This window comes from Methylorubrum aminovorans (assembly GCF_022179725.1).
GTDB lineage: Bacteria > Pseudomonadota > Alphaproteobacteria > Rhizobiales > Beijerinckiaceae > Methylobacterium > Methylobacterium aminovorans.
In genome coordinates, this window is record NZ_BPRC01000003.1 from 1 (window position 1) to 113,750 (window position 113,750).

At 69.8% G+C, this 113,750-nt stretch carries 91 protein-coding genes, 1 tRNA gene and 2 pseudogenes (1 of these 94 running past the window's edge); 43 read left to right on the top strand and 51 right to left on the bottom strand.

All coding sequences use genetic code 11. The features are described 5' to 3' along the window. A pseudogene (locus MFF24_RS06485) lies at positions 1–94 on the top strand (IS5/IS1182 family transposase); the annotation flags it as partial. A 13-nt stretch (positions 95–107) separates the two neighbouring features. Here the strand turns inward: MFF24_RS06485 and MFF24_RS06490 are convergent. The 4 genes from MFF24_RS06490 to MFF24_RS06505 form a co-directional block, all read right to left on the bottom strand. After that, a complete protein-coding gene (locus MFF24_RS06490) occupies positions 108–338 on the bottom strand; it encodes a hypothetical protein (protein ID WP_238223339.1) in 231 nt (76 codons plus the stop codon). 233 nt (positions 339–571) lie between these two features. Beyond that, on the bottom strand, positions 572–1,660 hold the full coding sequence (locus MFF24_RS06495; RefSeq protein ID WP_238223341.1) for an acyltransferase family protein: 1,089 nt from the start codon (positions 1,658–1,660) through the stop codon (positions 572–574). Between the two features lie 95 nt (positions 1,661–1,755). Continuing rightward, positions 1,756–2,547 (bottom strand): glycosyltransferase family protein, encoded by a 792-nt coding sequence (locus MFF24_RS06500; protein ID WP_238223343.1) that lies wholly within the window; start codon positions 2,545–2,547, stop codon positions 1,756–1,758. 579 nt (positions 2,548–3,126) lie between these two features. Then, the gene (locus MFF24_RS06505) at positions 3,127–3,804 is read right to left on the bottom strand and encodes a LuxR C-terminal-related transcriptional regulator (RefSeq protein ID WP_238223345.1); all 678 of its coding nucleotides are present in this window, start codon (positions 3,802–3,804) and stop codon (positions 3,127–3,129) included. A 1,065-nt stretch (positions 3,805–4,869) separates the two neighbouring features. On the opposite strand from MFF24_RS06505, the gene MFF24_RS06510 reads away from it, so the two are divergent. Then, positions 4,870–5,085, top strand: coding sequence for a DUF6894 family protein (locus MFF24_RS06510; RefSeq protein ID WP_152276946.1), 216 nt, complete (start codon positions 4,870–4,872; stop codon positions 5,083–5,085). A 235-nt stretch (positions 5,086–5,320) separates the two neighbouring features. Here MFF24_RS06510 and MFF24_RS06515 read toward each other — a convergent pair whose 3' ends face one another. Together MFF24_RS06515 and MFF24_RS06520 are read right to left on the bottom strand one after the other, a co-directional pair. After that, positions 5,321–6,400 carry a glycosyltransferase family 2 protein gene (locus MFF24_RS06515; protein WP_238223346.1) on the bottom strand — a complete coding sequence of 360 codons (1,080 nt, stop codon included), beginning with the start codon at positions 6,398–6,400 and terminating at the stop codon, positions 5,321–5,323. After that, positions 6,397–7,761 carry an oligosaccharide flippase family protein gene (locus MFF24_RS06520; protein ID WP_193316414.1) on the bottom strand — a complete coding sequence of 455 codons (1,365 nt, stop codon included), beginning with the start codon at positions 7,759–7,761 and terminating at the stop codon, positions 6,397–6,399. The genes MFF24_RS06515 and MFF24_RS06520 overlap by 4 nt, the downstream gene beginning before the upstream one ends. A 318-nt stretch (positions 7,762–8,079) precedes the next feature. Here MFF24_RS06520 and MFF24_RS06525 point away from each other — a divergent pair, with 318 nt between their 5' ends. From MFF24_RS06525 to MFF24_RS06535, 3 genes are all read left to right on the top strand, one after another. Further along, positions 8,080–9,435 (top strand): O-antigen ligase family protein, encoded by a 1,356-nt coding sequence (locus tag MFF24_RS06525; RefSeq protein ID WP_238223348.1) that lies wholly within the window; start codon positions 8,080–8,082, stop codon positions 9,433–9,435. 178 nt (positions 9,436–9,613) lie between these two features. Then, positions 9,614–11,005, top strand: coding sequence for a glycosyltransferase (locus tag MFF24_RS06530; RefSeq protein WP_238223349.1), 1,392 nt, complete (start codon positions 9,614–9,616; stop codon positions 11,003–11,005). Positions 11,006–11,007: 2 nt separating this feature from the next. Next, entirely contained in the window at positions 11,008–13,851 is a 2,844-nt protein-coding gene (locus MFF24_RS06535) for a glycoside hydrolase family 9 protein (RefSeq protein ID WP_238223351.1), read from the top strand. 39 nt (positions 13,852–13,890) lie between these two features. Here the strand turns inward: MFF24_RS06535 and MFF24_RS06540 are convergent, their stop codons facing one another. The 5 genes from MFF24_RS06540 to MFF24_RS06560 form a co-directional block, all read right to left on the bottom strand. Continuing rightward, positions 13,891–14,706, bottom strand: a complete 816-nt coding sequence (locus tag MFF24_RS06540) for a hypothetical protein (protein ID WP_238223353.1) — start codon at positions 14,704–14,706, stop codon at positions 13,891–13,893. A 42-nt stretch (positions 14,707–14,748) separates the two neighbouring features. Continuing rightward, complete coding sequence (locus tag MFF24_RS06545; protein WP_238223355.1) at positions 14,749–15,051, bottom strand: hypothetical protein; 303 nt, start codon at positions 15,049–15,051, stop codon at positions 14,749–14,751. A gap of 151 nt (positions 15,052–15,202) precedes the next feature. Continuing rightward, entirely contained in the window at positions 15,203–16,939 is a 1,737-nt protein-coding gene (locus MFF24_RS06550; protein WP_238223357.1) for a Wzz/FepE/Etk N-terminal domain-containing protein, read from the bottom strand. A gap of 91 nt (positions 16,940–17,030) precedes the next feature. Further along, entirely contained in the window at positions 17,031–18,377 is a 1,347-nt protein-coding gene (locus tag MFF24_RS06555) for a polysaccharide biosynthesis/export family protein (protein WP_238223359.1), read from the bottom strand. A gap of 191 nt (positions 18,378–18,568) precedes the next feature. After that, complete coding sequence (locus MFF24_RS06560) at positions 18,569–23,206, bottom strand: MupA/Atu3671 family FMN-dependent luciferase-like monooxygenase (RefSeq protein ID WP_238223360.1); 4,638 nt, start codon at positions 23,204–23,206, stop codon at positions 18,569–18,571. 310 nt (positions 23,207–23,516) lie between these two features. On the opposite strand from MFF24_RS06560, the gene MFF24_RS06565 reads away from it, so the two are divergent. Next, positions 23,517–29,948, top strand: a complete 6,432-nt coding sequence (locus MFF24_RS06565) for a type I polyketide synthase (RefSeq protein ID WP_238223362.1) — start codon at positions 23,517–23,519, stop codon at positions 29,946–29,948. Positions 29,949–29,994: 46 nt separating this feature from the next. On the opposite strand, the gene MFF24_RS06570 is transcribed toward MFF24_RS06565, so the two are convergent. Further along, the gene (locus MFF24_RS06570) at positions 29,995–31,065 is read right to left on the bottom strand and encodes a hypothetical protein (RefSeq protein WP_238223363.1); all 1,071 of its coding nucleotides are present in this window, start codon (positions 31,063–31,065) and stop codon (positions 29,995–29,997) included. Then, entirely contained in the window at positions 31,052–32,248 is a 1,197-nt protein-coding gene (locus tag MFF24_RS06575) for a glycosyltransferase family 2 protein (protein ID WP_238223364.1), read from the bottom strand. Before MFF24_RS06575 ends, MFF24_RS06570 begins: the two co-directional genes overlap by 14 nt. 533 nt (positions 32,249–32,781) lie before the next feature. Between MFF24_RS06575 and MFF24_RS06580 the strand changes: the two genes are divergently transcribed. From MFF24_RS06580 to MFF24_RS06600, 5 genes are all read left to right on the top strand, one after another. After that, the gene (locus tag MFF24_RS06580) at positions 32,782–33,591 is read left to right on the top strand and encodes a WecB/TagA/CpsF family glycosyltransferase (protein ID WP_238223366.1); all 810 of its coding nucleotides are present in this window, start codon (positions 32,782–32,784) and stop codon (positions 33,589–33,591) included. A 3-nt stretch (positions 33,592–33,594) separates the two neighbouring features. Beyond that, positions 33,595–34,923: a glycosyltransferase family 4 protein gene (locus MFF24_RS06585; protein WP_238223367.1), complete on the top strand. Its 1,329-nt coding sequence runs from the start codon at positions 33,595–33,597 to the stop codon at positions 34,921–34,923. 172 nt (positions 34,924–35,095) lie between these two features. Next, a complete protein-coding gene (locus MFF24_RS06590) occupies positions 35,096–36,433 on the top strand; it encodes an exopolysaccharide biosynthesis polyprenyl glycosylphosphotransferase (protein ID WP_238223373.1) in 1,338 nt (445 codons plus the stop codon). Positions 36,434–36,641: 208 nt separating this feature from the next. Beyond that, positions 36,642–37,853 carry a sensor histidine kinase gene (locus MFF24_RS06595; protein ID WP_238223375.1) on the top strand — a complete coding sequence of 404 codons (1,212 nt, stop codon included), beginning with the start codon at positions 36,642–36,644 and terminating at the stop codon, positions 37,851–37,853. Then, entirely contained in the window at positions 37,850–38,530 is a 681-nt protein-coding gene (locus tag MFF24_RS06600; protein ID WP_238223377.1) for a response regulator transcription factor, read from the top strand. The genes MFF24_RS06595 and MFF24_RS06600 overlap by 4 nt, the downstream gene beginning before the upstream one ends. Positions 38,531–38,597: 67 nt before the next feature. Here the strand turns inward: MFF24_RS06600 and MFF24_RS06605 are convergent, their stop codons facing one another. After that, a complete protein-coding gene (locus MFF24_RS06605; protein ID WP_108938604.1) occupies positions 38,598–39,170 on the bottom strand; it encodes a hypothetical protein in 573 nt (190 codons plus the stop codon). Positions 39,171–39,318: 148 nt separating this feature from the next. On the opposite strand from MFF24_RS06605, the gene MFF24_RS06610 reads away from it, so the two are divergent. The 5 genes from MFF24_RS06610 to MFF24_RS06630 all read left to right on the top strand — a co-directional run bounded on the left by MFF24_RS06610 (position 39,319) and on the right by MFF24_RS06630 (position 46,961). Beyond that, positions 39,319–39,810 (top strand): hypothetical protein, encoded by a 492-nt coding sequence (locus MFF24_RS06610; protein ID WP_238223378.1) that lies wholly within the window; start codon positions 39,319–39,321, stop codon positions 39,808–39,810. A 351-nt stretch (positions 39,811–40,161) separates the two neighbouring features. Further along, positions 40,162–41,082, top strand: coding sequence for a hypothetical protein (locus MFF24_RS06615; protein ID WP_238223384.1), 921 nt, complete (start codon positions 40,162–40,164; stop codon positions 41,080–41,082). Positions 41,083–41,290: 208 nt separating this feature from the next. Further along, entirely contained in the window at positions 41,291–43,255 is a 1,965-nt protein-coding gene (locus MFF24_RS06620) for a hypothetical protein (RefSeq protein WP_238223386.1), read from the top strand. 27 nt (positions 43,256–43,282) lie between these two features. Then, entirely contained in the window at positions 43,283–45,406 is a 2,124-nt protein-coding gene (locus tag MFF24_RS06625; protein ID WP_238223387.1) for a type I secretion system permease/ATPase, read from the top strand. A 172-nt stretch (positions 45,407–45,578) separates the two neighbouring features. Further along, positions 45,579–46,961 carry an HlyD family type I secretion periplasmic adaptor subunit gene (locus MFF24_RS06630; RefSeq protein ID WP_238223389.1) on the top strand — a complete coding sequence of 461 codons (1,383 nt, stop codon included), beginning with the start codon at positions 45,579–45,581 and terminating at the stop codon, positions 46,959–46,961. A 175-nt stretch (positions 46,962–47,136) separates the two neighbouring features. Here the strand turns inward: MFF24_RS06630 and MFF24_RS06635 are convergent, their stop codons facing one another. From MFF24_RS06635 to MFF24_RS06645, 3 genes and pseudogenes are all read right to left on the bottom strand, one after another. Continuing rightward, a complete protein-coding gene (locus tag MFF24_RS06635; RefSeq protein WP_238223391.1) occupies positions 47,137–47,847 on the bottom strand; it encodes a L,D-transpeptidase in 711 nt (236 codons plus the stop codon). Between the two features lie 560 nt (positions 47,848–48,407). Beyond that, a pseudogene (locus tag MFF24_RS06640) lies at positions 48,408–48,919 on the bottom strand (YihY/virulence factor BrkB family protein); the annotation flags it as partial. Between the two features lie 192 nt (positions 48,920–49,111). Next, positions 49,112–49,729 carry a hypothetical protein gene (locus MFF24_RS06645; protein ID WP_238223393.1) on the bottom strand — a complete coding sequence of 206 codons (618 nt, stop codon included), beginning with the start codon at positions 49,727–49,729 and terminating at the stop codon, positions 49,112–49,114. Positions 49,730–50,106: 377 nt separating this feature from the next. On the opposite strand from MFF24_RS06645, the gene MFF24_RS06650 reads away from it, so the two are divergent. From MFF24_RS06650 to MFF24_RS06685, 8 genes are all read left to right on the top strand, one after another. Next, positions 50,107–50,304, top strand: a complete 198-nt coding sequence (locus tag MFF24_RS06650; protein ID WP_238223395.1) for a hypothetical protein — start codon at positions 50,107–50,109, stop codon at positions 50,302–50,304. 9 nt (positions 50,305–50,313) lie between these two features. After that, a complete protein-coding gene (locus MFF24_RS06655) occupies positions 50,314–50,499 on the top strand; it encodes a hypothetical protein (protein ID WP_238223397.1) in 186 nt (61 codons plus the stop codon). Then, positions 50,496–50,678, top strand: coding sequence for a helix-turn-helix domain-containing protein (locus MFF24_RS06660; RefSeq protein ID WP_238223399.1), 183 nt, complete (start codon positions 50,496–50,498; stop codon positions 50,676–50,678). Before MFF24_RS06655 ends, MFF24_RS06660 begins: the two co-directional genes overlap by 4 nt. A 26-nt stretch (positions 50,679–50,704) precedes the next feature. Continuing rightward, the gene (locus tag MFF24_RS06665; RefSeq protein WP_238223400.1) at positions 50,705–50,872 is read left to right on the top strand and encodes a hypothetical protein; all 168 of its coding nucleotides are present in this window, start codon (positions 50,705–50,707) and stop codon (positions 50,870–50,872) included. Between the two features lie 360 nt (positions 50,873–51,232). Next, positions 51,233–51,730 carry a hypothetical protein gene (locus MFF24_RS06670; protein ID WP_238223402.1) on the top strand — a complete coding sequence of 166 codons (498 nt, stop codon included), beginning with the start codon at positions 51,233–51,235 and terminating at the stop codon, positions 51,728–51,730. Then, the gene (locus MFF24_RS06675; protein ID WP_238223404.1) at positions 51,730–51,984 is read left to right on the top strand and encodes a hypothetical protein; all 255 of its coding nucleotides are present in this window, start codon (positions 51,730–51,732) and stop codon (positions 51,982–51,984) included. The genes MFF24_RS06670 and MFF24_RS06675 overlap by 1 nt, the downstream gene beginning before the upstream one ends. Next, positions 51,981–53,084 (top strand): hypothetical protein, encoded by a 1,104-nt coding sequence (locus tag MFF24_RS28810; RefSeq protein ID WP_283214480.1) that lies wholly within the window; start codon positions 51,981–51,983, stop codon positions 53,082–53,084. Before MFF24_RS06675 ends, MFF24_RS28810 begins: the two co-directional genes overlap by 4 nt. After that, positions 53,000–53,578: a hypothetical protein gene (locus tag MFF24_RS06685; protein WP_238223759.1), complete on the top strand. Its 579-nt coding sequence runs from the start codon at positions 53,000–53,002 to the stop codon at positions 53,576–53,578. Before MFF24_RS28810 ends, MFF24_RS06685 begins: the two co-directional genes overlap by 85 nt. Here MFF24_RS06685 and MFF24_RS06690 read toward each other — a convergent pair. Together MFF24_RS06690 and MFF24_RS06695 are read right to left on the bottom strand one after the other, a co-directional pair. Further along, complete coding sequence (locus tag MFF24_RS06690; RefSeq protein WP_238223406.1) at positions 53,526–54,434, bottom strand: site-specific integrase; 909 nt, start codon at positions 54,432–54,434, stop codon at positions 53,526–53,528. The genes MFF24_RS06685 and MFF24_RS06690 overlap by 53 nt on opposite strands. A 165-nt stretch (positions 54,435–54,599) precedes the next feature. Next, positions 54,600–55,025 (bottom strand): integrase arm-type DNA-binding domain-containing protein, encoded by a 426-nt coding sequence (locus MFF24_RS06695; RefSeq protein ID WP_238223408.1) that lies wholly within the window; start codon positions 55,023–55,025, stop codon positions 54,600–54,602. 147 nt (positions 55,026–55,172) lie between these two features. Between MFF24_RS06695 and MFF24_RS06700 the strand changes: the two genes are divergently transcribed. After that, positions 55,173–55,239 (top strand) — tRNA-Ser (locus MFF24_RS06700). Positions 55,240–55,312: 73 nt separating this feature from the next. Here the strand turns inward: MFF24_RS06700 and MFF24_RS06705 are convergent. The 6 genes from MFF24_RS06705 to MFF24_RS06730 form a co-directional block, all read right to left on the bottom strand. Further along, the gene (locus MFF24_RS06705) at positions 55,313–56,443 is read right to left on the bottom strand and encodes an FAD-dependent monooxygenase (protein ID WP_238223409.1); all 1,131 of its coding nucleotides are present in this window, start codon (positions 56,441–56,443) and stop codon (positions 55,313–55,315) included. A 138-nt stretch (positions 56,444–56,581) separates the two neighbouring features. Continuing rightward, entirely contained in the window at positions 56,582–59,005 is a 2,424-nt protein-coding gene (locus tag MFF24_RS06710) for a phosphoketolase family protein (protein ID WP_238223411.1), read from the bottom strand. Positions 59,006–59,129: 124 nt separating this feature from the next. Next, positions 59,130–60,335 carry an ABC transporter permease gene (locus MFF24_RS06715; RefSeq protein WP_238223412.1) on the bottom strand — a complete coding sequence of 402 codons (1,206 nt, stop codon included), beginning with the start codon at positions 60,333–60,335 and terminating at the stop codon, positions 59,130–59,132. Between the two features lies 1 nt (position 60,336). Beyond that, the gene (gene rbbA / locus MFF24_RS06720) at positions 60,337–63,120 is read right to left on the bottom strand and encodes a ribosome-associated ATPase/putative transporter RbbA (protein WP_238223420.1); all 2,784 of its coding nucleotides are present in this window, start codon (positions 63,118–63,120) and stop codon (positions 60,337–60,339) included. A gap of 7 nt (positions 63,121–63,127) precedes the next feature. Continuing rightward, positions 63,128–64,159 carry an HlyD family secretion protein gene (locus MFF24_RS06725; protein WP_108938589.1) on the bottom strand — a complete coding sequence of 344 codons (1,032 nt, stop codon included), beginning with the start codon at positions 64,157–64,159 and terminating at the stop codon, positions 63,128–63,130. Continuing rightward, a complete protein-coding gene (locus MFF24_RS06730; RefSeq protein ID WP_238223422.1) occupies positions 64,156–65,358 on the bottom strand; it encodes an acetate/propionate family kinase in 1,203 nt (400 codons plus the stop codon). The genes MFF24_RS06725 and MFF24_RS06730 overlap by 4 nt, the downstream gene beginning before the upstream one ends. 585 nt (positions 65,359–65,943) lie before the next feature. Between MFF24_RS06730 and MFF24_RS06735 the strand changes: the two genes are divergently transcribed. Both MFF24_RS06735 and MFF24_RS06740 read left to right on the top strand, forming a co-directional pair. Further along, entirely contained in the window at positions 65,944–68,331 is a 2,388-nt protein-coding gene (locus MFF24_RS06735; RefSeq protein ID WP_238223428.1) for a glycoside hydrolase family 65 protein, read from the top strand. After that, a complete protein-coding gene (locus MFF24_RS06740) occupies positions 68,315–69,058 on the top strand; it encodes an HAD family hydrolase (protein WP_238223430.1) in 744 nt (247 codons plus the stop codon). The genes MFF24_RS06735 and MFF24_RS06740 overlap by 17 nt, the downstream gene beginning before the upstream one ends. Positions 69,059–69,079: 21 nt before the next feature. Here the strand turns inward: MFF24_RS06740 and mltG are convergent, their stop codons facing one another. From mltG to fabD, 5 genes are all read right to left on the bottom strand, one after another. After that, positions 69,080–70,471, bottom strand: coding sequence for an endolytic transglycosylase MltG (gene mltG / locus MFF24_RS06745; protein WP_108938585.1), 1,392 nt, complete (start codon positions 70,469–70,471; stop codon positions 69,080–69,082). A gap of 268 nt (positions 70,472–70,739) precedes the next feature. Further along, on the bottom strand, positions 70,740–72,002 hold the full coding sequence (gene fabF, locus MFF24_RS06750) for a beta-ketoacyl-ACP synthase II (protein ID WP_133090781.1): 1,263 nt from the start codon (positions 72,000–72,002) through the stop codon (positions 70,740–70,742). A gap of 123 nt (positions 72,003–72,125) precedes the next feature. Further along, positions 72,126–72,362 (bottom strand): acyl carrier protein, encoded by a 237-nt coding sequence (locus MFF24_RS06755; RefSeq protein ID WP_003599981.1) that lies wholly within the window; start codon positions 72,360–72,362, stop codon positions 72,126–72,128. Positions 72,363–72,623: 261 nt separating this feature from the next. Further along, positions 72,624–73,364: a 3-oxoacyl-[acyl-carrier-protein] reductase gene (gene fabG, locus MFF24_RS06760; protein WP_108938583.1), complete on the bottom strand. Its 741-nt coding sequence runs from the start codon at positions 73,362–73,364 to the stop codon at positions 72,624–72,626. A gap of 32 nt (positions 73,365–73,396) precedes the next feature. Then, the gene (gene fabD / locus MFF24_RS06765; protein ID WP_238223432.1) at positions 73,397–74,329 is read right to left on the bottom strand and encodes an ACP S-malonyltransferase; all 933 of its coding nucleotides are present in this window, start codon (positions 74,327–74,329) and stop codon (positions 73,397–73,399) included. 288 nt (positions 74,330–74,617) lie between these two features. Between fabD and MFF24_RS06770 the strand changes: the two genes are divergently transcribed. Next, positions 74,618–74,947, top strand: a complete 330-nt coding sequence (locus tag MFF24_RS06770; RefSeq protein ID WP_108938581.1) for a hypothetical protein — start codon at positions 74,618–74,620, stop codon at positions 74,945–74,947. A gap of 269 nt (positions 74,948–75,216) precedes the next feature. Here MFF24_RS06770 and MFF24_RS06775 read toward each other — a convergent pair whose 3' ends face one another. Then, on the bottom strand, positions 75,217–76,410 hold the full coding sequence (locus MFF24_RS06775) for an aminotransferase class I/II-fold pyridoxal phosphate-dependent enzyme (RefSeq protein WP_238223434.1): 1,194 nt from the start codon (positions 76,408–76,410) through the stop codon (positions 75,217–75,219). A 363-nt stretch (positions 76,411–76,773) separates the two neighbouring features. Beyond that, positions 76,774–77,847, bottom strand: a complete 1,074-nt coding sequence (locus MFF24_RS06780) for a hypothetical protein (protein ID WP_238223437.1) — start codon at positions 77,845–77,847, stop codon at positions 76,774–76,776. A 305-nt stretch (positions 77,848–78,152) separates the two neighbouring features. Between MFF24_RS06780 and MFF24_RS06785 the strand changes: the two genes are divergently transcribed. Next, positions 78,153–78,317, top strand: a complete 165-nt coding sequence (locus MFF24_RS06785) for a hypothetical protein (protein WP_238223439.1) — start codon at positions 78,153–78,155, stop codon at positions 78,315–78,317. Between the two features lie 60 nt (positions 78,318–78,377). Here the strand turns inward: MFF24_RS06785 and MFF24_RS06790 are convergent, their stop codons facing one another. Then, the gene (locus MFF24_RS06790) at positions 78,378–79,742 is read right to left on the bottom strand and encodes an RsmB/NOP family class I SAM-dependent RNA methyltransferase (RefSeq protein ID WP_238223442.1); all 1,365 of its coding nucleotides are present in this window, start codon (positions 79,740–79,742) and stop codon (positions 78,378–78,380) included. 116 nt (positions 79,743–79,858) lie between these two features. On the opposite strand from MFF24_RS06790, the gene MFF24_RS06795 reads away from it, so the two are divergent. After that, a complete protein-coding gene (locus tag MFF24_RS06795) occupies positions 79,859–80,083 on the top strand; it encodes a DUF1674 domain-containing protein (protein ID WP_238223443.1) in 225 nt (74 codons plus the stop codon). Between the two features lie 24 nt (positions 80,084–80,107). Here the strand turns inward: MFF24_RS06795 and MFF24_RS06800 are convergent, their stop codons facing one another. Beyond that, positions 80,108–80,878, bottom strand: coding sequence for an NAD kinase (locus MFF24_RS06800; protein WP_108938578.1), 771 nt, complete (start codon positions 80,876–80,878; stop codon positions 80,108–80,110). Between the two features lie 105 nt (positions 80,879–80,983). On the opposite strand from MFF24_RS06800, the gene cutA reads away from it, so the two are divergent. Continuing rightward, on the top strand, positions 80,984–81,379 hold the full coding sequence (gene cutA / locus MFF24_RS06805) for a divalent-cation tolerance protein CutA (RefSeq protein ID WP_238223445.1): 396 nt from the start codon (positions 80,984–80,986) through the stop codon (positions 81,377–81,379). 78 nt (positions 81,380–81,457) lie between these two features. Here cutA and MFF24_RS06810 read toward each other — a convergent pair whose 3' ends face one another. Continuing rightward, positions 81,458–81,619: a hypothetical protein gene (locus tag MFF24_RS06810; protein ID WP_238223447.1), complete on the bottom strand. Its 162-nt coding sequence runs from the start codon at positions 81,617–81,619 to the stop codon at positions 81,458–81,460. A 402-nt stretch (positions 81,620–82,021) separates the two neighbouring features. On the opposite strand from MFF24_RS06810, the gene MFF24_RS06815 reads away from it, so the two are divergent. Beyond that, positions 82,022–82,447, top strand: a complete 426-nt coding sequence (locus tag MFF24_RS06815; RefSeq protein ID WP_238223451.1) for a PilZ domain-containing protein — start codon at positions 82,022–82,024, stop codon at positions 82,445–82,447. 290 nt (positions 82,448–82,737) lie between these two features. Next, positions 82,738–84,216 (top strand): glucose-6-phosphate dehydrogenase, encoded by a 1,479-nt coding sequence (zwf, locus tag MFF24_RS06820; RefSeq protein WP_238223453.1) that lies wholly within the window; start codon positions 82,738–82,740, stop codon positions 84,214–84,216. Positions 84,217–84,252: 36 nt separating this feature from the next. On the opposite strand, the gene rocF is transcribed toward zwf, so the two are convergent. From rocF to MFF24_RS06840, 4 genes are all read right to left on the bottom strand, one after another. Further along, positions 84,253–85,182: an arginase gene (gene rocF / locus MFF24_RS06825; protein ID WP_238223454.1), complete on the bottom strand. Its 930-nt coding sequence runs from the start codon at positions 85,180–85,182 to the stop codon at positions 84,253–84,255. 119 nt (positions 85,183–85,301) lie between these two features. Beyond that, a complete protein-coding gene (locus MFF24_RS06830; protein WP_238223455.1) occupies positions 85,302–87,662 on the bottom strand; it encodes a PAS domain-containing sensor histidine kinase in 2,361 nt (786 codons plus the stop codon). A gap of 198 nt (positions 87,663–87,860) precedes the next feature. Continuing rightward, entirely contained in the window at positions 87,861–90,497 is a 2,637-nt protein-coding gene (gene pepN / locus MFF24_RS06835) for an aminopeptidase N (protein ID WP_238223456.1), read from the bottom strand. Between the two features lie 79 nt (positions 90,498–90,576). Then, the gene (locus tag MFF24_RS06840; protein ID WP_238223457.1) at positions 90,577–91,482 is read right to left on the bottom strand and encodes a hypothetical protein; all 906 of its coding nucleotides are present in this window, start codon (positions 91,480–91,482) and stop codon (positions 90,577–90,579) included. A 415-nt stretch (positions 91,483–91,897) separates the two neighbouring features. Between MFF24_RS06840 and MFF24_RS06845 the strand changes: the two genes are divergently transcribed. After that, positions 91,898–92,338: a VOC family protein gene (locus MFF24_RS06845; protein ID WP_108938570.1), complete on the top strand. Its 441-nt coding sequence runs from the start codon at positions 91,898–91,900 to the stop codon at positions 92,336–92,338. Positions 92,339–92,387: 49 nt separating this feature from the next. On the opposite strand, the gene MFF24_RS06850 is transcribed toward MFF24_RS06845, so the two are convergent. Together MFF24_RS06850 and MFF24_RS06855 are read right to left on the bottom strand one after the other, a co-directional pair. Next, positions 92,388–92,552, bottom strand: coding sequence for an HAD family hydrolase (locus MFF24_RS06850; protein WP_238223458.1), 165 nt, complete (start codon positions 92,550–92,552; stop codon positions 92,388–92,390). 100 nt (positions 92,553–92,652) lie between these two features. After that, positions 92,653–93,162 carry a hypothetical protein gene (locus tag MFF24_RS06855; RefSeq protein WP_133090793.1) on the bottom strand — a complete coding sequence of 170 codons (510 nt, stop codon included), beginning with the start codon at positions 93,160–93,162 and terminating at the stop codon, positions 92,653–92,655. A 986-nt stretch (positions 93,163–94,148) separates the two neighbouring features. Here MFF24_RS06855 and MFF24_RS06860 point away from each other — a divergent pair. Then, positions 94,149–95,228: a sensor histidine kinase gene (locus MFF24_RS06860; protein WP_238223459.1), complete on the top strand. Its 1,080-nt coding sequence runs from the start codon at positions 94,149–94,151 to the stop codon at positions 95,226–95,228. 86 nt (positions 95,229–95,314) lie between these two features. Beyond that, positions 95,315–95,728, top strand: coding sequence for a SufE family protein (locus MFF24_RS06865; RefSeq protein ID WP_108938566.1), 414 nt, complete (start codon positions 95,315–95,317; stop codon positions 95,726–95,728). A 106-nt stretch (positions 95,729–95,834) separates the two neighbouring features. Here MFF24_RS06865 and MFF24_RS06870 read toward each other — a convergent pair whose 3' ends face one another. From MFF24_RS06870 to MFF24_RS06880, 3 genes are all read right to left on the bottom strand, one after another. Beyond that, positions 95,835–96,644, bottom strand: a complete 810-nt coding sequence (locus MFF24_RS06870; protein ID WP_238223460.1) for a DUF6456 domain-containing protein — start codon at positions 96,642–96,644, stop codon at positions 95,835–95,837. Positions 96,645–96,778: 134 nt separating this feature from the next. Beyond that, complete coding sequence (locus MFF24_RS06875) at positions 96,779–96,973, bottom strand: hypothetical protein (protein WP_108942744.1); 195 nt, start codon at positions 96,971–96,973, stop codon at positions 96,779–96,781. A 160-nt stretch (positions 96,974–97,133) separates the two neighbouring features. Further along, positions 97,134–97,571 carry a Ros/MucR family transcriptional regulator gene (locus MFF24_RS06880; RefSeq protein WP_108942743.1) on the bottom strand — a complete coding sequence of 146 codons (438 nt, stop codon included), beginning with the start codon at positions 97,569–97,571 and terminating at the stop codon, positions 97,134–97,136. Between the two features lie 388 nt (positions 97,572–97,959). Between MFF24_RS06880 and MFF24_RS06885 the strand changes: the two genes are divergently transcribed. The 3 genes from MFF24_RS06885 (at position 97,960) to MFF24_RS06895 (ending at position 104,145) form a co-directional block, all read left to right on the top strand. Then, positions 97,960–100,107 carry a S9 family peptidase gene (locus MFF24_RS06885; RefSeq protein WP_238223462.1) on the top strand — a complete coding sequence of 716 codons (2,148 nt, stop codon included), beginning with the start codon at positions 97,960–97,962 and terminating at the stop codon, positions 100,105–100,107. A gap of 150 nt (positions 100,108–100,257) precedes the next feature. Continuing rightward, entirely contained in the window at positions 100,258–100,674 is a 417-nt protein-coding gene (locus MFF24_RS06890) for a hypothetical protein (RefSeq protein WP_238223471.1), read from the top strand. 120 nt (positions 100,675–100,794) lie between these two features. Next, complete coding sequence (locus MFF24_RS06895; RefSeq protein WP_238223473.1) at positions 100,795–104,145, top strand: dihydrolipoyllysine-residue succinyltransferase component of 2-oxoglutarate dehydrogenase complex; 3,351 nt, start codon at positions 100,795–100,797, stop codon at positions 104,143–104,145. A gap of 3 nt (positions 104,146–104,148) precedes the next feature. Here the strand turns inward: MFF24_RS06895 and MFF24_RS06900 are convergent, their stop codons facing one another. The 5 genes from MFF24_RS06900 to fabA all read right to left on the bottom strand — a co-directional run bounded on the left by MFF24_RS06900 (position 104,149) and on the right by fabA (position 108,654). After that, positions 104,149–104,550 carry a DoxX family protein gene (locus tag MFF24_RS06900; protein WP_231345357.1) on the bottom strand — a complete coding sequence of 134 codons (402 nt, stop codon included), beginning with the start codon at positions 104,548–104,550 and terminating at the stop codon, positions 104,149–104,151. Positions 104,551–104,607: 57 nt separating this feature from the next. Further along, positions 104,608–105,369, bottom strand: coding sequence for a flagellar type III secretion system pore protein FliP (fliP, locus tag MFF24_RS06905; RefSeq protein WP_166058316.1), 762 nt, complete (start codon positions 105,367–105,369; stop codon positions 104,608–104,610). 67 nt (positions 105,370–105,436) lie between these two features. Beyond that, positions 105,437–106,273 carry an enoyl-ACP reductase FabI gene (fabI, locus tag MFF24_RS06910; RefSeq protein WP_238223475.1) on the bottom strand — a complete coding sequence of 279 codons (837 nt, stop codon included), beginning with the start codon at positions 106,271–106,273 and terminating at the stop codon, positions 105,437–105,439. A 452-nt stretch (positions 106,274–106,725) separates the two neighbouring features. After that, on the bottom strand, positions 106,726–107,952 hold the full coding sequence (gene fabB, locus MFF24_RS06915) for a beta-ketoacyl-ACP synthase I (protein ID WP_108938558.1): 1,227 nt from the start codon (positions 107,950–107,952) through the stop codon (positions 106,726–106,728). A 162-nt stretch (positions 107,953–108,114) separates the two neighbouring features. Further along, positions 108,115–108,654 carry a 3-hydroxyacyl-[acyl-carrier-protein] dehydratase FabA gene (gene fabA, locus MFF24_RS06920; protein WP_108938557.1) on the bottom strand — a complete coding sequence of 180 codons (540 nt, stop codon included), beginning with the start codon at positions 108,652–108,654 and terminating at the stop codon, positions 108,115–108,117. Between the two features lie 304 nt (positions 108,655–108,958). Between fabA and irr the strand changes: the two genes are divergently transcribed. Further along, the gene (irr, locus tag MFF24_RS06925; protein ID WP_108938556.1) at positions 108,959–109,459 is read left to right on the top strand and encodes a Fur family transcriptional regulator Irr; all 501 of its coding nucleotides are present in this window, start codon (positions 108,959–108,961) and stop codon (positions 109,457–109,459) included. Positions 109,460–109,531: 72 nt separating this feature from the next. Here the strand turns inward: irr and MFF24_RS06930 are convergent, their stop codons facing one another. Then, on the bottom strand, positions 109,532–110,131 hold the full coding sequence (locus MFF24_RS06930; protein WP_108938555.1) for an SH3 domain-containing protein: 600 nt from the start codon (positions 110,129–110,131) through the stop codon (positions 109,532–109,534). Between the two features lie 311 nt (positions 110,132–110,442). Here MFF24_RS06930 and MFF24_RS06935 point away from each other — a divergent pair, with 311 nt between their 5' ends. Continuing rightward, positions 110,443–111,447 (top strand): 2-hydroxyacid dehydrogenase, encoded by a 1,005-nt coding sequence (locus MFF24_RS06935; RefSeq protein ID WP_108938554.1) that lies wholly within the window; start codon positions 110,443–110,445, stop codon positions 111,445–111,447. Between the two features lie 72 nt (positions 111,448–111,519). Here MFF24_RS06935 and MFF24_RS06940 read toward each other — a convergent pair whose 3' ends face one another. Next, the gene (locus MFF24_RS06940; protein ID WP_238223482.1) at positions 111,520–112,533 is read right to left on the bottom strand and encodes a bifunctional riboflavin kinase/FAD synthetase; all 1,014 of its coding nucleotides are present in this window, start codon (positions 112,531–112,533) and stop codon (positions 111,520–111,522) included. Positions 112,534–112,834: 301 nt separating this feature from the next. Here MFF24_RS06940 and MFF24_RS06945 point away from each other — a divergent pair, with 301 nt between their 5' ends. Together MFF24_RS06945 and MFF24_RS06950 are read left to right on the top strand one after the other, a co-directional pair. After that, positions 112,835–113,218, top strand: coding sequence for a response regulator (locus tag MFF24_RS06945; RefSeq protein WP_003604011.1), 384 nt, complete (start codon positions 112,835–112,837; stop codon positions 113,216–113,218). Positions 113,219–113,418: 200 nt separating this feature from the next. Beyond that, positions 113,419–113,750, top strand: the 5' portion of a protein-coding gene (locus tag MFF24_RS06950) for a protein phosphatase CheZ (RefSeq protein ID WP_108938552.1). Its footprint extends 205 nt past the window's final position; only the first 332 of its 537 coding nucleotides appear in the window; its start codon is at positions 113,419–113,421; its stop codon lies off the right edge, out of view.

Here is a 113,750-nt window from a genome sequence, read left to right on the forward strand (position 1 = left end):
GCAGTTCCGCCGCGTCGCCACTCGCTACGAGAAGACCGCCCGCAACTACGCCGCCGTCGTCACGCTCGCCGCCATCGTCCTATGGCTCCGGTAACTGTCCACGCGACCTAGAACGAGGGCCTGTTACCGAGACACCGGCAGCGGTCGCCTTTCACCATTTCGCAGCGGCCGCTGCAGCATTCCCAGGCGCTGCGTCCGACCCAGCCGTAGGCCTGGCACGCGCTATCGATGTCGCGCGTCGTCATGAGCTTGGGCGACCGGCCGATCGCGGGCGTCGTGGAAAGGTTGCTTCCTATGATGACGGCGGGAAAGACGGCGTAGAGCGCGATCTTTCGCATGATGCATCCTCCGTAATGACGTGGATCGCCATCGGTCGATCTCTCGACGCGACGGACGACCTCTATCACGGGACGTGAGTACGGGATTTCCATCGGGACGGAATGGCGTCGCGTTCCGACGACCCCGACGCTCGGGACTGTCCGGCGTCCCGGCACCCGCCGGACGGAAGGGAACGGCGGCCCGCTGGCGCGGGCCCGATCCACCCTGCCTTGGGCGGCAGGAGGTGACGGAATCACCCCGTCGCCCCCGCCGGGCGGCGGCGCAAGGCGGTGAGGCCGGCGAGCAGCGGCGCCTCGACGAAGCGGTAGGCGTATTCGGCGACGAGGCAGGAGGCGAGCACGGCGAGGGCGGTCCAGAGGCCGCCGTACCCGCTGCCCGCCCCCACCGCTGCGAGGGCGAGAAAGACGATATCGAGCAGCAGGTTGTGCAGCAGGTAGAGGGAGTAGGAGCCGTTGCCCAGCGGCGACAGGCGGAGCACCGCCCGTGGGGTACGCCCCTGTCGCTCCTGAAGCGTCATGCCGAGCACCAGCAATGCGCTCGGGACGCCCCAGAGCAGCACCGTCGGGATCGCGGGGAAGCCGAGGACGGCCGATGCCAGGAAGCCGACGAGCGCCGCCGCGATCGCGGCGGGGGCGAGCAGGCGCGGCAGGGTGGCGGCGCGGGTCACGAGGACGGCGATCCACATCCCCGCCACGAATTCGAGCAGGAGCGTGCTGGTGATGACCTGGAGGGCGGCCCCGCGGCTCTCCAGGAGGCACCCGGCGACGACCGCGGCGAGCAGCAGCCCGGTCAGGACCTTGAGCGAGAGCCGGCGGCCCAGCGGCAGGCAGGCGCCGAAGCAGAGATAGAAGAGCAGCTCGTAGGAGAGGGTCCAGCCCGGACCGATGATCAGCGCCGAGGAGCCCGGCCAGAGCAGGAGCGCGCCGAGCGCCTCCCAGGGAGGGAGGGCGTGAGGCTTCAGGAACGCGGCATGGAAGGCGACGTAGAGGCCGCAATAGAGCCAGTAGACGGGAAAGATGCGCGCGAAGCGGCGGTAGAGGAAGCGGCCCGCAGCGGCGGCGTCCCGGCTGGAATGCCGAGTTGCGTGGACCATGATGAAGCCGCTGATGACGAAGAAGATGTGAACACCGCTCGCGCCGATTACCGAGAGATCGAGCCAGGCATCGTGCTCGGGTCCGAGGAAGCCCTGCGCCCGTGCGGCGATGCCGGCATGGTAGACGACGACCATCAGCGCGGCGGCGAAGCGCAGGAACTGGAGCGCCTGCACCTCCCCGTCCAGCGACGTACCTGCGCAGAGAGGACGGGAGGCGGCGACGCTCACGATAGTCTCCTTTCCCCGGCTCGATCCGGCCGGATGCTCCAACCTGTTTCGCCGCATCGCCCCTAAGGCCGGCGGCCACTTTTCGGAACGAGGCTCTAAGCTTCTGATTTTGCATCGTCTCTCTCCGAAAGCCGGCGCCCACCTTTCGGGACGATGCTCTCGCCGAGAAGACCGAGGCGCAGGGCGCGCCCGGTGCGGCGCAGCCCGTTCTTAAGGCCGCGCGCGGCGGAGACCGGCGCCGCCAGGGCGTCCATCCGGTCGAACCACTTGAGCGTTCCGATATCGGTGCGCGAGGCGCGCTGCTCGGCGAGCGGCGGCATCGCCGCGTAGGTCGCGAAGCCGCATTGGCGCCGGGCGATGTTGAGCGCCCCGTCGATCGGCATCCGCCCGCCCTGCGGGTGTCCGTGCGGGCGCATCAGGAACGCCTCCGCGGCTGCGACGAGCCGGGGTAGCGCCCGCCCGCTCACCGCGTAGCAATGCAGCCCGATGAACTCGACGAGGGGGGCGATCCGCACGAGTCCGGTCTCTGTCCAGTCGCGGCGCAGCTCGGGCAGCTGCATGTGGCCGGCGTAGAACACGTCCCACGCCTCTGGCAGCTCCGTGACCAGCCCGGCGCGGGCGGCGAAATCGGCGGCGAAGGCGACGTCGTCCTCGATGACGAGGAGCGAGCGCACCCCGAGGGCGGCGCGCCAGACCGCGAGATGGCTGAGATAGGCGCCGTGCTCGCCGACCGAATCGAAGCCGCCCGCCTCCGCCGGCCGGATCGCCGGAAAGAACGTTGCCGCGCGCAAATGCCCGATGCGGGCCAGCTCGCGCTCGGTCTCCCGGCGACGATCCGCACGGGAGGGCAGATTGACGACGACGACGCGCTCGAACCGCTCCAGCACCGCTGCCCCTCCCGCGTGTCCCTGCCGTGCCCGTCCCGAGGTGATCCCGGCGACGGCTGCCCCATGGAGGGCACGTTACCTGCGGCTTCTGTGCGGATGATCCGCCCGGTGGGAGGGGGCCGGTTCGGGAAAAAGGCGTAGCCGGCGGCCTCTGCGCGGCGATGCGCTTCTATCGCCCGAATCGATCGGGGCCGGAAGGCACTCGGGCAGCGAATCACGGGATCGACCGCTGTCGCGCACGCAACCTCTGCGAGAAGTGATTCGTGCCCGGATCCGTATCCGCGGGCAGGCTCGGTCCGCTTCGCCCGGTCCGCGGCGCGCCGGCGTGCCGGCCTCCCCTCCGCGTACCGCGCCGGCCGACGGCACCGGGCCTCGCGGGGGCGATAGCGGCACCCGTCCGCGACGGGGCGCGGTCTCCGGGAGGCAGCTCATTGACCTTGAGCTTGGTCAGGAACAGGCGGGAGGGCCGGACCCGTGCGGTCGGCGATCCCCTCGCGTCGGCGCCTCGGATGGCGTCACGGGCGACCCCGTTCGGCACACCCGACGCGATCTCGTCGCTTCTCGTGCAGATTTCGGACGTCACTCGTCCTGGAAGTACTTGTTCGTCAGATAGGCGACTTCGGTGCGGTTCTTCGCCTTAAGCTTCTTCATAATGTTGCGAACGTGAACCTTGACGGTGCTCTCGCACATATTGAGCTCGTAGGCGATGATCTTGTTGGGCGTGCCCTTCCGCAGGGCCCGGGCGACGCTGATCTGACGGGGCGAGAACACCTCGTCGTCCTTCTTCGTGCCCTGCGGCTTGGCGGAGCCGTTTGCGAGCGCCGTGAGCATGCAGGCGGCGGGCATGTAGACACCCCCCGCGCAGACGAGCCGGAACGCCTGCACGGCGACATCGAGGGAGCTGGTGGTCGGGATGTAGCCCTGCACGCCGAGCTGGAATATCCTGACGATAACCTCGGCGCTCTCCGTGTCCGACATCACCATCACCGAGGCGGTGTCGTTCCAGCCGCGCAGCTCTTCCAGATCGCGGGTGATGAAGGCGAGCTCCGCATCCGCCGTCTGCCCGCCGGGCAGGCAGAGGACGACGAGGGACGCCGCCGGATGCAGGCCGTCCTCCCGCCACCGCTGAAGGCTGGGATAGAGCGCGAAGGTCGCGGTCTTGTCCGTCCCCTTCAGGGAGGTGAGCAGGCACTGGCCGACCAGAGGACGATGGTCGATCAGGACGATCGTATGGCCGCCCGCCTCGGCCCGCACCATCTTGGACTCCACCAAGCCGGCGGCGGACGGGATCAACCCACCTTGGTCGACTTGTGCCTCAAAGGCGATATGCCGACCAGCCGGAGTCCCAACCCGAACGACATCCACGCTGTTCATTTTCCACCCCCCTTCAACAACTGGACGTTAACAAATCATGTTCAATCCGCGTCAGTCGAGGCGCCTTGTCGGTTCATCGTCAGATTGTATCCGGACGATGTAGCTTTGCATTAAAAAAACGTTAACGGATTTTTGCAGATCCTGTCAATCGAAACGGCTACTCCTTTCGGGTATCGGTAGAATCACATCGGTCTTTGCTGCGATCGCATCAAAAATCTAGTTCGTGAAAACTGTAAAGGAAAACTCGATGTCGAATGAATGCTTTTACCTCTGCTTTTCGGGAGAATGTTTTTCCACGGTCGGAATATACTTGGGTCTCCGGCTCGCCTCAGGGCTATGATTGCCGAGCCGATGTATTGATTTGATCAGCTTTCAGCCTGACTTAGCTGTTTGGTGGATGGGGTCGAATTTTAACAAAAATTGTCTAATATCATTTGGGTGTCCCGCGAAAAGCAAAGCGGTCTATTTTGATCGGTAATGTACTTGATTGTGTTGAATTTGAGTGGAAAAATATAATAAATCGACGATAAACCGAATTTCCAATTCGACAGTTAAATTGCTTAAGTAATCAGCGGGCGGAAGTTGAATTTCGGTCGTTAAAGTTCTCGTTGTCGAACTTGCCGCTCGATCCGGACCGCGAACCGACACCCGACCCGCGGATGAAAGCTCCCCCTAGGCCGTTGGATGATGGTCGCGCGGCCGAGGATCATCCGGCGTCATGGCCGGGGTAGAGATGGGGGGATCCCCACCCGTCCGAGGTGGTCTCGCCTACCTCCAAAGCGACTCGATCGATCCGAGGCTTGCCCCGGCGCCCGCGACGACAGACTGACGAACGTCAGGATTTTTCCGGTCGTGGAATTCATTGTCCGGAGTTGGTAAAAAGTTTCCCGGGGTTTCGATTTATCTTTTCCTTTATCCACGGTCGGGATGATTCGATTGGAGGCTGGATTGAACTCTCGCTTTCACTTTGACCTTGAGAACGGACGCGAGGCGATCCGCGACGAGGAGGGCGTTTGGGCGATCAATCTCGCCGCGGCGCTCGAGCAGGTGACCGCAGGCGTCGACGAGCTGCGCGCCGCAGGGGAATTCGAGGACATCGCCGATGGGTGGTTCCTCGTCGTCCGCGACGACGCGGGCGTGGTCAGGAAGTGCCTGCCGCTCTGAGCCCGTCGCAGGCCGCTCCGTCACCGGACGCCGTCCCGCGGGCGATACCGGTGCGGAGGGCCTAACGCGGGGGGGAGGGCGGCGGTCACCCGGGCCGGCAACGGCGGCGGGGAACGAGGATGGGGCCGCGCCGGCGTCGACGGCGCATCGGGGCGCATCGTGGTGGGGACCCGTCTCGGTGGGGACACGCCTCGGGGCCGGGGGAGGACCGTCCGCGCCCGGTTCGGGTTCGACCTCAGCCCTTGTACTCGATGATGACGGTGTCGCGCCGCCGGAGCCGGTCGAGGTGGAAGCGGGCGTAGCCCACCATCTGCGGCAGCTTGGCGAGCGCGCAGTGGACGCCGTAGGTCCAGGCCTCGCGGCCCGCGAAGCCGCGCCGCCTCAGCCCGCGCGCGACCCGCCAGGACAGGTGACCGTAGAGAGCCAGCCCCAGAACCGGCAGCAGCGGCGAGATCGGCATCGCCCCGACGAGGAGCGCCGGCACCGCCCCGCCCCAGACGAGGGTGCTCCGCACCTGGCGCTGGAAGTGCGGGACCGCGGACGCCTTGTGCCGGTCGTGCACCCGGGCGAAGGCGTAGCCGGAGCGCTCGGTGCGCTTCCACCATTGGCGCATCGACGTCATGGCGGCATCGTGCAGCGTCATGTCGATGTCGATCCGCTGGATCGTCCAGCCCTGCTGACGCATCCGCACGCACAGATCCTCGTCCTCCCCCGCGATCAGGGAGGAGTCGTAGGCGTCGACGGCGTCGAGGGCGGCGACGCGCACCAGGGCGTCGCCGCCGCAGGCGGTCGCCTGACCGACCGGCGTGTTCCACTCGATGTCGCACAGCAGGTTGTAGACCGATCCGTCCGGGTGCCGCTCGCGCCGCCGGCCCGCCACCGCGCCGCAGCGCGGGTCCGCCGCGAGCACGCGCAGGGCGGCGGGAATCCAGCCTTCGAGCACCTCGCAATCGCCGTCGACGAACTGGATGGCGACGGTCTCCGGGTGCCTCGCGCGCAGACGCGCGATCCCGGCGTTGCGCGCGCGCGCGGCGGTGAACGGCAGCGCCCGGTCGAGCTCCACCACCTCCGCCCCGACCGAGCGGGCATGGGCGCCGCTGCCGTCGGTCGAGCCCGAATCAACATAGACGACCGGCCAGGGCGTCCCCGCGAGGGAGGCGAGGCAGCGCTTGAGCCGCTCGCCCTCGTTGCGGCCGATGACCACGACGCCGAGGGGGGGCTCCGCCCCGGGGGCGATCGCTCGGCCGGCCGCCCCTGCGGACGGGCCAAGGGCGGGCGGGGCGAGCCGTGTCGCCGCGGTGATCGGGCGGGTCAAAGCAAAGCTCCGCGCAACTGCGGCAGGCCGTCGAAGGCGGTGCCGAGGGAGAAGGCTCCACGCGCCATCGTGGCGAGGAGAAGCGTCGCCAGGAGGACGGCGGTGGCGAGCAGATCGTGCGAGCCGAAACCGGTCCGCCGGCGCAGCTGGGCGCCGAGGAGGACCGTGTAGCGCACGACGTCGGCGGTCACGAGGATCGACAGGGCGCCGAGCATTCCGCCCGCGTCGAAGGCGAGCGGCAGACCGATCAGCAGGTAGGCGAGCTTGACCACGCTTGCGATGGTGCCCGCCTGCGGCAATCCGCGGCCGATCAGGACGTACTCGTTCGTGGTGCACAGGATCGTCGCCCAGCTGCCGAGCAGCAGCGGTGGCAGCATCGCGCCGGCCAGGGCATAGCGCGGATCGTAGATGACGCGGAGAAGGAGGTCTCCGCAGGCCGCCACACCGCCGATCCCGACCGCGGCCGTGAGGAGGAAGCCGAGGCGCATCGGTCCGATCTCGCGGCGCAGCCGGTCGTGCGGCACGTCGCCCGCCGCGGAGACGAGCGGAAAGACCATGGAATGGCCCAGGCGGCCGGCCAGGGCGGCCGGCAGGTCGGCCATGGTCCGGGCGATGCTGTAGATCCCCAGCAGGGCGAGCGGCGCGAGGCTGCCGATGTAGAGCCGGTCGATGTTGAGGCTGAAGAAGCCGACCATCGACCACAGGAAGATCCATTTGCCGAACCGGACGATCTCGCCGAGAGACCGACGCTCGAGGCGGAAGCGGTTGCGCGCCTCGGGCATCATGAAGCTGGCGGCGACCCGCAGCAGGGAGCTCAGGAGATTGCACAGCAGGATCGTCCAGACTGTCGGGCTCCACGAGACCAGCAGCAGCAGCACGACGGTACCGATGAAGTCCAGGATCAGGTCGAACAGCGTCAGCATCGGCAGCTTCAGGCGCCGCTGCAGCAGGTAGAGAGAGGTCGAGGTCGTGCCGGCCACCGCGAGCGTGAGCGCCCCGATCTGGATCGCGGCTTCGGGCGCGCCGTAGATCTCCGCCAGCGGCCCGGAGAAGAGGCAGCAGATCGCGAACAGGATCAGTCCCCGCAAGACCTGCAGCGTCCAGGCCGTATTGTAGAAGGCCGGTTCGTCCCCGCGCGAGTTGTTGACGATGTTCTGGCCGATGCCGATGTCGGACAGAAGCTCCGCGCCCGCCCGGATGACCATGATCACCGCGACCATGCCGAAGATCTCGGGCGCGATCAGGCGCGACAGGATGACGTTGGAGCCGAAGCGCAACGCGACGCTCGCCGCGTAGGTGCCGATCGTCCAGGCACTGCCGCTGAGGATCGCGCCGCGGGACAGCGTCAGGACGCCGCTCACGGGCGGTGCCCCGGCGCTGCGGAGCGGGGAAGGGCCGAGCGAGGGACCGCAGGGCACGAAGGCATGACGGAGGTCTCACGGCACGGACGCACGATCCACGTTCCCCTTGTCGGTTCGGGTCTCGAAGGTCACGGTCAGGCTAGAGGCGACCCATGCGCCGAGACATGCCGTCCTTCGCCGGAGCGGATCGGAGCGGATCGGCCGAACGGGGTAGGGCGCTACCTCCCGCGGATCGGCGAGAACCCCTGAATGGTGCTGGCCGGCGCCGTCCCGGCCCTCGCCTAGGCTCGCGTTACGGATCACCGGAACCACCCGACCTTGACCTCTGCGCTGCTTTTCGCCGTCGGCCTCGGCCTCCTCGTTCCGTTCACCCTGTGGGTACGCGGCGGCGACGTGCTGGATAAGCGGCTGTGGATCCTGTTCGGGCTGCTGCCCTTCCTGCAGCCCGCGCTGCCGCAGCTCGATTTCGCCATTCTGAGTTGGGGCGCAGACTGGCCGGGCGTGGTGAACGGGCTCGAGGTCACCGCCTTCGACCTGCTCGTCCTGGCGATCTATGTCGGCCTCACCAAGCCGCGGTTGCGCTCACCCTACTCGGCCGTCCTGGCACTCTATCTTGGCGCCGTCCTGCTCTCGCTGTTCCAGGCGGCGGAGCCGACGGCGGCCTTCTTCTATTTCTGGCAGGTCTGCCGGGTCGCGCTGCTGCTCGTCGTTGTCGCGCGGGCGAGCCGCGATCCAGACGTCGTGCGGCACATCCTGACGGGCATGGCGCTGGGCGTCGTCCTGGAATGCCTGACGACGCTGTTCCAGCGCTTCGGCCTCGGCATCGTGCAGACCAGCGGCACCTTCGCCCACCAGAACACGCTGGGCCTCGTCCTCCATCTCGCGGTGTTCCCGCAACTCGCGCTGCTGCTCGCCGGCCGCCGCGGCTGGACCACGCTGGTGGTGCCGCTCGCCGGCATCGCCGCCGTCGTGCTCACGACCTCCCGCGCCACCCTGCTCTATGCGGTCATCGGGCTCGCCCTGATCTACGTCCTGTCGAGCCTGCGCCGCTTCACCGTGCGCAAGGGCCTCGGCGGCGTGGGCGGCGCCCTCATCCTCCTGGCCTTCGTGCCGCTGGCGATGGCCTCGTTCGAGAAGCGCTTCGCGACCAATCCCCTCTACGAGCACGAATACGACGAGCGTGCCGCCTTCGAGCGCGCCGCGACGGCGATCCTGCTCGACAACCCGCTCGGAATCGGCGCCAACCACTACGTCTATGTCGCCAAGAATTTCGGATACTCGGACGGGGCCGGGGTGGCCGCCGCCGAGGGCAACCGCAACAATCTCGTCCACAACGCCTACCTGCTCGCCGCCTCCGAAACCGGCTGGCCCGGTCTCGCCGGGCTCGTCCTGCTCCTCGGCTATCCCCTGATCCAGGCGTTCCGCGTCGGCTGGCCGAGACGGACCGGACAGGACGGGGATCTGCTCATCGGGCTCGGCGTCGGCCTTCTCATGGTCTGCCTCCACTCGACGCTCGAATACATCCTGCTCCTGCGCGACAGCCTCTACCTCTTCGCCGTGGTTGCCGGGATGATCCTGGGCTTGGCGCACAGGGTCGAGCGCGAGGCGCCGATGCCGGAACGGAAGCCGACGCCTCTCCCGGCGGGACGTGCCCTCCTCGCTCCGGCCGAATGAGCCGGAGCCCGGTGACGCGAATCCCGGCGACATGACGGTCGGGGGCGCGGCCCCGCCTACCGCTTCGGGATGAGCGGGCCGCCCCCTCGACCGCAAAGGACAGGTTGTTCCGGCGTACCTGCACCGCCAGCATCCATCGACCGGCCCTCTCGCCGGTCCTCTCGCCGCGGATGGGACGATGCCGCTCGATACGACCCGCACGACCCTCGCCCGCGCGCCGCACCCGGGCGCGGCACTGGCCTTCGAGGGGCCCCCCGCGGGCGAGCCCGATCCGGCCGTCGCCGCGCCGCGTCCCGGCCTCTGCGGGCAGCGGGATGGCGGGCAGAGCGGCCCTGTCCCCGACAGCGTGCTTCTCGTCACCCATGTGCCGTTGCGGCGGATCTCCGGCCGGCTCTGCCTCGACGACCAGACCTGCGCCGGTCTGGAGCGCTGGGGCGAGTCCTTCTCCCAGGTCACCTTCACCGGGATCGATGCCGGCGAGGGACCTCCCGATCCCGCCGACGCCCAGGCCACCGCCGTCTGGCGCCCCGTGGCGGATCTCGCCTGCGCCTACCGTCTTTCGGTGATCGCCCTGCCCGAGGCCTACCGCCTCCTGCCCTTCGTCCTGCGTTACCGCGGCACGCGCCGACGGCTCGCCGAGGCGGTCCAGACGCGGCGCTATCTCTGCTTCACCCTTGGCTCCCTCACCGGTGACTGGGGTGGAATCGCAGCCCTGGAATCGATCCGCCAGGGCCGGCCCTACGCCGTCTGGTTCGACCGGGTGGAGCACGAGGTGATCCGCCGATCCTCCTCCGGGGCCCCATTGCGCCGACGCCTCAAGAACGCGCTCACCCTGCCGCTGACGGTCGGCTACCACCATCGCTTGATCGCCCGCAGCGCCCTCGGCCTGTTCCAGGGGCGGGACACGTTCGGCGGCTACGCGCCGCATGCCCGCCGCCCGTTCTGCGTCTACGACACGCACACGACTCAAGCCGACCGCATCCCGGAGGACGCGCTCGCGGGGAAGGAGCGGGCGCTCCTCGGCGGCGCACCGCTCAACCTCGTCTATGTCGGGCGCGCCAGCGCGATGAAGGGACCCTTCGACTGGCTGGAGACCCTGCGCCTCGCCCGGCAGGCGGGCCTGCGCTTCACCGCCACGTGGTGGGGCGACGGTCCGCTGCTCGGCGCCATGCGGTCGCGGGCGGCGGAACTCGGCCTCGCCGACTGCGTGGCCCTGCCGGGGTTCGAGGGCGACCGGGACCGGCTCCTCTCGGCGATGCGGGCGGCCCACCTGTTCCTGTTCTGCCATCTCACGCCGGAATCGCCCCGCTGCCTCATCGAGGCCCTGGTCTGCGGTGCGCCGCTGCTCGGCTATGCCAGCCCCTATTCCGAGGATCTGGTGGCGCGCGACGGGGGCGGGCACCTCTCGCCCATGGACGATCCCGCCGCACTGGCCGCGCGCCTCACCGCCCTCGACGGCGACCGCGCCGGCCTTACCGGCATGGTCCGGGCCGCCGCCCGCACCGGTGCCCGCTTCGACGAGGAGACCGTCTACCGCGAGCGGGCCGATCTGCTCCGGCGGTATCTGTGATCATGGCCGCTCTCCCCGCCAGCGGCGCCATCCGCCTCGGCCGTAGGCTCGGCCCGCTTCTGCTCGCGGGCCTGCTGCTCGGCGCGGCGCCGGCCGCGGAGCCGCCCCGCTCGGTGCCGGCCCCGGGCGGCGTCAGCGTGCACGAGGTCACGATCGCCGCCCCCGACATCCTGGCGGTCGAACTGCGCGATCCCGCCTTCGCGCCCGGCCGGATCCTCGCCCTCGATACCCCCCGCCCGGAAGCACCCGGCACCTGGGTCCGGCACGGGAATGCGTGGGGCCTGGTGATCGGGCCGGACCGCGCGCATCTGCGCCTCGCCGATGCGGGGCCGGGGACCTCTCTCGATCGGCGCGCCGTCGGTGCGGCGAAGGATTACGGCCGGATCGGCGGGCGGCAGGTACTCGCCGTCTACCGCAAGTCGATGCCCTACGATTCGGGGATCGTCCGCGACGAGGGCGGCGGGACCCGGGCCGGGGTGAGCTTCCGCCATCAGGTCTACCTGAAGCTCGACGGGCCGGTGACGCGGGGCAGCCACGCCATCACCTGGCCCGGCGATCTCCTGCCGCCCACGCCCTTCACCTACGACGACCGCACGACCCGGGCAATCGCCCTGCGGGGCACGCAGCTCGGCCACGCCCCGGCCGACACCGCAAAGACCGCCTACCTCGCCCTGTGGCTACCGGGCGGTCCCGCCGCCGGCGCCGTCGATTTCCGCCGCTACGGCCTGAACCGCTTCGTTGTGCTGGACGAGGACGGCCGGGCCGTCCATTCCGGCGAGATCCGCCTGCGCACCGCGCCGGACACCCCCGAACCCGGCAACGGCCTCGCCAAGCCGCTGCCCGACAGCCTCGATGTCGGCGGGCTGCGCCGTCCGCTCGACGGCTTCCGGGCCAGGGACGGCGTGGTTTCCGCCCGCGGCCACGGCCTGCGGGAGGGCGAGCGCGTCGCCCTGGATCGCCTCGGCGGCGAGCGGGTGCCGTTCTTCGTCACCGTCAAGGCGCCGACCCGCGACGGCTTCGTCGCGGCCCTTCCGGATCGGCCCCTGCCCGAAGCCGATCGGAGCGGCGGCAGCCTCCTTCCGGCCCATCCAACAAACCGGGCCGCGACCTTCGTGTTCGAGCTCGACTACACCGCCTGGCGCCCGCGCCGGCCGGGTCCCTACCGGCTCTACGTGCCGGGGCTCGGCGTCTCCGATCCCTTCCCAGTCGCCGACACGGTCTGGCTCGACGCGGCGCGGGTGGCGATCGGAGGACTGTACAACCATCGCAGCGGCATCGCCCTCGACGGTCGGTTCGGCTTCCACCGCCCCGCCGCCTTCCGCCCGGGTCCCGACCGGCCGGTGCGCCTGAGCCGGCTGCCGCTGGCATGGTCCGTCGAGGGCGTCGAGGGCTTCGTGTCCCCCGAGAAGGCGCTCGAGCCGGCGTGGCTCACCGGCCGCGACGCCCCGGCGACCTATTGGGGCGGATACATGGATGCGGGCGACTGGGACCGGCGGATTCAGCATGTCGACGTGGCCAGCCTCCTCCTCGAACTGTTCGAGGGGCTGCCGCCGCATCTGCGCAACGCCGATTTCGGCCTGCCGCGATCGAGCGAGGTGCTCGACGATCCGGTCTACGCCGCCACCGACGCCCTGCCCAACCTCCTGCACGAGCCGATCTGGCTGCTCGATTTCTTCCGCCGCCTCCAGGCGCCCCACGGGGGCGTCAGCGGCGGCATCGAGAGCGGGGGAGGTCCGCTGCTGGGAGAGCCGAGCTTCCTCGAACATCAGGCGGTCTTCGCCTACGCTCCCGACCCGATAGCGAGCTACCGCTACGCGGGGGCCGCCGCCGGGCTCGCGCGGGTCCTGCGCGGCCTCGGCCAGGAGGCGCCGGCCGCCCTGTTCCGGGAGAGCGCGCTGCGGGCCTGGCGCTGGGCCGAGGCCGGCGGCGCCGATCCGGAGGCCGCCTATGCCGAGGCACTGGCCGCGGGCCGCGAGACCGGGCTCTTCTCGGCCATCCCCTGGGAGACGCGGCGGGCGACGCTGCAGCGGATCACCGGCCCGGTCCGAATCGCGGCCGCCGCCGCCCTGTTCCGGCTCGGCGAAGGGCGCGCCTTCGGACAGGTCTTCGAGCAGGCCTGGGGCGGCGGATTCGGCATCGCCGAGCGCCGGGCCGACGCGGCCTGGGACTACGCCGCGGCGCCCGAGGCCGATGCGCGGATCCGCGGGCAGATCGAGGCCGCCCTCGTCCGCGAGGCGACCGGCTTCGCCGCCGCCCAGCGCGCGCTCAGCTATCCCAGCATGAAACACCCCTACGCGCCGGCCGGATGGGGCCAGGGCGGCGCACCCGACGAGGCGATGACGCGCCTGTTCGTCCGCGCCCACCGGCTGAGCCGCCACCCGGAGCTGCTGCGGGTGATGGAGCAGACCGCACAGGGCCTGCTCGGCGCCAACCAGCTCGGCCTGAGTCTCACCACCGGCCTCGGCATCCGCCGGGTCCGGCACCCCCTGCACGAGGATCACCGCGCCATGGGCGTGCCGGTGCCGCCCGGCATCACGATCTACGGCTTCGGACCCCAGGCGACCTTCTCCCCGGACTGGCTGTTCGGCCCCACCTGGGCGATCTTTCCCGAGGACGAGCCCGGCGTGCCGGCGGAGCGGCGCATCGAGCCCACCCGCTTCGCCATGCCCTACTTCGAGGGTCTGATCGAGCACCCGCTGATGGTGATGCAGCAGGAATACACTGTGCATCAGAGCATCGGCACCACGGCTGCCCTCTGGCTCCACCTCGCGGCGCAGAGCGGGCGCCCGACCCCGCCCCGCGATCCCGGTCCGATGCCGACGGCGATCACGTCCGGAGGACGATGAGAGCGCCGCGGGGCCGGAGCCCTGCCGGATACGCGATTCCTATCGCCGGACCGTACGCCGCTCAGTGGCCCGGCCGCCCGCCCTCGGCGCGAGCCGGATCGGGGCCGCGCTCATCGGCGAACTTGCGTCGAAATCGGACAGTGACCCGAACTGCGACAGCTTGTGGTGATAGGCGAAGGACCACCGGCGGTCGGAGGTCTGCGCCGCCCGCCCGCGCAACGCGTCGATGAAGCGGTTGAACGCATCCCGTTGCTGGTCGATGAACCCGATCGTCACGCTGCGCACGTAGTCCGGCGGCAGGTTCGGCGCCTTCATGGCGGCGACGCCGTCCTGAACGGCCCGGGGGGCATCGACGATCAGGCACGTGTCCGGATGGAAGAACGCGTCGCGCCCGCCCGCGCTTGGCGTCGAGACGACCGGCAATCCGGCCAGAAGGTACTCGGCGCTGGCGTACATGGCCCCTTCGACCTTGGAGAGGCACAATCCGACATGGGCTCCGGCGAGGGCGCGGTTGACCTGAAGGTGGTCCATCAGGCGCACGTCGCCGTCCGCGATGTCGTTGAGGACGGTGTGCCCCCGCGGCAGCTCGCCCAGGAACTTCGCGATGCTGGCCCGCTTGTGCTCGGCCGGGAAGTGACTGAACAGCTTCGTGATGTAGGCGCAGCTCGGGATCGTGCGTGCCAAGTAATGGCGTTTGAACGGTGCAAGCTGCGCGTTGTAGATCGCGTCGTAACTGCGTTCGATGTCGGGCCGCGGATGATACATGCTCTCATCGATGAACATGTTCTGGGGTATGTACCTGGCCTCGACGCCGAGGCGACAGAGAAGCTTCCGCTCCGACTCCGTGTTGGCCATGACGACGACCCGAAGGCTCGGATGGGCGCGCATCAGCCGCCGTTACTGGATCGCGAACGACAGCGCGAAGGTGGGCCGTTCGAGACTCATCGTGACGGGTTGAAGGAAGATCAGACGTTCGTCGGGGAAGCGCGCCGCGAAGTGATAGATCAATCCGAAGGGCCAGGGCCGGGGCTGGAAGCACAAGATGCCCGGGGATGTCTCGAGTATAGACCCTGCGACCTGCAATGACGGCGGCAAAGGTCGGGGCGCACCCTGGAACAGGCCGCGCAATCCGCTCAACTGGCTGATAAAGGGCGTGCTCGAAAGGAACGGAAATCGGAGAGAATGCATCTCGGTCGTCATCTCGCCCCGGTGCGTCGGTGTAGGTTCAGACTTCACCGAACGCGATCCGAGACGGTCAGGCCCGGCCGGTGGCCGGCACCGTCAGGCCTGATGGGGCCGATATCGGCTTATCGCCGCGATGGCATGCAGGCTTTTCACTTCTGAGCCCGCCTCAGGCTTGTCCCCGGCCGCTTGCGCGCCATAGGAAGGCGGCGGCCGGCGAGCCGGTGCGGCGGAAGGCGGCGACGTCGACCCGATTGAGCACGGCGCCCAGGAGCTTCTCCCGGATCAGCCCCGCCTGGGCGAGGCCGAGGCGCAGGTGCTCGGACTCGACCTGCCGCCAGCCCGCGACGAGGACGACGCCGCTCACGTACTGCGCCGCCGCCCGCGCCTCGGCGACGCGGGCGAGGGGAGGGAGGTCGCAGATCACGGTGTCGTAGTCGCGGCCCGCCGCGGCGAGGAGGCCGCGCATGGCCTCGGTCCAGACCGGCGCCGCCCGCGGCGCATCGGTGCGGCCGAAAGGCAGGAAGTGCATCCCGTCGGCGGGATCGACCTGGACCGCCCCGGCGCTCAGCCCGCCGGCCGCGAGGCACTCGACCAGTCCGTCCTGGGGCCGGCGCAGCAGGCGCCGGGTCAGGCCGGGATCGGCGCCGTTGCCGTCGATCAGCAGCACGCGCTCGCCCCGGGACGCGAGGAGGTGGGCGAGGTTGAGGGCGACGGTGGAGGTCCCTTCGCCGGCAAACGCCGCGGTGACGCCGATGCAGCGGGGCGCGCGGGGGGCGAGACCGAGATCGATCGCGACCTTGGCGTGACTCAGGGTCTGGGCGAAGGTCGAGGCGGCATGGGTCGCCGCGTAGTCCGCGATCGAGAGCGGCCGCAGGGGCGTTCCCCTCCGACGGAGGCGCTCGCGCCAGCGCGCCAGCAGCCCGGCGCCCCGCAGGCGCGGGACGATGCCGAGGCACTGGGTACCGCTCGCCCGCACCAGCTGCTCGGGACACTGCAGCGTCCGGTCGAACATCTGCCGCAGCAGCGCGTAGGTCACGCCGAGGCTGCAACCCGCGAGCGCCGCGAGCGCGATGATGAGAACGCCGCGCGGGTTGCTCTTATCTGTGGGAGGCGCCGCCTGGGCGATGACGCGCGTCTTCGGCCCGACGTCGCGCAGGCGCTCGCGCAGCCAGATGCTCGCCGACTGGGCCGCCTCGATCCGGGCCGCGACTTGATCGTCGATATAGGCGCGGGCGACCTCGTTGGCGATCCGGGCCGCCCGTTCCGGGTCGAGGGCGGCGGCGCGGATCATCACGATGTTGCTCATGCCGATGCGGTCGACGTTGTAGTTCGCCTGAAGCTCGCGCATCGCCGTGCGGCGGGCCCCGTCCGGATCGCTGGCCTCCCCGGCCGCGACGGGCCGCAGCGCCTCGGCGGCGTCGCGCAGGATCGCGTCGAGCGGCGTCTCGGTCCCGCCTTCCGGCGTCGCCGTCGCGAGCGCGCCGATCCGGGCCGCGGCCTCCTCGCGCAGGCGCTGCAGCAGGCCCGGCGACGGGGCCTCCGAGCCCTCGCTCGAGCGGAGGCGGTCGGCCACGGCGAGCGCGATCTTCTCCGAGCGCATGATCTGCATCTGCGTCTCGAGGAAGGAGGGATCGGGCAGGGACTCGGCGAAGAGCGCGTCGTCGCGGCTGAAGGTCAGCTTCAGGTTCGTCAGCAGGAGATGGGTATGCGCCGTGTAGGTCACCGGCCGCATGACAACATAGAGCGCCGCCAGGGCGGCCGCGAGCAGCATCAGCTTGACGATGAAGCTCAGGCGGCGGCGGATGGCCGACAGCATCCAGCGCCAGTCGATGATCTCCTCCTCGTAGCCCAGGAGGAGCGCGTTGCCGACGAGGTTGGCCGGAGTGCCCTTGACGTGCAGCATGGGTGTCGACTCTCAAGTACGGTCCCGGCTCCGCGCGGGAATTTCCGCGGGGCAAGCCGGGTGACAGGCGCCGGGCCGATCGGGAGCCCGATCAGGGGACGGCATCGGTGGCGAGGTTGACCTTCACCCGCGCCTGCTCGGCGAGGCGCGCGGCGGTGCCGAGCCCCTGGGAGGCAGCGCCCTGGGCCAGGCCCTGCGCCGTCTCGCGGCGCACCAGCTGCACCTTGAGGATGTCGCCGGGCAGCACGGGCGTGGTCTCCTGCGCCTCGAACTCGCGGGTCTCGCCGCCCTCCACCCGGACGATGGCGAAGGCGAACTGCGTGGGCGCGTCGCGCTCGCTGATGGCGCTCTCGCCCGCCTGGTTCGCGCTCTCGCGCATCAGCCGCTCGGCCCCGGCGATCCGTCCGTCGGTGTCGTGGAGGAGCGCCTGAGCCTCGAGGAGGTCGCGCACCGCCGCCACCGCGCGCTCGTCGCGCACCGTCGCGGCGGTCCGCTCGGCGGTGTTGATGTTCTGGCGCGCCCGCAGGGCCTGAGCGTCGAGTTCCTTCTGCTCGCGCTCGATCTGCGCCAGCGTGCGCTCCAGCGGCAGGATGCGCGAGGTCGGCGTCAGGCCCCGCCCCATCAGGTCGCGCACCTCGGCGAGTTCGCGCAGGACCGACTGGCGCAGCTTCTCGGCGGCCTCGCGCTGTCCCTTGAGGTTGACGATCTCCTCCTGATGGAGCGTCGCCGATTGCTGCAGGGCGCGCAGCTCGTTGAGCTGATGGGCGCGCAGGGCGCCGTACATCCGCTGCTCGCTGCCCGCCACGCCGGGCACCCCCTCGGGCGCCGCGGCGGCGCCGGCCGGGAGCGTGCCCTGCTTCTCCAGCCCGGCGATCTCGGCCTTCAGCCGGGCCTCGCGGGCGAGAAGCTCCCGCCGCTTCTGCCTCAGGATCGGCAGCTCGGCATCCGCCTTGAGACGCTCGAAGACGATGGGCCAGCTGTTCGCCGTCTCCGGCCGCCGGTAGGCGCCGCCGGCGATGCTGACCGCGTTGAGCACCAGCATACCCGGCCGGTAGGTGTACTCCCCCGAGCGCTCGACGCCGCCGATCACGTAGAAGGGCCGGTACTGGGCGATGCCGACGGCGGTGTCCGGCGGCTCCGTCAGGCCGGCGCGGGCCTTGAGGCGGGTCGAGATCTCCTGGGCGAGGTCCGCGGGCTGGAGGCCGGTGACCGAGACCTGGCCGATCAGCGGCAGCGACAGCGTCCCGTCGGCGCCGACCGTGAATTCGCCGGTCAGCGCCGGCCACTCGTAGACGTGGATGCGCAGCCGGTCCTGCGCGCCGAGCCGGTACTGCACCGCCTCGGCGGCGGCCCGCGGGCTCGCCCCGAGCAGGCACAGGCCGAGGAGCAGGGCCGCGCCCAGGCGCTTCGGTGGGGAGAGGGCGAGAAGAGCAGTCATGGCCATCCCGTCGATGCCGTTCGCTGAAGGATCGCGCCGCAAAATCAGGCCGAACGATCCTAGGTGCGCCCGCGAAGGCGAGGCGACTTAACCATTCGTGGGCCGGGGCGCGCGGGCCGGATGACGTCCGGCTGAACGCCTCGGCCGAATGCGCCGAAGGCTACGCCTTTCGGCCGAGGCCTCCGGGCGCCTCAGCCCGCGTCGCGAGTCTCGCGCAGCGCCCCGCCCCGGCCGCGCAGCGCGTTGCGGCGCTGGGCGGCGCGGCTGGAGACGCTGGCCAGGGCCGCGTCGGCGGCGCCCGCATCGGCGAGGTGGCGCGCGAGCGCCCGCGCCGAGGGGAAGCGGAACAGGTCGGTGATCCCGAGCCGGGGCGCCACGCCCGCCTTGAGCTCGCGGTGCGCCTGCATCGCCAGCAGCGAGTGGCCGCCGAGCGCGAAGAAGCTGGCCTCGCCCGCCACCCGCTCCAGCCCCAGCACGCGGCCGAACACTGCCGCGATTGCCGCCTCCAGCCCGTCGGCCGGCTCGGCCGCCTCGACCGTTTCCGCGGCCAGCGCGGCCGCCGCCTCGACGGGGGGGGGCGGCAGCGCCTTGCGGTCGATTTTGGCGTTGGGCGTTAGCGGCAGGCGCTCCAGCGTCACGACATGGGCCGGAACCATGATCTCCGGCAGGGTCCGCGCCAGGGCGGCCCGCAGCGTCTCGGCCGGCGGGGCGGAGCCGTCGGGCACGATGTAGGCGACGAGGCGCTGGTCGCCCGGCCGGTCCTCCCGCATGATCGCCACGGCCTCCCCGACCCCGGATTCCGCGCGCAGGGCGGTCTCGATCTCGCCGAGTTCGATGCGGTGGCCACGCAGCTTCACCTGACCGTCGATGCGCCCGAGGAAGCGCAGTGTCCCGTCCGGCTCGAACTGCACGAGGTCGCCGGTGCGGTAGAGCCGGCCGCCCTCAGCGAAGGGATCGGCGAGGAAGCGCTCGGCGGTGAGTTCGGGCCGGTTGAGATAGCCCCGCGCCACGCCGTCGCCGCCGATGTAGAGTTCGCCGGGCAGTAGCGGCGGCAGCGGGCGCATCCGCCCATCGAGCACGTAGAGCCGCGTGTTGGCGATGGGCCGGCCGAGCGGCACGGTGCCGGCGCCCGGCAGGGCCTCCTGCGTCGAAGACCAGATCGTCGTCTCGGTCGGGCCGTACATGTTGGTGATCGTGGCGACGCCCGCCGCCCGCAGCTCCGCGACGAGATCGCCGGACACGGCCTCGCCGCCGACATGGAGGTGGCGCAGCCCGTCCAGGCCGGCGCGGTCCTCGGGCGAGCCCAGCAACATGCGCGCCATGGAGGGCGTGCATTGCAGGTGGCTCACCCAGTGCCGCCGGATCAGCGCGCCGAGCCCGTCCGGTTCTTCCGTCGCCTCGGCCGCCCCGCGGTTGCAGTCCGCCACGACGGCGGCGAGCGGGTGCAGGCTCTCCAGCACCGTTGCGGTGGGCAGGCCGAAATCGATGAGGCAGGCGATCTCGTCGACGCCGACTGCCTTCACCTGCGCGGCGCGGGCGAGCGCATCGGCCCGCGTGCCGAACAGGCCGCTATTCTCGAAGTAGCGCTCGAAGGCGAAGTCGAGGATCGCGTCCATCTCCTCGGGGGCGAGGGTGCGCAGGTCGAGCGCCATGGGCTGGGTGACGCCGGCCGGGCGCTTGAAGGCCGGGAAGGCCCAGGCATACTGCTTCACCAGGGCGGCCGCGCTGCGCAGATAGTCCCGCATCGGCTCCCGCGCCAGGGCGCGCACCGCCTCCCGGTCCTCGCCGAGCAAAGTGTGGAGCATCAGCGTCACGGTATGCGCCGCCGGATCGTGCCCGGCCTCGGCGAGCGCCGTGCGGTAGATCGCGATCTTCTCGCCCAACTCCTCGACCGTCTGCCCGAGCAGGTGGGTCAGGAGGTTGGCCCCCAGGCGTCCGGCTTCGCGAAAACTGTCCGGGTTGCCGGCGGTGGTGATCCAGACCGGGAGCTCCCGGGAGACGGGCCGGGGCTGCGTCACCACGTCGATCGTGCCGCCGGGGCCGTCGAAGGGGACGGCCTCGCCGCGCCAGAGCCGCCGCACGGTGTCGAGGTCGCGCAGGAGGGCGTCCTTGTTACGCGGCGGGGCGTTCTCGGGGCGCAGCAGGAAGTCCTCCGGCATCCAGCCGGAGGCGAAGGCGATGCCGGCGCGCCCCCCGCTGAGATGGTCCACCACCGCCCATTCCTCGGCGACGCGGGCCGGGTGGTGCAGGGGCAGGACGCAGCTCCCGGCCCGGATCGCCACCCTCGAGGTCACGGCCGCGACTGCGGCTCCCGTGACCGCCGGGTTGGGGTAGGGCGCACCGAAATCGTGGAAGTGGCGCTCGGGCGTCCAGACCGCCGTGAAGCCGTGGGCGTCGGCGAAGCGGGCGCTCTCCAGGAGCAGGCGGTACATCTCGCCCCCGCGCTCGGCCTGCCCCCAGTGGAACAGGCTGAATTCCATCGGCACCGCCGCCGGTCCGGCCGCGGCACCCGTCGGGGCGGCGGCGACGATCACCTTGAAGCCGCGGGCGAGCGTCCAGAACAGCTCGAGCACCGAGATGTCGAAGGACAGGCTCGTCACCGCGAGCCAAGTGGGCTGCGCGTGCGGCTCCCCGGGCGCGTCGCGGGCGACCCGCTCGTCCATGCCGGCGAAGAAGTTTGCGACGTTGCGGTGCTCGACCACGACGCCCTTCGGCCGCCCGGTCGAGCCCGAGGTGTAGATGACGTAGGCTGCGTGTGCCGGCGTGGCGCCGGATTCCGGCCGGGTCGCCGGGCCCGAGCCGGCGCAGGCCTCCTCGATGGCGAGGATGGTCTCGGGCGCCCCTGGAACCGCGCCGGCCAGCGCCCGCTGCGTCAGGACGACGGAGAGGCCGCTATCCTCGATCATCAGGGCGAGGCGCTCGCGCGGATAGGCGGGATCGAGCGGGACGTAGGCGCCGCCGGCCTTCTGAATCGCCAGCGCCCCGACCACGAGGTCGAGCCCGCGGGCGGCATAGAGGCCGACCGGCTGGTCCGGGCCGACGCCGCGGGCGCGCAAGGCATGGGCGACCCGGTTCGCCCGCTCGTCGAGGGCGCGGTAGCTCAGGCTCTCCGTGCCGGCGACGAGGGCGGTCGCGTCGGGGCTGCGATCGACCTGACGCTCGATCAGCGCGTGGAGGCAGGCCGCCTCGTAGGGGGTCTCGGTGCGGTTCCAATCGAACAGCATCCGCTCGCGCAGCGCCTGCGAGATAAGGGGCAGATCCTGAATCCGGCGGTCGGGCTCGGCGGCGAAGGCGGCGGCGAAGGTCGCGAGGCGCTCGGCCAGGGCCTGCGCCTCCGCGGTGGGCAAGCGGGCACCGTCGTGGACGATCAGCGCTTCGCCGCTGCCGGCCACCAGGGTGAGCGGGCAGCCGGCAACCGCGTGTTGCGGACCCGGCGCCTCGGCGGCGGCCAGGGCGACGCCGTAGCGCGGGGCGGCGAGGCCGGGCCGGCGCAGCGGCAGGTCGGCGGGCTGAGGCGCATGGGCCCGCAGGGCTGCGATTGCGTCGGCGAGCGTCCGCTCCAGGGCGGCGCCGGTCAGCCCCTCGCCCTCGACGCGCAGGGGCAGGGCGGGGCTGAACAGCCCCGGATGCGCGCGCCCGGCCGCGCCCGTGTCGGCGTCGGCGTAGGCGAGGTCGAAGCGCGCCTCGCCGGAGACCCGGACGAGGTAGGCGGCGAGCATCGACACCGTCCGCTCCCCGGAGAGGGAGGAGGGCAGGGCGACGGGGACGCTCACAAGGCGCGTCTCGCCCGTACCCTCCGGGCGGATCTCCGGCAGCGAAAGGGGCGCGAGCGCGGCGAGGCGCGCCTCGCCCCAGGCCTCGTTGCGGGTGGCAGCCTCGCTCGCCCGGGCGATCGCGGCGAGCGCGTCCGCCGCGAGCAGCGGCAGGGCGTCGCCCGCCGCCGCGAGGGTGTCGGCCATGATCGCCGTACCGTCCTCCTGCCGCAGGCCCTCGACCCGCACGGCCCCGTCGAGCGCCGCGACCGTCAGGCCGTCCGCGTCGGCGGCGAGCACCGTGCCGGGCGGCGACACCGTAAGCGCGCCGGTCGCGGTCACCGACCCGACGGGGTAGGCGCGCCCGTTGAGCCAGAGCTTCGGCAGCAGCAGCGGGTTGGCGTAGCCCGGCCCAAAATCGAGGGCGCGGGCGAGCCGGGCCAGCGCCTCGGCCGGCCGGTCGAACAGCAGCAGGCCGGCGGCTTCGGGGCGCGCCGTCTGGCGGTAGAGCGTGAGCGGACCCTGCTCCTGCGGCCGGGGGGCGAGAGTTCCCGCCTCGATCCCGTCGAGCAATTCGGCAAAACTCTCCATGCCGGCCTCGAAGCAGCGGCCGTTGAGGCTGAAGCTTGTCTCGTCCGGTCCGATCTCGAAGCGCCGGGCGACGTAGACGCCGCCGGCATCGACCGCGTCGGTCATGGCGTGCCAGGTGATGCCGTGGCTCGTCTCGCCGTTCAGGATCGCCCAGGCGGGGGTGTTGAGGCCGGCGTAATGCGGCAGCGGCCCGTCGTGGAAGTTCGCCGCGCCCTCGCGCGCCCGGCCCCAGACCGCCCGCGGCACGATGCGCAGATTGGCGATCGAGAGGAACCAGTCGAAGGCCTCGTCCGCCACCGCCGCGGCGATGTCGGCTCCGGCATCGATCACCGGAAGCGCCGCCTCGCGCGCCCAGCGCGCGACCGCCTCGCTCGCCGTCACCACCGCGGCGATCCTGTGCCCGCGCCGCAGGGCGGTCTCGCCGCACTGCGCCAGCAGCGACTGGTCGCCCATCAGGACGAGCCGACGTTCGGTGGAAGCCCTCATCGCCGTGTGCCTTCGATGTCGGATGCGCCGCGCGGACCCGCCGCGGTCCCTTGCCGGGACTTCCTGGGAGGGGAGCCGCCGCGGCGGAGGAAGTGACGCCCGAAGGTCTAAGGCCTGCCGCGCATCCGGCTCCACGCCGCCAATCGAGCAACCGCTACGCCTTCCGGAGGGGAGGGGGTGCCGCCGGACGGACGGGCGGCCCCTCGTTTTGGCCGGATGGCGGCCGGCTTCCGCCCCTGGCTAGCCTGAGCGGTACGCGCGCCGCCCGCCGGGGCTGCCAGACCGTGCCGCAAGAGGGCTCGACCGTTCCATGACCGTCTCCCCACCACCCTCCGCCTTCGCCGCCACCGAAGCCGAGATTTCGGAGACCGACATCGCCGTGATCGGCATGGCCCTGCGGGTGCCGGGCGCCCGAAATACCCGCGAATTCTGGGAGAACCTGCGCGGCGGCGTCAGCTCGATCCGCCCGCTGACGCTGGAGGAACTGGACGCGGCCGGCGAATCGCCCGCCCGCTCGCGGCTGCCGAACTACGTGGCCGTCTGCGCCGACCTGCCCGACATGGAAGGCTTCGATGCCGGCTTCTTCGGGATGAGCCCGAAGGAGGCCGCGGTGATGGACCCGCAGCACCGCCACTTCCTCGAATGCGCCTGGGAGGCGATGGAGTCCGCCGCCCGACCGCCGGAGCGCGAGGCCGGCCCCGTCGGCGTCTTCGCCGGCTGCGGCATGGGCAGCTACTTCTACGACAACGTGCTGAGCCACCGGGAACTGGTCGAGGAGACCGGCCTGTTCCTGCTGCGCCACACCGGCAACGACAAGGACTTCCTCACCACGCGGGCCTCGTTCCTGTTCGACCTGAAGGGACCGAGCGTGAACGTGCAGACCGCCTGCTCGACCTCGCTGGTGGCGGTCCACTCGGCCTGCCAGAGCCTGCTCGCCCGCGAATGCGACATGGCGCTGGCCGGCGGCGTCACCATCGAGCTCCCGCACCGCCGCGGCTACCTCGCCCAGGAGGGCGAGATCCTGGCGCCCGACGGCGTCTGCCGCGCCTTCGACCACCGCGCCGCCGGCACGGTGTTCGGCTCCGGCGTCGGCGTGGTCGCGCTGCGCCGCCTCGCCGACGCCCTGCGCGACGGCGATCCCATCCAGGGGATCATCAAGGCGACCGCGATCAACAACGACGGCGCCGGCAAGGCGGGCTACCTCGCTCCCAGCATCGACGGGCAGGCCCGGGCCATCGTCGAGGCGCAGGGCCTTGCCGGAATCGACGCCGACTCGATCCAGTACGTCGAGTGCCACGGCACCGGCACCTATCTCGGCGACCCGATCGAGATCGCGGCGCTGACCCAGGCCTTCCGCCAGAGCACCGGCCGCACCGGCTTCTGCCGGGTCGGCTCGGTGAAGACCAATATCGGCCATCTCGACACCGCCGCGGGCATCGTCGGCCTCATCAAGGCGCTGCTCGCCCTGCGCCACGGGGAGATCCCCGCGAGCCTCGGCTTCGAGCGGCCGAACCCGGCGATCGACTTCGCCGGCAGCCCCTTCACCGTCGCCGACAGGCTCACCCCCTGGCCCCGCGGCGCCGGCCCGCGCCGGGCCGCCGTCAACGCCCTCGGCGTCGGCGGCACCAACGCGCACGCCATCCTGGAGGCGGCCCCCGCTGCCCGCGCCCGTCCGGCCGCCGGAGCGGAGGGGCCGGAACTCATCGTGCTCTCCGCCCGCAGCCGCGCGGCGCTCGACGAGGCGGGCCGCGCGCTCGGGGCCGAACTGGAGCGCCGGCCCGACCTCTCGCTCGCAGACGCGGCCTACACCCTGTGGAGCGGCCGGCGCCATTTCGAGCACCGCCGGGTGCTGGCGGCAGGGAGCCGGGAAGAGGCGGTCGCGCTGCTCACCGGCGCCGACGGGCGGCGCGTGCACAGCCACACCCTCATGCCGGAGGCATCGGGCGCGGCCTTCCTGTTCCCGGGCGGCGGCGCGCAGCATCCCGGCATGGCGCGCGGCCTCTACGAGGGCGAGCCGGTCTTCCGCGCCGCGGTGGACGAGGGGTTGGGCTACCTCGCCCCGGAAGCCTCCGCCGAGATCCGCGCCCACTGGCTCGGGGTCGAATCGCGCACGCCGGAGGCCGCGTCTTGGCTGCTGCGCCCCTCGCGCCAGCTACCAGCGATCCTGATCTGCGAGGTCGCCCTCGCCCGGCTCTGGCAGGCCCGCGGCCTCAGGCCCGCGGCGCTGATCGGCCATTCCATGGGCGAGAACGCCGCCGCCTGCGTCGCCGGGATCATGACCTTCCGGGAGGCGTTCGGCCTCGTGCGGCTGCGCGGCGAGTTGTTCGACACGGTACCGGCCGGCGGCATGCTCAGCGTCGCCCTCGGCGCCGAGGCGCTCCGGGCTCGCCTTCCCGACACCCTCGACCTCGCCTCGGTGAACGGGCCGGCGCTCTGCGTCGTCTCCGGCCCCTCCGACGCGCTCGCGGCCTTCGGCGAGAGGCTGAAGGCGGAGGGCGTCGAGACCGCCCCGGTGGCGATCAGCATCGCCGCCCATTCGCGGATGCTCGATCCGATCCTGCCGCGTTTTGAAGCCTATCTGCGCACGCTCAGGCTGCGCCCGCCGACGATCCCCATCGTCTCCAATCTCACCGGCACGTGGCTCACCGAGGCGCAGGCCTGCGACCCGCTCTATTGGGTCGCGCATCTGCGCTCGACGGTGCGCTTCGCCGACGGCCTCGCCCTGCTCGCCGCCGACCGGGGCCGCGTCTACGTCGAGGTCGGCCCCGGCCGCACCCTCACCTCGCTCGCCAAGGCACCAGGGACGATTCCCGCCAACGCCATCCTCAACAGCCTGCCCCATGCCGACGAGGCGACGGATGCCCGCCTCGCCTTCCTCGCGGCCTTCGGCCGGGCCTGGACGACCGGACTCGCCCTCGATCCGGGGATGCTCTGGCAGGGCCGCGACTGCCGCCGGGTGGCGCTGCCGACCTACCCGTTCCAGCACCAGCGCTACTTCCTCGACGCCGTGGCGCGCACGAGCCCCGGCGCGGCCGAGGCTCTCCCTGAGAAGCGGGCCGACATCGCGGCCTGGGGCTACCGGCCGGTCTGGCGGCAATCGGCGGCGGCCTTGGAGGCCGAGGCCGAGGCGGTGCCCCGCACTTGGCTCGTCTTCCGCGACGAGGAGCCGGTCGGGCAGGCCCTCGTCGCGCGGCTGCGCGCGGCCGGTCAACGGGTGACCGAGGTGGTGCCCGGCGACCTGTTCGGCCGGCGCGGGGCGGAACTCTATGCACTCTGCCCCGAGGACGGCCGGCCCGGCTACGAGGCGCTGGTCCAGGCGCTCGACGCCGACGGCCGGCTGCCCGACCGCCTTCTCCACCTCTGGCTGCTGACGCGCGAGGAGCGCGTCCGGCCGGGCTCCAGCCCGTTCCACCACATCCTGGAGCGCGGGTTCTCCTGCCTCGTCGGCCTGATGCAGGCGATGGGCGAGGCGGCCCTTCACGCGACGGTCGTGACGGAGGGGGTTCAGGCGGTGGGCGACCGCGTCCCGGCTCAGCCGGACAAGGCGACGGTGCTCGGGCCGGCCCTCGTCATTCCGAAGGAGATGCCGGGCGTCACGATCCGCACCATCGACGTGGACGGGCTCGACCTCGCCGCCCGGTCCGGATGGAAGCGGGCGGCCGGTCCACGGGCCGAAGCCTCCGGCGACCTCGAGAGGCTGTGGGACGACCTGATGGCCGAGCCGGCCACCGAGACCGTCGCCTACCACCGCGATCGGCGCTGGAGCCTGGATTTCGCACCGCTCGCCCTCGATCCGGCGCAGGAGGGCGCGGCGGGCTTCCGCGAGGGCGGCGTCTACCTCGTCACCGGCGGCCTCGGCGACATCGCCGGGGTGGTCTGCGAGGCCCTGGCCCGGCGCTACCGGGCGCGGCTCGTGCTCGTGGGGCGCACGATCCTGCCCGAGCGGGCGCTGTGGGACGACCTCCTGCGGGTGCATGGCGGCCAGGGGCGGACGGGGCGGGCGATCGCCCGCATCCGCGGGCTCGAGGCGCTCGGCGCCCAGGTGCTCTACGGCGGCGCCGACATCAGCAATCCGGAGGAACTGGAGGCGGTGATCGCCGAGGCGCGCGCCGCCTTCGGACCGATCAACGGCGTGATCCACGCCGCCGGCCTCGTGCGCGACGGGCTCGTCGCCCTCAAGGATGAGGCCGAGATCGAGGCGGTGCTCGCCCCGAAGATCCACGGCACGCGCAACCTCCACGCCCTGACTCGCGAGGACCCCCTCGACCTGTTCGTGCTGTTCTCCTCGACCAGCGCCGACACGGCCCCGGCGGGCCAGGTCGATTACGTGGCGGCCAACGCCTACCTCAACGCCTTCGCGGAAGCGCAGGCGCGGCGCGACAACTGCCGCACGGTGGCGATCCACTGGGGCATCTGGAACGAGATCGGGCTCGCCGCCCGCGCCGTCGCGCCGGTCCGCGCCCTGCCGCAGCGGCCGGCCCCGCGCGGGCCGCTCTTCGGCGCCTGGGCCGAGGACGGCGCCGGCGGCCACTGCCTAGAAGGGGTCTGGAGCGCGGCCGAGGGGCGCGCCGCCTGGGTGCTCGACGAGCACCGGATGGCCTCGGGCGAGGCGATCTGGCCGGGCACCGGCTATCTCGAGATCGCGGCTCAGGCCCTGCTCGAGCACGGCGTCGAGAGCGGCTTCGCCCTGGAGGATCTCGTCTTCCTGCGCCCGCTCCACGTCCCCGACGGGCAGAGCGTCCGGGTGCAGCTGCGCCTGGAGCCGCAGGGCGAGGGCTTCCGCCTCGACTTGCGCAGCCTCGTGAGCGCCGGGGGCCGGACCGGCTTCCGCCGCCACGCGCAGGGGCGCATCCGCCTCCTGCCCGGCGCCGTGCCGCGTGGCGCCGCTCCCGCGCCGTCGGAGGCTCTGCCCCCGGCCATCCCCTCGGTGCAGGAGGCGCATCTGCGCTTCGGGCCGCGCTGGCGGGTGCTGCGCAGCCTCGCCATCTCCGAGGGCACGGCGACCGCCCACCTCGCCCTCGATCCGGCCCACCGCGCCGACCTCGAAGCGGGCTTCCTGCTGCATCCGGCGCTGCTCGACATCGCCACAGGCTGCGCCATGGCGCTCGTGCCGGGCTACGACGCGTCCGCGGCGCTCTGGGTGCCGGTCACCTATCGCCGCCTGCGGGTGCACGGCCCGCTGCCCGCCGAGGTGACGAGCCGCATCCGTCTCACCGAGACCGAGGGCGAGGGCTTCGCGAGCTTCGACATCGGCATCAGCGATGCCGCCGGCGCACCGGTGCTGGAGATCGAGGGCTTCACGGTGCGCCGCCTTGCGGGCGGCGTCACGCTGGAGGGCTCCGGGCCGGGGATCGAGTTCGCGCCGCCGCGCACGGAGGCGCCCCAGACCTCCGGAGCCACGGCGCAGGCGCTTGCCGCCCTCGTGCGCCAGGGCATCCGGCCGGAGGAGGGGGTCGAGGCCCTGTTCCGGGCGCTGGGAGCCGGGCGGCCGCAGGTCGTCGTCAGCTCGATGGATCTCGGCGTGCTCCGCGCTCGCGCCGCCGCGCCGCCGGCCGATTCCACCCCGCGCCCCTCCCTGTTCGACCGGCCCGAGAGCGAGGCGGCCTACCTCGCCCCGCGCACCGAGACCGAGCGGGCGCTGGTGGGCTTCTGGACCGAGCTGCTCGGCATCGCCCGGGTCGGGATCGAGGACAATTTCTTCGAGGTCGGCGGCCACTCGCTCATCGCCGTCCGGCTGTTGCGCAAGGTGCGCGAGCGCTTCGCCGCCGACCTGCCGATCTCGGTGCTGTTCGAGGCGCCCACCATCGCCGCCTTCGCGGCCCTGCTCGGCGACCGGCCCGACGCGTCCGCCTCGTATTCCGGCGCCGAGCCGGCCCCGAAGGAGGCGGCGGGCGCCGCCGCGAAATGGCTGCACGTGGTACCCATGCAGGTGCGGGCGGACGTCGCGCGCACCCCGTTCTTCCTCTGCGCCGGCATGTTCGGCAACGTGCTCAACCTGCGCCACCTCGCGCTGCAGATCGGCGCGGAGCGACCGGTCTACTGCCTGCAGGCGCGGGGGCTCTACGGCGAGCACGCGCCGCACGAGACCTTCGAGGAGATGGCGCGCGACTACTGCGCGGAGATCCGCGCGGTGCAGCCCCGCGGCCCCTACCTGCTCGGCGGCTTCTCCGGCGGTGGGCTCGCCGCTATGGCCATGGCCCGGCGCCTGCGCGAGGAGGGCGAGGAGGTCGCGGCCGTGCTGCTCCTTGACACGCCGGTGCCCCAGCGCGTGACGCTCTCGGTGACCGACCGTCTCACCATGAAGGCGCAGGAATTCCGGGCCAAGGGCGGCGGCTTCCTCGCCGAGTGGCTGCGCCGCCGCGCCCGCTGGGAGGCGATGCGCCTGCGCGAGCGCATGGCCGCGCCGCGGGAGGCCGGGTCCGAGCATTTCCACAACGACGCCATCGAGGCCGCCTTCCGCCGCGCCCTCGACCGGCTGGTGCTGCATCCCTATCCCGGCCGGGTGATCCTCTACCGGCCGCAGGTGCAGGTGCTCCACCGGCTCTCCGGCGGGCGCCGGCTCGACGCCAACCGCGCGCTGATCCGCGAGGACAACGGCTGGTCGCCCTACCTGCCGGACCTCTCCATCGTGCAGGTGTCGGGCGACCACGACGGCATGGTGCTGGAGCCCAACGTCCGGGTGCTCGCCGCCCGGATGCGCCGCCACCTCGCCGAGGCCGAAGCCGCGGTGATGCACGCCTGAGCGGGACCGCGTCCCCCGATCCTGTAATCGGGGGACGGAGGCCTCGTCAGCCGCGTCCGTCCGGGGGCGGGGCGAAGGGCGTCCAGTCCGGCTCGCGCCACATCTTCCAGCGCCAGCGCAGCGCCTTGCTCCAGAGTTCGCGGCGCGCCTCGACGAAGCCCGCCTGAGGGCGCCACATCGCCCGCTCCATGTAGGGCCAGAATAGACCGGTCGCCTGGACCTGCAGCCGCTTCGCGCAGGCGTCCGAATCGGGTTCCGGCTCCCCCGCTGCGGCGGCCGCCGCGTCTCCGGCGAAGATCTGGAGGGCCTCGGCCGTCTCCGGCGCGACGCCCTCCGGCGCCCAGGCCCTGCGCGGGGGCCGCCCGGTCGTGGCGGCCTCGACGAGGAGCGCGAGGGCGTAGGCGCCGAGCCGCGTGGGGTGGACCTGATCCTCGATCAGCCGGGCCGCGGCCTCGCCGGCGCCCCCGGCCCGCCGTCCGGGAGGCGGGGGCCGGTCCGCGGCGGATTCGACCAGCGTCGCCAGCGCGGAGGCGGCCGGGATCACGCGGATGCGGTTGCCCGCCCGCGCGGCGGCCGAGCGCCGGTTGGCCGCCGCGACGACGCAGCGCCAGAGCGGCGCGGCCGCCCGTTCGTAGGCCAGCCAGTTCGCCGGGTCGCGCTTGTCGTCGAGGGAGATCCAGGGCACGTAGAACCACGTCGCGAGGCCCGGATTGCGGGCGGCGAAGCAATCGTGCAGCCGGGCGAGTTCGCCGACCGTGTCGTTCCACAGCACGGCACCCATCAGGTCGTGCTGCTCGGTCACGACCAGGGTGTCGTAGGGGGCGTCCGCCGCCCCGGGGCCGGAAGTCTCGTCGATGGCGGGCGTCTCCCCCCGGCAGGCGCGCTGGGCGATGGTCGAGCCCGAGGCGTGCCGCCGCGCCCAGGTCAGCGGCCGGCCCAGGCTCGCCGAGATCCGCGCGAGGTCGTCGGGCAGAGGCCGGTCGACGAGGCTGTGCCCCGAGACGAAGACGCGGCGCGGCGCCGCCTCCTCCGCGCGGGACGGGACGGCGCTCACGGCGAGGAGGCCGACGGCGGCGAGGCGGCGCAGGCGCGCGCCGCGGCGCTCACGACAGGCCACCGCGGTCGGTCCTGATCCAGCCGAGCGGCCTGCCCGCGAGGAGGCGCCGGTAGAGGGAGAGATTGCCGAGGAGATAGGCCGCTACCTCCGCCGGCCCGCAGCTGAACCCCTCGGCGGCGCGGGCGAGCCGCCAGCCGGCCACGAGGGCGAGGCCGAGGATCGCGACGGTGGCGAGAGCCAGCATCAGGGGCACGGCCGAGGCGCCGGCCAGCGCCGCCAGCGCGGCGACCGCCGTCAGGGCGAGATTGGCCGCCAGCAGGAGCGTCAGCGGCGGCACCATCACGTCGAGCACCTGCGCCACCAGCGCGAGGTCGGCCCGGCGCAGGCCGGCGAGGAGGGAGGGCAGCACGGCGGCGATCTGGCCCAAGTGGCCCCGCTGCCAGCGCTCGCGCTGATCGACGACGGCTCGCGCCGTCAGCGGGAAGGCGCTCGTCACCCGCGCCGCCTCGCACAGGACCGGCGGATGCCCCGCCCGCGCGCAGTCGAGGCCGAGCTTGAGATCCTCGACGATCTCGCCGCTGGCGAGCCGTGACCCGGCGATGACGGGCCAGGGAAAGGCCATGCCGCTCCCGGTGAGCTGACAGGGCAGGCCCAGGGCCGCCAGCCCCCGCGGCCGCACGGCGTTCTTCAGGACGTAGGCGAAGCGGGCGACGGCGTGGGCCGGTCCGGCGCCGGGCGGGACGTGGTTGACGAAGACCGCCTGGGCGGGGCGCCGCCGCTCCTGCGCCGTGCGGGCGAGGGCGTCGAGCGTGCCCTCCGCGAGGAGGCAATCGGCATCGACGAAGATCACGATCGGCGGCGGGGCGTCCTGGAGGTGCCGGATGCCGGCATCCATGGCGTAGCCCTTGCCGCAGGCGAAGGGGTCGCAGCGCACCACCACCTCGGCGCCGCCCTGTCCGGCGATCTCCGCCGTGCGGTCCGTGCAGTTGTCGGCCACCACGACGAGCCGGTCGCCCGGGCGCAGCTGCGCCCGGATGCTGTCGAGCGCCGCGCCGACATCGCGCTCCTCGTCATGGGCCGGCACGAGGACGGCGAGCGCCGGGCGATCGACCGGGGGCAAGGGTGGGGGCGGGCGCCGGCGGTGGGCGGCGGCGATCTCCGCGGCGAACACCGCCGCGGGAATCGCCAGGAGGGCGCAGGCGAGCCCGAGCAGGCCCGACAGCAGGACAAGGGCCAGGGTCATCGGCGGCCTCGCGTGGTCTCGTGTGACATTCCGGCGTTCCTCCGAGGGAGCGCGGTGCATCGCCCCGCGCGCACGGCGCCGATCCGGGCGACGCCCTCGACGGCGAGCCTCCGCCGGTCCGTGCCGGGGGCCAATGCCCCTTCCGGAACTCCGAAAGGCGCAGGCCCTACCGCCTAGGCCTGAGGTCGTGTCGCAGCGTGGCCGGCAAGGGTCGCTTCAAGGGCCGCCTCAAGGATCTCCCCGGGACGACGATCCCCTCCGAAAGACGGATATGGGGGTTTCTCCAACCTCTCCGTGCAGAGCGTTCCCTCATCCATGATCGGGAAAGATGAGTATTCACACTTTGACCGCCTGATTTCCGAGGTCATATAAGTTTGATTTTTGGTGAATGGAAGTATGCGGGGCCGGATCGGAGATCTATTTGCTTACTTCTGGTCGGCTGCATCCCATGCACTTGCTCCAGGCTGAGCCTTGAACGCCGAAAGGATCGACAGATCGGACGGCCAACGCTCGGATCCACTGGAGCCGAAACCATGCCCGTCGGTCTCGTCAGCCCGCTCAGCCTGCGTGAGCGCTTCCTGAAGGCACCCTTCGACAGCCTCGAGCCTGCCGAGGTGCTCGCCCTGCTGTCCCGGGCTCCCGCGGGCCTCGATCCGGCACCGTTCCGCTACGTCGTCACGCCCAACGTCGATCACGTGGTCCGCCTCAGCGCCGACCCCTCGCTCGCCCCGCTCTACGAGGGCGCGTGGCTCTCGCTGTGCGACAGCAAGCCGATCGCGGCCCTCTCGCGGCTGCTGATCCCCGGCGGGCTCCCGCACCTGCCCGGTTCGACGCTGACCGAGATCCTGTTCCGCACGGTGATCGCCCCCAGCGACAGGATCGCCCTCGTGGTGGCCCATCCCTCGCTGGCCGCGCAGATGCGCGCCGCCTTCCCGGAGGTGGCGTTCGACATCCTGGCCGCCCCGCCCGACATCGACGGCGATCCGGCCGCGTTCGCGGCCTGCGCCGCCTTCGTCGCGGGCAGCACGGCCCGCTTCACCTTCATCGCCGTCGGCGCCCCGCGCTCCGAGCGCATCGCCTTCCAGGCCTCCCTCGATCCGGCGGCGCGGGGCACCGCCCTCTGCGTGGGGGCCTCCCTCGAATTCCTCGTCGGCCGCAAGCGCCGCGCCCCGCTCTGGATGCAGCGGGCGGGGATCGAATGGCTGCACCGCCTCGCGGGCGAGCCGCGGCGGCTCTGGCGCCGCTACCTGTTCGGGGTCGCCCCGCTCGCCCGCCTCGCCCTCGCGGAGGCCGCCGCCCGCCTCGCGGCGCGGCGTGCCCTGCCGCGGCCGACGGAGCACTGAGCCATGCCGCTCCCGTCCGCCGCCCCGCCCGGACCATCGCTCGAAGGGAGCCCGGCCATGAAGGTCGCCTACCTGATGAACACCTACCCGCTGCCGAGCACGACCTTCATCCGGCGCGAGATCGAGGCGCTCGAACACCTCGGATGCCGGATCCGGCGCTACGCGATCCGGGCCTGGCCGCAGGCGCTGGTCGATCCCCGCGACCGGGCGGAGGCGACCGCCACGCACTACCTGCTCACCCGCAACCTCGCCGGGCTCCTCGCCGCCGCCCTGCTCGAAGCGGGGCTCAACCCGCTCGGCCTCGCCCGCAGCCTCAGGCCCTGGATGCGGCTCGCCCGGGCCGCGCGCAACGGATGGGTGCGCCCCGTCGCCTACCTGCTCCAGGCGGCCTATCTGCGTCGACGCGCGGCGGCCGAGGGCATCGACCACATCCACGTCCACTTCGCCACCAACGCCGCCACCGTGGCGATGCTGGCCCGGCGGATGGGCGGCCCGAGCTACAGCTTCACCACCCACGGGCCGGACGAGTTCGAGGCGCCCGAGCGCTTCGGCTTCGCCGAGAAGATCGCCCACGCGCAGTTCGTCGTCGCGATCTCCGAGTATTGCCGCGACCGGCTCGCGGGGCTGGCCCGGCCGGAGGATGCGGCCAAGATCCGCGTCGCGCGCTGCGGGCTGGCGCTGGAGGAGTTCGCGCCGCCGCAGCCTCCGCGGGCCGACAACCGGACCTTCGTCTGCGTCGGGCGTCTCTGCCCCGCCAAGGCGCAGGCGGCGATTCCGGCGGCGGTGGCCGCCCTGCGCTGGCGCTATCCCGACCTCAAGGTGATCCTGATCGGCGACGGCGAGAGCCGGGCCGAGGTCGAGGCCGCCTGCCGGCGCCACGACGTGGCGGACCGGGTGATCCTGCACGGCTGGGCCAGCAACGCCGAAGTGCGCGACCGGATCGCCGCGAGCCGCGCCCTGCTGCTGCCCAGCCTCGCCGAAGGGCTGCCCGTGGTCATCATGGAGGCCTTCGCCCTGGGCCGGCCCGTCGTCTCGACCCGCGTCGCCGGCATCCCCGAACTCCTCGACGACAGCTGCGGCTGGCTGATCCCGCCCGGCGACGTGCGGGCGCTGATGCGGGCGATGGAGTCGGCGCTGTCCGCCGCGCCGGACGCGCTCGCCGCCCGCGGCGCGGTCGGGCGGGAGCGCGTCGAGCGCCTGCACGACCGCCGTCTCCTGGCCGGCACCCTGATCGGCCTGTTCCGCGAGGCCGACGCGAAGAACCGGGCCGCCCTGGCGGGGAGGCGCGCCGCCGGCCGCCTGCCGGCCGCGGAGCTTCTCGATACGCCGTGACGATCCGCATCGAATGCAGGCCCAAGACCTGAATAGAAACGCGGGCAGGCTCAGTACAATCAGCCGTGAGGTTGAGTACCTGTCGGTGAAAGCAACTATATTTTTTCGTCGAGTGCCAGAAATCCCGATCAACGCCAATCCCTGAGCGTCTCAAGGAAGGTTGAGGCAGGTCATGAGCGAGCAGGTCATCGGAAACTCGACGAGTTTCTCGCCACGGAGCCAACTCCGCCCGAACGCGTTCGGGCAATTCGATCCTGTCCTCGTCACGCTCGACGCCTTCGCGCTGATCGGTACGGCGCTGCTCGCCCAGGCGGGCGCCGCGCATCTGGCCGAGCAGACGGCCGATCCGCTTCGGCTTGCGGCGATCGCGGCCTTTCCGACCGCCTTCACCCTGCCGCTGATGGCCCTGTGCGGCGCCTACGATGCCGACGCCGCGTCGCGCCCGCGCCTGGCGCTCAAGGCGCTGGTCCTGATCTGGCCCTGCCTTCTGCCGCTCGCCTGGCTCCTGGCCGCCGGGCTGCAGATCCACCTCGACGCCGCCCAGGACGGGCTCACGACCTTCGCGGTGATGGGGCCGGCCGGGCTGCTGGCTCAGCGCTTCACCCTCGCGGCCCTGCTGCGCCGAAGCGCGCTGGGGCGTGAGGCCCCGTTTGCCGCCCCGGCCCCCGAGGCCGTCGGCGATCTGGGCGGCGTCGAGGCCGCGGCCCCCGGCTGCCCCCCCGGGGCATCGGCCCGCACGGCGGCGGAGGGCGCGTCGCGGCCCGCTCCGCCCCGGCGGATCGCGGCCGGGCGGAAGCGGGTGCCCCCGGGCGCGCTGCCGGAGGCGCGCCCGAACGCCCAGTGGGGCCGGCGGCGGCCCCTGCCGAGGCTCTCGCCGCCGGAGCGGAGCGCGGGCGAGGCGCGGGCCGCGCGGCCCGGCGACGGGGAGGCGATCAAGCGCGCCTTCGATGTCGTCGGCGCCGGCCTGCTGTGCCTGCTGCTCGCGCCGCTCCTCGTCATCATCGCCGTCCTGATCCGCCTGACCTCGGAGGGGCCGGCCCTATTCCGGCAGATGCGCGGCGGCCTGCACGGGCGGCCCTTCGAGATCTACAAGTTCCGGACGATGACGGTGCAGCCCGGCAACGCCGCCCTGGTGCAGGCCTATCGGCACGATCCGCGGGTGACGCCGCTCGGCCGCATCCTGCGCCGCACGAGCCTGGACGAGCTGCCGCAGCTCTTCAACGTGCTCAAGGGTGACATGTCGCTCGTCGGCCCCCGGCCGCACGCCCTCGGCCACGATGACGAGTTCGCGCTTCGCATCGCCGACTATCACCGCCGTTATCAGGTGAAACCGGGCATCACCGGCTGGGCGCAGGTCTGCGGCTGCCGGGGCGAGACGCGCACGGACGAGGCGCTGCGCCGCCGGATCGAGCTCGACTTGACCTATATCGAGCGCCGCAGCCTCTGGTTCGATCTGCGGATCATCCTCCAGACCTGCCGGGAAGTGGTCTCCTCCGAGACCGCCTACTGAGGCGGGACGGACCCTGCGCGAGCGCAGCCGAACGCCGCCGCGCGTCCCACCGAAGGGTGAGCGGCTTACGCCCTTTGGCGGTCTGCGAGGACGGGAATGCCGGTTCTAGCTTCGCGCTCGATCGACACCGGACCGGCGGGAAGCGTTGCACTCGTCCGCAACCAACCAGCAAACGCCATGCCCGTGTCGCGGAAGTCCTGGAGCGTTCATGGCCCGCTACGTGATGCGCGATCTGTGGAGCGAAGTGCGGCGCGAGGTGCGGCGATTGCCGGTCGACGCGTCCCGGTTCGGCGAGGACAGGGGGCGAATTCCTTGCAAGTCCCCTCGGCACGACACCGGCGAGCCCTCCCGCGACCGATTCTCCCCGCGCCCTCCCTCCGATCCGTCAGCGCAGCCGATGCTCGTCCTTGAGGCCATCGCGGACCCGATCCTTCTGCTGCGCAGGGACGGGACCCTCCTCCGCCGCAACCGCGCGGCCGCGGCCCGGCTGCCCGCGATCCTGCCGGGCGGGGGGTTGGCTCCGCCCGGCTCGGAAGAGGCGCGGCGGCTCGCCTCCTATCTCGCGCTCTGTGCCCGGTCGGCGCTTCCGGTGTCGGGCGTGCTGGACCTTCGCGTCGGATCGCGGCGGCTGCGCGTCCGCTGCTGGGCGGCCTGGATGGAGGACGTGCAGGGCGGCTGCATCCTCATGCACCTTCCCGGGAGCGATCCCGCGCCGGAGGAGGAGCCGGGCGTCGCGGCGCGGGCGGAGCCCGAGCGGGACCGGATCCTGACCTGCCTCCACCGCATCGGCCACGAGGAGCGCCTGCGCCTCGCCCGAGACCTTCACGACCAGAGCGGACAATTCATCGCGGCGCTGGCCATGGGGATCGGCGCGCTGGAAAAGCACGTCGCCTCGGCCGCCGGGCGCGAGCAGATCCAGCGCCTGCGGGCGCAGCTCGACGAGGTGTCGAAGGAACTCCACCGCATCGCCGTCGAGCTGCGTCCCACCGCGCTCGACGATTTCGGGCTCGGCGTCGCGCTGCGCCGCCTCGTCGCGGATTGGGGCGCGAGAAGCGGCGTCGCGACCGATTTCGGCTGCACGGGCCGGGAGCCCGACCTCGCCTCGGACGTGGAGATCACCCTCTACCGGCTGTGCCAGGAAGCGCTCACCAACATCGCCAAGCACGCGGCGGGCGTGACCACGGTGAGCGTGGCGCTGCAATACGAGGGCGAGGCGGTCTCGCTCATCGTCGAGGATGACGGCGTCGGCTGCCGGGAGGGCGACCTCTCGACCACCCGGCTCGTCGCGGACGGAAAGTTCGGCATCGTCGGAATGCGGGAGCGGGTGGGCCTGGTCGGGGGACAATTCGAGATCGAATCCTCCCCCGAAGCCGGCACCACCCTCGTTGCCCGCATCGGCACTCCAGGGAGGCGCATATGACGGATTTCGAGCCAAGCAGAATTCGGGTCGTCCTCGCCGACGATCACCCGATGTTCCTGTCGGGAGTGGCGAGCCTCATCGGCGAGACCGACGATATCGAGGTGGTCGCCACCGCGACGAGCGGAGCCCGCGCCCTGCAGGTCGTCGCCGAGGCCAAGCCGGATCTGGCCATCCTCGACATCGCGATGCCGGAGATGAACGGCATCACCCTGGCTTCGAAGCTCAGTGGCGAGCGGAACCCGGTGCCGACGATCATGCTCAGCGTCCACGAGGACCGGCTCTACGTGCAGCAGGCCCTCGCCGCGGGGGCGCGCGGCTACGTGCTCAAGCGCGCGACGAGCGACAACCTCCTCCTCGCGATCCGCTCGGTCCATGCCGGCGGCATCTACCTCGATCCGATGGTCGCGAGCCAGCATCTGGCGGCCGAGCGCATCGTGCCCGCCGCGCGCGACAACCTGCGCCGCATCCTCATGGCCTCGCTCTCTGTGCGCGAGGAGGAGATCATCCGCTTCGTCGCCCTCGGCTACACGAACAAGGAGATCGCGGCCAAGCTCGCGATCACCTCGAAGTCGATCGAGACCTACAAGGCCCGGGCCGCGGAGAAGCTCGACCTGCGCAGCCGGGCCAAGATCGTGCAGTACGCCGTGCTGCGGGGCTGGCTCCACAGCGTCGCCTGAGGCTCAGAAGCATCGTCCCGAAAGGTGGTCTCCGGCTTTCGGAAGAAGACGAGGCTCGGGAAGTCCGTTACGGCGCGCCGCGCTCGGCCCGCGTGCCGAGCGCGGCGCGCAGCTGGGGCAGGAAGTCCCACAGGTCGCGGTTGAGCCGCTTGAGCTGGCGGTTGGCCTCGACGATCTCCTGGACGCGGCCCTCGTCCATCTCGCGCAACTCGCCCAGCGTCAGCCGCCCGCCCGCCTCGTGCGGGCGCATCAGGTGGGTATGCGTGATCTCGCCCTGGGCGTTGAGCTTGTACATGCAGTGATTGAACTCGTTGCGCAGCCGGGTCGCCGCCTCGAACCGGCGCAGCAGCCGCTTGAGCGTGAGGGCCGCCGCCTCATCGCGAAGCTTCACCGTCGCGAGACGGCGCACGAGGTCGAGCCGGGCGCGGGTCGTGTTCAGGGTCGAGAAGATGATCGCTGCATCGACCTCCTCGACATCGAGGAGTACCATCAGCACATAGATGAACATGCTCTCGTTGTTGGACCAGTTCAGGCCGAGATTGCCGATCTGCATCAGGATGTGATGCTGGCGCTCGGCGAAGCCCGGGGCGGCCTTCTCGACGGCGCGGAAGTTCGGGGCGGGGGGAAGCCGTGAAGGCATGGCGCTGGCTCGGCCCGGGTCCGGATGCGGTCCAGGGAGGACGGGAATCACCCCCCGCCGGATCACCTCTGCGGCCGGCGGGGGCATCATAGCAGAACATCGCGGAGGGGAAGGCGGCGTCGAGGCCGCCCGTCAGGGTGTCCGCACCATGTTCAGCCACATCGCCGCCCTCTGCGACCTCTGGCGCGGCCGCCGTGCCCGCTCCGCCGTGATGGCCTCGCTGCAACCCTTCAACGCCTCGCTGCGGCAGGTGGGGGAGGAGAATCCGCAGAGCCTGAACGACCCCTACCTCATCGGTTTCCTGATCGCCTCCGTCTCGGGCCTCGCGCGGGACGCCTGCCCGAATATCGGGTCCGAGGGGATCGGCGCGGTGCAGCTCGACGTCTGCGGCGGGCTGACGGGCCTGCCGCGCGCGGTGCTGGCCGAGCGCGTCGTCTGCCTGAGCCTGGGCGAGGACGGCGCCTTCCTCCTCGGCTGCGCCGACGCGGCGGCGTTCCACGCGACGCTCAGCGCCGCGCGCGGGGAGGCCTGCGACATCGAGGAGCCGGGGCCCGCGGCACTGGAGGCGCAGGCACTCTGGGAGCGATTCGTGGAGCGCTGGACCGCGGGCGAGGCATCGCGGGACGCGCTGCGCTCCTGAAGCCTCATCCGAAAGGAGAGGCGCGGCCGGGACCCTGTCCTCCTCGCACCGCACACCGCCTTTCGGACGATCCCGTCACCGCGAACGCGGCGCGCGGCACTGTGGCATGCCCGCATCGGGGTTCGCCTTTCGGGGCGGTGGTTCGGTTTTTCCTGACACGCGGTTACGGTTTTTTAACCCTGACATCCCCGCCGCGGGGTGCGACGGTCCCCTCACCCCGACGCAACCGCCCCCGAAACGAGAGCGGCCCCGGGGATCTCAGACGGCAACGCTAACGGATCCCGCGTCGACGTAGATGATCGACGTCCCGTCCTGCTGCCTGCCGTCATCCACATGCAGGGAGACGTCATCATGAGCGAGTCCAACCGGAACGTGGCGCCCGCCGCCATCGCCCAGCTCGAGGCGCAGGGCCAGCTCCAGGGCCAGGCCGAGCTGCAGGGCCAGCTCCAGGGCCAGGCCGAACTCCAGGGCCAGCTCCAGGGCCAGGCGCAGGGCCAAGATCAGGGCCAGGACCAAGATCAGGACCAGGATCAGTCGCAGACCTCCATCAACGGCGCCGTGAACTACGCCAGCAACGAGGTCGACAGCTCCAGCACGAACGGCAATCTCAACGGCAACGGCAATCTCAACGGCAACGGCAACCTGAACGGCAATGCCAACCTGAACTTCAACGAGAACGCCATCGACAACGATCTCGACAACGGGGTCACCAACAGCGTCGACAACGACATCGACAACGACATCACCACGAGCGTGAACACCACTGTGGACGTCAGCGTCTCCGGCGACTTCGGCCCGCCCACCGAGACCTCCGTCCTGCACATGGACGACCTCGGCATCGAGACCCTCGACGGCAACTTCCTCAACCTGCCCGACCTGTCGACCCAGACGCTGAACGGCGACGGCAACATCTTCAACCTCGATCAGGTCAACAGCCTCGTCGATGCCGATGTGCTGAACGGTGCCAGCGTCAGCCTCAATGCCGGCGCCGGCGGCCGAGATTTCGGCCTCTTCACGGATGGTGGCGGGAGCGACCCGGGTGGCCCGAACTTCTCCTTCACGCAGAACGGCTCCGCCTACGGCGGCACGGCCAACAACACCTCCGAACTCGGCGAGTACGGCACTGCGACCGGCACCGCCAACGGCTCGGGCACGCTGACCCAGGAAGCCTTCACGCAGCACATCGTGATGGGCGCCAACATCCAGTACAACACGATGCCGATCAGCGTCGTGGGCGGCGACTCCATGTCGGACTCCGCGCCCGCCGAGTAATCTCAGCACCGTTCGACAGCACAGCCCGCGTCGCAGGACGCGGGCCGACCCATCTGGACGCTGTTCCGGGTAGAGCACCAAGAAGGCTTTCAAAGAGCCGCCCGCGAACACGCCGAAACCGAAATCCAGGAAACCCTCCCGCGCAACGACGAGCCATCGTCATGGGAGTGGATCGCGCCATGACGTGGCCGGGTCGGGGAACGCTGCCATGCTCGCAGGCGGAACGACGGATGTCTCGGACATCATCGCCCACTTCATCGGCCACCTTCGCCTGACCGACGGGGCGCCGCGGGTTCGCGACGGCTACGAGGATCCGGCGCAGCCCGCCAAGCTTCATCCCTGGCTCCCCCGGCCGCCCGTCGATCCCGATCCGGACCGGCCGCTCGACGAGTTTCCCAGCCGCCCCTTCCGGGTCGATCTCTCTCCCGGTCCGGAGGTCTTTCCCCGGCTTCCCGGCCTTCCCGGCCATCGCCCCCCTCCGGCGAGCCCGGACGACCCGCTCTCGCCCGGACCGCTTCCGGGCGGACGCCTGCTGCCGCCCGGCGGCGGCGGTGGCGGCGGCAGCAGCCGGGCGCACGGGGAAGCCGGCATCGACATCGACCCCGACCAGCAGCTCCTGCAGGTCCGCCAGATCAACCGCCTGGTGGACGACGACGTCCTGCTGATGCGCACGGATGTCGATCTCGCCCAGTTCCACGAGGTCGATATCGACGGCACGATCGCTGCGCTCAGCCGGATCGCCCAGTCGCGGCTGCCCGCGGACCTGACGCTTCACGACCCCACGACGGCCGAGGCCGTCGAACTCGTCCTGCGGCGCGACGGGGCGCAGGCTCCCGAAGGCGCGGAGGACGGCGGCCGGGACGTCGCGCACGCGGACCCGATGGGCACCTATGTCGACGGCGTGTTGCAGCCGCCGGGGACCGCCCTGCGGTTCGAGGTGCCGAAGGTGCCCTCCGTGGCCCCGGAGGCCCGGGACGGCCTAACCGATCCGGGGCTCGATGCGCGGACCGGCGGCAACCTCTCCCTGAACACTGCCACGATCCTGGACGATCACGGCCATGCCACCGCCCTGGCGGTGAAGGGGAACGCCTACACCACCGACGCCATCCTGCAGGTGAACGTGCTGATGAGCCGCGCCGAGGTCTCGGTCGCCGGCGAAATGCTCATGCGCAGCATCGTCACCAACGGCAACGAGGCGCACAACACCGCGCGCATCGCCGACCACGACACCTCGGGTCTCGTGAAGCACCTCACCTTCGGCAGCCTCGCGCAAGTCGATCTGATCGACGGCGACTTCTACGGCGTCAACGTCCTGCGCCAGGTCAACGTCCTGAGCGACAACGACGTGACGGTGCAGGGGAATATCGGCGCCTACTACGCCGTCCGCGCCGGCGAGAACCTGGAGAGCAACAGCTTCCGCCTCAGCGAGATCGGCGCCCGCTACGACCTCATCGTCGTGGACGGCAACTACCACAGCACCAACCTGATCCATCAGACCAACGTGCTGCTCAACGACGACGCGGTCCTGGCCTACACGGCGCGCCAGGACAACGGCTCGCAGTCGATCAGCACCGGCGACAACATCCTCGTGAACAAGGCCGCGATCGACCGCTACGGCAGCGATGGGTTCCACCCGCTGAGCGCGACGCTCGGCGACGCCCTCGATGAGATCCAAGACGGCATCCTTCCGCCGGAAATGGCGGCGACCTTTCCCTCGCACGGCCAGACGCTGAACATCCTGCACGTCACCGGAGACTTCTACGACATCAACGTCATCCAGCAGACGAACCTCGTCTCCGACGTCGACGGGATCGTCCAGCACGCGGCCTCCGCCGGGTCCGCCCCCACGGGGGCGGCCGAGCCGACCGCCTCGACCCAGACGGTCGAATCGGGCGGCAACCACCTCGTCAATCTCGCCGGCATCGCCAATGTGGGCACGGCCTCCGACCTCCAGTTCGTCGGGGGTCATCATTACGATACCGCCATCCTCCTTCAGGCGAACTTCGTCACGCAATCGACGCAGATTACGGTTGGCGACACGCACAATCTCGTGCCGGAGATCGTGGCGTTCACGGGGTTGGCCGAGAGCGTTCCGATCGAGTCTCCCGGCCCGAGCACGGTCACGGCCGACAGCCACATGCAGCAGGATCTCTTCCACGGGATGCTGTCGTAGGCGGCCTTCAGTATCGGAGCAGCCGAGATGACGAGTGCCCTCCTGGACGCACGGCCGGGCCGGACGAACGCGATCGACCCGTCCGGCCCGCCGCGGGGAAGTGGGGAACGGCGCCTCAGCACCGGTCTCAGGAGCCTCGACGCTCTCTACAAGGTTCTGGCCGGGCGCAACTATATCGGCCCCGCGACCGACCGCGCGCCCGAACCCGCGCCGGAGACGCCTGAGCCCGCCCCGGCCGCGGCGCAGCCCCCGGCGGCGCCCGCCGAAACGCTGCGGGTCGCGGAGGCCGGCCCCGCCCAGCCCGCCGCGCGCGCCGAGCCGGTCCCGGCCGAGCCGCCCCCGCCCGCGCGGGTCCGCCCCGTGGTCACCCCCGGGAAGGGACCGACGCCACCCTCCGGCGACGGCGGAGGAGGGGGCGGCGGAGGCGGCGGGGCACCGCTCCAGCGCCGCTTCGGCGATCGCGGCTTCCGCGAGACGCTGACCCGGGGACTGGCCGCCTGCCGGCGCAAGCTCATCGTGATCGCCATCTTTTCCTTCTGGGTGAACACGCTCGTGCTCGGCGTGCCGATCTACCTGTTCAACATCTCGGACCGGGTGCTGACCAGCCGCAGCTTCGACACCCTGGTCATGCTGACGGTGGTCATCGTCGGCGCGATCTTCGGCCACGTCGTGCTCGACATGGTCCGCCGCTTCATGCTGATGCGCGTCGCCGTCGAGGTCGAGAGCCGGCTCGGCCCCCCGGTGCTCGCCGCCGCCGCCAAGGCCTCGCAGGCAGGTTCGAACCGCGACTTCCAGACGGTCGCCGACCTCCAGCAATTGCGCAACTTCATCACCGGGCCGGTGCTGCTCGTCATGTTCGACGCCCCCGTGGCGCCGGTCTACGTGCTCGCGATCTTCCTGATCCATCCCGATCTCGGCTGGATCGTTTGCGCGACCGGCCTGGTGCTGCTCGCCCTCGCCTTCATCAACCAGCGGATCACCGCGGTGCCATTCGCCCAGGCCAGCGCCTATTCCACCCGGGCCAACATCCAGTCCGACGCCATGGCCCGCAACAGCCAGGTCATCAACGCCATGGGCATGATCCCCGAGAGCGTGATGATCTGGGGCCGCGACACGGGGGAATCGCTCAAGGCCCAGGTCACGGGGCAGGACCGCAACATCGTCATCGCCGGCCTGTCGAAGTTCGTGCGCCTCTCCACCCAGATCCTGATGCTGGGCTGGGGCGCCTCGCTCGCCCTCGACGGCAAGCTGACCGGCGGCATGATGATCGCCGCCTCGATCATCAGCGGCCGCGCTCTCGCCCCCATCGAGGGCGTGATCGACGGCTGGCGCAGCTACGTCCAGGCCCGCATGGCCTATGTTCGCGTCAAGGCGCTGCTCCAGAGTTCGCCGCTGAACCTGGAGCGGCTGCGCCTGCCGCGCCCGACCGGCCGGCTCAGCGTGGAGCGGGTGCTCTACGTGCCCCCGCCGAACAAGAAGGTCATTCTGAACGGCGTCAGCTTCACCCTCGATCCGGGCGAGTCGCTGGCCATCGTCGGCTCCTCGGGCACCGGCAAGTCGACGCTGGGGCGGATGCTGGTGGGCTCGATCATGCCGACCGCCGGCGCGGTGCGCCTCGACATGATGGACCTGCGCAACTGGGACCCGCGCCAGTTCGGCCAGAGCGTCGGCTACCTGCCGCAGGACGTGCAGCTCTTCCCGGCCTCGATCAAGGCCAACATCGCCCGGATGCAGGAGGATGCCTCCGACGCCGACGTCTACGACGCGGCCGAACTCGCCGACGTGCACGAACTCGTCTCGGGCTTCACCGCCGGCTACGAGACCGTAGTCGGCATGGACGGCAGCCCGCTTTCGGGCGGCCAGCGCCAGCGCATCGGGCTGGCCCGCGCCTTCTTCGGCGACCCGCGCCTCGTCGTGCTCGACGAGCCGAACTCCAACCTCGACACGTTGGGCGAGATTGCCCTGGGGCGGGCGCTCGCCCGGGCCAAGCAGCGCGGAACGACGGTGGTCGCGATCACCCAGCGGCCCGCACTCCTGCGCAGCGTCGACAAGATCATGATCCTCAAGGACGGCGCGGTCCAGGCGATCGGGCCGCGCGACGACATGATCCCGCTGATCGTCGGCAAGGGCGCCGCCCCGACCACGGTCTGATCCACGAGGCCCCGGGGCATCGTCCCCGAAGGCGGGCGCCGGATTTCGGGAAAAGACGATGCAGGACAGGGCTCTGGAGCCCGGCCCGCCCGCCGGGCCGACGGGAAACGAGAACGGAGGCCGGCGCCGGGCGAAGCACCCGGACGACCGCCCCGAATGCCGGGAGGATGCCATGAGTCGCTCGCTGACGCGTCGGGACGACGGGCCGGACGTGCCCGCCCCGGGGGGGCGGTCCGCTCCCGATTGGTCGATCGGTGCGCCGCACGACACGCGGTTCCTTACCGTCTTCGGCTTCGCCTTCCTCGCCCTGCTGATCGGCGGCTTCGGCGTCTGGGCGGGCTCGGCCCCGATCGCCGGCGCCATCGTGGCCTCGGGCAGCTTCGTGACGACCGGGCAGAACAAGACCCTCCAGCATCTGGAGGGCGGGGTGATCCGCGAGATCCGGGTGCGCGAGGGCGATCAGGTTGAGCCCGGCCAGATCCTGCTGCGCCTCGACGAGACCGCGCCGCGGGCCGAGCTCCGCCGCCTCCTCGTCCGGCACGACCGGCTCGGCGCCGTGGAGGCGCGGCTGCGGGCCGAGATCGCGCAGGATTCGAGCATCACCTTCCCGCCCGCCCTGTTGGAGCGCGCGAGCGACCCGGACGTCGCCAGCACCCTCGCGCAGCAGAGGCTCACCTTCCAGGCCCGGCGCAAGAACCTGGAGAGCGACCTCGCCGTCCTGCGCGACGGCATCTCCGCCCTCGAACAGAAGATCAAGGGCACGCAGGTCCAGCGCGAAGCCGTCCTGCGCCAGATCAAGTTCTTCGAGCAGGAACTGGAGGGCAAGAACTACCTCCTCTCGGGCGGCCTCGTGCGCCGCACGGAGGTGCTGGCGGTCCAGCGGGCGCATGCCAACGCGCAGGGGGAGATCGGGCGGCTCGACGGCGATATCGGTGACGCCCGCGAGCGCATCTCGCGCATCCGCGAGCAGATCCAGGGGGCGATCAACGCGACCATCAAGGCGGCCGTCGAGCAGCTGCACGAGACGCTGGGGGAGAAGGCCGACGTGCGCGAGCGCATCGCCGCCGCCCAAGGCGTCCTCGACCGCGTCGCCGTCACCGCCCCCGTGCGGGGCGTCGTGGTGAAGCTGCGCTACCACACGCCCGGCGGCGTGGTGGAATCGGGCAAGAGCATCCTTGAGATCGTGCCCTCGCAGGGCGACCTCGTGATCGAGGCGCGCATCCGTCCGCAGGACATCGACCACGTCAAGCGCGGCCAGAGCGCGGGCGTGCGGCTCACCGCCCTGTCGCAGCGGCTCACCCCCATGGTGGCCGGCGAGGTGGTCTACGTCTCGGCCGATTCGCTCCCCGAGGATCGCAGGGGCCAAGTGTCCAACGGCGACTTCTACATCGCCCGCATCCGCCTCGACGCCAACGAGGCCGCGGCACTTCGGACCTTCTCGCCGACCCCCGGCATGCCGGCGGAAGTCTACATCAAGACGACGGAGCGAACGTTCTTCGAATACATCGTCAAGCCGATCCGCGACAGCATGACGAGGTCCTTCCGCGAGCTCTGATCGCCGTCGGGGAAAGTCGGGTGTTACCGGCCGTGCCCGGCCGGGAGCCTGCGGGCCGATCACGACACGGAAGAGCGAACCGGCCGAAGCGAGCGCTCCCCGCGGGACGGTCGCTTCGTTGCCGCCTTTCGGAGGTTTGCCGGAAGCGCCGCGTTCCGGGCGAGGCCGGACCCGCCTACGCGGGTAGGACGACGACCTTCGTCTTCACCGGCGTGCGCGCGTAGAGGTGGATCATGTCCTGGCTCAGCAGGCCGACGCAGCCGCTCGTGATGCCGGTTCCGATCGATCCGGGATCGCTGCTGGCGTAGATCGTGTAGAGCGTATAGGCGCCGTTCCGGTAGAGGTGTAGGGTGCGGGCGCCGAGCGGGTTGTCGAGGCCGCCCGGCATCCCGCGGGCGTATTGGGCCGCCTCGGGCTGGCGCCGGATCATCTCCTTGGGCGGCGTCCAAGTCGCCCATTCGGACTTTCGGCCGACATAGGCGTTACCGCTCCAGAGGAACCCGTCGCGGCCGACATTGGCGCCGTAACGGGTGGCGGTCCCGTCGCCCTCGACGCGGTAGACGTAGAAGTTTCGGGGATCGACGACGATCGTGCCGGCCGTCTCCTTGGATTCGTAGCGAACGATCCGGCGATGGTACTTCGGATCGACCTTGCGGATATCGAACGCGGGAATCGGGAATTTCTCGTCCGGCATCGGCCCGTAGAGCCTTGCCGCCTCGGCGAGGCTCGTGCTCTCGGATGTCACGCAGCCGCCCAGCCCGATCGCGCCGAGGCCGGCGGCCGAACCGGTCAGAAAGGACCGGCGGCTGAGCGGCCGCGCCCGCTGTGCGGACGACGCGATCCCGTGACTCCCGCCGGCATCGGCGTCCTCAGCATCCACGATCATGATTTCGGACTTCCCACTGTCCCGCGGCCCGATCACGGGCCGCACCGGTCGACACCCGGCGCGTATACTGCCAAGCTGAAACTGACGAGACTTGGCTCGACCGGCAAGCCCGGCTTTCGCCCCGCCGCGCTTGCCGGTTACCATGAGCGGGCGTTCCCCCGGTGAAGGCGGATCTCCGGGGCGGGCGCTGTCGACCGCCTGGCCCTCGTCCCGGGCCGCCGGATCGTCGGCAAATCAGCCCGCCACCGGAGCCGTCGCGATGCCGGCAAATGCCGCCATCGCCTCGTCGGGCAGCGTCAGGCTGGCCGCGCCCAGGTTTTCGGAAGATGCGCGAGCGAGGAGATGCCGGGACCCAATCCGAAAAGGCACGCGGAACCGCCTCGCGAGCCCTCATACGGTTTCGGGCTGATCGCTTCGATCACTTCCTTCGTCATTGCGCGGCGAAGCCGTGGCAATGCAGGGCTCCGCACGCTTCGGACAGGTCGCGCCCTGGCTCGCTTCGGCTCCGCCTCGCGATGACGGAGCGGGGCAAGGGCCGAGGCGATTAACCGGAAACGAGATCAGTCCTGGGGCGGACCGACGGTGTCGGCCGCAAAGGCCTGCCGCGAGCCGAGCGGCTTCGGTCTTCCCGTGGTGCTGTCGCGGGCCGTTTGACGCTCCATCTCGGCGTTCAGTTCCGCTCCGAGCAGCGCGATGACGACGGACAGCCAGATCCAGGTCATGAAGCCGACACCGGCTCCGAGCGATCCGTAGACACGATTGTAGCTGTCGAAGCTGGCAACGTACCAGGAGAACAGCACGGAGGCGCAGACCCAGGAGAGAGCGCGGCGACGCTCCCCCAACTGACCCAGCGCCACTTCGCCTACCTCCGGCTCGGACCATAGCGGTAGGCCAGCGACAGGCTCAGGCTGACGAGCAAGAGCAGGGCTGGCCAGCGCAGGACGCGAAGCGCGGTATCGGTAAGATCGCCGAGGCCGATGCCGCTCAGGACGAGTGGTAGAACAACGACCGTGCCGGTCGCCGCGAGAACGAAGACGATGCCGGTCAGGGTGAACAGGAAGGTGGTTGCGTAGACCGAGGACCTCGACCGGCGCCCGTCCCTTGCGCATGAGGATGGAGGCCGAGCCCCCGTAGGGCTCGCAGTAGAGGTCGTGGGCCGGGCAGTGCTCCAGCACCCAGGGGGCGAGCCGCCACTTGCTCCCCAGCCAGCGGACCATCGGGCGGCGGGGCGCGGCCGCCGGGCGGAGGGCGATCACCTCGGCGCTCACAGGCTGAGCTCCGGGGCGCCGTCGAAAAGCCGCCCGGCCAGGTCCGCCGGCAGTTGCCGCCGGTGCGTCCGCAGGACCCGGAGGGCGTGGCTCGCCTGCGAGACCGTGAGCTCGGGCAGCGTGTCCAGGACGTGGCCCATGACCGTGGTCGCCCGGCCCCACCCCTCCGCGTTGCGGTCCTGCGACCAGTCCGTGTCGAGCCTCGACATGAACGCGACCCCCTCGCGGGCCGCTGCGCGCACCGACGAATCGCTCGCGCGCGCCACCTCCGGCTCGTGGGGCACGGTGGCCGCTTCGAGGGCGCGCCGGACGGTGACGGTGGCCTTCCTCGTGAGCTCGTTGAGCCGCTTGGCGGCGTAGAGTTCGAGGCTCTCGCCGCGGGCCAGGTAGGCCTCCTCCCGCTCGACGTTGGCCCGCAACGTCCAAGCCCACCGCTGCGTCCGAAGGCTCTCCTCCGCCGCGGCGCGCCAGGCGTCGATGGTCGGGGCGTGGCGCCGCCTGAGCTCCGCCGCCGCGGCGAGCCGGTGGCGTTCCCGGATGGCATCGAGCTCCTCGGGCGTCGGGTGCGGGCGGAGGAGGAACTCAGAGACGTAGTCGGGGTCGTAGGCGGTCACAGCGGGTTCCCCCAGTTAGCTGATCCGCGAATGACTCTACTCGCGTCGCTAACGTATTTATATAGTACTAGTGCGCTGCATGGTGACATAATTTCAACAATTCTTTCATCAGCACCCTGTCGAGGAAATCGTGCTTGAAATGGTGGCCCGCTGTTGAGGGCGTGCTTAGCTATCTCGTGTTATCTACCGCTTTGCGTCTGCTTTGCATCACCTTCGCGAGTGCGCTTGATTTATTGCGTTTATCCCGGACAATCGTTCGCAGGTCAGCTAACGCGTGGATTCGCCAGATGCAGTTGTCGCTGTTCGATTGGAGGCCGCCGCCGCCTGCGCCGCCCCGCGCGGCCCGGCCGGCGCGCCGGGACGAGGCGGAGCGGTCCATGGCGGCCGCCCTGCACATCACCCCGGACCCGAGGAAGGTCTACGCGCTGGCGTGCAGCCACAGCTTCGACGCCGACGCGGAGCGGTACGGCTGGCTCACCCGGGAGTCCCTCGGCCGCCTCATCAGCCAGGGCCGCGCGCTCACCGTCGGGACCCGCTCAGATCGCGTCCGCCGCAGCCTCACGCCCGCGGACTAGCAGCGGGTCGTGGACGCTGTCCTGGAGCTCGAGGGGATCCTGTACGCGGCAGAGGCGTGCGGCGTCCCCGAGGGCATGGTGCGGACCATCCTCCGCGAACGCGGCGTCGACTATCCGCGCGCCTCCGGCCGCCGCCAGGACGCCGCGGCCGCGCGGCAGCGCCTCGCCGCCTTCATGGCCCGGAGGGCGGCATGACCGACCTGACCTACGACGACGTGAGGGCCAGGCTGTCGGCCGCCATTCGCGAGTCGGGCTCGCAGAAGGCGTTCGCGCACAAGGCCGGGGTCTCGGCCGGCTTCCTCAGCGACGTCATCCGCGGCCGCTGGGATCCCGGCGAGCGCGTCCTCAACGCCCTCGACCTCCGCCGGGTCTAGCGATTCGTTTCGCTCCGGAGGCCGGCATGACCGCCGCCGAGGCCAGGACGCGGGGCGCCAGGCTCGCCGTGGCGCTCGACGAGGCGGATCCCGACGCGATCCGCTCGCTCCTCCGGGACCTCACGCCCCGGCAGGCTCTCCGCGTCGTCCGGGCGGCCGCCGCCGCCCAGGACGGGCGCCTTCGCATCGGGTGACAGGGGGATCCCATGGCACGCTACAGCCGCCGCGACCGGCCCGACTACAGCCACCTGCGCGACCGCACGCCGGAGCAGGTGTTCGCCGAGACCTAAGCCAAGGGCGCCCCGGGCGAGCATTTCGGCTACTACCCGGAGCGCGTCAACCGGGAGCTCCTGCGCCTGTTCGACGAGCGCGAGACGCTCGGGCAGGACGAGGCGGCCGCCGTCTATGGCGCCCTGTTCGCCAAGCCCGCGCACACGCCCGAGTACACGGCCAACCGCGCCGCCAGCCTCCTGGCGTGGGGCATCCGCCTCGGCATCCTGACCGAGGCCGAGGAGGGCGGCCGCCTCGCCTGGCGCCTCCGCGGACGGGAGCTCATGTGGGAGAGGGACAGGCGCGGCCGCGCCCGCCAAATCCGGGGCCTGCCCGACGCCGCTCAGGCCGCCATGAACCGGCGGCGGGAGACGCAAGCGAAGGCGGCCGCCACCCGGCAGCGCGCCGCGGCGGCGGCCAACGCGCCCCGCATCGAGCGCGCCGTCGACAGCCTCATCATCATCCGCGGGGACTACGTCGCCCCCGAGCATCCCATGTGGCGCGAGGCCCTGCCGAACGCGTTGCTGCCGTGCCCGCTCGTGGAGCTCCGCCCGATGCTCCTGGACGCGCACCACGCCATGGATCCGCACCGGCAGCGGCAGTGGCTCCACGCCCTGGAGACGATGTGCCTCGTCCTTCGCTACTGCGGGTCCGTCGACCGGGGCACGCCGCCCGGGGAGCGCGGCATCCCCCTGCCTCTCGACCGCCCGCCGGCGCCCGCCCACGTCCCGGACCTCGCGCCCATGGACCCGGACGACGACGCCGCGCTGGAGGGCCTGTGATGTCGCCCGCATTCCCGGACGACTGGTCCGGCGCCGTGGAGAGGACGTACTGCCTCCCGAACTGCGTCGTCGCCGTGACCGTCTCGCCCGCCGCCGACGCGGTCACCGTGCGGCTGCACGACCGGACGACGTACGTCCTCCGTGCGGCCGACCTCCCGCCCCTGGCGGCGGGCGGCGACGCGAGGGAGGCTCTCGCTGAGGCCATCTACCGGACGTGCCTCGACCGCCAGCGCATCCCCGTGAGCCGCCGATGAAGACCTCCGCCCCCCGCCTTTTCAACGCCGTGTTCCCGCAGGCCATCGCGGTCGCGGCCGGCGTCGCCACGGTCATCGAGGACGACCGCGCGGCGGCGTGGCTCGCCCGGCGCCTGCCCCAGGCCATGCGCCCCGACGGCGAGCCCCTGGCCATGACGCCGTGGCCGCTGTCCGAGGAGCTCGGCGGCCTCGGGACCGCGCCGCGCCTCCCGGCGGTCGAGGGGCGCGCCTGGCTCGACGACGCCCAGGAGTGGGCCGAGCGGTCCGCCCGCGCGCTCCTCGCCGCGTCCCGAGCGGGGGATTCCGTCATCCACCAGGGCCTCACCCTGCCGAGGCATTTCGGGAACGTGCGCGACTGGCTTGCCGCCCTCCCGGAGACGGACCCGCGCATGCTGGACAAGCTGCCCCGGGTCACGTGGGACCAGGCCGTCGAGCACGCCCGCGCCTACCACGAGCGTCTCAAGCGGTCCCGCCTGCGCATCGCCGGCGACGAGGGCACCGCGGATCCCGTCCCCTCGGTCGGCGGGCATCGGTGGCTGCACATCGTCACCCCGGAGGCCCTGGACGCCGAGAGCGCCGCGATGGGGCATTGCGTCGGCGACGGCGGCTACGACCACCTGACGTGGGAGCGAGGCCGGGATGGCCTCCCGGAGCGTCGCCGGCGCGCGCGCGACGCGGCCGCCGGCATCTGGTCCCTGCGCGACCGCGACGGCCGCTCGATCCTGACGGCCGAGGTTCACTCCGCCGGGTACGTCGCCCAGATCCAGAGGCGGTTCAACGAGAGCCCCCAGCCGGAGGACACGCCGCACGTCCTCGTCCTCCTCGACCACCTGCGCGCGGCCATGCCCGACCTCGACGACCCGGACTGGATCGTCCGGGACGAGCGCGACGGCAGCCTCCACCACTTTCACTGCATGCCGGACGGCATCCACCTCAAGGGCACCCTCCTTCACCTAGCCCCATGCCAGTGGGCACGCCTCCCGACCGCCATGCGCGTCGAGGGCCGCGTCATCCTGTGGGGGCGGGTGAAGGGATCCTCGACCTCGACATCGGCCTCCACGTCGTCGGCCGGCTGCGAGTCCGCGAGGGCCTCCGGCTGACGGGCGAGCTCGTCGTCGAGGGCGACCTCGACCTCCGGGCGGCGGACGTGAAGGAGGCCCCGGAGGGCGCCCGCGTCACCGGCAGGGTCCTCACCGAGCGGGAGGCCGGCGGCCTCGATGACCTGTATTCCATCCAGCCGGGACAGATCCTGTTCCAGGCTGCGGGCGGCCGGCTGATCGAGGCCTACGACGCGTGCGCCGCGGAGATCGCGGTCCACTTCCGCGATGTGCGGGTGACACGCCGCCAGCGGTACCGGACCGAGAGCCGGGTCGAGGACGTCATCCGCCGTGAGGGCTCGGTCACTGTCGAGATCAGGCGGACCCCGGAGCCCGCCGTCCCGCGCCACCTCCAGGGCGCGCCCCACTACCGGCAGATCGAGCACCGGGGCGGGCGGCGGCCGCTAGCGGCAGGGTCTCCGGGAACAGGCGGGCGCGCTCCGCCTAGTAGGCGACGAGGACGGCCTGGCACCAGACCTCCATGCCCTCCGCCTTGAGGGTCATCCGCTGCCCCTTGGCGTAGTGGAGCCTGGTGACGTGCTCGACCCGCTCGCGCTCGTCCTCGGACCGGGCCGCCTTGTGGGCCAGGATCGCGGACGCGGCGCCGCCGAGGCGCCGCTCGTCGAGGAACGTCGCGATGGCGCGCCGGACGTCGTGGGGCACGAACGGGGCAATTCCGTACCGCTCCAGGAGCTCTTCGCGCGGCTTGCCCGCCGTCGAGCCCCGCTTCCGCCGGGTGACCGGCTTCGACTTGGCCGGGTCCTTGGCCCGCCCCTCCAGGCGATAGAGGAGCTGGTTCAGGGCCGATTGCCCGACCGGCCCGTCGCCCCGGATGGACGGTAACAGGTACGGCGACGGCGCCTCGCCCGGGACCTCGGCCGCCTTCCGGTAGCGCTCGATGACCGCCCAGGCCTCCGATGGGATCGGCAACGAATGGGGGCGGCCGCCCGACTTGCCGCCCTTCATCTCGGGGCTGGTCCAGTTGACCGCCATCCACCCCGCGTGCTCGTTACAGGGATAGACGCGGACCCTCTTCGTCGCCGTCAGGGGGGCGGTGCGCTGCCCGGTCAGGACCAGGGCCCACAGAGCGCCGAGCGTCCCGTCGCCGGTGGCGTGCTCGGTCGCGCCGAGGGTCCGGTGGTGCTCGGCCACGAGGAGCGGGCGGGCGAGGTCCGTCACCGTCGGGACGTGGTCCCGGACGCCGGGCGTGTATTCGATGCTCCAGCGGGCCCACCACTCGTACTGGCAGTCGGCCAAGCCCGAGACGCCGGCGTGGTAGCGCCACGCCCAGGACAGGGCCTCCTTGCCTTGCTGGACGGACCGGTGCCCAGCCGACACGGTGTTCGCCTTCACGATGCTGTTCCGGCAGACCTCCAGGTCGGTGATCGTGAGGCTGGAGACCGGCCGATCCTCGATGGCGTTGAAGCCGGGGTGGCGCAGGTACGTGGCGTACTGCTCGCGGTAGCCGGCCTTGAGCTTCTTCGACTTGGTGGCGAGGAACTCCTCGACCAGGTCGCGTCACAGCCAGGGCCCGCGCAGGCGCCGGTCCGCGTCGGACAGCGGGGCGGGGGAATCCTGCGCCTCGATGACGCCGGCCATCCAAGCGATGTCGTCGGGCGTGCCGGTGGCGACCTCGGCCTCGTATGTCGCGAGGCCAGCCCGGGCGTTCTCGCCCCGCTTGGCTTGGAGCCGGGCCTGGTCCGCCTGGTCACGGGCGGCGTCGAGGTCGAGCACGTCGACGGAGGCGATGCGGAGGGTGGTGGTCCGGAGCTTGAGGTACCATGTCGCGGAGGTCCGCTGGACCCGGAGGACGAGGCCCTGGCACCTGTCGTCGGCCCAGTCGATGCCGCGCCCCTCCACCTTCCCGGAGGCGACGAGGGCCTTGGCCTTGCGGACGTGGTCGGCCGTCAGCCGGACCCTCTCGCGGACGTACGCTGACTTCATCCCCTGTGCCCTCCGGCGTGATACCACGGCGATACCACGGAGCAGGGAACCGGACGGGTCGCCGATGTCGAGCGGCCAGGGACCGGAAATTGCAGTGTCCGCCTAGGGATTTGGCGTCCAAGGTTACCGCCGGGTGACGATTTTCCGGCGGGCCGGGAGGGCGGGAAATCAGCCTTCCAAGCTGAATACGAGGGTTCGATTCCCTTCACCCGCTCCGCTCCTCTCCATCGTTCGGCCTCACGGGCAGATCTGAGAAGGCGGCTTCGAGCGAAGCGCGATCTTCGGCATCAGATGACCGACGTGCGAAGCGGATCGTAGGTGGCGCGGTAGCTGCGCGGGCCGACGACCGGAAGCAGCAGGTTTCTCGCCCAGTCCGGCCAGCGCGCCGTGTGCGACAGGCGATCCGTCATCCGCTGGACATGCTCGACGCGGGGACGGCGCAGGCGCTCGTACTCGCCTCCGACACCGGTCCAGTCGTTTTGCTCCGCCAGCAGGCGAGCCAGCACCAGCGCGTCCTCCAGCGCGAGTGCCGCGCCCTGGGCCCAGACCGGCGCGGTCGCGTGGGCTGCGTCTCCGAGCAGGACGACACGGTCGCGTGCCCAGGCCGCGATGCGAACCTCTTCCAGCGGCGAGTGGTAGATCGCACCCGGCCGCGAGAGAGCCGCATCGAGCGTGTCGCGCACGAGACCGGGAAAGGCCGCGAAGGCGGAGCGGATCGCCGCCGGGTCGGTGCTGTCGCCATGCTCTGTGGTCGCCGAAACCCAGCCATAGGCCTCGTCGCGATCGACCGGGATCAGCAGGAAGAGGGCTCCGGCTCCGGCCCAGAGGGTCCAGGCTTCGATGCCGGGATTGGGGGTCATGAAGCGCCAGCTCTGCCTGGCCAGCATCGCGGCGCCGAGAGTCCGATCGCCGAACAGGTCGCGGCGAACCGTCGAGTGCACGCCGTCCGCGCCGACCAGCAGGCCGCCCGATTCGGTCGTGCCGTCCTCTCGCTCGACCCGAGCCCCCTGTGGGCCCAGCTGAATACCGGCGATCCCGGCTCCCTGCCGAATGTCGTCGTCCGGCAGGTCGCGCTGCAGGAGGCGCAGCAGGTCGGCCCGGCGCAGGCAATGGGATACCGTCTCGCCGCCCCAGAAGGCTTCCTCGTCAACCGCGAAGAGGAGACGCCCGCGCGCGGTGCGGTACTCGCGGCGGCGCACCGGCGAACCGGTCTCGCGCAGCCCGTCGAGCAGGCCGAGCCGGCTCAGCGCCTGCACCGCGTTGCCGGGCAGGTTGATCGCGAGCCCCGCCTCCGCCTGCACCCCGCGCCGCTCCAGCGTGAGCGAGGGAATCCCCCGCCGATGTAGGGCCCGCCTGAGGGCGAGCCCGGCGATGCCGCCGCCCGCAATGAGCACCCGGCCGGCCTGTTGCGTGTCCATGCGGCTGCGCGCCCTTCCCACCCATGCGCCGGGTGGGCCTTAAGGGCCTTTCCCGGTTTCGGGAGCCCGATTGACGCCGGATCGCGCTTCGCCGCAAGCCCGTTCGTGTCTCGGCGGCGGGGGGTCCGCTCAGTCCGCTCAGTGCGGTGCGCCGCTCTCCCGGCGGGTCTCGTAGGGCCACTTCCAGCCCTGGATCTCGGGCATGTCCTCCCCGTGCTCGCGGATGTGAAGCTTGTGCGCGGTCAGGCGGTCGCGAAAATCCTGCTTGGCCCGCGCCGCCCGCGTGACCAGTCCCGGCACCCGGTCGATCGCCTCGATGGCGAGGTGGAAGCGGTCGAGTTCGTTCAGCACCACCATGTCGAAGGGCGTCGTCGTGGTGCCCTCCTCGATGAAGCCGCGCACATGCATGTTCGCGTGGTTGGCACGGGCGTAGGTGAGGCGGTGAATGAGGTAAGGGTAGCCGTGATAGGCGAAGATCACCGGCTTATCGCGGGTGAACAGGCTGTCGAACTCGGCGTCCGAGAGCCCATGCGGATGGTCCCTGTCCGATTGCAGCGTCATCAGGTCGACCACGTTGACGACGCGGATGCGCAGGCCGGGCACGGACTGCTTCAGCAGATCGACGGCGGCGAGGGTTTCGAGCGTCGGCACGTCGCCGGCGCAGGCCATCACGACGTCGGGTTCGAGGCCGCTGTCGTCGGTGCCGGCCCAGTGCCAGATGCCGATGCCGGCCTCGCAATGCAGCCCGGCCGCGTGCGCGTCGAGCCATTGCGGCTGCGGCTGCTTACCGGCCACGATCACGTTGATGCGGTCGTAGGTCTTCAGGCAGTGGTCGGCGACCCAGAGCAGGGTGTTGGCGTCCGGTGGCAGGTAGACCCGCACGATGTCCGACTTCTTGTTGGCGACGAGGTCGATGAAGCCGGGATCCTGGTGACTGAAGCCGTTGTGGTCCTGCCGCCAGACATGGGAGGTCAGCAGGTAGTTGAGCGACGAGATCGGCCGCCGCCAGCCGAGTTCGCGCGACACCTTCAGCCACTTGGCGTGCTGGTTGAACATCGAATCGACGATGTGGATGAACGCCTCGTAGCAGGAGAAGAAGCCGTGGCGGCCGGTGAGCAGGTAGCCTTCGAGCCAGCCCTGGCAGAGATGCTCGCTCAAGACCTCCATGACGCGGCCCTCGTGGGCGAGGCTGACGTCGTAGGGCTCGATATTCTCGATCCAGACCCGGTCGGTCGCCTCGAACACGGCGTCGAGCCGGTTCGAGGCAGTCTCGTCCGGGCCCATGATGCGGAAATTGCGCGCCTCGGCATTGAGGCGGACCACGTCGCGCAGGTAGTGCCCGAGCGTGCGGGTCGCCTCGCCGACAGCCGCGCCGGGGTGCGGCACGGCCAGCGCCAAATCCTGCCAGCGCGGGAGCCGCAACTCACGGCGCAAGAGACCGCCATTGGCGTGCGGGTTGGCGCTCATGCGGCTTTTGCCCTCGGGCGCCAGCGCCGCGAGTTCGGGGCGCAGGCGCCCGGTCTCGTCGAACAGGGTTTCGGGCGCGTAGCTCCGCATCCAGTCTTCGAGGATCTTTCGGTGCCCGTCATCGGTGCGGGCATTGCCGACCGGTACCTGATGGGCGCGCCAGAAGCCCTCGACCCGCTTGCCGTCCACGGTCTTCGGCCCGGTCCAGCCCTTGGGGCTGCGCAGCACGATCATCGGCCAGCGCGGGCGGCGAAAGCCCATGCCGCCGCCCCGCGCCTCGGCCTGGATGTCCCGGATGCGGCTCACGGACCGGTCGAGCGTCTCGGCCATGGCCCGGTGCATCGGCTCGGGCTGGTCACCCTCGACGAAGAACGGCTCATAGCCGTAGCCGGTGAACAGCGCCTCCAGCTCGTCATCGCGCATCCGGCCGAGCACGGTCGGGTTGGCGATCTTGTAGCCGTTGAGATGCAGGATCGGCAGCACCGCGCCGTCGGTGACAGGGCTCAGGAACTTGTTCGAGTGCCACGAGGCGGCGAGCGGCCCGGTCTCGGCCTCGCCGTCGCCGACGACGCAGGCGGCGATCAGGTCGGGATTGTCGAACACGGCGCCGAAGGCATGGACGAGGGCGTAGCCGAGTTCGCCGCCCTCGTGGATCGAGCCCGGCGTTTCGGGGGCGACGTGGCTCGGGATACCGCCGGGAAACGAGAACTGCCGGAACAGCTTCCGCATGCCCTCCGCGTCCTGCGAAACGTTCGGATAAACCTCGCTGTAGGTGCCCTCCAGATAGGTGTTGGCGACGATGCCGGGCCCGCCATGGCCGGGGCCGCAGATGTAGATCGCGTCGAGGTCGCGGGCTTTGATCACCCGGTTGAGGTGGACGTAGATGAAGTTGAGGCCCGGCGTGGTGCCCCAGTGGCCGAGGAGCCGCGCCTTGATGTGCTCCGGCTTCAAGGGCTCGCGCAGCAGCGGATTGTCGAGCAGGTAGATCTGACCGACGGAGAGGTAGTTCGCCGCCTGCCAGTAGCGGTCGATCAGGGCGAGTTCCTCGGCCTCCAGCGTCGGGGCCGGTCGGTGCGCGGTCTGGGGCTCGGTCACGGGGCTTCTCCTGGCTGGCGGGCGCATCCGGGTGACCGGAGCACGGCTTAGAGCATCGTCCCGAAAGGTGGTCACCGGCTTTCGGGAAAGACGATGCAAAAACAAGGGAATAGCGCGTCGTCGGTCAGACCCCGAAGATCACGCGGCGGAAGCGGGCGAGGGCGAAGACGAAGTAGATGCTGCCGAGTGCGGCCAGCGCGAGCAGTTGCGGCCAGACCACGGACAGGCCGGCGCCGCGGTAGAGGACGGCCTGGGCCAGCGCGACGAAGTGCGGCGTCGGGCTCACGATCTGCACCAGGATCTGGAGCCAGTACGGCATGCTCTCCATCGGCGTGCTGCTGCCCGAGAGCAACTGCATCAGCAGCAGGATCGGGATCACCAGCAGGCCGAACTGGCCCATGGAACTGGCGATGGTGCCGAGCAGGATGCCGAGTGCAGCCACCGCCAGCGCGTAGAGACCGCCACCGAACAGGAAGAGGGGGATCGAGCCTGCGATCGGCACCCCGAGCCAGCCTTCCACGACGAAGACCAGCGACAGGCCGGCGCCGACGAGGATGACGAGCCCGTTGGCGATCACCTTGGCGAGCATGATCTCGACGGGCACCAGCGGCATCACCAGCAGGTGCTCGACCGTGCCCTGCTCGCGCTCGCGGATCAGCGCGGCGCCGGTGAGGATGACGGTGAGCAGCGTGATGTTGTTGATTACCTGCATCACCGAGGTGAACCAGCTCGTCTGGAGATTCGGGTTGAACTTCGCCCGCGTCACCACCTGCACCGGGGCGGTGTCGCTGAGGTCGCTGCGCGCGGCGAAACGGGCGACTTCCTGGGCGATGATGGTCTGGAGGTAGACCGAGCCGTTGCCGGCCTGGGTCATCGCCGTGGCGTCGACGCCGAGCTGGACCTCGGCCGGACGGCCGGCGAGCACGTCCTTCTGCAGGCGTGGCGGCAGCTCGATCGTGAAGACGAGACGGCCGGTATCCATGGCGGGGTCGATCTCGGACGGCGTCAGCGCGACGACGCTCTTCACCAGCGGTGGGTTGAGTGCGCTGACGATCTGCCGCGAGAGGTCGGACTGATCCTCATCCACGACGCCGACGGTCAGGTTGCGCACCTCGGTCGAGGCGCCGGAGGCAACCGAGTGGACGGCGAAGGTGAAGGCGTAGACGACGAGGAACAGCATCACTGGATCGGCGCGGATGCTGCGCAGCTCCTTGACGATGAGGCGGAACACGTTGGCGGCATGCGTGCCGAAGCCCAGCGGTGCGGGGGCGGCGGATTGGTCAGGGCCGGCGCGCTCGGAAGGGCCGATGTTGCGAGCGGGGCCTGGCATCTCACGCCTCCTGCTTGCGCAGGAGGAGCTGCGACAGGATCAGGAACAGGAGGGCAAAGCCCGCCAGCACGAGGATGTTGCGATCGAGTTCGGCAAAGGGCAGGCCCTTGGTGAAGGTGCCGGCGGTGACGGGTTGGTACCAAGCCGGCGGCAGCGAGAGCCCGATCAGCCGGGCACTGCCCGAGAGCGACGAGATCGGGACGAGGAGGCCCGAGAAGTTGACGGCCGGGATGATCGACAGGAGTGCGGTGGCGAAGACCGCCGCGACCTGGGTCTTCATGAAGGTCGAGATGAATTGCCCGAAGCCGGTGGTGGCCGAGACGTAGAACAGCGTTCCGAGGCAGAGCGCGGCGAACGAACCCTTGACCCGCACGTCGAAGACGAAGAGCGCCACGAGGACCAGCAGGCCGAAGCTGATCATGGCGATGCCGATATAGGGAAGTTGCTTGCCGAGCAGGAACTCGAACTTGGTCACCGGCGTCGAGCGGAAGTTGGCGATCGACCCCGTCTCCTTCTCGCGCACCACCGCGATGGCCGACATGATCGCCGGGATCAGGATGAGCAGCAGCATCATCACGCTCGGCACCATGGCGTTGACGCTGCGAAAGGCCTGATTGTAGCGAAAGCGCGTCTCGACGCTCACCGTCTTCGAGGCATCGATGCCGAGGCGCTCGACGGCGAGTTGGTGGGCGTACTGGTTGGCGAGCCCTGTGACGTAGCCGCGGCTGGTCTCGGCCCGGAACGGCATCGCCCCGTCGAGCCAGACGGCGACCTCCGGCGCGCGGCCCGACTGAAGGTCGCGGCCGAAGCGGGGCGGGATCTCGACGGCGATCTGGACGCTGCCGTTGCGGAAGCGCCGGTCGAGTTCGGTCGCGGAGCTGATCGGCGGCTGCTCGCTGAAGTAGCGCGAGCTGGTGAAGGCATCGACGAGCTGGCGGCTTTCCGGGGTGTTGTCCTGGTCGAAGGCCGAGAAGCGCAGGTTCTCGACGTCGAACGAGATGCCGTAGCCGAAGGCGATCATCAGCAGCACGGGGCCGATGAAGGCGAAGGCGATGCGGATCGGATCGCGCAGCAGCTCCATCGTCTCGCGCCGGGCATAGGCCCAGAGGCGCCGCGGATCGAAGCGGTGGCGGTGCGGGGCCGCGCGGGGCGGTGCCGGGGCGGGCGGGGTGTCCGGCTTGGCCGCCGTCTCCTTCGCTACTTCTTGCGCCGCCTCGCGCCCCGCCTTCTCCGCCGCTTTCGGGTCGAGCCCGGCGGCCTCGGCCAGGTAATCGATGAAGCATTGTTCCAGCGAAGTGCTGCCGCGCTTTCGCACCAACTCGGCCGGCGTGCCCACCGCCAGAACCCGGCCGGCATGCATCAGCGAGATGCGGTCGCAGCGCTCGGCCTCGTTCATGAAGTGGGTGGAGAGGAAGATCGTGACGCCCTCGTCGCGCGAGAGGTCGATCAGCGTGCGCCAGAAGGCGTCGCGGGCGATGGGATCGACGCCCGAAGTCGGCTCGTCGAGGATCAGCATCGCCGGCCGGTGCAGCACGGCGACCGCGAGCTGGAGCCGTTGCTTGATCCCGAGCGGCAGGCTGTCGGGCCGCGCGTTCTTGACCGGTTCGAGTTCGAAGCGCTCGAGAAGCTCCTTGATCCGCACCGGGCGGTCGTGCGGCGGCAGGTGGTAGAGCTGGGCGTGCAGTTCGAGGTTCTGCAGCACCGTCAGCTCGCTGTAGAGCGAGAAAGCCTGCGACATGTAGCCGACGTTGCGGCGGGTCTCCATGTCGTTGTCGCCCACGGGGTGGCCGAACAGCTTGGCGCTTCCCTCCGAGACCGGCAGGAGGCCCGTGAGCATCTTCATCGTGGTGGACTTGCCGCAGCCGTTCGAGCCGAGGAAGCCGAAAATCTCGCCGCGAGCGATGCGGAAGCTGACGTCGTCGACGGCGGTGAAGCTGCCGAAGCGCCGCGTCAGATGTTCGGCCTCGATCGCCGGCAACGCGTCGAGCCGGGGCGGCCGGGGCTTCAGCACCACGGGCCGGTGCTGCGCCTGTTTCTCCGGCGGGAGGAGGGCGATGAAGGCCGCCTCCATGTCGGGCTTGCCCGTCCGGGCCAGCAGGTCGGCGGGGCTGCCGCTGGCGATGACGTGGCCGTCATCCATCGCGATCAGCCGCTCGAAGCGCGAGGCCTCGTCCATGTAGGCGGTGGCGACGATCACGCTCATGCCGGGCCGTCCGGCCCGGATCGAGCCGATCAGCTCCCAGAACTGTCCGCGCGAGAGCGGATCGACGCCCGTTGTCGGCTCGTCGAGGATCAGGAGGTCGGGGTCGTGGATCAGCGCGCAGCAGAGACTGAGCTTCTGCTTCATGCCGCCCGACAGCTTGCCCGCCGGGCGGTCTTCGAACGGGTCGAGGCCGGTGGCGGTGAGCAGGTCGGTGATGCGCCGCCGCCGCTCCGACGCACCCTGGCCGAACAGGCGGCCGTGGAAGTCGATGTTCTCGAACACGCTCAGCGTCGGGTAGAGATTGCGGCCGAGCCCCTGGGGCATGTAGGCGATGCGCGCCGCCTCCCGCGTGCGGTGCCGGCGCTCCGCCATGTCGCCGTCGAGCACCGTGACGCGGCCGGTCTGGATCCGCCGCACGCCGGCCACGAGCGCGAGCAGCGTCGACTTGCCGACGCCGTCCGGCCCGATGACCCCGACCATGCGGCCCGCCGGAAGGTCGAGCGACACATCGTCGAGCGCGCGCGTCCCGCCGTAGCGATGCGAGACGTGCTCCAGCCGGGCGATGACGGACGCGTCGCTCATGCCGGCCTCACGGCAGCTTCACGGCGAGGTCGGGCGGCCATTGCGCATCGGCCTTGGTGCGGACGAAGCCCATGCCGCGCACGCCCGTCTTCACCCGCTGATGATATTTCTTCAGGACCTTGGGATCGATCTGGAGCTTGACCCGGAAAGTCAGCTTCTCGCGCTCCTCCTCGGTCTCGACGCTTTTGGGCGTGAACTGCGCCTCGGCGGCGACGAAGCTGATCGTCGCCGGGATGACGTATTGGGGGATCGGATCGAGGATGATCCGGGCATCGTCGTTGAGCGCCAGCGGCCCGGCCTGCGCGGCCGGCAGGTAGATCGTCATGTAGACGTCGGCGAGGTCGAGCAGGGTCAGGATGCGGGTGCCGGCGCCGACCACCTCGCCCTCCCGCGCCAGCCGGTACTGCACCCGCCCGTCGCGGGGCGCCCGCAGCACGAGATCGACGAGAACCGCCTGCAGCCGCTCGACATCGGCCTCGGCGCTCTTCACCGCAAACTTGGCCTGCTCCTCCTCCGCCTTGGCGGCCTCGAGCCCGGCCTTTGCCGCATCCGCCTTGGCCTTGCGCTGGTCGAAGATCTGCTTGGTGAGATATCCCTTGCCGACCAACTCCTTGCCGCGGTTGTAGTCGGCGTCGGCGAAGGTGAGATCGCTGGTGCGCTGGGCGATCAGGGCGACCGCTTCCGCGAGGCTCTTCTTGGCCCGCAACACCTGGGCCTGCGCGCCGCGCAACTGCGCCTCGGTCTCGGGTGAGGAAATCGTCGCGACGACCTGCCCCGCGGTGACCTCGTCGCCTTCCTTGACGAGCAGCTTGGCGATGCGGCCGGCATATTTCGCCGCGACATCGACCTGCGTCGCCTCAATACGCCCGTTCGATTTGGCGATGCCCTCGGGCATGCGCTGGCCGCGCAGCCGGTCGATGAGCTGTTTCAAGCGCGACTGCGCCTGGACCGGCGGGGGAGCGGCGACGGCGAAACCCGCGGCGAGCCCGATCGCGAGAAGGGCGGCGCGCACCCCTTGGCCCGGCGTCGTCTGCCTCATGCCGTCGCTCCCGGCGCGGCGCGGCCCAGCAGACGCAGCGTGTGTCTTGCGATCATGCGCTCCTCGTCGGTCGGGATGATCCAGATCTGCGCCCGGCTTCCCGCCGCATCGAGTCTTGCGACGCCGGAGCGGTTGGCGTCATTGCTCAGGATCAAACCGGCCCAGCCCAATTCGGCGACGATGCGCTGCCGGATCTCGGGCGCGTTCTCGCCGATCCCGGCGGTGAAGACGAAGGCGTCGAGGCCGCCGAGCGTCACGGCGAGCGATGCCGCCGCCTGCGCCACCCGCCGGCAGAAGAAGGCGACGGCCATGGCGGCCTCCGGCCGGTCGCTCGCCAGCAGGGTCCGCACGTCGTTGCTGAGCCCGGACAGGCCGAGCAAGCCGCTCTCGTGGTAGAGCATGTGCCCGACCTCGGCCGGACTCATGCCCTTGTGCTCGATAAGGTGCAGCACGACGCCGGGATCGAGCGCGCCGCAGCGCGTGCCCATGGGCACGCCGTCGAGAGCGGTGAAGCTCATGGTGGTCTCCTGGCTCCGGCCGCCCTTCAGGGCGCAGAGCGAGGCGCCGGAGCCGAGATGGGCGACCACCACGCGCCCCTGCGCAGTCTCGGGCGCCAGATCCCGCAGGCGCCCGGCGACGTATTCGTAGGACAGGCCGTGAAAGCCGTAGCGCCGCACGCCCTCGTCGTGCAGGAAGCGGGGCAGGGCGAAGCGGTCGGACAGCTCCGGATGGCCGCGATGGAAGGCGGTGTCGAAGCAGGCGACCTGCGGCAGGTCGGGCCGACGCTGCCGCAGCACCCGGATCGGATCGAGGTTGCCGAGTTGGTGCAGCGGCGCCAGCGGGATGAAGCTTTCGAGCCTGCGCAGCACCGCGTCATCGACCAACACCGGCTCCGCGAAGTCCGGCCCGCCATGAACCACCCGGTGCCCGACCGCGACGATCGACTCGGCGCCGCGGTGGTGGGCGAACCAATCTTCGAGGTGGTGCTGCGCGGCCGAGGCGTCCGGTACGTCGCCGGGCGTGAAGCGGCGCTCTTCCAGAACGGCACCGCGTCCGTCCTTCACCGTCAGCAGGGGCGTGCCGCCGATGCCGCTCATCCCGCCGCCCAGGAGGGGAGCCAGGTCCGCGCCGTCGATCCGGTACAGCTTGAACTTGATCGACGAACTGCCGGCATTCACGACCAAAATGCTGTCGTTCATGTCAGCCTCATGCCGGAGGCGTCGATCGCCTCCGCTCGGGTTCGGGGCCGCGCCTCACGGGCTGGCGGCCGTCGGATGCCGGGATCGGCGTGAGGCGCACGGTCATCGGATCGGCTCCATCCGTCGGTCACCGGCACGGTCAGCCGTGAGGGGGCCGATCGAAGACGATCAATGATTCCAATATTTTCCGCGATGAAGCAAATGACGGCAGGCTCCAAAAAGAAAATGCGGAGGATTTTGAGCGAAAATTGAGATTATGATCTTTTAGCAAATGATAAATAATCGCCGATCGCGATCATCGTTGCTCAGTTATTCGATCTTCAACCGCTATTGACACCGTATGGTTGCGTCGATTGTATGGAATGATCGGTCGTGTACCGCGGGTATTGCGGGCGGCTTCGAGATCAACGCTATTCAGGTTGCATGTTCGCAGGCCGTGCCGGCTCGGCTCCGGCCCCATGGCGGTGCCGGTCTGTCCGAGTGGGCGAAAAGCATGGGGCCGGCGATCCGTGACGGCATCCGGCCCTCCGTCGCCAACGGGACCGCCGGGCCGGCATCCCCCGAGACCGAGCGAACGGACGATCGATGCTGCGCCCGCGCCTGAATCCGCCGACCGATATCTTTCCCCCGAACCCGTGGGCGATCGAGGCCGTCCGCTACGTGCGCGAATTGGCGCGTGACTTCACCGGGCAGGGGGAGACGATGTTCGCCTTGTCGAACGGCTATCTCGGAATGCGCGGGATCGCCGACGAGGGAACACCGGTCCGCGAGGCGGGGACCTATCTCAACGGCTTCTACGAGCACCGCCCGATCTCGTACGGCGAGCGCGCCTACGGCTTTCCCACGGTCGGCCAGAGCATCCTGAACTGTCCCGACGGGATGCTCATGTCGCTCTCCGTCGACGATGAGCCCTTCGTCCTGGCGGAGGCCGAAATCCTCTCCTATCGGCGCATCCTCGATTTCCGGACCGGAACCCTGAACCGGCACGTGGCTTGGCTGACGCCTTCGGGGAAGCGCCTGCGCCTGCGCACGCTCCGCCTCGTCTCCCTCGCGCATCGCCATCTCGCCGCGGTCGAATACGCGCTGACGATCGAGGACGCCGAGGCGGAGGTGGTGATCGCATCCGAGTTGCGGAACGACCAGCCGCTCGCCGCCGACACCAGCGACCCGCGCTTGGCGGAGGGGTTCGTGGGCCGCGTCCTGCACCCGACCGGGTTCCGGGTCGCGGCTTTGCGCGCCATTCTCAGCTATCGCACCGTAAGTTCCGGATTGGTGCTCGGCTGCGGCATGGATCACGTCATCGCTGCCGACGGCCCGTTTGCCGCCCAGGCGAGCTGCGACGACGACCTCGCCCGCATCGTCGTTCGCAGCACCCTCGCGCCGGGCCAGACGATCCGCGTCCACAAATACCTGAGCTACCATTATTCCGGCGACACGGCGCCCGAACCGATCCGCTCGCGGGTGGCCTGGACGCTCGACCGTGCGGTGGAGCGCGGCTTCGCATCGATCCGCGCGCGCCAGGAGGCGGATGTCGACCGCTTCTGGCAGCGCGCCGACGTGAGGGTGGACGCCGAAAACCCGAGATTGCAGCAGGCGATCCGCTGGAATCTGTTCCAGTTGATGCAGGCCTCGGAGCGGGCCGAGGGACACGGCATCCCCGCCCGCGGTCTGACCGGGCGGACCTATGAGGGGCACTACTTCTGGGACACCGAGATCTACGTCCTGCCGTTCCTGATCTACACCAATCCGCCGATGGCGCGCAGCCTGCTCAAGGTCCGCTACGACATGCTCGACAGCGCTCGCGACCGGGCTCGCGAACTCGGGCATCGCGGCGCGATGTTTCCCTGGCGCACGATCAACGGACGGGAGGCCTCCGCCTATTACGAGGCGGGGACGGCGCAGTATCACATCAACGCCGACATCGCCTTCGCCGTGCGCCAGTACGTCGAGGTGAGCGGTGACGAGGATTTTCTGTGCCGCTACGGCGCCGAGATCCTGGTCGAGACCGCCCGTCTCTGGTGCGACCTCGGCTTCTTCTCCGAGCGGATGGGCGGCCGCTTCTGCATCCACGGTGTGACCGGGCCGGACGAGTATACGGCGATCGTCAACAACAACTGCTACACGAACCTGATGGCGCGGGAGAACATGCGCACCGCCGCCGCGACCGTGCGCAGGCTACAGCGCGACGACCCCGAGAGCTTTGCCAGCCTCGTGCGCCGCACCAGCCTCGAACCGGACGAGCCCGAGGCCTGGGATCGGGCGGCGGAGCACATGTACCTGCCCTACGACGATCGGCTGAAGGTGCATCCGCAGGATGACGCCTTCCTCGATCTGGAGCGGTGGGATTTCGCGGCCACGCCGGAGGATCATTACCCGCTGCTGCTGCACTACCACCCGCTGAACCTGTACCGGTGTCAGGTGATCAAACAGGCCGACATGGTGCTGGCCATGTTCCTGCTGAGCGAGCAATTCTCGCACGAGGCCAAGCGGCGAAACTTCGAGTATTACGACCCGCTGACCACCCACGACTCGTCGCTCTCCGTCTGCATCCAGAGCATCGTCGCCAACGAGATCGGATTGCGCGAGAAGGCGATCCACTACTTCAACTTCGCCGTGGCGATGGACCTGTCCGATATCGGCGGGAACATGATGCACGGCGCGCACATCGCGGCGATCGGCGGCACGTGGCTCGCCCTGGTCTACGGTTTCGCAGGGATGCGCGACACGGGCGGACGCATCGGCTTCCATCCCTGCCTGCCCGAAGCCTGGGGCCGGATGAGCTTCACGCTCCGCATCCGCGGCCGGACGATCCGGGTCGAACTCGACCACGCCGCCGCCACCTACAGCCTGCTGGAGGGGAAGGAACTGACCCTGTGGCATGAAGGGGAGCGCCTCGGCCTTTCGGCGGCCAAGCCCTCGGTGACGCGCACGATCCGCCCGCCGGCCGGGGATGACCATGGCTCCAAGCCCTGACGCCGTAACGGAGCCCCTGCGCGCGGTGATCTTCGACGTCGACGGCGTGCTGGTCGATTCGCCCCACGAGCAGGCTTGGCGCGAGGCGCTCGCCGATTTCGCCGACCCGAGCGGCTTCACCACGGCTTTTTATCAGGCCTATGTCGCGGGCAAGCGGCGGCTCGAGGGCGCACGGGCCACGCTGGAGCGTCTCGGCGGTTCCGGGGCGGCGGCGCAGGCCGCTGCCTACGCGGAGAAAAAGCAGGCGGTGATCGACCGGCTGATCGCGGAAGACCGGTTCGAAGCGTTCCCCGATGCGATCCGTTTCGCCGAGGCGCTGCGGGGTTTGCCGCTGCGTACGGTGCTTGCCTCGGCCTCGAAGAACGCCGACGCGCTGCTGGCCCGCGTGATCTTATCCGAGGGCCGCACGCTGCTGTCGCTGTTCGATGCCGATGTGAGCGGGCGCGAGGTGCCGCGCGGCAAGCCCGATCCGGCCCTGTTCCTGCTCGCCGCCGCCGCCGTGGACACGCCTCCCTGGCAATGCCTCGTCGTCGAGGACGCGCCGGCCGGGATCCGGGCAGCGAAGGCCGGCGGCATGGCCGGGCTCGGCATCGCCCGGCTCGGCGATGAGGCTCTATTGCGGGCGGCAAGGGCCGACCTCGTCCTCACCTCGCTCGATGAGCTCGATATGCGCGCCTTGCCGAGCGGCGTCCTGCGCACCCGGCCTGTTCCTCCCTCTCACATCTGAGGAGAACTGCGGCGGGCGACGTCACGGGTTGCGTAGCGCCGGCACCGTCTTCGGAGAGCCGAGATCGAAGGTCTTGTTGCGCAGGGGGTCGAGCCGGGTGCCTTCGGAGGCGTCGAAGGCCTTCGGGCGCGCTCCGCCGTCGGCCGCCCCGCCGTCCAGCGCCGCGTTCGAGCCCGGCGCGTAGGCCGACGAGCGACCGGGGATTGCGCCGGGCTGGCCGGCATTCGGCTCGGCGGTGTTCGGATCGACCTTGTCGACGGCCGTGGGATCGGCCTGCTGCGACTGCTGGCGGGAGCGCTCCACTTGGCGCCAGCGGGTCACGTTGCGCTGGTGACCCTCAAGGGAATCGGCGAAGGCGTGGCCACCGGTGCCGTCGGCGACGAAGTAGAGATCCTTGGTGCGCGAGGGGTTGGCGACCGCCTCCAGGGCTGCCCGGCCCGGATTGGCGATCGGGCCGGGGGGCAGGCCCTCGATCACGTAGGTGTTGTAGGGGGTCGCGCGCTCGATCTCCGAGCGCAGGATGCCGCGCCCGAGGGTGCCGCGCCCGCCGACGAGCCCGTAGACGATGGTGGGATCGGATTGCAGTTTCATCCGCTTCTGCAGGCGGTTGACGAACACGCCCGCCACTCGCGGCCGCTCGTCGGCGCGGCCGGTCTCCTTCTCGACGATGGAGGCCAGCGTCACCATCTCGGCCGGCGTCTTCACCGGTACATCGGCGCTGCGGCGCTGCCAGATCTGATTCAGCACCTCGCGCTGCTTGGCGCGCATCAGGTTGACGATCTGCTGGCGCGTGGCGCCGCGCTCGAACTTGTAGGTATCTGGCAGGAGCGAGCCTTCCGGCGGCGTCTCAGCGATTTCGCCGGAGAGCACGTCGTTGTCGTTGAGCCGGGCGACGATCTGCTCGGAGGTGAGGCCTTCGGGGAAGGTGATGGCGTGCTGGACCTGACGCCCATTGGTCAGCGTCTCGATCGCGTCCTTCACGCTGGCATGGGCCTTGAACATGTACTCGCCATGCTTGAGCGGCCCCTTGCCACCGAAGCGGGCGGACATCTCGAACAGGCTCGGATGCTCGATCACGCCCTCGCGGGCGAGGATGCTGGCAATCTCCGAGGTGCCGCTGCGGCTGGGGATCACCACGACTTTGTCGGCGGCGAGCGGACCCGGCTCGGAGGCTTGCCGGTTGATCAGAGTGAGACCGATCAGGGCGCCGAGCGCCAGCACGACGCCAAGTGTCAGGAACCCGCTGATGGTGGCGAGCAGGCCGCCGCGGCGGCGCTCCGGCCTCTCGGGCGGGGGAGGGGCGACGGTGGGCTTGATCGCCTCGCTCGGGCTGCGCGGCGACGGCCGGTTCGGCAGCGACGGCTCCTCGGAGGCGGGCGGCGGAGACGGCGGATCTTGTCGTCTGCGAAACATCCGGAATCCTGCTGTGGCCCTGTGCGGTGCCCCGCTCAAGGCACCGTGTTCCGGCCGACGAACGTTCGACGGGCGGAACCTTGAGCGTCTCTCACAAAGTCTTGGCCCGGTGGAGAGCCAGGCACTCTGCGAGGCAGTCTAAGCCGTTTTGTGGCGAAATGGCGTTGCCTGCGACCGGGACGCCACACATCGCCGACGGTCGGCGGATCATCGGCCTCTTCACATCGTTTCTGCCCGAAAGCCGGCGGCCGCCTTTCGGGACGGTGCGCTAGGCGACTCTGCGCATCAGCAGCGAGGCATTGGTGCCGCCGAAGCCGAAAGAGTTCGAGAGGACCGTATCGACGCGCTTGCGCTTGGCCTCATGCGGAATGAGGTCGATCGCGGTCTCGACCGACGGGTTGTCGAGGTTCAGCGTCGGCGGCATCACCCCGTCGCGAATCGCCAGCACGGAGAAGATCGCCTCCACTGCGCCAGCCGCGCCGAGCAGGTGGCCGATCGCCGACTTCGTCGAGGACATCGACGCCTTGGAGGCGGCGTCGCCGAGCAGGCGCTCCACAGCCTTGAGTTCCAGCTCGTCGCCGAGCGGGGTCGAGGTGCCGTGGGCGTTGATATAGTCGATCTCGGACGGGTCGATCCCGGCCCGCTTCACCGCCGCCTTCATGCAGCGGTAGCCACCGTCGCCGTCCGGGGCGGGCGAGGTGATGTGGTAGGCGTCGCCAGACAGGCCGTAGCCGATCACCTCGGCGTAGATCTTGGCGCCGCGCGCCTTGGCGTGCTCGTATTCCTCGAGCACGACGATGCCGGCGCCCTCGCCCATGACGAAGCCGTCGCGGTCGCGGTCGTAGGGCCGGGACGCCTTGGTCGGATCGTCGTTGAAGCCCGTGGAGAGCGCGCGGCAGGCCGCAAAACCCGCCAGCGACAGCCGGTTGACCGGCGCCTCGGTCCCGCCGGCCACCATCACGTCGGCATCGCCCAGCGCGATCAGCCGCGAGGCGTCGCCGATGGCGTGCGCGCCGGTGGAGCAGGCCGTGACGACCGCGTGATTCGGGCCCTTCAGCCCGTGCTGGATCGAGACCTGCCCCGAGGCGAGATTGATGATGCGGCCAGGGATGAAGAAGGGCGAGATGCGCCGCGGACCCTTCTCGTGGAGAGTCACGGAGGCGTCGTAGATCGTGCCGATGCCGCCGATGCCCGAACCGATCAGGACGCCGGTGGCCTCCTGGTCTGCGTCGGATTTCGGGTGCCAGTCGGCATCGTCGAGCGCTTGGCCGGCGGCGGCCATGGCGTAGACGATGAAGGGATCGACCTTACGCTGCTCCTTCACCTCCATCCACCGGTCGGGGTTGAAGGTTCCGTCGGAGCCGTCGCCGAAGGGCAGTGTGCAGGCGATCCGACAGGCGAGATCGTCGGTCTGGAAGGCGGTGACCGCGGAGGCGCCGCTGTCACCGGCGATGAGGCGGCTCCAGGTATGCTCGACGTTGCCGCCCAGCGGCGACACCATCCCCAGACCCGTGATCACCACCCGACGCATTGCCTGATCCCAACGATCCGCTCAGTCCGCGAAGGACTCATTGTTCGTCCCGAAGGACGACGGTTCTTCGAAACATGGTGGCGCGCGGGGTCTTGTCGACCCCGCCCGCGTGAGGACACCGCCTTAGGCGGAGTTCTTCTCCAGGAACTTGATCGCGTCGCCGACCGTCTGGATGGTCTCGGCCGCGTCGTCCGGAATCTCGACGTTGAACTCCTCCTCGAACGCCATCACCAGCTCGACGGTGTCGAGGCTGTCGGCGCCGAGATCGTCGATGAAGTTGGAGGCCTCGGTGACCTTCTCAGGCTCGACGCCCAGATGCTCGACGACGATCTTCTTCACGCGCTCGGCGATATCGCTCATCGTTGTTGGTCCTCGTCTTTTCGATCGTGGTGGTTTGTGCTTCTGACGAAAGCGCCGTGGCCGCCTTCCCGCTTCGGGGGTTTTTGGGACGGCCGGTGTTCGATCGCGCGTGGTTTGGAAAAAGCCGCAACCCGCTGAACCGTCAACTCCCCTGCACGGCTGAGCCGGGTGTTAACACAGGGTTTCCGCTCTGGCGAGGGGCGGTTCAGAAAGCATTCATCGCCGTGGTTTTCCGGTCAGAACACCCCTTTGTGGACGGTCTCAATACATCGCCATGCCGCCATTGACGTGCAGCGTTTGCCCGGTCACGTAACCCGCTTCTTCCGACGCGAGATAAACCGCCGCCGCACCGATCTCGGCGCCGGTGCCGAGCCGGCCCGCCGGCACGCGGGTGAGAATCGTCTCGCGCTGCTTCTCGTTCAGCGCATCGGTCATCGCCGAGGCGATGAAGCCCGGCGCGATGCAGTTCACGGTGATGCCGCGCGTGGCGACCTCCGCCGCCAGGGCCTTGGTCATGCCGACGAGGCCGGCCTTGGCCGCCGCATAGTTGCCCTGTCCCGGATTGCCGGTGGCACCGACTACCGAGCTGATGCCGATGATGCGGCCGTAGCGGCGCTTCATCATGCCTCTGAGCGCGGCGCGCGACAGGCGGAAGGCGGCGGTGAGGTTGACGTCGAGAACCGCCTCCCACTCCTCATCCTTCATCCGCATGAAGAGGTTGTCGCGGGTGATGCCGGCATTGTTGATCAGGATGTCGAGACCGCCGAGGGCCGATTCGGCGGCAGGAAGCAGCGCTTCCACCGCGGCCTTGTCGGCGAGGTTCGCCTCGACCACCGCGACGCGCTCGCCGCCGAGTTCGGCTGCCAGCTCGTCGAGTACCGCGCGGCGGGTGCCGGACAGCGCGACATGCGCGCCCTGCGCGTGCAGCGCCCGGGCGATCGCCCCGCCGAGCCCACCGGTCGCGCCGGTGACGAGGGCCTTGCGGCCGGTGAGGTCGAACATGGTGTCGGCTCTTTTCGATCGGGGAAAAGGAATCAGGCGTAGGCGGCGACGTCGTCGGGCGTGCCGACCGCGCTTGCCGAAGCGCTCGGCGCGATCCGCTTGACGAGCCCGGTCAGCACCTTGCCGGCGCCGAGTTCGTGGAAGCGGTCGACGCCGGCCTCGGCCATGGCGGCGACGCTCTCGGCCCAGCGCACGGTTCCGGTGACCTGGGTCACCAGCGCGTCGCGGATCGCGTCCGGCTCGGTGAGCGGGCCGGCGGTGACATTGGCATAGACCGGCACGACGGGCGCCTTCATCGCCACCTCGGCCAGCGCCCGGCGCATCGCTTCGGCCGCCGGCGCCATCAGGGCGCAGTGGAACGGAGCGGAGACGTTGAGAAGCACGGCCCGGCGCACGCCGCGCCCCTGAGCCAGCGCCATCGCCCGTTCGACGGCCTCCCGGTGACCGGAAAGGACGACCTGACCGGCGCCGTTGTCGTTGGCGACGTCGCAGACCATGCCCTGTGCCGCCTCTTCCGCGATGTCGCGCGCAGTCGCGAGGTCAGGCCCGAGCAGGGCGGCCATGGCGCCGATGCCGGGCGCCACCGCCCGCTGCATCGCCTCGCCGCGGATGCGCAGCAGGCGGGCGGCGTCGGAGATCGTGAAGGTGCCGGCGGCGGCCAGCGCCGAGTACTCGCCGAGCGAGTGGCCGGCCACGAATGCCGCGTCGCGCGCTAGATCGAGGCCGCGCTCGGCCTCCAGGGTGCGCAGCACCGCGAGGCTCGCCGCCATCAGCGCCGGCTGCGCGTTGGCGGTCAGTGTCAGTTCTTCCGACGGGCCCTCGAACATCAGCCGCGACAGGTTCTGGCCGAGCGCCGCATCGACCTCCTCGAAGACCTGCCGGGCGGCCGGTGACGCCTCGCTCAGCGCCTTGCCCATGCCGACCGCTTGGCTGCCCTGTCCCGGAAAGATGAAGGCTCGCGTCATGACGTCCCGTCGCCTTGAGCACCGGGACGGGTGCCCCGGCGCAATCGGGGTCGGCCCGCCGTCACGCCGCACGCGTACAGCCACAAGACGGACTGCCGCTGATCGGGATCGCCGGGAGACCCTGTTTAAGGTGCGGCGCAGTCGCATCACGTGCGGCGAGTGTCAACAATGCGATGCACAAGATCAGGCCGGAAAAAAGCCAAGCTGGACCGGAGATTACCGGACTCGCCGGCAGAACCCGGAACGATTCCGTGCATTGATCGGATAGTCCCTCGCGAGACACCTGCCATGTTCCGTACGACGTTTCCCCAGGAGGCGGTCGGGCATGCCCACGCCCTGATCGGCGCCTACGAATCCGCCCATGCCGGACTCGCCCGGATCTCGCAGGAGTTCCGCCGCGACCTGTGCCGCACCCTCGACCGGCTCGGCCCCCGTGGGATTCCCTATCTGCGCGTCGTCCGCAGGGATCTCGAAGGCCGCACCCAGGAGGCGCGGGAGACTTGGCCGCTCTGGATCGACCGGCTTACCGATCCGATGATCGACCGCCGTCTGATCGCGTCCCGTGCCCTGCTGGATGCGGTCGAAAGGGAGGCGGACGCCCGCGGCATGGTTCTCTGACACTCCGCTCCGGGCGCCGGCAATGCTCGGAACGTCGGATGACGCACGTCAATCCGGGGCCGCGCAGCGGAGCCCGGAATTCGCCCGTGATGCGGAAGGCACGTTTGCGGTCAAGGCCAGCCGTGGAATCCGGGTTCGCCTGCGGCGCCCCGGAATGGACGGCCATCGTCGATGGAAAGCCGCTCCGAGGCTCGTAAGCCCGAGTTCCCGGCCCTGAAGCGTCGGCTTCCCCAGGGTCGCCGCCCGGATGCGTCCGAGCGGATCGGCGCTTACGCGGCGGCCCGCAGGCGTGGGCGGCGCGCCGGAGGAGACACTTCGGCCCGCGCCCGGTCCAGCGCAGCCGCGACGCAGGAAGCGGCCCGCATGATCTCCGCATCCGACTGCCCGGCGGTGACGTGCAGCCGCAGACGGCCGGTTTCCTCCAGCGTTCCGAGGTCGACCAGCAGGCCGAAGTCGGACAGATGACCGGCGAAGCGGCGCGCCCGTTCGCCAAAACCGATCTCGACGCAGACGGAGGTGCAGGGCTCGCCGCAGACGCTCAGACCCCGCTCCCGCAGGGCCGTGCGCAGGTTGAGGACGTTGCGCATCAATCGGGCACGGCGCTGACAGCCCTCGGCCGCGTCGATGACGGTGAACGCTTTGAGGATGACTGCGAGCTGGATCGGTGAGAGCGCCTGGGCCGCCTCGCCGACGCGCAGGCACGCCGTCACGGCGCGGGTGCGGGCAGCAACGAAGCCGCCATTGGAGGCAAAGCTCTTCGAGAAGGTGCCGATGACGAGATCGGCCCTGCCCAGCATATCCTGAAGGCCGAGATGGCCGCGACCGTCCTCGCCGAGGCAGCCCAGATCTTGGGACACGTCCACAAGGAGTGTCGCACCGTACTCGTCGCACAGGGCCCGCAGAGCGGCGAGGTCCGGCGTACCGGAATCGAGCGGCGACAGGCTCTCGGTCACGACGAGGATACCGTTTTCCGCGTCGCGGGCGCGGATGGCCCGGAGACGCTCGCGGCAATGCTCCGCATCGAGGTGGCGGAACGGCTGGAGGTTGTTCGTCCCGGCCTCGGCATCCTCCCGAAGTCCTCCCCGGATCGCGGCATCGATCACGACGTGGTCGGCCGGGCGTACGAGGCCGCGGATCACGGCCTGAGCGGCGGCCCGGCCGGTCGGGCAGAGTAAAGCCTCCTCCATCTGAAGGAAGTCGGCGATCCGGCGCTCCAGGGTCACGGCAAGGCCGGTATCGCCGGCTTCGGCCCCGGCGCAGACGCTGCGCACGCCGAACCGGCGCAGGGTGTCGGCGGCCGCGGCGACGATCTGGGGGTGGGTGGAGAGGCCGAGGCAATCCTGCGAGGCGAAATCGAGCCCGTGCAGGGCGTGATCCTCGCCGGAAACGGGCGCGCTCGAAAGGCGGCGCACGCTGTCCGCGCGCTGCTGGATCGTCGCGTCGGTCTGCTCACGATGTCTCATGCCATCCCGTCCGGTGCCGCGTCGTTACAGGTCGGACTGTCGATCCGGTCGGCTTGCCATCGCGTTAAACGGCGCCCGTGTAGGAAAAATGCATCAGGGCGTATTTAACGAATTGCTTCTTTCCCGGCTCTCAGAAGCAGCCTGTCTTCCGCTTTGTCCGCAGAATATCGACGGTCGGATTTGGTAAACTTAGCGAAACGTGAAGGGTGTGTTGCGAAGATCTTGGTGCCCCTGTTTCGCGCGTCGCGCCGCATTGCGTCGGATCCGCTCCGAACGATTGGATCGGGAGCACGAAAAACGGCTCGGGGGTGTCCCTATCGCAAGGGGCACCCCCGAAGCATCCGTCGCGCTGCCGGCCCCGGCTCAGATCACCGGAATACCGCCCATGCCCGCACCGATCCCGTAGCCGGCGCCGTAGAGGGTGCTATGGGCGAGGTAGTAGGCGCCAAGGAACAGCATCAGGGCGCTGGCATAGTAGACCGGGGCGAGGACCACGTCCCGGCGGGTGGCGGGCACCCGGGCATCGTCCGCGGCGATGGCGATCAGGACCGCGATGATACCCGAGTGGCCGATGGCGTCGATCTTGCCGAATTCGAAGATCGCCGAGACGAACACGGCCGTCAGGATGATCGCCGAGGCGCGACGCACCAAAGGAGTCCAGATCAGGGCGAAGGCCAGGGTGAACTCGATGACGCCCGCGGCCTGCATGAAGAGTTCCGGCGAGGCGCCCATGGTCATGGCGGGCTTGGCGGCGATGAGCGGATCGGTCCAGTGGGGATAGGCCCACTTCTCGACGGAGGCCCACATCAGGGTGATCGCGGCGGCGATGCGCACCACGTCGATGGGGCGCTGGCCGAACAGGGTGCGGTCGAAGGCGGTGAGCGCCAGGAATGCGGCCACGCCAAGGAAGACCGGATAGTCGGCGAGATGGAAGATGCCGTAGTTCCAGACGGCGAAGGCGAACAGGAACACGATGCCGGCGGCGGTGAACGGCAGGGTGCGCTTCCACAGCAGGCCCGCGGCCATGGCCAGTTGCAGCCACGGGATCCAGGCGACGTCCGTCTTCAGTTCCGGCGTCAGGATGATCCCGCCGAGGTTCCACAGCGAGACGAGGAAGAACCCCATCACCGCCCGAACGATCAGGGCGCTGTTGACGCGGGCCGCCGCGGTGACGCGGTCGAGGGCGTTGAGAAGTGCAGTGCCGAGGTGGGTTCCCTCGGCCAGGCAGCCGAACATCAGGCAGACGAGGGCGAGACCTGTCAGGAGTTCGAAGTCGGTGCAAAGCACCTGTTCGAGACCGCGCGGCTGGCCGGCGACATCGAAAGCACAGAACCATTTGACGTGGGCGCTGGCCGCCCCCGTTCCGATGAGAAGAAAGCTTGCTGCGCCTGCAAGCATGACGGAAGAGCGCACCCAGAAGCTGGACACGTGAGGCATGGGGCCGCCGAAACGGGAGGGAAGTTCGTTGTGCTGAAAATATTTAACCGAAGTTGACTGGCCCTGCTAAGGCTTTGTTTACACACTTGAACGAATGGTTAATGCGGATTGTGTAACAAAGGTTACGTAACCGGCTAAGCTCTCGATATTGGTTTCCGGTGACTAGCCCAGCGGTTTCATAATCGAACTGTGAAAGTCGGGAATAGCGGGGAAGCCCGCTGGCGGAGTGCGCGCGTTAATGCCTTCGAAGACGGCGTGGTGACCGCTGGGACGGCGTGGCGACAAGCGCTCGTTTGGGGGGATGAATGATTGCGTTGCTCAGTCTCGTGAGCCTGTCCAGCGGGCTGGTTCTGGCCGGCCGCGCGCCGCTCTATCCGGATTGGACCGCTCGGATGGAGATGGCCGGCGGCCTCTCCCTCGTGACGGGGCTCGCCATGGTCGGCGCCGGCCTGAAAGCCTATTGCTGCTGAGGGCTCGATACGAGGCCGGAGGCCTCCGGATCACACGTTCGGCTTCAGACTGTTCCGATCTCAGTCCCGCCGTCGCAGGACACTCGCGAAGAAGCCGTCGAGGCCGCCCGCCCGTCCGGTGCCGCCGGCGAGATGGCTTGGCAGGGTGCGCAGGTCGCCGGACGCGTCGATCAGCTCGGCATGGCCGGCCAACTGGTCGGGGGTGATCGCGATCCGCTCGAAATCCGGGTTGCGCTCCAGAAAGTCCGTGACCTGTCCGCCGCCCTCCTCGGGCTCCAGGGAGCAGGTGCAGTAGACGAGCCGTCCGCCCGGCCGCGTCAACCGCGCGGCCTTGTCGAGGAGCCGGCGCTGGAGGCCGGACAGGCGCATCACATCGCTCTCGCTCTTCGTCCAGGCAACATCGGGATGGCGACGGATCGTGCCGGTTGCCGAGCAGGGGGCGTCGAGCAGCACCGCGTCGAAGGGTGCATCCTCCGGCAGCCCCAGGGCATCGGCCGTCACCACCTCCGCCGAGAGGCCGAGGCGTTCGAGGTTGCGTCCGAGCCGTTCGAGCCGCGCGCCCGATCGGTCGACGGCCGTGACCGTCGCGCCCGCCGCCGCGATCTGGGCCGTCTTGCCGCCGGGCGCGGCGCAGAGGTCGGCGATGCGCTCACCCGGAGCGGGGGCGAGCAGCCGTACGGGCAGGGCGGCGGCGGCGTCCTGTACCCACCAGGCGCCTTCGGTATAGCCGGGCAGTTCGGCCACGGAGTCCCGCACCTCGACCAGACGGAGCGAGCCAAGGTCGAGGCGGAGGGCGCCGAGCCGTTCGGCCCAGATGTCCGCGTCGCGCGAAACGGTGAGATCGACCACCGCGCCTTCCAGATGGGCCGCGGCGATGCGGCGCGCCGTCTCCTCGCCGTAGGCCGCCCGCCAGCGCCGGGCGAGCCAGTCCGGGGTGTTGTGGGCGAGCGGATCGTTCTCCTCCGCCCGGATGGCGTCGCGCTCGCGGGCGATCCGGCGCAGCACCGCATTGACGAGGGGCGCAAGGTGCTGGAGCTGCGGGTCGGCCTTGGCGAGGCGCACCGAGAGATCGACGGCGGCGTGGTCGGCCACCGCGAGGTCGAGGATCTGCGCCGCACCGGTCACCAGCAGGGCCAGGAGGTGCGGCCGGTCCTCGGGAAGGCCGTCGCGCAGGCGGGCCGCGAGTGCTGCCCGGATGAATCCGAGGCGGCGGAAGCTCGCCGTGGCGATCGCTCGGGCGAGCGCCGCCTCTCCGGCCTCCAGCCGGGCCCCGCGCCCGGCTTGGGCGAGGGCATCTTCGAGCGCCAGACCGCGGGAGGGACCGAGAAGGGTCGCAACCGCCTCGCGCGCGACGTGGCGTGCGGCGAGACCCGGCACGGACGAGTCGAAGGCGGGCGGCGTGCGGTGGTTGGGGGACGTTGCCAAGCGGGAAGGGCCGTTCTGGGCTAAAAGGGGTCGGTGGGGTCTCGCCCCTGGGCCGACGAAGTCACATCTGTCGGCAAAGGATGCAAGACGTGATGCGAGCGATGAAGGAGATCGGCATGACACAGGCGGATGCCAAGGACGAGGCCGGCTCGACGGGCGCCGCGCCGCGTACCCTGTCCCCGGCGGCGCAGCGGGCGCTGGCGGAGGCGGCCGAGCGGCGCGCTGCCATCGATGCCCGTGCGGCCAAGATCGCCGAGCGTCCCGAGGCGCTGGGACGCGGCGGCCTGGAGCCGGTCCGCTACGAGGATTGGGAGGTGAAGGGCCTCGCCAGCGACTTCTGACGCGGCCGCCGGTCTCCCGAGCGCTCAGCCGAATTGTTCGCGCAGGATGCGCTCCTCCAGGCTGTGACCGGGGTCGTGCAGCAGCACGAGGTTGGTGGCGTGATCGAGCCACGTCTCCACCGTGCAGACCCGGCGGAACTCGGTGTGGTCGGCCACCGCCGCGACGGGACGGTGCTCGGCGTCGATCACGTCGATGCGGATGCGGGCGTAGTTCGGCAGCAGCGCGCCGCGCCAGCGCCGGGGGCGGAAGGCCGAGATCGGCGTCAATGCCAGAAGATGGGCGTTGAGCGGCAGGATCGGCCCGCCGACCGACAGGTTGTAAGCGGTCGAGCCCGCCGGCGTGGCGGCCAGAATCCCGTCGGCAATGAGTTCGGGCAAGCGCACATGGTCGTCCACTGAGACTCGCAGCTTGGCGGTCTGGTGGGTCTGGCGCAGCATGTAGACCTCGTTGATCGCCCGCGCCGTGTGGCTGCGTCCCTCCGTATCGGTGGCGATCATCGTCATCGGGTGGATCGTCGAGCGCTTCGTTGCCTCCAGACGGTCGAGCAGCCCGTCCTCGCGGAACTCGTTCATCAGGAAGCCGACCGTGCCGCGATTCATGCCGTAGATCGGCTTGGGCGCGTTCATGAAGCGGTGAAGAACCTGCAGCATCAATCCGTCGCCGCCGAGTGCTACGACGACATCCGCCTCCTCGGGCGGGACATGGTCGTAGCGGCGCATCAGCAGGTCCGCCGCCTCCCGCGCGTCGGCTGTGGGGCTCGCCACGAAGGCAATCCGTGAAAAGCGACGCGGCATCCGTGCTGTCAGCCCTGTTGACGGGAAGAGGCCGAGCCGGTCTCACTCGGGGCACGCACCGGACATCCGAGATCGGGCGCCGGTCTGCCGAGGGAGAGCCATAGCATGGAGCGCCCGCTCCTCGTCTACACGACCTTTCCCGATGTCACGGTCGCGCTCGACATCGGCGAGGCTTTGGTCCGCGCCCGCCTTGCGGCCTGCGTGAACGTGATCCCGGGCATGCAATCGGTCTTCGCCTGGAAAGGGGCGATCGAACGCGGCACGGAGGTGGTCGCGATTCCCAAGAGCCGGGAAGGCTTGGCCGATGCCCTCGCGGCTGAGCTGAAGCGGCGTCACCCCTACGAGACGCCGATCATCCTGCATCTGCCGGTCAAGGACGCCGATCCCGATACCGCCGCCTGGATCAGCGCCGAAACCTCTCCGGTCCGAAACTGCCTCACAAAACTCCCGGTCACCGACCGTTCCCGCTCTGGCGAGGACAGCGTGGCCGGAGCTTTGTGAGAGACACTGAGCAAGCCGACATGCGAAGGGCGCGGACCCCTCGTCGGAGCCGCGCCCTCGATTCGTCGGCGAAGCGCCTCAGGCGCCGACGAGGGGTGGGAGCCCGCGCTGCTGACGGGCGATGGTCGCCTCGTAGCGCTCGGCCTGCAGCCTCGTCAGGCCCGAAACGAGGGCCATGGACCCGCGATAGACGGTGTAGGTGCCGTCATGGGTCGGTTTCACGCGAATGAGCTCGGACATGGGACCGCTCCCTGCCAGGGGTCAAACATCGAACGCGTTACGATGGAGGTACGTTAATCAGCTGTTCATGTGTTGCAAGCCCGTTCGAGCCCTGCTCCATGAACTATTTTCGTTGCACCGCAAGAAGAGCCGGCTCTTTTTGCAGTGCGAATAACAAAGAGGGAAAACAGACCGGAAGATCAATTGACAAGCGGATTTCGCCCTGTGCGGGGACCCGCGGAAGCGATGTAGCCGGCAAGTCTTTGTCGCACCGGCTCTGCGGAGCCGGCGCCTCGGAAACGAAACTGTGATCGGATCCCGGCGGAATTGCTCCAACGCAGGGTACGGCCTGCCGCAATGCACATCTTGCATCAACACTTTCCCGATAGCGTGGGCTTCGAGACGCCTCATGCCGTGGCCCCTATGCCGAGCCCCCCTTCCTCCGTCATCGATTTCCCGTCCGAGCTCCTCTCGGGGGACGGCGCAGATCAGGTGGAGGCCTCTCTCGTCGCGCGGCGCGAAGAGCGGACGGTCACCAATTGGATCGCGATGATCCGGCTGTTCGACGGCACCGAGATTCCCTGTAACATCAAGGATATCTCGAAATCCGGTGCCAAGCTCGGCATTCCCGAGGCCTATACCCTCCCGGCTTCGTTCATGCTCAGGATCCTGGGTCGGGATTTCGTGCTGAAGGTCAACCTGGCCTGGCGGAGAGGCAACTACGCCGGCGTCCGCATCGAGCGCATCGCCAAGCTGCCGGTGCCAGAGGAGAAGAAGCCGGTCACCGTCGAGCAGACCCCGAACTACAGCTCCATCGGCTCACGCCGGAGCCGCGACGGCTCCGGTTGATCGGATCGACCGCCGCTGCGGGCTTTCGAAGGCCGAAGGTCTGCGGAGGCAAGCGCCGTTACCAGCGACGAGAGCAGCAACCTTCGCCGTTGATCCTCGCCCGCTTCGTCGAGGAGCCGTTCGATTGTTCGGCAACGCACTTGCAAGCCGTCACTGCGAACCGATAACCCACCGAGCCGGGCGTCGCAGGGCGTTCCGGCAGTTGGTCGGGTCAGTGGCGCGGAGCCGCAGGAATCGTTCTCCGGCGGGCATCTGCGGTTCGAAACCCGCACGAATCATGGGAGCCGTGCTTGGCCACCATCATCCCCGTTTCGCCCTTCGACTATGTCGTGTTCGGCGCCACCGGCGACCTGACGCAGCGAAAGCTCCTGCCGGCCCTCTACCAGCGCTACCGCGACGCCCAGATCCCTGAGACGAGCCGCATCATCGGCGCCTCGCGCAGCCACATGAGCCTGGAGGAATTCCGGGAGCATGCGCGAGACGCCCTGAAGAGCTTCGTGCCGCCGTCCGAAATCGACGAGACCAAGCTCGCCGGCTTCCTCGATCACCTGTTCTACGTGGCGGTCGATGCCCTCGGCGACGAGGGCTGGGATGAACTGAAGGCCCTGCTCGACGAGCGGCCTGACCGGATCAGGCCCTATTATCTCGCCACCTCGCCCGATCTCTACGGCTCGATCTGCCGCAACCTCGACCGATACGGACTGATCGGCGAGAACAGCCGCGTCGTGCTCGAAAAGCCGATCGGCAAGGATCTGAAGTCGGCCCGCGCCATCAACGACGCAGTCGGCGCGGTCTTCCCCGAGAGCCAGATCTTCCGCATCGACCACTATCTCGGCAAGGAGACGGTGCAGAACCTGATGGCCCTGCGCTTCGCCAACACGATCTTCGAGCGGCTGTGGAACGCCGATGTGATCGATCACGTGCAGATCACGGTGGGCGAGACGGTCGGCGTCGAGGGACGCGGCGGCTACTACGACACCTCCGGCGCGCTGCGCGACATGGTGCAGAACCACATCCTCCAGCTCCTCTGCCTCACGGCGATGGAGAGCCCGATCTCGCTCGACGCCAACTCCGTGCGCGACGAAAAGCTGAAGGTGCTGCGCGCCCTCAAGCCCATCACGTCCGCCGACGTGCAGAGCGTCACCGTGCGCGGGCAATACGCGGCCGGCGCCGTCGGCGGGCGGCCGGTCGAGGGCTATCAGGCCGACCTCGACAGCGGTATGCCGAGCCGGACCGAAACCTTCGTTGCCCTCAAGCTCGAAGTGCGCAACGGGCGCTGGGCCGGGGTGCCGTTCTATGTCCGCACCGGCAAGCGCCTGCCGAAGAAACTGTCCGAGATCGTGGTGCAGTTCCGCGCCTCGCCGTTCTCGATCTTCCCCGCCGACGCCTTCGGGCGCGAGCCGAACCGCCTCGTCATCCGCCTTCAGCCCGAGGAAGGCATGAAGCTCGAAGTGATGACCAAGGATCCGGGCCCCGGCGGCATGCGCCTGCGCCCGACCAACCTCGACATCTCCTTCGAGGAGACGTTCAAGCAGCGCTACCCCGATGCCTACGAGCGCCTGCTGATGGATGTGGTGCGCGGCAACGCCACCTTGTTCATGCGCCGCGACGAGGTGGAGGCGTCCTGGGCCTGGGCCGACACCCTGCTCCAGGCCTGGACCGACCGCCCCGAGCCGCCGCGCCCCTACGCCGCCGGAAGCTGGGGACCGACCGCCTCGATCGCCCTGATCGAACGCGACGGACGCACGTGGCATGAGGAAATCGGCTGACGCCTCAAGAGGCATGAGGAAATCGGCTGACGCCGTTCATGTCTCCAGCGGCGGGACCTCCGTCGGCCGGTCGATGATGCGGCGGCCGAACAGGCTCGCCACCAGCTCGACCAGCACCCGCGCGCTGCGCCCGCGCTCGTCGAGGAACGGGTTCAGCTCCACCACGTCGAGGGAGCCGACCAGTCCGGAGTCGCACAGCATCTCCATGATCAGATGCGCCTCGCGGAACGTCGCCCCGCCCGGCACCGTCGTACCGACACCGGGGGCGATGGTCGGGTCGAGGAAGTCCACGTCGAAGCTCGCGTGGAGATGACCGTTCGCGGCCGCCACCCGATCGAGGATGCGGCGCAGCGGCGCCACGACGCCGAACTCGTCGATGGTGCGCATGTCGACGATGTTGACCTGCCGCTGCGTCACGAGGGCCCGCTCCCCGGCATCGATGGAGCGCAGGCCGAACAGGTGAACCCGGGCCGGGTCGAGAAGCGGGCGCTCGCCCGCCTCGAACAGCGCCTCGAAGCCGGGCTCGCCGCACAGGGCGGCCAGTGGCATGCCGTGGACATTGCCGGAGGGCGAGGTCTCCAAGGTGTTGAAATCGGCATGCGCGTCGAGCCAGAGCACGAAGAGCGGCCGGCCGGTGCGGGCGCAATGGCGCAGAGCCCCGTCGATCGAGCCGAGCGACAGGCTGTGGTCGCCGCCTACCACGACCGGCAGGTGTCCCTCGTCCAGCGCCGTCTCGACCATGGAAGAGATTTCGGTCGTCCAGGCGCGTATCGCGGAGAGAGTCCTCTGGCCCAATGTGCCGTCGGGGGAGAGTTCGCCCAGGTCGTGCACGGTGTGCCCGAGATCCTGTAGCACCCGTACCAACCCGGCGGTGCGCAGCGCGGCCGGTCCCATCACGGCTCCGGGCTCGCTCGTGCCGATCTCGATCGGCGCACCGACCAGTTTGATGATGGACGACGAGAGCATGGCCGTTCCCTCTCGAGCCGGACGGGCGATCCTGGCGGAGGATGCGGCCGTTCGGCTTTCTCGGCCGCGTCGCCGCCCAGGGCCTGGGGACGCGCCGCGTTGGAAGGGCAGGCGGATCGTTAAAGGGGCACGATCATCCCGCCCTTGGCCCGCGTGGCGCCGGCCAATTCACTGATCGCCGTCAGCGTGTCTCGCTCCGCCTCCCGGCCGAGCTCGGCCAGACGCGCGGGCGTCGGCATCGGCAGCCGGACCAGCACCAGGGTGCCGACCCCTTCTTCCGAGCGAATGCGCAGCGAGCCGCCATGCAGCTCGGCGGTGGAGCGGGCGATGGCAAGGCCCAGGCCGGAGCCCTTGTAGCTGCGTGTGAGATTGGTCTCGACCTGCTCGAACGGCCGACCGAGCTTCGAAATCGCCGCTCGCGGGATACCGATGCCGGTATCGCCGATGAAGAGGTGGGCGAAGCCGTTGCAGGAGCGTCCCCGCAGCGCGACGCGGCCGCCCTCGGGCGTGAACTTCACCGCGTTCTGGATGATGTTGAGCAGGATCTGCTGGAGCGCCCGCTCGTCGGCCAGCACGCTGAGGGTCCCGGCCAGCTCGATATCGATGGAGACCGCCTTGCTCGCCGCCTCCTTGGCCACCAGCGTCACCGCGGCGGCAATGGCCGTGTCGAGGTCGAGGGGGCGGCGCACGAGCTTCACCCGCTTCGCCTCGATGCGGGACATGTGCAGGATGTCGTCGATGACCGAGAGCAGGTAGGTGCCGCTCTGCTGGATGTCGCGGCAATAGTCGGCGTAGCGGGGGGAGCCGAGCGCGCCGTAGACTTCGCTCTCCATCAATTCGGCGAAGCCCATGATCGCGTTGAGCGGCGTGCGCAGCTCGTGGCTCATATTGGCCAGGAATTCGGACTTGGCCTGATTGGCGATCTCGGCGCGGGCCTTCTGGTCGAGGTGGCGTTCGGCGAGGTCGGCGAGCTGCTGCGTCTGGGTCTCCAGGGTGCGGCGGGAGCGCTTCAGATCCTTGACGGTGCCGATCAGCTCGCGCTCGGAGGCGACGAGCTGCTCCTGATGGCGCTTGAGGCTGGTGATGTCGGTACCGACCGAGACGTAGCCGCCATCCTTGGTGCGGCGCTCGCTGACCTGGAGCCAGCGCCCGTCGGTGAGTTCGACCTCGAAGGTGCGCGACGTGCCGCGCTCCGGGCCCGGAATGCCCCGCCGCACCGGGGGGAGGGCGCCTTGTCCCATGATCTCGTCGTAGCGGCGGCCCGGCACCGCGTCCTCGCTGGCGAGAGCGTGCAGGTCGCGGAATTTCGAGTTGCACAGAACCAGCCGGTTGCCGGCATCCCAGAGCACGAAGGCTTCGGAGATCGCTTCCACCGCGTCGCGCAGGCGCATGTCGGCGGTGGCGGTGAACTCGGCCAGCCGTCGCTGCTCGGTGACGTCCATGGCGATGCCGACAAGGTGGCGGCTGCCGTCGGCCGCATCCTCGACGATCTCGGCGCGGGTGCGCAGCCAGATCCAGTCGCCGGAGGCGTTGCGGATGCGGAACTCGTGATCGACGGTGGCGTGGCTCGCGGCGAGATGGCGGGCGAGGCTGTAGAGATCGCCGTCCTCGGAATGGAGCAGGGCGTTCACGTCGCCGAAGGAGAGAAGGTCCTTCTCCGGTGTGTAGCCGAGCAGGGCGTACATCGAGTCGGACCAGAAGATCGTGCCGCGGGCGATGTCCCAGTCCCACAATCCGCAGCGCCCGCGTCCGAGCGCCGTGTCGAGGCGCTGCTTGACCAGATCGCAGACCTCGTCGGCGGCCTGGGCCCGCTGGGTCTGGAGGATGTAGGCGGTGGCCATGCCCGCCAGCACGAGGGCGATGGCGGAAAGCGAGACCGCATGGTGGCCGAACATCCGCCACCAGTCTGCGGTGATCGGCTCGAACCGCTGGAGGACGGCGACCTCGCCCGATCCGTCGGCCAGGCGCCGCGCCGCGACGACGGCCTGCCCGCCGGCCTGGAGATTGACCGTCATGGCCCCGGCGCTCTCGCCGAGGATGGCGATGGGCTCCCCTTCCGCGAGATAGCCCGCGAAGGTGTCGGCCGGTGCCGGGCCGGGATAGGCAGCGCGGATCCGGCCGGACGGACCGATCACCAGAATCTCGCAGCCGGCTGGCAGGAGATGGACGGGAAGCACGCGGTCGAGCCGCATCTCGGCGGCGGCCGGATCCTTTGACAGAGACAAGGCCGCGAGACGGGCGAACGCCTCGACCTCGCGGGTGGCCACGCGCATTCCCTGCTCGTGGCGTCCGCGCATCTCGAGGGCCGCCACGCCCAGCAGCGTGAGCATGAAGAGGACGAGCAGAGCCGGCAGCGCATAACGAAGCCACGTTTCGGCCCGGATGAGGCGGGCTTGAGCGGTGCCGGTCGTACGCTGGATCCCGAGGATCGTGTCCGCGCGCGCGCGCGCGGACAGGGACGCGGAAGCCGCCCCCGACATATCGCCACCTCTGTACTGTCTGGAAACGGCGCCTCGGCCTGGGCCGCGCCGGCGGTCTCGAATCGTATTCACATTGGACATCGGGGGCGGACGTTTGTCCACGCAGTTTTTGGGGCTGAGCGTTGACACGGCAAGACGCTCAGAGAGCGGTTCCGGCGGTTGCGAGTCGCCGAAACACCTTCCTCAACAAAGTCTTAACTAGCCGGCGAGGCTCCGTGTCGCGATGTCGGCGACATCACGAGAAAGTCCGGGCGTGGCAACGATGCGACGCAGGGCGGCTTCGGCGGCGGATCGGCGGCCCGGTTCGAGGCGGCGCCACGGGCCGAAGGCGGTCATGAGGCGCGCGGCGACCTGCGGATTCGTGCCGTCGAGCGCCAGTACCGTCTCGGCGACGAGGGCGTAGCCCGCGCCGTCCGGACGGTTGAACTGCGTGGGGTTGGCGAGGCTGAAGCTTCCGATGAGGGAGCGCACGCGGTTCGGGTTGCTCATGGCGAAGGCCGGGTGGCTCTGCAGCCGCCGGATCCGCTCCACCGTGCCCTCCTCGGGGATCATCGCCTGGATCGCGAACCATTTGTCGAGGACGAGAGGTTCGTCGGCGTAGCGCTCGGCAAAGGCGGTCAGCGCCGCCTCCCGCACTTCGCCCGGTAGGAGCGCAAGGGTCGCCAACCCGGCGAGCCGGTCGGTCATGTTCGTGGCCGCCTCGATCTGCGCCTGGGCCAGCGCCGTGCCGGCCCCCGCATCGGCGGCGGCGATCAGGTCGAGGGCGGCATTGCGCAGGGCCCGCCGCCCTGCGGCGTCGGCGTCCGGCGAGAAGGGCGTGCCCGCCGGCTCGGCCAGCGTCTCGCGCAGATGCATCAGGCGCTCGCGCAGGCCCGTTCCGAGGCGGCGGCGCAGCGTCTGACGCGCGGAGAAGATGGCGTCGGGGTCGGTGTCCGCTCCCATCTCGTCGGCGAGGTCTCCCTCGCTCGGCAGGGCAAGGATCTGGGCGGCGAAGGCCGGATCGCGCAGAGCCTCCGCGTCGAGGAAGGCATCCAGCGCGGCGACGAACGCGTCGGCGGCGGCGGGTCCAGCAGTCTCACCGTGCGCCTGTCGTGCCATCAGGCCCAGGGCGATGCGCTGGGCCGCCTCCCAGCGGTTGAAGCTGTCGGGATCATGGCGCAGCAGGGTGAGGCGAGCCGTGTCGTCGAGGGCGCTCTCCACGCGAACCGGTGCCGAGAAGGCACGAAACAGCGAGGGAACGGGCTCCTCCGCCACATTCTCGAATGTCACCTCATCCTCGGCCGCGTGGAGCACGAACACGCCGGCCTCGACGCGCGCGCTCGTCGTCCCATCGAGGGGGCCGCCGGCGCCGACGAGTCCGAGGCGGATCGGGATGACGAGGGGCGGCGCATCCGCCCCGGCGCCGGGGCGCGTCTGCCGGAAGGTGAGGCGGTAGGTCCCGGCGTTCGGTTCATAGGTGCCGGAAACCGTGACGCGCGGCGTTCCCGGCCGCTCGTACCACTCGGCGAAGCGCGAGAGGTCGCGGCCCGTCACCGCCTCGAACGCCTTCAGGAAGTCCTCGACGGTCACGGCGGTGCCGTCGTTCTCGGCGAAGTAGCGGTCCATCCCGGCGCGGAAAGCCGTTTCGCCGATCAGCGTGCGCAGCATCCGCACGATCTCGGCGCCCTTTTCGTAGACCGTGGCCGTGTAGAAGTTGTTGATCTCGGCATATTGCTTCGGCCGAACGGGGTGAGCCAGGGGGCCGGCATCCTCCGGGAACTGGCGGGCGCGCAGGTTGCGCACCTCGGCGATCCGGTGAACCGCGCGCGAGCGCATGTCGGAGGAGAATTCCTGATCACGGAAGACGGTAAGGCCTTCCTTCAGGCAGAGCTGGAACCAGTCGCGGCAGGTGACGCGGTTGCCCGACCAGTTGTGGAAATACTCGTGGGCGATGATCGCCTCGATCGCCGCGTAATCGGCATCGGTCGCGGTCTCGGGGGAGGCGAGCACGTACTTGTCGTTGAAGATGTTGAGGCCCTTGTTCTCCATCGCCCCCATGTTGAAATCGGAGACGGCGACGACATTGAACACATCGAGATCGTAAGCACGCCCGAACGCGGTCTCGTCCCAGGCCATGGAGCGTTCGACCGCATCAAGGGCGTAGGCGGCGCGGGCGGCCTTGCCCGGCTCGACATAGACCGCGATCTCGACCTCCCGGCCCTCCATGGTGGTGAAGGGCTTCGACACGTGGTCGAGCCGCCCGCCCACCAGCGCGAACAGGTAGGCGGGCTTCGGCAGCGGATCGTGCCAGATGGCGTAGTGGCGCCCGGTCCCCGGCACCTCGCCCGCCTCGACCGGATTGCCATTGCCGAGCAGAACTGGAGCGGCCGCCCGCTCCGCTTCGATGCGGGTAATGTAGATCGAGAGCACGTCCGGCCGGTCGAGGAAGTAGGTGATCCGCCGGAAGCCGTCGGCCTCGCACTGCGTGCAGTAGACGCCGTTCGAGCGGTAGAGGCCCATCAGCCGGGTATTGGCGGTCGGGTCGAGGCGCGTCTCGATCCGCAGGGTGAAGGGACGCTGCGGCGGCGTGTGCAGCGTCAGGCCCGATGGTCCGGCGCGGTAGGCCTCCGGTGCGAGCCCCTGCCCGTCGAGTTCGAGAGCCAGCAGGGAGAGCTCGTCGCCATCGAGAACGAGGGGCGCGCCGGCGTGGCCTGCCGGATTCGGGCGCAGCGCGAGCGTTGCGGTCACGCGGGTGTCGCGCGGGTCGAGGCGCACGTCGAGCTCGACCCGGTCGATGAGGTGATCGCTCGGGCGATACTCGTCGAGGCGGACGGTCGGGGGCGTCTCGGTGCGCATCGGGGCAGGGCTCGCCGTCGAGAGAAGGGTCCCGCCTTCTAGAGGCGAACCGCGGCGAGCGGAATGCGTCCCGGTTTGATCAAGCCGCGGAGCGCGCCTGTTCCGCCTGATGCCGCAGGGCGAGCCGGTAGGTGAGGTCGCTCTGAGCGAGGCTGCCGGCGATGAAGCGGTCGAAGGAAGCGATCCAGTGCGGCGTGAGTTGGATGTAGGCGTTGCGCGGCCCCGAGCGGACGAGGAAATTCCGCTCCTGCGCGACCGCCAGGATGTTGCGGACATGGCTGCGCGAGACGGCGAAGCGCGGTGCGAGCTGGACGAGATCGGCCTCGCGGATGCGGCTATCCGGTTCGCTGCCGCCCATCTCGAACAACGACAGGAGGATGATCAGCGCGCTCGTGCTGCTGAGAAAGAAGATGATCTCAAGGTTGCTCCACATCATCGCGATGATCGCGTCGAAAGCCGCGACGGCCGAGCGGGCATGCGCCGCCTGAAAGGCGGGATCATGCTGTCGCGGCGGACCGAAACCCGGTTCGGGATAGAGCGCTTCGAGGGCCGCGTAGTGGGCTGCCATCCAGTCGCGATCCCAGGCCAGAAGGTGCTCGCTCGGGCACAGCAGACGCACCCGGTTATCCTCCGGTTGCTGACGGAGTTCGAGGTGGCCGGTCTGCACCAGACGCGCGACGAAGCTGTCGATCAGTCTCGGACTCGCGAAGCCGAAACGGGCTACGGTGTCCTTGAGGTAGCTCAGTGTCGGCCAGGTTGCCCGGTCCGCCGGCTCATAGCCGGCATGCTGGCAGACGATGATGGCGAGGGTGGTGACCCGCCCGGCATCGGCACCGAACTGGCCGGGAAACATGCCCGCCTCGTAGACCCTGGCGGTTTCCGACACGAAGATCCGGCGCGCCGCCGGGAAAGCGGGATGCGCCAGGATCTGCTCGGGCGTGGCATGGTCGATCGCGCCGATCCCGCGGATGATCGAGCCTGTCACGCGTCACGCTCCGGCGACGGCGCGCTCGACCGAGACCTCTCGGACTGAACGGCAGAAAGAAATTGGCTCGTAGAGCTTTGCCTGAAAGTAGACGTTTCCGATATGATTTGGTGGGAACAATCCAGATAAATGGAGAATGATTTTCTCCAAATACTCAAATCCATCTTCTTCATCGCCAAGTAATGGTTTCGCAGTGTTCGGTAGGCGATGCAGCCCGGTCGATCAATTCCTAGGATGAAGCCGATTTATCAAATATATGTTACCCCTATCGTTGCGGGCCATGCTGAGACGGAGTCGTCCGCTCCGGGGTTGCTCGTATCGACTCGCGACACGGGTTTCTCATCGCAGGCGCCCGTTGACGGGTGCCTGCCACGGGCCAGATAGCCGGCCATCCCTGTCATCATCCGGTGTGGCCATGGAATACCTGCACACGATGGTTCGCGTGGCGGATCTCGACCGCGCGCTCGCCTTTTACGTCGACACCTTCGGCCTGAAGGAGGTGCGTCGGGTCGAGAACGAGAAGGGCCGCTTCACCCTCGTCTTCCTCGCCGCTCCGGGCGACGTCGAGCGCGCGGCGGCGACGAAATCGCCCCTGATCGAGTTGACCTACAATTGGGACCCGGAAGAGTATTCGGGCGGGCGCAACTTCGGGCACCTCGCCTATCAGGTCGACGACATCTACGCCTTCTGCCAGCGGCTCAAGGACGCCGGCGTCACCATCAACCGGCCGCCCCGCGACGGGCACATGGCGTTCGTGCGCTCCCCGGACGGCATCTCCATCGAGATCCTGCAGAAGGGCGGATCGAAGCCGCCGCAGGAGCCGTGGGCTTCCATGGAGAACACCGGAAGCTGGTGATCGGGGGTGGGCGCCCCGGCTCGGTGCCGCGGGCGTCCATCCGGATCGGTTAGGCCTCGGCCTTCGAGGTGATGCCGAGTTCGGCGAGCTTGGCACAGACCGCGTCGACCGGTCGCTTCAGTCTCAGGCTGATGACGGCGACGGGCATGCCCTCACGGGCCATGCTGCGCAGGCTCTGCACAGCGTCGAGGCTCCAGCTGGTCTCGACCGACATGGCTTCCTCCTTGCTTCTCATGTTGCGGAGCGTAGGGCCGGATCATCCAGCCGGATCGCCCGCACGAACGAAGTGGATCGCACACGCCTCGTCGGCAATGTCACGCCGAACATCTGTGCATGTCTGCCCGTTGAGCAGCACGCAGCGTCGGACGACCTTGAAGCGGATTGCGGAACGCCACGCGCAAGCTGGCCCGCTCGACCTTGAGGAGGATGTTACAGCCTCCGATCACGGCGCCTCGGTCGTCGCGGAGCGCCGTGGGATAGGGCATGAATGCCATCCGGCTCCCATCCGGCCGTTCGAGACCGATCTGGAGGCCCCGACAGAGGCGGCCTTCCCGCAGCGTCATGGCCATGGGCGAAAGATCGTGCGGAAGCGCTGTCCCATCCGATTCGAACAGCCGCCACGATCCGCACCACCGCGCCTTGCCGAGCACGGGGCGGAACCCCCAGAGCTGCGCGGCGGCATCATTGTAGAAGGTCAGCCAACCGTCCGCGTCCGTGGTGTAGAGCGGTGCATCGATCTGCCGAAACAGATCGGCTCGTGACGGCTCGAAGTTCCAGTCCGAATCCGGCGCGTCGAAATCGTAGATGAAATCGTCCGTGTTCATCAGGCTCCCCACGACGTGCGGGCATCCGAAATGCCCGCGACCAGCACTTCGTGCCCCCCTCTGTCGTGGGTTTCCGGGGGCTCGTTGGCACTTCGGCCAACTCGATGAGCCCTGCGGAGCGGCGCCGGAGCGTCACCCTTCAGATCGTCCAACCCTTGCGGGATTGTGCCTCGAAGCTTCCGGGGGCGGTCGCTCCTCGACGCCATGAACGGCCGGTTAAGCCGGACTGGGCTCTCTCGCCGGGTCTGATACGGACGAGGGATAGAATGCACGTCTTAACGAATGAGGCAAGCACTTTGCTCACATTTCGTTGATCGGACGCCGATCTCGTTCCCGCCAATCCTGTTGCGGCGCAAAAAAGGATTGTATGTCGTATAAAGTGTGATGGTTCTCGTCTTCATGGAGGGAGCGAATACCACCTTTGTTGCATGTGTCGTCTCGCTCGCTCGTTCGAACGCTTCCAAATCTGATGCAAGCTGTGGCGGTCGGCGCTGCCTTGCCAGATTCCCAGCGCTTTTCTCTGACCGTGATTCGACGGGAGTCGGTCATGGATGTTTTCAGGTCGTGCTTGCGCTGATGGCCGAAGCGATGCGCGAGGAGCCTCACCGGTGCCGGCCTGTCGTCCATGACACCGCGTCGCCTGCCCCCGGTCGCCGGCTCGACTTCGCCGTTCGGCCAGCGTTGCGGCTGAGGCCCTACTTGTATGAACGCGCACGCCGTCGATATCCGCAATGCGGTGGCGGACGATCCCGCCCAGACATGCCAATTCATCCCGGGCCCGCTGCAGTTGAGTGGTTGGCCGCTCGCATACTTGGGATGATCGAGCATTCGTGAAGCTTGACCGGGCCGCGTGGTGCCGTAGGGGCTTGCCGGGCCGAAAGGATTTATCGACTTGTGGACGCCCCGGAACGGCCCCACACCGCGGACGTTGTCCGGCGCATAGGTGAAGTCGTTTTCGGGTTACGACAAGCGAACAGACGAGCGGAATGGGTGCTGATACGCCAGAAGGCGGCCTTTCGGGGGACGGCGGGCCGGAGACCCCGTTCGACCTCGGCAATGGCTTCCGTCGATTTGCCGACCATGTGCCGCTGATGATGTGGCGGACGGATGATTCCGGACGCTCAACCTATCACAACGAGTGCTGGCTCCAGTTCACCGGGCGCCCCCTGGCCGAAGAGATCGGCGATGGCTGGCGCAGGGGACTGCACCCGGACGACTTCAAGCGTCATGCCGAGATCGTCGCGACGGCGTTTGAGTCGCGGCTTCCCTTCACCATCGAATTCCGTCTGCGCCGCCACGACGGCGCCTATCGCTGGCTGCTCGATACCGGCCGTCCGCTCGAGGAGAATGGCGTCTTCTACGGGTATCTCGGTTCGTGCTTCGACATCACCGACCGCAAGCACGCCGAGGAGCATGCCGAGCACGCACTTCTGGAGAAGGAGACGCTGCTGGCGGAGATCTATCACCGGGTGCGCAACAACCTCCAGGTGATGGTGAGCCTGATCGGCCTCTACGGCCGCGCCGCACCGGAATCCTGCCGCGGCAGCTTCGATGCCCTCGGGCAGCGGGTGAGGGCGATCGCCCTGGTGCAGCAGCACCTGCACGAGGCGCCCCACATCGCGTCGATCGACTTGCGGGACTATCTGCGGCGGCTCGCCTCCGGGCTCGGGCAGCTCCGGCGGGCCGGACGGATCAGCGTGACGATCGAGGGGGAGGGGACGAGTCTGGTCGAGCCTCGCACCGCCAACGCCCTGGGCATGATCGTCGCCGAGATCGTTGCGGAGTGCCTCGATGCCACGGGCGAGACAGTGACGTGCGGCATCTCGATCGGCATCGATGCCGGTGTCGGCGGGCCGGTGCGCCTCTCCATCGTCTCCAGCTTTGGTGAGGCCGCCGCCGCGGGACGAGAGGGCGTGCCGAAACTCGGCCCTCGCCTGATCGCGGCCTATGCCGCCCAGGCCGAGATCGCCGTCAGCGGCACGGCGACGGAGACCGATCCACTCCTGCTGCAACTGCCGGAAGCGCGGGCCTACGTGCCTCCCTCGCTGCCGTCTTCCCTGCGCTGACGCCTCGGCGACGGGGGAGCCTCGCGGCCCCGGCCCGCGGTCGCTATATCGGCTGAAATCGTCCGACGCTCCTGAACGCGTGTGCCATGCTCCCCGACCTCGACACCATCATCGAAAACTTCGAACTCATCGACGACCCGCACGAGCAACTCGTCTACGTGATGGAACTCGGACGTTCTCTGCCGCCCATGCCGGAGGCGTGGAAATCCGATCAGAATCTCGTCCGCGGATGCGAGAGCCAAGTCTGGCTTGTGGTGTCCACCGAGGACGACGGCCGCCGACTGACGATCGTCGGCGACAGCGACTCGCATCTGGTGAAGGGCTTCGTCGCCCTCATGGTCGCGCTGTATTCCGGCAAGAGCCCGGACCAGGCGGCGAAGCTGGATGGGCTCGATCTGCTTAAGCAGCTGAACTTCGGCGCCCATGTCACCTCGAAGCGATCGAACGGCGTTCGCGCCATGGTCGAGAAGATCCAGCGCGACGCCAGCCGGGTATCCTGATCAATCGAAGGCACGCCCGAAAGACTGCGTGCCGTCTCGAAGCGTCTTTCCCGCCTGCCGTCCTGCATCTGTCAGTGAGGGATGCCACGGTCGCTCGAACCCTCGGCTATCTGCGCGGAGGTGAGCGCCAAGCCCGGCTGCGTGCCCGTTCCGGGCCGGTCGCCTCGCGTGCGATCCCGTAATGCTCGGCGAGCCGCGCCAGGGCGATGCGTGCCACCACCTTGGCCGAGCGCGCCGGCCAGCGCCGCTCCGCCTCGATCCGCTCCAGCCCTTTGAGGAAACCGCACAGGTCGATCAGCAATCCTGACAGGTCCGAACCCACCTCTGCCAGCGCGAGATCCACCCGTTGCCGTGCGGCGATGACCCGATCCGATGCCGAAGACGGATCGCGCGGACCGCCCCCGTCGACGCGCGGCGCGGTCCAGTCGGTCGAGAGTTGCGGCAGCATCTGGGCCGATGCGAGGTCGTGACGCAGCCGCTCCCCCGCCGCGAAGGCCGCCGCGTCGATCATCGGTTCGCCGTCGCGTCCACGGCGGCGGGCCATCCAGGCCAGAGGGCTCTCGGCCGTGTCCCGCAGCCGCTCCGCCTCGCCCGACCCTTCCCGCACGACCGCGAGATGCTGCATCCGGAAGGCGTCCGCGCCGCCCGCCTCGGCGCGGCGCAAACGCGCCCGCCCGGCCGCACCGATCACCAGACGGTTGCGTCGCCCGTCGTCCCGCGACGCGAGGTCGGCCGCCAGCAGCGTCTCGCCGGCCCGTGCGGAGAACCGCCCCGCACCCAGCGAGACGCCGCGACCGCCGCTGCGCACGATCAGCGTCTCCGGCGCACTCGGATCAGGAAAGGCATAGGCGCCCTCGGGCGCCAGCGCCGCCAGCAGGCGTTCGGCCTCGCGACCGAGAGCGCCTGTATTGTTCATGTTTTGTTCTTTACGCATTTCGCCACCCGGACCGAACCGACGTCAGGAGGCTAAGGGAAAATCGTCCTAATACAAGTCTTGACAGCGTCTTGTGCTGCCTGAGGTTGCACCGTCACGCTGTTCAAACCCGCGTTTCAGCCGTGCGACGGCTTGGTTGGCGGCCGTTTCAGCACCTCGGTGATCTCGTCCACCGACTTGCCGCGCACCTCGTAGCCCATCCGCTCGAAGCGCTCGATCAATGCATCGCTCTCGCACGCAGAGCGAGCGGCCCACTCTGCCAGAGCCGTGTTGGTCTTGGACAGTCGTTCGGAGAGGTCATCGTCACTCATGTCGAAGGAATGCAGCAACGGTTGCTGCGTTCCGCGACAAATTCATGACGAAGCTGTTGATAAGTCGATTCGGTTCGGCCCGTCCACGCGGTCGGCCGCCCTGGGCTTGGCGACCCGCGGCGCCTGGGGCGGCACCGCGGGTGCTGCGGTCCGAAGAGAATCAGGCGGCCGCGTCGTAGTCCGGGCGCACCTGGCCGAGACCGATCGCCTTGGCGAGATCGGAACGGGCCTTGGCGTAGTTCGGCGCCACCATCGGATAATCGGGCGAGAGGCCCCACTTGGCGCGGTACTGCTCGGGGGAGAGATTGTACTTGGCGCGCAGGTGCCGCTTCAGCGACTTGAAGGTCCGCCCGTCCTCCAGGCAGACGATGTAGTCGGGCTGGATCGACTTCTTGATCGGCACGGCCGGCTGCTGCGGCTCCTGGACGGCGGGCTGCGGTGCGGCGACGCGGCCGCTTCCGACTTGGATCAGGGCGCCGTGGATGCTGCCGATCAGGCCGGCGAGTTCAGCCGCCGGCACCGGGTTGTTGCTCACGTAGGCGGTGACGATGTCGGCTGTGAGAGCGACGTAATCGACCGACGGCTCGGTTTCGTTCATGATCTTGGTTGTCCCTTCGCGGTGCATCGCGCGCAATCGATCTAGCCCAGTGTCCAGCGGGAACTGGGCAGGCAAAGGACCGTCTTGTGCAATCGTGCCGCTTGTTTTCGGTTTGGAGTGACGCCCCCTCAGTCACGCGTTCTACCTAGGACATCTACATTAGACCTGCAAGACAGAACGGGTATGCACAACTGAACGGGTCCGGGGTGTCCGGGACGTGCGCAATTTACCGTGAATGCTCCAGCTCACTCCTCTCGGGTCGGCTGTTTGGATGTGCTTTCGAGGACATTCGATCGTAGCCGGGCCGCCTTGCGGGCCGCCTCGCGGCACGGCACACCGCCTGTCATCCCACCTGTTCACCTCTCACGCGTTCGACCGGAGTTCGGCGATGACTTTCGAACCGCCCGCCTTTTCCCTGCCGCCCCAGGCACCCGCGGCCGAGGCGCGTCCGCACGCTTTCGAACTCTTTGGCCGGCGCGTCGAGGACCCCTTCGCTTGGCTCAAGGACGAGAACTGGCGCGCGGTGCTCAAGGACCCGTCGGCGCTGGCCCCCGATATCCGCGCCTATCTCGAAGCCGAGAACGCCTATGCCGAGGCGGCGCTGAGCGGCGCTTCGGCTCTGCGCAAGGCTCTCGTCGCCGAGATGCGGGGGCGCATCCGCGAGGACGATGCCTCGGTGCCGGAGCCCGACGGCGCCTTTGCCTATTACTCCCGCCACCGCGAGGGTGGGCAGCACCCGCTGGTCTGCCGCCGCCCGCGCACCGTGCACCGCATCGCCGAGGAGCCGGAGGATGGTGAGATCGGCGAGCAGATCCTGCTCGACGGTGACAAGGAAGGGGAAGGGCTGGCCTTCTTCGAGATCGCCGGCGCGGCCCATTCCGACGATCATCGCCTGCTCGCCTGGGGCGTGGACACCAAGGGCTCGGAGCTCCACACTATCCGCGTGCGCGACCTCGACACTGGCGAGGATCGCCCGGAGCGTGTCGAATCGACCGCGGGCGACGCGGTCTGGAACGCGGCCGGCACCGCCTTTTTCTACGTGGCGCTCGACGAGAACCATCGCCCGGCCCGCGTGATGCGCCACCGCCTCGGCACGGATCAGGCCGAGGATACGCTCGTCTACGAGGAGCCCGATCCGGGCTTTTTCGTGAATATCGGCCGCACGCAGTCGGGCACCTACCTCACCGTCACCGCGAGCGACCACGAGACCGCGGAGGTCTACCTGCTCGACCGCGCCGACGACGAGGGCGCGCTGGCTTGCGTCGCGCCCCGCGAAGAGCGGCTGATCTACTCGGTCGAGCACTGGGGCTCGTATCTCGTCATCCTGACGAATGCCGACGGCGCGGTGGACTTCAAGATCGTAACCTGCCCCCTCGACGCCACGGCGCGGGAGAACTGGCGCGACGCGGTGCCCTATCGACCCGGCGTGATGATCCGGCACCTGCACGTGCTCGGAAACCACCTCGTGCGGCTCGAACTGGAGAACGCCCTGCCGCGTATCGTCGTGCGCGACATGAAGGGCGAGGAGCACACGGTCTCCTTCGCGGAGGAGGCCTACTCGCTCGGGCTTTTGCCGGGCTATGAGTTCGAGACGGCGCGGATCCGCTTCACCTACTCGTCGATGACGACGCCGGCGGAGACCTACGACTACGACTGCGTCACTCGCGCCCGCATCCTGCGCAAGCGCCAGACCGTGCCGAGCGGCCACGAGCCTGCCGACTACGTCACCCGCCGACTGTTCGCGACGGCGCCGGACGGGGAGAGCGTGCCGATCTCGCTGCTGCACCGCCGCGGGTTCGCGCTCGACGGCTCGGCGCCGCTCCTGCTCTACGGCTACGGCTCCTACGGCACGCTGATGCCGGCGGCCTTTCGCACCAACCTGCTCAGCCTCGTCGATCGCGGCTTCGTCTACGCCATCGCCCATGTCCGCGGCGGCACGGAGAAAGGCTGGAACTGGTATCTCGAGGGTAAGCGCGAGAAGAAGCCCAATACCTTCACCGATTTCGTGGCCTGCGGCCGTGCGCTGATCGAGGCGGGCTATACCGCGCAGGGACGCATCGTCGCCCATGGCGGCAGCGCGGGCGGCATGCTGATGGGCGCGGCCGCCAACATTGCGCCGGAGCTGTTCGCCGGCATCGTCGCCGACGTGCCCTTCGTCGACGTGCTCAACACCATGCTCGACGCTGACCTGCCGCTCACCCCGCCGGAATGGCCGGAATGGGGCAATCCAGCCGAGAGCGAGGCGGCGTTCAAGACGATCCTGTCCTACTCGCCCTACGACAACGTCGCCGCCAAGGCCTATCCGGCGATCCTGGCGCTCGGCGGCCTCACCGATCCCCGCGTGACTTATTGGGAGCCGGCGAAATGGGTCGCGCGGCTGCGCGCCACGATGACCGGCGGCGGTCCCATCCTCTGCAAGATCAACATGGAGGCCGGGCATGGCGGCGCGGCCGGCCGCTTCGACCGCCTGGAAGAGGTCGGGCTGATCTACGCCTTCGCACTGATGGCGGCGGCGCGCGTGGCGAAGCCGGCCTGAACAGGATCGGTGCCGGCCGCGAAAGGTCGCGCGGCCGGCGCTTCGACAAAGCGTCGCAAAAAGGGCAGAACAGCGCCCGCGCCTCTGCTGTGCTGATGCAGCAGAAAATAAGATTAAAATAATATAACACGACGTCCAGGGAGAAACCCGATGAAGTACGTCGCGATCGCTGCCGCGATTCTGTTCGCGCTACCGCTCGCTGCGCAGGCCCAGGAGCCGAAGCCGGTCGCGCCCGAGGCCGGTGCGACCGCTCCGGAGGGGGCTCCGAAGGCGCCGCAGACCGCCCAGGAGCGCCAGCAGGCGAATGCCGTGAAGCTCGCCGGGCTCGTGCGCTTCGTGGGCGAATCCTGCAAGGAGGCGCAGCCCGATTACGAGCGGTTCAAGTCGGTCGTCGCCGCCATGGGGGTCGATCTCGACGCGATCTCCAAGGGTGAATTGCTGATGCGCAGCATGGGCTACACCGAAGCCTACCGGAAGAACGTCGATGAGAGCTGCCGCAAGGCGCAGGAGATGTTCGGCGAGAGGGGCACGGCGATCCCCGGCCTCGTCCTGCGCAAGGCCTCGTGAGGCAAGCCGCGTTTTAAGCACGCGTTCACCGCGCTGAGCGAGAGTGCCCGCACGAGTGGCGTTCGGCGCCTGGCCTCCGTTCGAGGTCGGCCGCCGCGAAGATGGCGGGCGTTTCGCGCGATGGGGGGACGGGCCGGTCAGGGAAAGCGGCTGCGTCCGGGCAGGATCCTGCTGCGCGCCGGCCTCGCCGCCGGCCTCTGCGCCTGGATCTCGGCGGCGGAGGCGGCCCGACTCGTCTCGGCCAAGGGAGCGCAGGCGCCGGAGGGCTACGGCCGCATCGTCCTGACCTTCGATGAGCCGGTCGCCGTCAAGGCGCGGGTGTCGGGCGCGATTCTCGTGCTCACCTTCGGCGAGGCGGTGACGGCCGGCCCCGAGCGGATCGCCGCCGGTATGCCGGACTACGTCACCGTGGTGCGGCGCGACCCCGACGGCTCGGCCCTGCGCCTGGCCCTGCAACGCCCCTACCGCCTCAACGTGCAGGATGCCGGCGAGCAGGTCTTTATCGATCTGCTGCCAGAGAATTGGAATGGTTTCCTTCCGCCGCTACCCACCGAGGTGGTGGCCGATCTCGCCCGCCGGGCGGCGGCCGCCGAGGCGAGCCTGAAGGCCCGCAACCCGCCTCCCGTTCCGCGTCCGCTCACGCTCGAACTCGCCCGTAACGAGGTGCGGACCCGCCTCTCGCTGCGTCTGCCGGAGGGCAGCGAGGCGGCCTTCGCGCCGACCGGGACCGGCACGCGCCTGACACTGCCCGGCACGTGGCGCATCGACGACCTCGCCCTGCGGGGGCGCCTCGCCCCGAACATCGGCCGCGTCGCCGTCGAGACGGAGGTGGGCGAGACCCGGATCGTCGCGAACCCGGCCGACGGCGTGACCCTCGCCACCGCGCGCGACGAGGATGTCGTCACCATCGACTTCCTCACCAAGCCTGCATCAGCGGAGACCGCGCCGGCATCGACGGCCATTTCTGGCAGCGAAGCGAAGGAGGAAGTGAGGGACGCCGCGAAGGAGCCGCCCCGGCCCGCCGCGCAGGCCGCCGACGCGTCGCAACGCCGTCCCACGCCGCCCTCTTCCCCGGTGACGCGCAAGGCGGGTTCGGGGCTCGTCTTCCCCTTCGCCAAGCGCGTGCCGGCGGCCCTGTTCGAGCGTGGCGGCGTCGTCACCCTCGTCTTCGCCACGACCGATCCGGTCGCCGTGCCACCGCCCGGAGCTACCGGCCTCGTGGCGCTCTCGGCGCCGCAGCGCAGCGGCGCCTTCACCATCCTTCGCTTCACCGCGCCCGGCGGACGGCTCGTCGATCTCGTGCCGGTGACCGAACCGGGCGGCTGGGAGCTGGTGACCGGCGACAGCCTCTCACCGAGCGAGAGCCTGACCGCTCAGCGCGCCCCGGCCGCGCAGGGGCGGCTCGGCGTGACCCTGCGCCTGCCCGCGGCCGGTCCCGTCGGCTGGCTCGATCTCGATGGCGAGCGTGTCGCCGTCGTCACAACCGACGGCAGCCGTCCGGCGGGTGTGGTGAAGGCGCAGCGCTTCGTCGAGTTCGAGCTGATCCCGAGCCGGCTCGGCCTCGCCGTGCTCGCCAACGCCGACGACCTCACCGTGCGGCCCGACCTCGATGGCGTGACGATTGGCCGTGAGGGAGGGAAAGAGGGGCGCGCGAGCGGTCTCGTGGTTTCCGGCGTCTCGCGTTCCGCCGACCCGCCGGTGGGCTCCGTGACGGAGCTGGTGATCGACCGCGACGCCTGGGAAAAGGCTCAGCGCGGCGACGTGCGCGCGACGCTGCGCGAGGGCTTGGCCGCTGCCGTCGAGGCGCAGCGCCGCGACCGCGGCGGCGCGCGCCTCGCTCTGGCCAGGGCGCTGATCGCCAACGACCTCGATGTCGAGGCGCTCGGCGCTCTGAATGCCGCCGCCGCCGAGGACGTCGTGATCGACGGAGACCGGCAGACGGTTCTGATGCGCGGCATTCTGCTCGCCCGGATCGGACGGGCCGAAGAGGCGCGCAAGCTCCTCTCGGACGAGCGGCTCGCCACCAATCCCGAGGCTCGCCTCTGGCGCGGCTATGCCGAGGCCCTGACCGGCCGGTGGAGCGAGGCGGCTATCGCCCTGCGCGCCGGCGAATCGGTCCTGGAGCGCTACCCCGAGCCCCTCGCTTCATTGTTCCACGCCGCCGCCGCCGAGGCCGCCGTCGAGACCGGGGATTGGGAGGCGGTAACGCGCGAATCGATCGCGGCCACCCGCGCCGCCACCGAATTCACGCGGGACCGGCTGACGCTGCTGCGGGCGAAGATGGACGAGGCGACGGGACGCGGCGCGGCGGCACTGGCGGCCTACGAGACGCTGCGGGATCAGGCGCCCTGGCCGCTGGCGGCGGAGGCGACGCTGCGTGCGGCCACCCTCGGCCACACACTCGGCAAGACGACCCTGCCCGACGCGATCGACCGGCTCGAGATCCTGGCCGTGACTTGGCACGGTGGCCCGACCGAAATCGGGACGCTCGGTGCGCTCGGCGGCCTGTACGAAGAGGCCGGGCGCTGGCGCAAGATCTTCACCACCGCGCGCCGAGCCAACACCCTCAACGCCCAGGCGCCGATCGCGCGCGCGCTGCACGAGCGCGCCATGACCGTCTTCGAGGACCTGTTTCTCGGCCCGCGCGGGGAGAAGCTCGGCGGCGTCGAGGCGCTGGCGCTGTATTTCGACTTCAAGGACTTCGCGCCCGCCGGCCGGCGCGCCGACGAGATCGTGCGTCGCCTGGCCGACCGCCTCGTCGCCCTCGACCTGCTCGATTCCGCCGACGAGCTGCTCCAGTACCAGATCGAGCACCGCCTGGAGGGCGCGGCCCGCTCCTCGGTGTCGGCACGGCTCGCCACGATCCGCCTGATGGAGGGCAAGCCGCTTCAGGCCCTTCAGACGCTCGACGCGACCCACCTGCCGGAACTGCCGGAGGACGTCCGCCGCGCCCGAGCGCTGCTGCGGGCTCGTGCCCTGTCCGATCTTTCCCGCACCGATCTCGCCCTGGAGACGGTCGAGGGCGAGACCGGGGCCGATGCCGAGCGGCTGCGCGCCGACATCCTCTGGGCGGCCCGGCGCTGGCGCGAAGCGGGCGAGGCGCACGAGATGATCCTCGGGCCGGCCTGGCGCTCCGGAAAGCCCCTCGACGAGACGGCGCGCGCCGATGTGATCCGCGCCGGCATCGCCTACGGGCTCGCGGGCGAGGCGCTGGGATTGGAGCGGTTGAAGGCGAAGTTCGCCGGGCCGATGGCCGAGGGCGCGGATGCCCGCACCTTCGCGATGCTGACGCGGCCGGACGCGCCCCGCTCCGCCGCCTTCCGCGACGCGGCCCTGCGCGCCACGAAGGCGGAGACGCTCGCCGCCTTCCTCTCGGAATACCGCAAGCGCTATCCGGACAGCGCCGTGCCGGAGCCCGGCAGCGCCGCGACGGGCAACCGCGCCGAGGCGCCGTCCCCGCCGCCGGGCTGATACTCAGTAGGTGCGGCGGCCGCGCTGCGCGTCGAGGCTCCACGGGCCGGGGCCGGCGAAGGCGATATAGAGGAAGACGAAGCAGAACAGGATCGCCGCATCACCGCCGTTGAGTGCCGGGAAGAAGCTCTTGGGCGCGTGGGCGATGAAGTAGGCGAAGGCCATCTGGCCGGACAGGATGAAGGCGACCGGCCGGCTGAACAGCCCAACCACGAGCAGCGCGCCGCCGACGAGTTCGAGCAGGCCAGCGATCCCGGACAGCGATAGCAGCGGCGGGTTCATCGCGCTCGGTGGGAACCCGAGGATCTTCTGCGTGCCGTGCGCCATGAAGATCAGCGCCGAGACGATCCGCAGGACGCTCAGCATCCGCGGCGCCCATTGTGCGGTGATGCTCGTCAGATCCATGTCTCGACGTCCTCTCTACGCGTCGGCCCGCACCTTCGAATCGTCGCGCGGCGGGCCTCACCCTCCGTAGCTTTGAATGAGGGAGCCCGCCACCAGCGTCCAACCGTCGACCAGGACGAAGAAGATCAGCTTGAACGGCAGCGCGACGGTGGCCGGCGGCAGCATCATCATGCCCATCGCCATCAGCACCGAGGCGACCACGAGGTCGATGATCAGGAAGGGGATGAACAGGAGGAAGCCGATCTCGAAGGCACGCCGCAATTCGGAGATCATGAAGGCCGGGGTGACGATCTCCAAACCGATTGCCTCCGGGCCCGCCGGAGCCGGCTGACGGGCCATGTCGAGGAAGAGCTTGAGATCCTTCTCGCGCACGTTGCGCAGCATGAAGGTCTTGAACGGCGCCGAGGCCCGCTCGAACGCCTGGGACTGGCTGATCTGGCCGGCCACCAGCGGCTCGACGCCGTTCCGGTAGGCCTCCCGCGCCGTCGGCGCCATCACGAAGGCGGTCAGGAACAGGGCAAGGCTGACCATCACCGTGTTGGGCGGCGCGGTCTGTGTGCCGAGGGCCGAGCGCAGGATCGACAGCACGACGACGATCCGGGTGAACGAGGTCGCCATCACCAGCACGGAGGGCGCCAGCGCCAGGACCGTGATCAGCGCAACGAGCTGGAGCGCCCGCTCGGTGGTGCCGCCCGCGCCGAGATCGAGGGTGACGCTCTGCGCCAGCGCTGCGCCCGAGCCGCCGATCAACAGCAGGACGGCCAGGATCGTTGTTCTAAGGGCGAGGCGTGGCACGGGTCGGCGGGGGGAGGGGGTCATCGCGGGCCGCACCCTGAGACGTGATTCGGCCGCGCACAAGCGACGCGACGACACGCTTCCCGCGCGATCACACCTCGTCGTCGCCGACGACGCCCGCCTCGTCCTGGGCCTGAAGCACCGCGGGCCGCGGCATGGAGATAATGTTGTAGCCCGAATCGACGAAGTGGATCTCGCCCGTCACGCCGCCCGACAGATCGGACAGGAGGTAGAGGGCGGAATTGCCGACATCCTCCAGCGTCACCGTCCGGCGCAGCGGCGCGTGCGCCTTCTGGTGATTGTACATCAGCCGGGCATCGGCGATGCCGGCGCCGGCCAGCGTCCGCATCGGACCAGCCGAAAGGGCGTTGACGCGAATGCCGTCGGGGCCGAGGTCGCTGGCGAGATAGCGCACCGAGGCTTCGAGCGCGGCCTTGGCGACGCCCATCACGTTGTAGTTCGGCATCACGCGGGTCGAGCCGGCATAGGTCAGCGTCAAAAGCGAACCGCCCCGCGGCATGCGTGCGGCCGCCCGTTGGGCGATCTCGGTGAAGGAGAAGCAGGAGATCGTCATGGTGCGCGAAAAGTTCGCGCGGGTCGTGACATCGACGTAGCGGCCCTTGAGCTGCGCCTTGTCCGAGAAGCCGATGGCGTGAACGATGAAGTCGATTCCGTCGGGGAAGCGCTCGTCGAGGGCGGCGAAGGCGGCATCGACGGTGCCGATGTCCTCGACGTCACAGGGCAGCACGATGTCGGAGCCGACCGAGGCGGCGAGCGGCGTGACGCGGCGGCCGAGCGCCTCGCCCTGATAGGTGAAGGCGAGTTCTGCGCCCTGCCGGTGCAGGGTCTTGGCGATGCCCCACGCGATCGAATGATCGTTGGCGACCCCCATGATGAGGCCGCGCTTGCCCGCCATCAAACCCGTCATTCTCAAACCCGCACGCCTTCGGCCCGGCGCCTCGGCGCCCTGTGCGAGGCTTAGCCCGCCGGGCGACGGCCTGTCCACGCGTGGCGCCGAATTGCGCACGGCGTCGCGCGAGATGCCCGGCACGAAAAAACCCCGGCGCGGGCGCGACGGGGCCTGACAATCGGTCGGGTTGCGAGGAGCGCGGGGCTCAGAAGTAGCCGCGGGTCCCCGACTGTGCGTCGTCGATCAAGGCCTGCTTGGCACGCACGCCACGGTCGCGGCAGCGGCGATGCCAGTCACGGTGATCAGGGCGAGGGCCATCAACATAATGCTAACCTGCTTATCGAGGCAGGAACGCGGGTGCAACTAGTCGGTTCCACCGATCCATCAGATGAAGGGTCGGCTTATGCTTAGCCATTGCTTCGCAGTTGCGAAGGGTGCAGTGCCGCGTCGACGAGGCCCCGTGACGACGCTCACGCGTCCGGATGCTTGAGCACCAGCGTCGCGTTGGTCCCGCCGAAGCCGAATGAGTTCGACATGACGTGGCCGAGCTGCACCCCATCCCGGCGCTGGCGCAGGATCGGCATGTCGGCGAACGCCGGATCGAGCTCGTCGATATGCGCGCTCTCGCAGATGAAGCCGTTGTTCATCATCAGGAGCGAGTAAATCGCTTCCTGCACGCCGGTCGCACCGAGAGAATGCCCGGTCAGCGACTTGGTGGCCGAGATCGGCGGGCAGGATTCACCGGCACCGAACACCTCGCGGATCGCCTCGATCTCCTTGTCGTCGCCGACCGGCGTCGAGGTCGCGTGCGGGTTGATGTAGTCGATCCGGGCGCCTTTCAGGTCTTCCATGGCCTGGCGCATGCAGCGCATGGCGCCCTCGCCGGAGGGGGCGACCATGTCGTGCCCGTCGGAGGTGGCGCCGTAGCCGGCGACCTCGCCGTAGATCCGCGCGCCGCGGGCCTTGGCATGCTCGTACTCTTCCAGCACCAGGACGCCGGCGCCGCCGGCGATGACGAAGCCGTCCCGGTTCACGTCATAGGCGCGCGAGGCGCGGGCCGGCGTGTCGTTGTAGCGCGAGGACATGGCACCCATGGCGTCGAACAGGACGGAGAGCGTCCAGTCCAATTCCTCGCAACCGCCGGCGAAGATCACGTCCTGCCGGCCGCCGCGGATGATCTCGGCAGCGTTGCCGATGCAGTGATTCGACGTCGCGCAGGCCGACGAGATCGAGTAGTTCACGCCGCGGATCTTGAACCACGTGGCAAGCGTGGCGGACGCGGTCGAGGACATCGCCTTGGGCACCGCGAACGGCCCGACGCGCTTCGGCCCCTTCTCGCGGGCGATGGCCGCGGACTCGACGATGGTGCGGGTCGAGGGACCGCCGGAGCCCATGATGATGCCGGTGCGGTCGTTCGAGATCTCGCGCTCTTCGAGCCCGGCATCGCGGATCGCCTGATCCATGGCGATGTGGTTCCAGGCGGTGCCGCCGCCGTGGAAGCGCATGGCGCGGCGATCGACGACGCCTTCCGGATCAATCGTCGGCGCGCCCGCCACCTGGCTGCGGAAGCCGTGCGCGGCCTGCGCCTCGGCGCGCGCGATCCCGGAACGGGCCTCGCGCAGGGAGGCCAGAACCTCCTGGGTATTGTTGCCGATGGACGAGACGATGCCCATCCCGGTGATGACGACACGCCGCATGATGGCTCGTGCTGCTTGGCGCCGCGGCTTGTGCGGCGTTTCCTCGGGGAGGTCAGTTAGGATGATGCGCGGCCAATCTCAACCGCGCTCGAAGGACTTGTTGCTGAACCGGTGGCCGGTTCGGCAGGAAAAATCCCTCTCGATACGGGAGCGGCGGCGATCTCAGGACCGGAACAGCGCCACGCGCAGGTCGTTCGCCTCGTAGATGCGCTGACCGTCGGCCTCCAGCCAGCCGTCGGCGATGCCGAGCACGAGTTTGCCCTGGCGCACGCGCTTGATGTCGATGCCGTAGACGACCTGCTTGACCGTCGGCAGCACTTGGTCGCTGAACTTCACCTCGCCGACGCCGAGCGCCCGACCGCGACCCGGCGCGCCGAGCCAGCCGAGATGGAAGCCGACGAGCTGCCACAGGGCGTCGAGCCCGAGGCAGCCGGGCATGACCGGATCATCCTTGAAGTGGCAGGGGAAGAACCAGAGGTCCGGCCGAATGTCGAATTCGGCCAGCACATGCCCCTTGCCGTGGGCGCCGCCCTCTGTCCCGATCGAGGTGATCCTATCGAACATCAGCATCGGCGGGAGCGGAAGCTGGGCGTTGCCCGCCCCGAACAGCTCACCGCGTCCGCAGGCCAGGAGATCCTCGTAGGAGAAGCTCGAAGCGCGCTGCGGAGAAGCGCCGTCGGGTTGCTGGTCGAGAGAGGCCATGGATGACGTACGGGTCCTCAGTGACGGACGGGTCCGATTCCGGAGAGCGAACGGGGCGTGACGGAATGGGCGCCTCGTTAGCACAGGCTTTCCGCGCTCACAAAGCGCCCCGACAAAGCGCCCTGCCGTGGCCATCCTTGCAAGGACACGGTTGTTAGCTCAACGCGCGACGACCCGGGAAGAGCCATGCGTCCTCCACGTATCAAACCGGGCCAAGGACCTGTACGGGTTGCCGCAGGGCTTCAACATCCGTATAATTTCCTTCGCTATACTCATTCTAAATAAGTGGGAATCGTTCCCAGCAATGTCCGATCTGATGCCACTCCAGGCCGTGCTGAACGCCCGGTCCCTTTCGCCGGTCGATGGTGCCGGGCGCCGGGGCTGCCCGCTCTCCGACCTGCGCGACCGCCTGCGCCGGGCCGGTCTGCGTCCGACGCGTCAGCGCCTGTCGCTGGGCTGGCTGCTGTTCGGCCGCGGCGATCGTCACCTGACGGCGGAAATGCTCTACGACGAGGCGATGCGCGCCAAGGTGCCGGTCTCTCTGGCGACCGTCTACAACACGCTGCATCAGTTCACCGAGGCGGGCCTGCTGCGCCAGCTCGCGCTGGACGGGTCGAAGGCCTACTTCGACACCAATCCGAGCGAGCACCACCACTTCTTCCTCGAGGAAGAGGGCGAGGTTCTCGACATGCCGGAATGCGGCATCTCGGTCGATTCGTTGCCCGAGGCGCCCGAGGGCATGGAGATCGCCGGTGTCGAGGTGATCGTCCGCCTGCGCCGCCGCAAGGCGTCCGGCCGCGCCTGATTCGGCTTCCTCAGAATGCGAAATGAGAAGGGCCCGGATTTCCGGGCCCTTTTTCGTTGCTGCCGCTCTCGCCTATTCCACCCGCTCGTCGGGATAGACGCCCCAGAGCCGGCTCTGACGGATATAGCCGTCGACGTCGCCGCGCTTGTCCGGAAGCGGCACCACGAGACGGCACCACGAGCCGGTGCAGCTCTTCACGCTCCCGATCACGCCCGGCTGCAGCCGCGCCTGCTCGCCCGACTGCTCGTCGGCCCGGGCATTGAGCGGGACGGTGGCCTTGGCCGCGTCGGCGCGCTCGCCGGAGGGCGGGATCACCACGGCGGTGCGCCGGCCCGAGAGCAACGAGTGCAGCACCCAGCCTTCCGTCCCTTCCGAATCGCGGATGCGCCGCCAGGTCTCGAACTCGGCAACGATCTCGACCGGCAGGCCCTCGCGCTGGAACACCCACAGGGTACGGTGATCCTTCGAGGGGCCCTCGCGCAGGTTGACGCGATTGGTCTTCAGGCTCGCGTAGCGCGGCAGGGGCAGCTTCGTCACCGGGCCCTTGCCGAGATCCGGCGCGGGGGTGGGAGGCGGAGCAGCCTCCGCGGACAGCGGTACGAGCAGGGCGAAAAGGGCCGCAAGCAGCGCGAGGCGGGCGGGGTTCGTCGGGGGCAGCTCAGGCGGGCGCATCGTGCCTCGTCTCCGATCCGTGGCTCCAAAGTCATTCGTCTGGCGACGTTTCGGCATTGCGCCGGAAACATCGGTGGGCCGGCGCTCGGTCGGCTCTCCGGCACTGATCCATCGGGGTCAGGGCCGCATTGTGTTCGCCGACCTCTCTGCTAGAGAGGCCAGACGTCCTGCGGCGGTCCGGATGCCCGGTCCGCCACCGCTCCATCTGGCCGCGCCATGGTTAAGGGAGCGTAAGCCGGCCCTCCGCGGCAGAGCGGAGGAGTCCGTCGGCGCAGGCACGGGAAAGCGGGCCGGCGTCGTCGGGAGGGAACATGTCGTCGTTGAAGCGCAAGCCGCTGGTGGTCGTCACCCGGCGCCTGCCGGACGCGGTCGAAACGCGCATGCGCGAATTGTTCGACACGCGCCTCAACCACGATGACGCGCCGCTGTCGCAGGAGGCGCTTGCCGCCGCGATCCGCGAGGCGGACGTGCTGGTCCCGACGGTGACCGACGAGATCGGGGCCGGGCTGCTGGCGCAAGCCGGGCCGAACCTGCGGCTGATCGCCAATTTCGGCAACGGCGTCGATCACATCGACGTTGCCGCGGCGCTGGAGCGGGGCATCACGGTCACCAACACGCCGGGCGTGCTGACCGAGGACACCGCCGACATGACCATGGCGCTGATCCTGGCGGTGGCCCGCCGGATCGCCGAGGGCGCGCGCATCATTCCCGACGACGACTGGACGACGGGCTGGTCCCCGACCTGGATGCTCGGCCGGCGCATCACCGGCAAGCGCCTCGGCATCGTCGGCATGGGCCGCATCGGCCAGGCCCTGGCTCGCCGGGCCAAGGCTTTCGGCCTGTCGATCCACTATCACAACCGTCGCCGGGTGCCCGCGCATATCGAGGAATCGCTCGACGCGACCTATTGGGAATCGCTGGATCAGATGCTGGCGCGGGTGGACATCGTGTCGGTCAACTGCCCGCACACGCCCGCGACCTATCACCTGCTCTCGGCTCGCCGCCTCAAGCTGCTCAAGCCCGAGGCGATCGTCGTCAACACCGCCCGCGGCGAGGTGATCGATGAAAACGCATTGGCGCGCCTGATCGAGGGCGGTGAGATTTCGGCGGCCGGCCTCGACGTGTTCGAGCAGGAGCCGGCGGTGAGCCCGCGCCTCGTACGCCTCGCCCGCACCGGCAAGGTGGTGCTGCTGCCGCATATGGGCTCGGCGACGCACGAGAGCCGCACCGACATGGGCGAGAAGGTCATCATCAACATCAAGACCTTCATGGACGGCCACCGCCCGCCGGACCGAATCCTGCCGAGCATGCTCTGAGAGCAAGCGAAAGCTGGTCGCCGGCCCTCGGGCCGGTTGCCCGTCCTATCCGCGGACGGCGTGCGGTCGCGCTCAGCCCAGCATCGACGGCACGCGGTCGGCGCGGATGGCCGCGTGGGCCCGCGCCGAATCGACATCCATCTGCGCGATCAGCGCCTCGGCGCTCGAAAACTTCTCCTCGCCGCGCAGATAGGCCAGCAGCTCGACCGCGACCTCCTGACCGTAGAGGTCGCCTGTGAAATCGAACAGGTGCACTTCGAGGAGCGGCGCCCCGTCGTCGAAAGTCGGGCGGCGGCCGTAGCTCGCCACGCCGTCATAGAGGCGGCCGTCGGCGAGGCGCACCCGCACCGCGTAGATGCCGTGGGCGAGCCCGCAGGAGTCGAGGGCGAGGTTGGCGGTCGGATAGCCCAGCGTGCGTCCGCGCTTGTCGCCGTGGCGCACCTGCGCCAGCACGAACCAGCGATAGCCGAGGAGGTCGTTGGCGCGCGCCACATCGCCGGAGGCGAGGGCCGCACGAATCGCGCTCGACGAGATCGGCGCATCGCCGGGTTCGGCCGAGACCGCCGGAACGATGCGGCAGGATAGGCCGGCCTCGGCGCAGAGTTCGGCGAGAATGCCCGGCGAGCCCTCGCGGCCGCGGCCGAAATGGAAGTCGTGGCCGATCACCACGCCGGACAGGCCGAGCTCGTCGCGAAGCCAGCCCTGCACGAAGTCGCGCGCGCCGGTCCCGGCGAGCCGCGCATCGAAGCGACGGACGATCAACCCATCGAGCCCGAGCCGCGAGAACACGATCTCCTTCGCTCGCGGGCCGGTGAGCCGAAACATCGGCTGGTCCGGTGCGAAGAAGGCGCGCGGATGCGGCTCGAAGGTCAGCACGACCGCGGGGCGCGATCCGGCCTCGTCACGCACGGCATCGATCAGCGTCCTGTGGCCGCGATGCACGCCGTCGAAATTTCCGAGCGCGGCGACGGCATCCTTCAGGGCCGGGGGCACCGGATCGTCCTCACGGCAGACCGTGAAAGGCTTCGGGGAGGTAGGGAGGCCGGTCCCGGTGGGCAGCACGGCGTTCTCGTCGCCTGAGGGCATCGGCTCCTGCGATTGGATGTCTCTGTCGGGGCTCAAGGATATGTCGAGAAGAGACTCTCGACGGAGCGTGCCGATTTGGCCGGGATCGTTCGTCCCACTCCGCGGGGCCGGAGACTTGGCGAAATCAGTCTCCCCGGTCAAGCGAATCGGGCGGTGGGCCGATTAACCGCTTCGCAATCCGAGCGGCCTATTGTTCGTCGGACGGAAGGCAGCACCGCTCGCATACGTCGATGCGACGTTGATCGCTCGAGAGGGCCGCGCGCCGCCAGTAACGATCAGGGACACACGGAGCACACGTCATATGGCCCTCGACCTCAGCATGCCTATCCTGGTGGTCGATGACTACCAGACCATGGTGCGCATCATCCGCAACCTTCTCAAGCAGCTCGGCTTCGAGGATGTGGATGACGCCTCCGACGGTACCGCCGCCCTCGCGCGCCTGAAGGGCCGCAAGTACGGCCTTGTCATCTCCGACTGGAACATGGAGCCGATGACCGGCTACGAGCTTCTGCGCCATGTCCGCGCCGATGAGGGCCTGCGTACCACGCCGTTCATCATGGTCACCGCCGAGTCGAAGACCGAAAACGTCATCGCCGCCAAGAAGGCCGGCGTGAACAACTACATCGTCAAGCCGTTCAACGCCGCGACGCTGAAGTCGAAGATCGAGGCGGTCTGCGGCGCCTGATCGTCCGAGCCGTCGCCGATGTCTCCCTTCGCGGGGAAGCGCCGACCGGCGGAACGGAGTGACACAACGACGTGGTGCGCGCCGACCCTTGACGCTTTGCCGCCGGGGCCGGCCGCCGGAGGAGCGGCCGCCCGCGCGAGCGGCCGACTTCGAGCGGGTCGAAACCAGATCGTCGCGAGAAATCGCTTTAGAGATCGACCATGGGAATGACGTTCACGGCACGCGACGGCCGGTCGCAGACTTCGAACCCCTCGGCGATGGTGAAAGAACTTCTCGACATTGCCGATTATATCGCCAGCTTGCGGGACGCGATCGCGCTCCTGCGGGCCAATGAGCTGACGCGCGATCGTCTGCCCATGGTCCACGAGGAGCTGAGCGAGGTGGTGGCGGCGACCGCCGGCGCGACCAATTCGATCATGAACACCGCCGAAGCCATCCTCGCGCTGCCCGAGGGTAAGGGCTACCGTGATGCGGTCGAGGCGAAGATCTACGACATCTTCGAGGCCTGCACCTTCCAGGACATCACCGGCCA

What these genes read in the sequence shown, in the direction of transcription:
- MFF24_RS06560 (WP_238223360.1), bottom strand. Translation starts at nt 23,206, where the DNA reads ATGAGGGCTTCCACCGAACGTCGGCTCGTCCTGATGGGCGACCAGTCG.
- MFF24_RS06695 (WP_238223408.1), bottom strand. Translation starts at nt 55,025, where the DNA reads ATGAAGTCAGCGTACGTCCGCGAGAGGGTCCGGCTGACGGCCGACCAC.
- MFF24_RS06550 (WP_238223357.1), bottom strand. Translation starts at nt 16,939, where the DNA reads ATGCTGCACGTCAAGGGCACTCCGGCCAACCTCGTCGGCAACGCGCTC.
- MFF24_RS06935 (WP_108938554.1), top strand. Translation starts at nt 110,443, where the DNA reads ATGTCGTCGTTGAAGCGCAAGCCGCTGGTGGTCGTCACCCGGCGCCTG.
- MFF24_RS06580 (WP_238223366.1), top strand. Translation starts at nt 32,782, where the DNA reads ATGCCCGTCGGTCTCGTCAGCCCGCTCAGCCTGCGTGAGCGCTTCCTG.
- MFF24_RS06870 (WP_238223460.1), bottom strand. Translation starts at nt 96,644, where the DNA reads ATGAACAATACAGGCGCTCTCGGTCGCGAGGCCGAACGCCTGCTGGCG.
- MFF24_RS06885 (WP_238223462.1), top strand. Translation starts at nt 97,960, where the DNA reads ATGACTTTCGAACCGCCCGCCTTTTCCCTGCCGCCCCAGGCACCCGCG.
- MFF24_RS06860 (WP_238223459.1), top strand. Translation starts at nt 94,149, where the DNA reads ATGGGTGCTGATACGCCAGAAGGCGGCCTTTCGGGGGACGGCGGGCCG.
- MFF24_RS06675 (WP_238223404.1), top strand. Translation starts at nt 51,730, where the DNA reads ATGTCGCCCGCATTCCCGGACGACTGGTCCGGCGCCGTGGAGAGGACG.
- MFF24_RS06900 (WP_231345357.1), bottom strand. Translation starts at nt 104,550, where the DNA reads ATGGATCTGACGAGCATCACCGCACAATGGGCGCCGCGGATGCTGAGC.
- MFF24_RS06940 (WP_238223482.1), bottom strand. Translation starts at nt 112,533, where the DNA reads ATGCCCTCAGGCGACGAGAACGCCGTGCTGCCCACCGGGACCGGCCTC.
- MFF24_RS06535 (WP_238223351.1), top strand. Translation starts at nt 11,008, where the DNA reads ATGGCCGCTCTCCCCGCCAGCGGCGCCATCCGCCTCGGCCGTAGGCTC.
- fabB (WP_108938558.1), bottom strand. Translation starts at nt 107,952, where the DNA reads ATGCGGCGTGTCGTCATCACCGGGATGGGCATCGTCTCGTCCATCGGC.
- fabF (WP_133090781.1), bottom strand. Translation starts at nt 72,002, where the DNA reads ATGCGTCGGGTGGTGATCACGGGTCTGGGGATGGTGTCGCCGCTGGGC.
- MFF24_RS06565 (WP_238223362.1), top strand. Translation starts at nt 23,517, where the DNA reads ATGACCGTCTCCCCACCACCCTCCGCCTTCGCCGCCACCGAAGCCGAG.
- MFF24_RS06945 (WP_003604011.1), top strand. Translation starts at nt 112,835, where the DNA reads ATGGCCCTCGACCTCAGCATGCCTATCCTGGTGGTCGATGACTACCAG.
- MFF24_RS06620 (WP_238223386.1), top strand. Translation starts at nt 41,291, where the DNA reads ATGCTCGCAGGCGGAACGACGGATGTCTCGGACATCATCGCCCACTTC.
- fabD (WP_238223432.1), bottom strand. Translation starts at nt 74,329, where the DNA reads ATGACGCGAGCCTTCATCTTTCCGGGACAGGGCAGCCAAGCGGTCGGC.
- MFF24_RS06930 (WP_108938555.1), bottom strand. Translation starts at nt 110,131, where the DNA reads ATGCGCCCGCCTGAGCTGCCCCCGACGAACCCCGCCCGCCTCGCGCTG.
- MFF24_RS06740 (WP_238223430.1), top strand. Translation starts at nt 68,315, where the DNA reads ATGGCTCCAAGCCCTGACGCCGTAACGGAGCCCCTGCGCGCGGTGATC.
- MFF24_RS06755 (WP_003599981.1), bottom strand. Translation starts at nt 72,362, where the DNA reads ATGAGCGATATCGCCGAGCGCGTGAAGAAGATCGTCGTCGAGCATCTG.
- MFF24_RS06585 (WP_238223367.1), top strand. Translation starts at nt 33,595, where the DNA reads ATGCCGCTCCCGTCCGCCGCCCCGCCCGGACCATCGCTCGAAGGGAGC.
- MFF24_RS06545 (WP_238223355.1), bottom strand. Translation starts at nt 15,051, where the DNA reads ATGACGACCGAGATGCATTCTCTCCGATTTCCGTTCCTTTCGAGCACG.
- MFF24_RS06630 (WP_238223389.1), top strand. Translation starts at nt 45,579, where the DNA reads ATGAGTCGCTCGCTGACGCGTCGGGACGACGGGCCGGACGTGCCCGCC.
- mltG (WP_108938585.1), bottom strand. Translation starts at nt 70,471, where the DNA reads ATGTTTCGCAGACGACAAGATCCGCCGTCTCCGCCGCCCGCCTCCGAG.
- MFF24_RS06830 (WP_238223455.1), bottom strand. Translation starts at nt 87,662, where the DNA reads ATGTCGGGGGCGGCTTCCGCGTCCCTGTCCGCGCGCGCGCGCGCGGAC.
- MFF24_RS06600 (WP_238223377.1), top strand. Translation starts at nt 37,850, where the DNA reads ATGACGGATTTCGAGCCAAGCAGAATTCGGGTCGTCCTCGCCGACGAT.
- irr (WP_108938556.1), top strand. Translation starts at nt 108,959, where the DNA reads ATGTCCGATCTGATGCCACTCCAGGCCGTGCTGAACGCCCGGTCCCTT.
- MFF24_RS06575 (WP_238223364.1), bottom strand. Translation starts at nt 32,248, where the DNA reads ATGACCCTGGCCCTTGTCCTGCTGTCGGGCCTGCTCGGGCTCGCCTGC.
- rocF (WP_238223454.1), bottom strand. Translation starts at nt 85,182, where the DNA reads ATGCTCTCGTCGTCCATCATCAAACTGGTCGGTGCGCCGATCGAGATC.
- MFF24_RS06715 (WP_238223412.1), bottom strand. Translation starts at nt 60,335, where the DNA reads ATGCCAGGCCCCGCTCGCAACATCGGCCCTTCCGAGCGCGCCGGCCCT.
- MFF24_RS06810 (WP_238223447.1), bottom strand. Translation starts at nt 81,619, where the DNA reads ATGTCCGAGCTCATTCGCGTGAAACCGACCCATGACGGCACCTACACC.
- fabG (WP_108938583.1), bottom strand. Translation starts at nt 73,364, where the DNA reads ATGTTCGACCTCACCGGCCGCAAGGCCCTCGTCACCGGCGCGACCGGT.
- fliP (WP_166058316.1), bottom strand. Translation starts at nt 105,369, where the DNA reads ATGACCCCCTCCCCCCGCCGACCCGTGCCACGCCTCGCCCTTAGAACA.
- MFF24_RS06530 (WP_238223349.1), top strand. Translation starts at nt 9,614, where the DNA reads ATGCCGCTCGATACGACCCGCACGACCCTCGCCCGCGCGCCGCACCCG.
- MFF24_RS06865 (WP_108938566.1), top strand. Translation starts at nt 95,315, where the DNA reads ATGCTCCCCGACCTCGACACCATCATCGAAAACTTCGAACTCATCGAC.
- MFF24_RS06785 (WP_238223439.1), top strand. Translation starts at nt 78,153, where the DNA reads ATGATTGCGTTGCTCAGTCTCGTGAGCCTGTCCAGCGGGCTGGTTCTG.
- MFF24_RS06775 (WP_238223434.1), bottom strand. Translation starts at nt 76,410, where the DNA reads ATGAGACATCGTGAGCAGACCGACGCGACGATCCAGCAGCGCGCGGAC.
- pepN (WP_238223456.1), bottom strand. Translation starts at nt 90,497, where the DNA reads ATGCGCACCGAGACGCCCCCGACCGTCCGCCTCGACGAGTATCGCCCG.
- MFF24_RS06625 (WP_238223387.1), top strand. Translation starts at nt 43,283, where the DNA reads ATGACGAGTGCCCTCCTGGACGCACGGCCGGGCCGGACGAACGCGATC.
- MFF24_RS06855 (WP_133090793.1), bottom strand. Translation starts at nt 93,162, where the DNA reads ATGAACACGGACGATTTCATCTACGATTTCGACGCGCCGGATTCGGAC.
- rbbA (WP_238223420.1), bottom strand. Translation starts at nt 63,120, where the DNA reads ATGAGCGACGCGTCCGTCATCGCCCGGCTGGAGCACGTCTCGCATCGC.
- cutA (WP_238223445.1), top strand. Translation starts at nt 80,984, where the DNA reads ATGGAGCGCCCGCTCCTCGTCTACACGACCTTTCCCGATGTCACGGTC.
- MFF24_RS06875 (WP_108942744.1), bottom strand. Translation starts at nt 96,973, where the DNA reads ATGAGTGACGATGACCTCTCCGAACGACTGTCCAAGACCAACACGGCT.
- MFF24_RS06880 (WP_108942743.1), bottom strand. Translation starts at nt 97,571, where the DNA reads ATGAACGAAACCGAGCCGTCGGTCGATTACGTCGCTCTCACAGCCGAC.
- MFF24_RS06795 (WP_238223443.1), top strand. Translation starts at nt 79,859, where the DNA reads ATGACACAGGCGGATGCCAAGGACGAGGCCGGCTCGACGGGCGCCGCG.
- MFF24_RS06800 (WP_108938578.1), bottom strand. Translation starts at nt 80,878, where the DNA reads ATGCCGCGTCGCTTTTCACGGATTGCCTTCGTGGCGAGCCCCACAGCC.
- MFF24_RS06605 (WP_108938604.1), bottom strand. Translation starts at nt 39,170, where the DNA reads ATGCCTTCACGGCTTCCCCCCGCCCCGAACTTCCGCGCCGTCGAGAAG.
- MFF24_RS06730 (WP_238223422.1), bottom strand. Translation starts at nt 65,358, where the DNA reads ATGAACGACAGCATTTTGGTCGTGAATGCCGGCAGTTCGTCGATCAAG.
- MFF24_RS06635 (WP_238223391.1), bottom strand. Translation starts at nt 47,847, where the DNA reads ATGATCGTGGATGCTGAGGACGCCGATGCCGGCGGGAGTCACGGGATC.
- MFF24_RS06850 (WP_238223458.1), bottom strand. Translation starts at nt 92,552, where the DNA reads ATGTCGGTCGAGACCAGCTGGAGCCTCGACGCTGTGCAGAGCCTGCGC.
- MFF24_RS06725 (WP_108938589.1), bottom strand. Translation starts at nt 64,159, where the DNA reads ATGAGGCAGACGACGCCGGGCCAAGGGGTGCGCGCCGCCCTTCTCGCG.
- MFF24_RS28810 (WP_283214480.1), top strand. Translation starts at nt 51,981, where the DNA reads ATGAAGACCTCCGCCCCCCGCCTTTTCAACGCCGTGTTCCCGCAGGCC.
- MFF24_RS06660 (WP_238223399.1), top strand. Translation starts at nt 50,496, where the DNA reads ATGACCGACCTGACCTACGACGACGTGAGGGCCAGGCTGTCGGCCGCC.
- MFF24_RS06890 (WP_238223471.1), top strand. Translation starts at nt 100,258, where the DNA reads ATGAAGTACGTCGCGATCGCTGCCGCGATTCTGTTCGCGCTACCGCTC.
- MFF24_RS06815 (WP_238223451.1), top strand. Translation starts at nt 82,022, where the DNA reads ATGCCGAGCCCCCCTTCCTCCGTCATCGATTTCCCGTCCGAGCTCCTC.
- MFF24_RS06670 (WP_238223402.1), top strand. Translation starts at nt 51,233, where the DNA reads ATGTGGGAGAGGGACAGGCGCGGCCGCGCCCGCCAAATCCGGGGCCTG.
- MFF24_RS06555 (WP_238223359.1), bottom strand. Translation starts at nt 18,377, where the DNA reads ATGACTGCTCTTCTCGCCCTCTCCCCACCGAAGCGCCTGGGCGCGGCC.
- MFF24_RS06610 (WP_238223378.1), top strand. Translation starts at nt 39,319, where the DNA reads ATGTTCAGCCACATCGCCGCCCTCTGCGACCTCTGGCGCGGCCGCCGT.
- MFF24_RS06845 (WP_108938570.1), top strand. Translation starts at nt 91,898, where the DNA reads ATGGAATACCTGCACACGATGGTTCGCGTGGCGGATCTCGACCGCGCG.
- MFF24_RS06735 (WP_238223428.1), top strand. Translation starts at nt 65,944, where the DNA reads ATGCTGCGCCCGCGCCTGAATCCGCCGACCGATATCTTTCCCCCGAAC.
- MFF24_RS06780 (WP_238223437.1), bottom strand. Translation starts at nt 77,847, where the DNA reads ATGCCTCACGTGTCCAGCTTCTGGGTGCGCTCTTCCGTCATGCTTGCA.
- MFF24_RS06650 (WP_238223395.1), top strand. Translation starts at nt 50,107, where the DNA reads ATGGCGGCCGCCCTGCACATCACCCCGGACCCGAGGAAGGTCTACGCG.
- fabA (WP_108938557.1), bottom strand. Translation starts at nt 108,654, where the DNA reads ATGGCCTCTCTCGACCAGCAACCCGACGGCGCTTCTCCGCAGCGCGCT.
- MFF24_RS06770 (WP_108938581.1), top strand. Translation starts at nt 74,618, where the DNA reads ATGTTCCGTACGACGTTTCCCCAGGAGGCGGTCGGGCATGCCCACGCC.
- MFF24_RS06540 (WP_238223353.1), bottom strand. Translation starts at nt 14,706, where the DNA reads ATGGCCAACACGGAGTCGGAGCGGAAGCTTCTCTGTCGCCTCGGCGTC.
- MFF24_RS06665 (WP_238223400.1), top strand. Translation starts at nt 50,705, where the DNA reads ATGACCGCCGCCGAGGCCAGGACGCGGGGCGCCAGGCTCGCCGTGGCG.
- MFF24_RS06490 (WP_238223339.1), bottom strand. Translation starts at nt 338, where the DNA reads ATGCGAAAGATCGCGCTCTACGCCGTCTTTCCCGCCGTCATCATAGGA.
- MFF24_RS06505 (WP_238223345.1), bottom strand. Translation starts at nt 3,804, where the DNA reads ATGGTGCGGGCCGAGGCGGGCGGCCATACGATCGTCCTGATCGACCAT.
- MFF24_RS06895 (WP_238223473.1), top strand. Translation starts at nt 100,795, where the DNA reads ATGGGGGGACGGGCCGGTCAGGGAAAGCGGCTGCGTCCGGGCAGGATC.
- MFF24_RS06595 (WP_238223375.1), top strand. Translation starts at nt 36,642, where the DNA reads ATGGCCCGCTACGTGATGCGCGATCTGTGGAGCGAAGTGCGGCGCGAG.
- MFF24_RS06705 (WP_238223409.1), bottom strand. Translation starts at nt 56,443, where the DNA reads ATGGACACGCAACAGGCCGGCCGGGTGCTCATTGCGGGCGGCGGCATC.
- MFF24_RS06615 (WP_238223384.1), top strand. Translation starts at nt 40,162, where the DNA reads ATGAGCGAGTCCAACCGGAACGTGGCGCCCGCCGCCATCGCCCAGCTC.
- MFF24_RS06590 (WP_238223373.1), top strand. Translation starts at nt 35,096, where the DNA reads ATGAGCGAGCAGGTCATCGGAAACTCGACGAGTTTCTCGCCACGGAGC.
- fabI (WP_238223475.1), bottom strand. Translation starts at nt 106,273, where the DNA reads ATGACGGGTTTGATGGCGGGCAAGCGCGGCCTCATCATGGGGGTCGCC.